Genomic DNA, 115,343 nt, shown 5'->3' with positions numbered 1-115,343 from the left:
GGTGGTAAACCATGTATCTGTGGAGGTGTCTCAGGGTGAGATAGTGGGGCTGCTGGGCCCTAACGGAGCGGGTAAAACCACCTCCTTCTACATGGTAGTAGGGCTTATTAAGCCGGATGAAGGGAATGTATACCTGGATGGCCAGAACATTACCAAACTGCCCATGTACAAAAGAGCCCAGATGGGGATCGGTTATTTACCGCAGGAAGCTTCCGTATTCCGGAAACTCAGCGTGGAAGATAATATTGCGGCCGTACTGGAAATGACAAAGCTGAAAAAAGCAGAACAAAAGGAAAAGCTCGAAAGCCTTTTAACGGAATTCAGGCTGACCCACGTTCGCAAAAGTCCCGGTGATGTACTAAGTGGTGGCGAAAGACGCCGCACAGAAATAGCCCGCGCACTGGCAGTAGACCCTAAGTTTATCCTGCTGGATGAACCGTTTGCCGGTATCGACCCCATTGCGGTGGAGGATATCCAGGGTATTGTGGCCAAACTCAAGTATAAGAATATAGGTATCCTCATTACTGACCATAATGTACAGGAAACACTGTCCATTACCGACCGGGCTTATTTATTGTTTGAAGGCAAAATCCTTAAATCAGGGTCAGCAGAAGAGCTGGCAGAGGACGAACAGGTAAGAAAAGTGTATCTTGGTCAGAATTTTATTCTGCGCCGGAAAGACTACCTGGACGAAGCAGCTAAACAATAAAAATAATTCTACAGCATCCTATATGAGAATTTTAAGTCCTGCAATATCACAACTGGCAAGATTGCGCATGGGGCGTATTGCGTATTTCATGCAGTACCCTGTGCAAGTGCAGCAGCAGGTATTCCAAAACCTTATCAGTGCCGCGCAATACACCGAATTCGGTAAGCAGTACGGCTTTTCGAAGATTTATAAGATAGACGAATATAAGCAGCGCGTTCCTATTCATACTTATGACACCATCAAGCCTTACATACAGCGCACGATGGAGGGACAGCAAAATGTACTCTGGAATACACCCATTAAATGGTTCGCTAAATCCAGCGGTACCACCGCCGATAAAAGTAAATTTATCCCGGTAACCGTGGAGAGCCTGGATGAATGTCACTACCGCTCCGGCAGAGATGTTATTTCTCTCTATTACAATAATTTCCCGGATTCCGATGTTTTTACCGGAAAATCACTGGTCATCGGTGGTAGCCATCAGGTGAACAAACTATCGGAAAACAGCGACTCCTACTTTGGAGACCTCAGCGCCGTGATGTTGCAAAACATGCCATTTTATGGCAATATGATCCGCACGCCAGACCTGGAAATTGCGCTCATGGACGAATGGGAGGAAAAAATAGAACGCATGGCCAATGCGGTGATCCACGAAAACGTTACCTCTATTGCAGGGGTACCCACCTGGACCATCGTACTGATCAAACGTATTTTTGAGCTAACCGGTACAGACAACCTGGCCGATGTATGGCCCAATGTGGAATTATATATGCATGGTGGAGTAAGCTTTACGCCTTACCGCGAGCAATTCAGAAAATTGATCCGCAAGCCACTCATGCATTACCAGGAAACCTATAACGCCTCTGAAGGCTTTTTTGCCGCACAGGATGTAGTAGGGGAAGAAGGATTGCTCCTGTTCCTGAACCATGGCATCTTCTACGAATTTATGCCGATGGAGGAACTGGGGAAAGAAAATCCACAAACACTGCAATTACAGGAAGTGGAACTGGGTAAAAACTATGCCCTGGTGATCAGCACCAATGGCGGATTATGGCGCTACCTCGTAGGAGACACCATACAGTTTACTTCCCTGCTTCCTTACCGGATTAAAGTGAGCGGCAGAACCAAATCGTTTATCAACGCCTTTGGAGAAGAAGTGATCGTAGAAAATTCTGACACCGCTGTTGCCAAAGCCTCCGAAGCTACCGGCGCCGTGGTGAATGATTATACCGCTGCACCTGTTTACTTCAGCGACAACGGGAATGGGGGACATGAATGGCTGATTGAATTCGGAGTAGCACCAGATGATATCAATAAGTTTACTAACGTGCTCGATAGCACGTTAAAAACCATTAACTCGGACTATGAGGCAAAAAGATATAAAGATATCGCCTTACATATGCCGAAGGTACATGTGCTGCCGGAAGGGACTTTTTGCGAATTCCTGAAGAGTAAAGGTAAACTGGGTGGACAACATAAAGTGCCCCGATTGAATAATGACCGTAATTACCTGGAAGAAATCCTGAAATTTGCGGCCAATAACATGAACGCTTAAAACCTATCAACTATAACATGAAATTACTGGAGAACAAAGTAGCGATTGTAACAGGCGCCAGCCGTGGTATCGGAGAAGCAATTGCGTTGAAATTTGCAGCACAGGGGGCCAATGTAGCTTTTACTTATGTGAGTTCCGATGAAAAAGCCCAGGCACTGGAAGCTAAACTGACAGCGTTGGGTGTAAAAGCAAAGGCATATAAATCTAATGCCGGCGTGTATGAAGAAAGTGAAGCTCTGGTAGCAGATGTATTGAAAGAATTCGGCAAAATTGATATCTGTGTGAATAACGCAGGTATTTCCAAAGATAACCTCCTGCTCCGCATGAGCCCTGATCAATGGGATGATGTGATGAACGTCAACCTGAAGAGCGTATATAATATGACCAAACAGGTAATACGCCCAATGATGAAAGCGAAGAGCGGAAGCATTATTAATATGAGCTCCGTAATTGGTATTATGGGTAATGCCGGCCAAAGCAGCTATGCTGCTTCTAAAGCAGGTATCATCGGATTTACCAAATCCATCGCCCAGGAACTGGGTAGCCGCAATATCCGTTGCAACGCAGTAGCACCAGGTTTCGTAGAAACAGATATGACCAGTTACCTCAAAGAAGGAGAGGGCGCTGCTAATTATATTCAACAAATTCCGTTGGCCCGTTTCGGTACACCCGAAGATATCGCCAACGTTTGTCTTTTCCTGGCTTCCGATATGAGCAGCTACGTAACCGGGCAAACAATCAGCACTTGCGGCGGTTTGTGTATGTAATTCAATTAGTTAAAGATGTTAAAACGCGGGCCTATAACCCGCGTTTTTTTATTGGGCCTACTTGTCGTATCTTTTGGCGCAGTGAACATAGCGAGGATGTCAGGAATATTTTGGAGGAAGTAAGTAAAAATATAGTCCAGCAACAACATCAAATGCCGCCTTTTGAATCATTATTCAAAACGTATTACCCTGCGCTCTGCACCTTTGCTTATGATTTTGTGAACAGGCATGAACTGGCAGAAGAAATTGTACAGGACACCTTTATGAAAATATGGGAGAAATACGATGACCTCAATATCCAGGTGTCTGAAAAGGCATATCTGTATAGGGCTGTACAAAATAACTGCCTCAACTTCATTAAGCAAAACAAAAGCAGAACGCAATACAGCAGCGAGTTACTCCAACAGATGGAATCCCGTATCCATCTCTTTAGCCTTCCCGCCGACTCACCCGCGGAGATGCTGGAAACGTCCGAACTGGAGCAACTGGCAGAGAAAGCTATCCGTAAACTACCACCTCAGTGCCAGGACGTTTTTCGCCTCAGCAGGTTTGAACAACTCAGCTATCCTGAAATATCCCGTCATTTAGGGATCTCTGTCAATACCGTAAAAACACAGATGACCCGCGCCCTGCAACGGTTACGCGATGAATTACTCCCCTTGTTGAAGTAGCGTGTTAAATTAAAAAGAAATTTTTTTTCTTTCCTTGTCACCCTATGTGATTCCGAATACTGTCTTAGTACTTGTTTTCTATATGATGGGGCCTAACTATACACAGGAGCAGGTGGATGACCTGATTGCACGCTTTTTATCCGGCAATATTTCTGCCGAAGAACAGGAGATGCTGGAACAATGGATCAATGCGCAGGCAGAGAACAGATCCTATTTCCTGCAACTGCGGGATGTATGGCAGGCGACAACCCTACCCGGATCATATGATACCGCAGCGGCCTGGGATCGCTTGCAGTATAACGCCGGCGTAACGCAGCCATTAGTAGTGAACAGATGGAAAAGCTATTTCCGTATAGCTGCCTCTTATACATTACCCTTCTTAATTGGTGGAAGCCTGGTATACGCCTGGTCATCGCTGAAGAAAGGAGAAAGCAGCAACGGAATGGTAACCGTAACCAGCCCAAAAGGGGCTACTACCAAAATTGAATTGTCTGATGGTACGGAAGTATGGCTGAATGCGGGCAGCAAGCTGCAATACGCACAGTCCTATAACCTCCGGGGCCGCGAAGTCAAACTGGAAGGAGAGGCATTCTTTAAGGTGCATACCAATGCCCAGAAACCCTTCACCGTAAAGGCTTCCGACCTGAAGATACTGGCACTGGGGACTTCTTTCAATGTAAAGGCATACCCGGAAGACAAAACAGTGGTAACAACATTGGTAGATGGAGAAGTGAAAATTGATGGGAGTAAAACCACCACACCTTTTGGACTGATGATGAAACCTCATCAGCACGTGGTATATAAGAAACCATTGACAGACCATAACAGTGAACACAGCACAATGCCAATATCCGGAGGAGACAGCGCGGATGCTGCTCCGGTAGAAACCAGGGAAGTGAACGATACAGAAATATATACGGCCTGGAAGGATGGCAACTGGATTGTAGCCGCTCAAACCATGGATGAACTGGCAGTTACCATGGAACGCAGGTTTAATGTAAAAGTGATCTTTAAAGAACCAGAACTGAAGGAGTATCGCTTTAGTGGTACATTCCGTCAGGAAACACTGGAGCAGGTATTGAATATTCTCAAGTTAACCGCTCCGCTGAAATACACCATAGATAAGGGAATAGTAACCCTTGAAGTGGACAATGAACTGAAAGAAAAATACATCAAAGCATTTAAGACAAGGTAATCACCAAAATGTAAGGAGAATCAACATTCATCACCTGTAAAACAAGCTTACATGCCCGATATGAAGAACTAAAAAAATTGGGAGTGATGCGACTCACCCCCAATTCAACGAAAATCACTTGTTGGTGAATGGCCTTTGCGACGGGCCATATCGCCGTAATTATTCGTTTAACTAAAATCTATACAAGTTTATGAAATCCACTGCAAACCTGGCGGCATTTTTTTGCCCCGGGCGAAAATTATTGCTTATGACGAAATTGACCGGTCTGCTGATTTTCGGAGGTTTTTTACAAGTATCTGCCAGCGTATCTGCCCAGGAGAAAATAAAAGAACTTCATGCTGAAAACGCAAGCGTGAAAGAGGTATTTAAGCTTATTGAGAATAAAAGCAACTATCGCTTCTTCTACAACGAAAACTTCGCTGATCTCAATAAAGCGGTTACCATTGATGTGAAGGATAAGAAGATCAATGACATCATGAAGTTACTCTTCAATAGCTCCAATGTTACTTATCGTGTGCTCGAAAACAACCTGGTGGTGATTACTCCCAATGGTATAGCACAGCAGAAAGTAACGGGCTATGTAACAGATGCCAATACCAGGGAGCCTCTGCCTGGTGTAACCGTATCCGTAGAAGGTACCAGCACCGGTGCCGTAACGGATGCTACTGGTAAATATACCATCCAGGTGCCGGCTGAAAGCGGTATTCTCGTGTTCTCCTTTATTGGATATACTTCCCAGAAAGTACCAGTAGGTGGCCGTCAGGAAATCAATGTAAAATTGGATCCCGATACCAAGAAACTGGAGGAAGTAGTAGTAATGGGGTATACCACCACTACCACTAAAAACCTCACCGGCGCGGCGCAGGCAGTAAGCGGCACCAAGCTGAAAGATGTTACTGCCAGCAGCATGGATAAGATGCTGCAAGGTAAAGTGAGCGGCGTATTTGTGGGTAATGCTTCCGGAGACCCTTCTGCAGCACCCGTTATCCGTATTCGGGGTAATGGTACCCTCACTGCCGGTAACTCTCCGCTGATAGTAGTGGATGGTATCATCGGCGGGCTTCCTAATCCCAGCGATATTGAAAGCGTAACCGTGTTGAAAGATGCAGCGGCTACAACCTTATACGGTGCCCGCGCGGCCAACGGCGTAATGGTCATCACTACCAAAAGAGGTAAAGCCGGTAAAACACAGGTTAATTTCCGGACCAACGTTGGAACCGCTAAACTCAACACCGGGCATTTCCACCTGATGAATGGCGCCGATCTGTACGACCTGCAAACAGCCGCAGGAGCCAAGCTGGATCCATCTCTCCGTAATATTAATACCAACTGGCAGAAGCTGGCCTTTCAGAATGCTAGCAACCAGAACTATGAATTATCTACCAGCGGTGGTAATGAGAAAACAAAATTCTACCTGGGAGGTAACTACTATAAAGAAGATGGTATCCTGAAAGGTACTGGTGTAGAGCGCTTCAGCGCACGCCTCAACCTGGATCACAACATCACCGATAAATTCAGGGTAAGCTTTAATGCAGCAGGTACCCAAACTACTGACCAGGACAACTCCAATGGTTCTCTCTATCAGTATTATACCAACCTCCCATGGGATAAAGCATACGATGCACAGGGCAACCCGGTAAATCCACTGACCGCAGACACCTGGTACGGAAGGGATATGACCAACTTCGTTTACGACCAGCAGTATAACTACACCAAAAATAAAAGACAGTCGCTCGAAGCCCTGATAAAACTGGAGTATGACATCACCAAATGGTTATCGTTCAGCACTACCAACCGTGCGCAATACTATCACTTCAACCAGGAAAGTAATGGAGATGTAAGAACATCAGCCGGCTCTGATGATCGTGGTAATCTTTATAACTACTACCAGGATACGGCTGCTTATATCAGCTCCAACCTGTTGAAGGCAAGATATACTTTCAATAAAAAGCATAACGTAGATGGACTGTTGGGTGCAGAATTCCAGCAAGCGAACATGAATGATATCAATGCAAAAGGTAAAGGCATTATACAGGGCGTGAATGTATTGGATGGTACTTCTGCGCCTATGTCTATTGGCGGTACCAAATTTGCCCGTACGTTCAATTCTTACTTTGTACAGGCCAATTATAACTACGATTATAAGTACTACTTTACTTCTTCCTTCAGAAGAGATGGATCATCCAAGTTTGGCGCGAATCAGCAATATGGTAACTTCTATGCTTTCGGTGCTTCCTGGGCAATCTCAGAGGAAAGCTTTATCAAACCAATCAAAGCTATTACCAATCTGAAACTGAGAGCCAGCTACGGTACTACCGGTAACGCCGAAATCAATGATTACAGCGCTATTGGTGCTTATGCTATCAACACCCAATACAATGGATTTCCCGGCGCTAACCAAAGCATTTACAATGTGCCTAATCTTTCCTGGGAGAAAGCCTATAATACCAACATAGGTATAGATCTGGGCTTGTTTAACCGGATTAATCTGACAGTAGAACTTTATCAGAAAGATAATAAGGACCTCCTGTTTAATGTGCCACTCCCCGGAACTGCCGGCTATAGCTATATCTCGCAGAACGTAGGATCGGTGCGGAATAAAGGTATTGAAATCAACCTCAGTACCGACAACCTGGTAGGCGAATTTAAGTGGAGCACCGATTTCAATATCGGCTTTAATAAAAACAGCGTAATTGATTTGTATGGTGGTAAAAATCAGATCATAGATCCCATCAGCGGTTATTTTGTACTGCGTCAGGGACAAGACATGCGCAGTTTTTACATGCGTAAATGGGCTGGGGTAGATCCCGCCAATGGAGATCCACTCTGGGAAAAACTGATCACCGATGCTAACGGTAAAGTAACCAGCAAAACCACTACCAATAACTATAACGATGCATCCTTGCAGATTGTAGGTTCCGCCACTCCGAAATTCTTTGGTGGTATGCGTAATACCTGGTCTTACAAAGGATTCCAGTTGAGTGCTTTCCTGTCTTTTGTTTCCGGCAACCAGGTGTATAACAACACCCGCGAATTAATGGATAATGATGGGGCTTACTATACTTATAATATGATGGAACTGGATAAAGGCTGGAACCGTTGGCAAAAGCCCGGTGACAATGCCACCCATCCGTTGTTCAAAATCAAAGGCAACAAAAATTCGCATAAACCGTCTTCCCGTTTCCTGGAAGACGGCAGCTACCTGCGTTTAAGAAACGTGAACCTGAGCTACTCACTGCCTAAAGCCTGGCTGGACCGCATACATGTAGGAAATGCCAGGATTTCTATTGGCGGCGACAACCTGTGGACTGCTACCAAATTCTCTGGCCTGGATCCGGAAGTAGATGATCGTGGTATCAACTCTATAAAATACCCATCCAGCACCAAATGGTTTGCAGGGCTTGAAATTAATTTTTAACAGGAGCTAAAAGAAATTAATCATGAATCACATATCAAAATATATTGCAGGCCTGTTGTTATTATCTGTAGCTACTTCCTGCTCATTGAAGAAAGAACCGTATAGTGCACTGGGAGATGATGTCATCCTGAAAGATCCAACCAAATGGCCGGCAGCCACGGTGGGTAATTATGCATTATTGAAAGAAGAAAACTTCACACGTAACTATTTCCAGATGGGAGAATTCCCCAGTGATGACGTATCACTGAGCGGAGCCACTACTGATCCTTTATTTTACTCTTATACATACGGTCATCTGACCAACCAGGGCAATGCGCTGCAGATTTGGCGTATGGGCTATAAAGCGATCAATGGCACCAACAAACTGCTGGCAGTGATGACAGAAGGGAAGTCGGCCGCTATTGACCAAATGATTGGTGAAAACCTGTTTATCCGCGCTTTCGTTCATTTTGGCCTGGTAAGAACATTTGGTCGTCCTTATACCCAGAATCCGGAAACCAACCTGGGCATACCTGTTGTTACCAAATTCGATATAACGGCATTGCCTAAACGTAGTACCGTGAAAGAGGTATATGGTCAGATCGTAGCCGATCTGAAAAAAGGAAAAGACCTGATGGATAACTCCAATACCAACAGCTATGCTACCAAAGCTGCCGCACAGGCCTTGCTGGCAAGAGTATACCTGTATATGGAGAAAAATGATTCTGCCCGTATTTATGCGGACTCTGTTATTAACTCCGGCGTCTATACGTTGACCGGCACTTCCGACATGCCAGGATATTACACCAAGAGTAATGAGAATAACCGGGAAACAATTTTTGCGATTCATCATACCTTACAGGATGACCGCACCTGGGGCTCTATCGGCTCTATGTATTATATGTCTCCGGGCGGTATGGGATACGGTGAAATATATGCTTCCCAGTCATATCTCGATTTACTCCATAAACATCCGGAAGATATCAGGAACAAGTTTGTACAGGCAGTGTACACAACAGATGCTAATGGTAACAAAGTATTGGCTACCCGTAATGGCGTACCTAAATGGTATATCCTGAAATACTCTAACCAGGATAACGTACCTACGCTGAGTTCTCCGGTGGTACTGCGCCTGGCCGAAATGTACCTGATTCGTGCGGAAGCCAATGCCAAACTGGGTAATAATGATGCCGCTATTGCAGATGTGAATATCATTCGTAAACGGGCCGGTTTAAGTGGTGCCGCATTATTCACGCTGCCTGATCTCCAGGGTTATGCGTCTGTACTGGATGTAGTATTGGATGAGCGCCGCCTGGAGCTGGCATTTGAAACACATCGTGCATTTGATTTGTTCCGGAATAACAGGAATCTGTACCGGAACTATCCGGGAGTACAAACCAATCCACAAACGGTGAAGTACACTGATGCAAGTGTTGTACACTTTATTCCTGAGCAGGAAATCCTGCTGGATCCAAACCTTGTACAGAATCCACTTCAATAAAATATCCTGCAAAAAGCCCCGTAAAAGGGGCTTTTGCTTTTATAAAATAATCCCGAAAAGAAGGCACAACAATAGTAAATTTATAACCAGTGAACATTTAAAAACTTATCTTCTTTCATGTATCAGATCAACCACCATTCCCGTAATTTCAGGAAAGGCTTGCTGCTGGCAGGATTTACATTTGGTATCCTGACATCGGCCGTAGCCCAGGAACTGAAATACACCTCCGGCAATAACAGCTGGAACGCGGATTCCCTCGGTAACCACCGGGTGGTAGTTAGCTTTAACGGTGCCGCTAAGGTCGCCCGTGTTGTAATTCCCTGGCGCCGCCGCGACGAACATCCGGAAGCAAAACGCATTATTGTCCAGGATGCCAAAACGAAACAAAAAATAACCAACGTAAAAACGTTGGCGCTCACCCGTGAACAGGGCGATATCTGCTTTGAACCTACCTCCGGGAAAGGCGATTACTATATATATTACCTGCCTTCTAAAAATGAAGGCCGGGATAATTATCCGAAAGGCATCTACCTGGCGCCGGAACAAACGGCTGATAACAGCTGGCTGCAGGCTATCCCCGCTGGTATGAAGCCCAATGCTATCGTAAAAGAAATGGAAGCCATTGATGCTTTCAACAGCTTTTACCCCATGGAAGTAATTGCTACTGCTACTGAAAAGCAACAGTTATTGCTGAAACACCCGGGAGCAGGATACATTATGTTTCCGGAAGACAGGCAGTTTCCTATTAAAATGACGGATGATTTACCGCAACGCTGGATAAAGAAAGGGCCGTCGCAATCCTTTACAGGCGAGGCCGACAGGGGAGAGTACTATGCTTTCCAACTGGGTATTTATGCACTGCATGATATGAAAGATGTGCAAATCACCTTTGCCGATCTGACCGCACCTGGCGGTAAAACCATTCCGGCTTCGCAGCTAAATTGCATTAATACCAACGGTACTACCTACGATGCCCAACCGTTTACTGCTAAGGTGAATATTCCGGCTAATCAGGTCCAGGCATTATGGTGTGGTATAGATGTGCCGGAATCAGCTACAGCCGGGGTGTATAAAGGAACTGCCACGCTCAACGCTGCTGGTATGCCCGCTATGCCGGTAAGAATTACGCTGACCATAACGAATAAACTAGCGGTTAACGGCGGCTTCAATGAGCCCTGGAAACAAACCCGCTTAAAATGGCTGAACTCCACACTGGCGCAGGATAATTCTTTGATTGCCCCTTACACACCGCTGGAAGTAAAAGACAGTGTCATCAGTTTGCTGGGCCGTAAAGTTGGCATTAATAAAGATGGCTTCCCTGCACAGATACAAACCTTCTTTACCCCTGAAATGACGGAGTTATCCACCCAGGCGAAGAATATTTTCACAGAGCCGGTACACTTCCATTTCATCGCTGCCGCCACCGGTAAGGATTTGACATGGAAAAACAATGGCTGGCAAATTACTTCCAAAGAAGCAGGTAAAGTAAGCTGGCAGGCGGTGAATACTACCAACGGCCTGCAGATGGACGTAAGCGCCTCCCTGGAATTTGATGGCTTCCTGGATTATACCGTAAAAGTGACGGCACTGGAGGACATATCTCTCAAAGAAATTACGATGCACCTGCCTTTTGATAAAGGAGCCGCCAAATACATGATGGGCCTGAATCAGAAAGGAGGACTACGTCCTGAAAAGATTGACTGGAAATGGGATGTAAAGAATAAAAACCAGGACGGCGCCTGGATTGGAGACGTAAATGCAGGTATTCAATTTAATCTCCGGGATGAAAACTATGTACGTCCCCTGAATACCAACTTCTATCTCCAGAAACCTTTGCTGCTGCCCACTTCCTGGGGCAATGGCGACAAAGGCGGTATCACCATCGGCGAAAAAGGGAAGGCGATCCTGGTAAACAGCTATAGCGGCGAAAGAACATTGCAGAAAGGAGAAGTATTGTATTATAACTTCCACCTGATCATTACGCCGTTCCATCCTGTTAACACTGATTTCCAGTGGTCTACCCGTTTCTATCACCGGTACAACAACCTGGATAGCATCAAGGCTACCGGTGCCACCGTAGTCAATATTCACCACGGTAACGATATCAATCCCTGGATCAATTATCCCTTCATTGAATGGAAAAAGATGAAGTCTTATATAGACGAAGCACACAACAAGGGGCTGAAGGTAAAGATTTATAACACGGTAAGAGAATTGTCTAATCACGCCTGGGAAACGTTTCCATTGCGTAGCCTGGGCCATGAGGTATATAGCCCCGGTAAAGGTGGTGGCTTCTCCTGGCTGCAGGAGCATGTGGGGAAAGACTACATCGCTGCCTGGTTTGTGCCGGAGTTTAAAGATGCCGCTATTATCAACAGTGGTATGAACCGCTGGCATAATTACTATGTGGAAGGTATGAACTGGCTGGTACAGAACGTAGGCATAGATGGTATCTATCTTGATGACGTTGCCTTTGACCGCGTAACAATGAAACGCGTGAAAAGAGTGCTGACCAAAGATAACCATCCGGGTATTATTGACCTGCATTCTGCTAACCAGTACAACAAATCTGATGGTTTCATTAACAGCGCGGTGTTGTATATGGAGCATTTCCCCTACCTGAACCGGTTGTGGTTTGGAGAATACTTCGATTACGAAAACAATAGCCCCGACTTTTTCCTCACCGAAGTGAGTGGTATTCCGTTTGGCCTGATGGGCGAAATGCTACAGGATGGCGGAAACCAATGGCGTGGAATGGTGTATGGTATGACTAACCGCATGCCATGGACAGAAAATTCAGATCCACGTCCTATCTGGAAAGTGTGGGATGACTTCGGTATGCAGGGTACAAAAATGATCGGCTATTGGGTAGAAAATAACCCGGTTAAAACCAGCAACCCGTTGGTGCCAGCTACTATCTATAAGAAGGATGGTGCGGTACTGGTTTCCATTGCCAGCTGGGCAGCAGAAGATACCAGCATCCAGTTAACGATCGATTGGAAAGCGTTGGGCATCAACCCGGCCACCGCAGTAATAACGGCGCCGGACATACGCAATTTCCAACAGGGGCAGGTATTTACAAAAGATGCCAGCATCCTGGTTCCAAAGAATAAAGGGAAAATATTGATTATAAGGAATTAGCTGTTGGCTTTTAGCTTTTAACAAAATGCAGCGAAGACATAGGCGGTAGTATATTTTACTTGCTTATGTCTTCGCTGCATTTTGCTAAAAAGCTATTCTTATTTCCCCGGAATGGCTACCCTGAATGTTTCCACGCATTTTCTGTCCTGCAGGGTTACATACACCGTTTTCTTGTCTTTGTCTCCAAAAGCAAGATTGCTGCATTGTTTCCCTTTCAGGGGTATTTCGCGGATTAATGCGCCCTGGGGCGACATCATAGCGATTACACCTTTGCCCCAGCGGGCAATATAAAGGTTACCGGCCTTATCGCATTTCATGCCATCAAACCCAAAGTCGGGAAAGCTGGCGAATAAGGTTTTATGGGAAATGTTGCCCGCCTTGTCTACTGTGTATTTCCATACTTTGCGTTGTACGCTTTCATTTACATACAGGGTTTTTTCGTCCGGGCTGAGGGCAATACCGTTGGTGGTCCCCATATTGGCCTCCAGTAATACGGGAATGCGGTTGGCATCAATACGCCAGAGTTGTCCGGTGTTATTGGCCCATTTGGGATCAGATACAAAGATCTGGTCTTTGCTGTTTACGCAAAGATCATTGGGTTGATTAAACTGATCGGAATGGACATATACGCTGACCTTTTTTGTTTTCATATCTACTGCCAATACATTGTGTTTAATGAAATCTGGCAGGAGCATGGTGCCTTTGCTGTTGAAGTGTACTCCATTGGCAACGCTGCTATCCGGGAGGGTCACGAATACTTCGCCGGCGCCGGTATGGGTATTTATTTTACCTATGGTACCATCTTGTTTAAAATTTACAACATAGAAATTGCCTGCTTTGTCAAAGTTCGGTCCTTCAATATTGGTGGAAAACATGTTTTCAGCAGTCAGGTCCCGGGCTTCGTACAGGGGCCTGGCGGAGCCGGGTTGTTGTGCCATCATAGGCAAACCCCAGCCAGTCATGATGGCGAGCAGGCATATTTGTTTTCTCATGTGCGTCGTATTTTGAAACTTTAAATTAAGGAACTGTTTGGGATTTTTCTGTGTATTAAGAAGAGGAGAATATTTATGTAATGAAATTATCAAGAATTAATTACCAGTTGGGACTGTTCTTTTGGCTGTCAACTAATTTATTAATTTTGCGCCCATGATCCATGTTTCGGAGTTTAAAGATTTGGCGCAACTAACTATTCACAAGGTGGGAAACTCCTCTAATGATGAGGCCTTACTCTGTTCCAAGGCGCCTTTGCAGCTGGAGGATGAAACGATCAGCCAGTTATTGCTAACTTATTTTATTCAGCCTTTTGCCAATGCTGCGGAGTATTTCCGGTTCCGGCACGACGCAGATATACAATTGAATGAAATTTTTCAATATTGTCGACGTATATTTACTGACCAAAACGAATTCCAGGAGCAGTCAGTTAATATTGCCAGGCATCTATATAAACATTCCACCCATCCTAAAATTAAAGGAGGAGAGCTGTATATAGCCTATTTTAGCAAGTGTCAGGTGGATGGTGAAGAAGTGGAGGCCATTGGCATTTTTAAGTCAGAGAACCGCGATACCTATTTAAAAGTCTTTCTGGCAGACGAAAATTACCAGGTGAACTATGAAGATGGTATAAACATTAATAAGCTGGATAAAGGTTGTCTTGTTTTTAATACAGAGGAATCTGAGGGCTTTAAGGTGAGCATTATAGATAGTAACAGCAAACAATCAGAGGCTGTATACTGGAAAGATGCCTTTCTGCAGGTACAGCGCCGCGAGGATAGTTACCACCAGACAGAAACAGCGGTAGACATGTGTAAACTGTTTATACATAATAAGCTGCCAACAGAATATGAGATGGATAGGGTAGATCAGGTAGATCTGTTAAATAAATCAGCCGCTTATTTTAAAGAAAAAGAACAATTCCAATTAGACGATTTTGCCAAAGAAGTACTGGGGCATCCTGATGCCATCGCTTCTTTTAAAGAATATAGGAACGAGTACGCGAGTCATTTTCAGCAAGATATCCCTGACGAATTTGAAATATCCGCACCTGCTGTAAAGAAACAGCAGAAAGTATTTAAGAGCATATTGAAACTGGATAAGAACTTTCATGTGTATATTCACGGCAACCGCGAAATGATAGAGCGTGGGTTTGATGAAGCTACCAACATGAATTATTATAAGTTACTGTTTGAAAATGAAGCATAGGTTCGTGTAAGAAGCAGTAAGAGGCAGCTGTGTGGTTGATTTTGTGTGGAGAGATAAAAGAGTATATTTAAAATTTTCTCATAAGCAAAAACCAATTGTTAACAAAGGCTGCCTCGTCTGGGCGGCCTTTTATTTTTAAGTACAGATTGCATTCGGCAAATAAAAAAGACAACCATCATGGTTGTCTTTTTTATTGTTATTTGTTATCCTTTTCAGGATTGTTATGCTTATTTGGATTACCTGGTCGGTGTTTGTGCCGCGGTGGGCGCCTATCTTGTCTGGGCGCTTGTCCGGGTTGTTGTCCGCCGGGTTGTTCGGGTTGTTGCCCGCCAGATGGCTTTGGCGCCTGTTGTTGTCTGGGGCCTTGCTGTTGCCGGGCTCCCTGTTCAGGACGTTCAGAACGTTCCGGACGCTCAGGGCGGGGTTGTTGGTCCCGACCTTGTTTAGGCTGATTACCACCTTGCTGCCGTTGTTGCTGCGGACGGTTTTCCGGTTTGGGTTTACGCTCTTGTTGCTGGCGATTGTCCGGTCTTTGTCCACCTTTGGGAGCTTGCTCCGTTCTGGGTTGACCAGTAGTGCCCTGACCTTGTTTCGGTTCGCCGGATTTTTGTTGTTTTTGTTTGTCTTTGTCTTTCTGTTTCCGCTTCTGCGCAGTTTTTTCGAGAGATTTCAGACTGATTAACCCTACCACGTCCGCGTATCCGAGGTCCGCTTCTTTTGGTTTGGCGGTTACCACTTCTACAGGTTTGAGGTCATCCGGTTTAATACCCTGCCTGTTGAGCAGCCGTATTTCTTTGGCGCGGGCAATGGTAAGCGGATATTGTTTGTTGCTGCCTTCGTAGGAGTACCACATGAGGCTTTTGAAGATATCCCTTTTCTGCAGGTGGGCTACGCCGCCGGCAGTTTCAATGTTATCAGCATCTTCAGGGAAGTCTTTCAGGGCATCGAGGTAAGTGTCCAGTTCGTAGTTCAGGCAGCATTTCAAACGACCACACTGTCCTGATAACTTCGCCTGGTTGATAGACAGGTTCTGGTAACGGGCAGCGGTAGTATTCACGCTTTTGAAATCAGACAACCACGTGGAGCAACATAACTCCCTGCCGCAGCTGCCGATACCTCCTACTTTTCCGGCTTCCTGGCGGGCACCAATCTGGCGCATCTCCACCTTGGCCCTGAATTCAGAGGCATATACTTTAATTAATTCTCTAAAATCAACGCGATCATCTGCGGTGTAGAAGAAGGTGGCTTTCCGGCCATCGGCCTGGATTTCCACTTCTGCGAGTTTCATTTCAAGTCCGAGATTACGGGCTAAGGCTCTTGATTTAATAAGGGCCTCTTTCTCGCGTGACTTGTTGTCACTCATTCGTTGCAGGTCGTCGTTAGTTGAACGGCGTAAGACTTTTTTTACTTCGGGTGTATCTTCCGCGCGTCGCTTCTTCATTTGTAGTTTTACCAGTTCGCCTGTCAGGCTCACTGTACCAACGTCAAATCCGCTTACTCCTTCTACTGTTACCATTTCTCCTTTATCAAAGAGTTGTTTGGTCACATTTCGGAAAAAGTCTTTGCGGCTGCCGTTGTTAAAACTTACTTCTATAATGTCAAATGGTGCTAAGCTATCACCAAGGGGAATATTGGACAACCAGTCAAATACATTCAGTCTGTTACAACCTCCTGTGCTGCATCCTCCATTACTCTTGCATCCTGACGGCTTCCCATCCACACCCGTACCACATCCGGCACAAGCCATATTATTAATTAGTTTAAATTTTATAAATAAGCATTTCAGGTTATTCCAGTTCTTCAAAATACGTTTTTCCTTTCAGAAAAACAAAAGGCCGGAAGCAACAAAGATAGGGAAAAGCAGCTGATAAGCCCTTCGGGATGCCCGGTAATTACATTACTGGCAAAGGTTTCTTTTTAAATATATATTGGAGCTTGATGGACAGGGCATGAAATAGCATCTTTCCGTTGGCGTTCCGTTCAATATAGTAACTGGCATTGTTCAGGGCCTCGGTAATTTCCTGCATTTGGTCCAGGTTGGCCAGTTTGGCCAGCTTGGCGGCAAAGTCCATTTCCTCAGGGGAAAAAGCCAGTTGGCTTTTATCCAGGTATTGCAACCGGAGGGTGTGTTCCATCAGGTTAATGAAGTAACGGAGGAACTGTTTTTGGTTTTCCCGCCCGGTTTTGGCGCTGGAGATGCCTTCTATCCATTCCTGCAGGGCCACCCGGTTTCCGGTAAATAAATGATTGAGCCAGTTCCGGAGCAGCTCATGATAGTCATCTTCTGAGTGCTGCAGCAGGTAGAGTGCTTCCCGGTAGTTTCCTGCCGTGAGGGTGGCAATTTGCTGGGCTTTGGCCGCCGGCAAATTGCTCCTTTCCTGGAGTGCAGTCACCATATCGGCTTTTGCCAGCGGATTTATTTTAATAAGATGTGTTCTTGATAAGATGGTGGCTAATATTTGCTCCTGGTTTTCGGCCACGAGAATAAAAAGCGTGTTTTGGGGAGGCTCCTCAATCAATTTCAATAGCCGGTTACCCTCATTACCGAGGTATTCGGGCATCCACATCACGAGGATTTTATAGCCGCTTTCAAAACTTTTCAGGTTCAGTTTATGAATAATATCCTGGCACTCGGTGGCAGTAATGTTTCCCTGCTTGTTTTCGGCACCTATAAACTGTAACCAGTCGTATGCATTGCCATAGGGCTGCGATACCACAAATTCCCGCCATTCGCTGATATAATCGGTACTGATTGGCTTGTCGCCCGCTTTACGCGGAATAACAGGGTAGGAATAATGAATATCCGGATGTACAAACTGGGATGCTTTGGTACAGGCCGCACATTGACCACAGGCGTCCTGGTCCTGTTTATTTTCACAAACAAGATACTGGGTAAACGCCAGGCCCAGGGGAAGCCCACCCGCGCCTTCGGGAGCGAGCAGTATCATGGCATGACTAAGCCGGTTATGCTGAACGGATTGAATGAGCTGTTGCTTTACCTCAGCCTGTCCTATAATATCTGAAAATAGCATGGGCGCAAGATAATAAAAAGGGGGCTAACCAGGATTATTGCAGCGATACATAGCAGGCATTATCAAATGTACCCTGACCCGTAACGGTTCTGTTGTTGGCCATAAAAAAGAATCTCCCTGAAATTGTCTGCGCCCTGGTATTTACCTTGTTAATAATAATCTGTGAGGTGTCTGTGGTCAGCAAATCAAACTTGCCATTGTTATTGAGGATGGAGGCAATCACCAAACCTTTTCCAGGTGCTCCGTGATGGGGAAAGTAGAAGGTGTCGAGGTGGAGACTGTCATTCTTCATCGCATTTTCACTAAACATCCCATCCGTGAGATTGAAGGCAATCTTAACAGAATCTGATGCCGTTTCCATGTTCAGCAGTTTAAGTCCGCCACTATCTGTGTTAGAGCGGAATATAACGCCACTGGAAAAAAGCATTACATTGACATGGTTATTAATGGTGGTCGTCATTTTTAACCCGGGACAGGAAAGGGATGGATCGTCTACAGTGTTTTGACAAGCGGAGAGAAACAGTAAAATGCAGGCAAAGGCTGTCAACAGCCAGGTGTTTTTAGTAGGGGTAAATTGGTGCTTCATGGAATACGGTTGCGCAATTGTGAATAAAAAATACAACACACCTACGTTAACGCACATACGCTAACGTAGGCAGCTGCAAAGAGCTTTTAATACACAAAGTTGGCAACGGGAAGAAAAAAGACGACAGCAATTACTTTTCTATAGCAGCAATAACTTCCGCAGACTCAGGTTGAGTTTTGGGAGAAAATACCGCTACAAGATTGCCTTTTTCGTCCAGCAAATATTTCTGGAAATTCCAGGTTACTTCAGCTGGTTCGAAATGTTTGGCTTTACTTTCTTCCAGCAGCCATTTATATAGCGGATGTATATCGGCGCCTTTCACAGAAATTTTTGCGGCCATCGGAAAACTTACTGCATATTTTTTAGTGCAGAATTCCTGTATTTCCTTGTTGCTACCGGGTTCCTGAGATCCGAAGTTGTTAGCCGGAAAACCAACAATCACCAGTTTGTTTTGGTATTTCTTGTAAAGTTTTTCGAGTCCTTCGTATTGTGGTGTATTACCACAGAGAGAAGCGGTATTAACGATTAAGACTTTTTTTCCTTTGTATTTGGAGAAGTCTATTTTTCCGCCGTCAACAGCTTCTACTTTGAAGTCGTATAGATGAGAAGAGGCAAAAAACATTACCATAGATAGTATTGCTAACCTGAACATATAAACGTTTTTTAAAAGACTGATTAAAATTTAATAGCGGTTGGCCGTAGTTGTAAAGTTAACATTCCCCTTTCAAAAAAAGGGAAGTTTTTCTGGCTCATTTCCAGGCATAAGCCACGCAACATACACTTACCCTGGCGCCTGCCTGTAGCAGGGCGGTGCAGCAAGCTTCCGTAGTGGCGCCCGTGGTGATCACATCATCTATTAGTAATACGTGTGTATCTGCCGGGAGGTGGTCATTGACTTTAAAGGCCGTGGATACGTTTTGCCAGCGGTCTGTTCGCCCTTTTTTGGTTTGGGTAGAGGTAAACTGCTGCCGGGAAAGTGTAGTGGGGTGCACTGGCAAGGGAATCACCTGTGCAATGCCATGCGCCAGCACGGTAGCCTGGTTGTACCCCCTGGTTTTTTCCTTACGGGGAAACAACGGCACCGGCACCAGCATATCAATGTCGCCAATCCAGGAGCTCTCCTGGAGTTGATAACCGGTTTGCCTTCCCAGCCACGCTGCAATATCACGGCGTTGCCGGTATTTAAAGAGATGGATGAGTTGCTGTATGCCGGACGACTGACTGTAATAATACGTTGCCGTGGCTTGTTGTACAGGCACTCTGCCACTGAATACTTTGGTTACCGGATTATGCCGGTACCGATGAAAGTGGGTGAGGGGTAATGCCTGGATACAACGCAGGCATAAGAGTTCATCTGTTGGGGGTAAGTCCGTACCGCATAACTCGCAGCAATGCGGATAAAACAGGTGAACCAGTGGGGATAACAAACTGGTAAGCATGAAATGGTTTTAAAAGTAGAATATGGTTGTTGTTAAAATAATCGCTGGTATACTTCTTCCACTCTTCCTACGGCAATTACTTCAATATGGAATTTACTAAAATCAATGCCTTTCTTGTTATAACGGGAGATAAATATTTTTTCGAAACCGAGTTTTTCTGCTTCTGCAATCCTTTGTTCAATACGGTTCACGGCCCTTATTTCTCCACTCAGTCCTACTTCTCCCGAAAAGCAAATCTTCGGAGGAATGGCATTATCTTCATAGGAAGAGAGGAGCGCACATAATACTGCCAGGTCAATGGCAGGATCTTCCACGCGGATGCCTCCGGCAATATTGAGGAATACATCTTTTACGCCGAAATGGAATCCACCTCGTTTTTCCAGCACGGCCAACAGTAATTGCAACCGGCGAAGATCAAACCCGGTAGCCGTACGTTGCGGAGTACCATAAACAGATTGGGTAACAAGTGCCTGTACTTCCACCAGGAGTGGGCGCATGCCTTCCATGGTAGCAGATATGGCTACACCACTGAGGAGGTCTTCCCGTTGTGAGATGAGAATTTCAGAGGGGTTGGTGACCTGACGGAGTCCTGTGCCGGTCATTTCGTATATGCCCAGTTCTGCAGTAGAACCAAAGCGGTTCTTAATGGTACGCAGGATGCGGTAGGCATAATGCTGATCTCCTTCAAACTGGAGTACCGTATCCACCATGTGTTCCAGCACTTTGGGGCCTGCAATAGAGCCATCTTTGGTGATATGTCCGATCAGGAATACGGGGGTGTTACTTTCTTTGGCAAAGCGTTGTAATTCTGCGGTCGTTTCCCTGATTTGTGATACACTGCCGGGTGCTGATTCTATAAAAGGAGAATGTAGTGTTTGAATGGAATCTACAATCACCAGCTGTGGCTGTAATTTTTTTATTTCCTGGAAAATTGTTTGCGTAGATGTTTCCGTGAGCAGGTAAAATTGCTCATTGGAATTTTGTATGCGGTCGGCACGCATTTTAATCTGTTGTTCAGATTCTTCACCGCTGATGTAAAGTGTTTTAATATGCTTCAGCTGTAGTGCATTTTGCAGGAAGAGAGTAGACTTCCCAATGCCGGGTTCTCCGCCTACCAATACCAGCGAACCAGCCACTATGCCGCCTCCCAGCACGCGGTTTAATTCGTTGTCGGGGGTTAATATTCTTTCTTCTTCCCGGGTAACTACTTCAGCAAGATTGATAATTTTATGTGTGCGGGTAGTCGTGGAGTCATTGTTTTTCCAGTCTTGTTGCTTCTGTGGAATATCTTTTTGTACTCTTTCTTCGACAAACGTATTCCATTCGCCGCAACTAGGACATTTTCCATTCCATTTCGCTGATTCGTATCCACAATTCTGGCAGAAAAAAGCAGTTCTTATTTTACTCATAATTTTTTAAAAACAGGATGCATACAAAGTAAGTGGTTTTATACTTATTGCATCAAAAACATAAAAAGAGAAGTGATAAAACGGGAGGAAAAAGGTATAAAAAGAGAAAAGAGCCAAACGGAAGATTCCGCTGACTCTTTCTACTTACTAACCCATTAAATTCAGGTCTAAATTACAAAATGGCTTCAGAATAAAAAAGTTTATTTAATTGATGTGAATAACTTTTGAGCTACCTGTCATATCTAACAAAGTGGCTGCCATCGCTTGTTTCAGCGCTTGTTTTTATCCAATATTACTTTCATTGGAGGCTCGTAAAATGTTGATAAATAGGGTTGATGTTGATGATTTTTGCATATGAAAAAAAGCTAATAAGAGACATTTTTTTAAATGACAAACAGACGCCTTTTTGCTGAAAAAAATAATTTTTACGCCAAAGTGGCAGTGTTAAATTTATAATTTTTAGACAAAAGGAAGGGATGGCAGACAAGTGCTAAATAAAACTTAAAAGGGAGGATCTGGTGAGATATTTGCGCCCCTCTTTGCACCAAATTTAACGTAATATGACACCTGGAATCATGTTTTTATCGCTGATTTTTGTGGGGATCAGTATGCTGGTAAGCTATGTACTCAAAAGTAAGTTCCAGGCTTACAGCCAAATACCCACCTCTTCCGGATTGACAGGTAAGCAAATTGCGGATAAGATGCTGAAAGACAATCAGATATATGATGTTCAGGTCAGGGAAACAGAAGGTTTCCTGTCTGACCACTACAATCCGGCCGACAAAACCGTGAATCTGAGCCCGGACGTGTACAATGGTGCTAATGTGGCTGCCGCCGCGGTAGCTGCCCATGAATGTGGACACGCCGTACAGCATGCTGCCGCTTACCCTTTCCTCGGACTCCGGTCTAAGCTGGTGCCTGCCGTACAAGTCAGTTCCAGTATCGTTTCATGGGTATTATTGGGCGGTATTCTGCTTATAAACACCTTCCCTCAGTTACTCCTGGGGGGTATTATCCTTTTCGGAATCACCACCTTATTTGCCCTGGTAACGCTGCCGGTGGAGTTTGATGCCTCCCGCCGGGCGCTGGCCTGGTTAGATAGTAGCCAGGTAATGAGAACGGCTGAGCATGATAAGGCGAAGAATGCCCTCTGGTGGGCTGCCATGACTTATGTAGTAGCTGCATTGGCTTCAATGGCCACTTTATTTCAATACATCCTGATTTATATGGGAGCCCGGAACCGGGATTAAGATATATAATATATTTATATGAGCGATAGGCTCCAGCTTTTAGCTGGAGCCTATTTTTTTAGTTATCAAGGTTAAAACTATCCGTTAACATTTTGTTAAGAGAATCAAATATTTTTTATATTTTTAAACTCTGAATGTGAATTCAGCCAATTTTTAGTGATCCGCCTGTGTCAGATTGTGTACTGTCGGTGTGCATTGCTTGTTTTTGCTTAAAGAAATATTGATAAGGCCCAAAAGTACCTCATCAGCCAAATGTTTATCAAACTGCTGTTCATAACTCAAAATCTAAACTAAGAACCATGTTGCGATTCTACTCGATGGTGGGCATGTTGTTGTTCCTATGCACCTTGACATTTGCCCAGTCAAGACAAATTAATGGTAGGGTTACCGATCAGAAAGACGGTAGCGGCCTGCCTGGCGTTACTGTGAAAGTAAAAGGTACAAATACGGGAACGTTAACCTCAGGAGACGGTACCTATAAGCTTGAGGTGTCTGATAAAGGCGCCGCCCTGGTATTTTCTTTTGTGGGTTATACTGACCAGGAAATAGTGATAGGCAATCAGAAAACAATTAATGTAAGCTTATCAGCAGGCAATAAAGACCTCTCAGAAGTGGTGGTAGTGGGTTATGGTACCCAAAACAAACGTGATCTGACAGGTGCGGTGAGTAAAATTGCGGCCAAGGAAATAGAGAATCAGCCGGTAGTAAGCCTTGAATCAGCTATCCAGGGTAAAACACCTGGTGTGGTTATCGAATCCGGAAGTGGTAAAGTTGGACAAGGTATTAAAGTACGTATCCGTGGTACGTCTTCTATCTCTGCGAACAGCCAGCCGCTTTATATAGTAGATGGAATGCCGGTAAACTCTACCAGCCAGACAGATGTAAACAATGATCCTACTAACCCAATGGCTGATATCAACCCTAATGATATCGAGTCTATCGATGTGTTGAAAGATGCGGCTGCAACGGCTATCTATGGTGCCCGTGGTTCCAATGGTGTAATCCTGATCACTACCAAAAAAGGAAGATCCGGAGAAAGGACTAAAATAGAACTTAACGCTAACACCAGCTGGGGAAAGCCAACTACTATGAGAGGCTTTCTGGATGCTAAACAATATGTAACACTGCTTCACGAAAGAGCGGCAAATGATGGTAAGACTGCGTTTGCAAATGGAGATGTTTACACTGATGATGGATTGCCTTTTCCTACTGAAGCTGCCGCCATCGCTTACTTCACGGATGAAGTAGATGGAGCAATGTCTGAACTGGCACTGGGTAAAGACTTTAATAAACTGGGTTATAGTACTAACTGGGAAAAAGCACAATTCAGAAATCCGGCGCATGCACAGCAGTTAGATTTATCTGCTTCAGGCGGTACGGAGAAAACCAGATTCTATGTATCAGGATTCTACAATAGCCAGGAAGCCATTGTAATCAATAACAAATTTGTTCGTTATGGTGGCCGTTTAAACCTCGAACATAATGCTACAGACAAGGTGTCTTTCGGTATGAATCTGAATGTAAGTCGTTCTCAACTGGATCGTGTAAGCAATGATAATATTTTCTCTACACCCAGCCAGCTGGTAGCACAAACGCCATTGTCGCCATTGCGTGATTCTACCGGAGCGATCAATAACAATACGCTTTATCCTAATGGTTTGTGGGATGCACAGTTCAACTCTAACAGGCAGGTAACTTTCCGTACTTTAGGTAATGTATTCCTGAACTATAAAATACTGCCCATCTTAACCTTCCGTTCGGAATTGGGTGCTGATATCTCCAGCCTTACAGAAGATCAATACATTGGTATCAAAGCATCTGATGCTTTGGGTAAGGGAGGGGCTTCTTCTAACTACATACAGAACGTATCACTGAATACCAACAACTACTTTACACTCACACCTAAATTAGGTGAAGATCACAACCTGAGTGTGACTGCTGGTATGAGCTATCTGCAAAACGACTTCTCAACTACTGAAGTGAGCGGAGAATTGTTCCCTTCAGATATCATCAAAAAGCTGGTAGCAGCAGCTTCTATTACTTATGGCAACTCTACTGCACAGCGTTATACTTTCCTTTCTTATTTTGGAAGAGCTACCTATGCTTATAAAGAAAAATACCTTGCCTCTGTAAGTTTACGTTCAGATGGATCTTCCCGTTTTGGTCCGAATAGCCGTTATGGTTGGTTCCCTGCTGCATCATTGGGCTGGGTAGCTTCCCAGGAAGACTTCCTGAAAGATAATAAAACACTGAACTTCCTGAAACTCCGCGTGAGCTATGGAACAACAGGTAATGCGGAAATTGGTGAAAACAGGTATTTAACATTGTTGCAGCCAACTTCTTATCCTCAGTTACCTGGATATCGGCCATATCAGATGGGTAACCCGAATCTGAAATGGGAGAAAACAAAACAATTTGACGTGGGTGTGGAATTCGGTTTGTTTGATAACCGCCTGAGTGGGGAAGTAGATTACTATAACAAGCAAACATCAGATTTGTTGCTGAAGGCTAACCTGCCATATTCTACCGGTTATGATTTCCAATATCTGAATATTGGTAACATGGAAAACAAAGGGGTGGAAATTTTGCTGAACAGCATCAATATCAATAGCCGTAATTTCAAATGGAACACTTCTCTGAACCTTTCTTATAATAAAAACCGCGTAAAGGATATCAGAGGACAGATCATTGAATCAGCTAATAAAGAACAGAGAGCTGTAGAAGGACAACCAATCGGTGTTTTCTACATGCCTAAATTTGCAGGTGTAGATCCGCAAACCGGAGATGCATTATATCTCGATGCTGCTGGTAAAACAACTTCAGATTTCTCTAAAGCACAAAGAATGGTAGTTGGTAAATCCAATCCTGATTGGACAGGTGGTTTAACCAATACGTTCTCTGCTTACGGATTTGATTTGAGCGCTTTCTTCTCCTTTGTACAAGGTAACAGTATCTTCAACCGCGCAGGTGTATACCAGGACAACGGTTTTGCCGGTGGGTATGATAACCAGTTAACAAGTGTATTACAAAGATGGCAGAAACCTGGTGATATTACCAATGTGCCTCGCTTATCCTATTATTATTCTGATGGTGGTTCCGGAGTTGCTAACAGTCGTTGGTTATTTGATGGATCATATATCCGCCTGAAATCACTCACACTTGGTTACACATTGCCAAAGAATGTTGTCAATACACTGAAAATTTCAAGTTTACGTGTATACGTAGCAGGTTATAATCTGTGGACCAAAACCAAATATTTTGGCGATCCTGAAATCAACTCAGATGTACTGGGTAATATTGCTGGTGGTATTGACTATTATACTGTGCCACAGGCCAAACAGGTTACAGTGGGATTAAATGTTAAGTTTTAATTTTAAACATGTAAATGATGAAATCATATAAAAGATATATAGCTCCCATTTTGTTGGCGGTTTCTATTGCAGGTTTTTCGGCCTGTAATAAAAAACTGGATGTGGCGCCAGGGTCATACATTAACCCTGATCAGGTGAAAGATGAGAGTGACGTAAATGCAGAATTAATGGGAGCTTACGCCAATTTGCAACATTATGATGCCTACGGTGAAAGGGGAATCTTAATACCTGATTTGCTGGCTAATGAAGGAGAGTTGTCCTTTGTGGGAACATTCCTCCCTTATCGGCAGATAGAAGCAAAGTCCCAGTTGAGAACAAGTGGTATTGCAGAGGGTATTTGGCAACGTGGGTATAAAATCATTAATAACCTGAATATTGTTATCGGAAACATCAATCTTGTATCTGAGGACAATAAGAAGGCAGTAGAAGGGGAAGCCAGATTTATCCGAGGATTGGTCTATTTCCATTTAGCTAATTTGTATGGCAAGCCATATTCTGCAGGGGCCATTTCCACTAATCTTACGGTGCCACTGATTCTCGATCCTATTGTTGAGGAAAAAGATCTGCCAAAAGGAATGCAAGCCAGAGCAACTGTAGAAGCGATACACAAACAAGTATTGTTAGATCTGCAATTTGCTGCTGAAAACCTTCCTGAAAGAAACACCAAGGGACGGGCCACGAAATATTCAGCCTATGCTGTCCTTTCAAGAGTTTATATGGCAGAAGGCTTATATAGAGAGGCCGCTACAGCAGCAGATGCGGTAATTGCAAGTAAAGCTTTTGTTTTAGCTCCTTCTTTTGATAAGGTGTTTAACAATGCATCCAACTCTCCGGAAGATATCTTTGCTATTCAACAAACAAACCAAAGTAACGCCGGAACTTCAGATAATGGGTTACAGACTTTCTATGCTTCCCGTGCAAACGGAGGCAGGGGAGATATCCTGGCTGATTTGAGCAAACTACCTTATGGTGCTACAGATGATCGTAAAGGGTTCTCTTATACAGGACGTGGTATCACTGGTGTAAGCGGATTGTATTCAACTAAATGGAAAGAGCAGTATAAAGTTTATACAGTAGTACGTTTGGCAGAAATGTATCTGACCAGGGCAGAATCCAACCTGCGTGCAGGCACCAGCATAGGCGCTACTCCATTGGAGGACGTAAATAAAGTAAGAGTAAGAGCCAATACGACTCCATTAGTAGCTGTTACTGCGGCTGATGTAGTAGAGGAGCGTTTAAGAGAGCTGGTATACGAAGGAGACAAACTCTGGACATACAAACGCCTGAAAATGAATGTGGGCACCCGTAAGTATGATGATGATAAGCTGGTGCTCCCTATTCCTCAACGTGAAACAGACGTTAATAGCAAGCTCACCCAGAACCCGGGATATTAATATTTCCTAATATAATGAGTCTTTTGCGGGCTTCCCATCACCGGGAAGCCCGCTTTCATTAGCGAAATATTAATAATATCAACAGCCTTTCATTTTCTGTTAATAACTTTTATACAAATTTTTTATTGAAAACCAATCTGTTACAAAGGTCCCTTATAAAAAAGTGTCTAAAATGTATGGTTATTAAGATTGTGCAATGTACCTTTGCACTCCTCATAATGGGGAATTGTTTACAAGACGTAATTTTTTATCGTATACAACAATGAATACATTAAGTTTCAGAACTAAATCGGCTAACGACGCTTACGTAAAGCGTGACTGGCATATAGTAGATGCTACCAACCTGACACTGGGTAGAGTAGCAGCTAAAATGGCGGCTATTTTAAGAGGTAAAAACAAACCTTATTATACGCCTCATACTGATTGTGGTGATTATATCATCGTAATCAACGCTGAAAAAATTGCTTTAACCGGCAATAAAATGGCGGAAAAAGAATACATGCACTACACTGGTTTCCCAGGTGGTCAGAGAATCGAATTGGCTAAGGACCTGGTTCGTCGCCGTCCGGAAGTACTGATCGAAAAGGCTGTTAAAGGCATGCTGCCTAAAAACCGTCTGGGTCGTGCGATGTACAAAAAATTATTTGTATATGCAGGTGCTGAGCATCCGCATGCTGCGCAGAAACCACAACCTTTAACTTTCTAATTTTTCTCTGATACATGGAAAAGCAAAAAAATACAATAGGTCGTCGTAAGGAAGCTGTTGCCCGCGTTTACATCAACAAGGGTACCGGTAACATTACAGTTAACGACAAAGATTATAAAAACTACTTTTCTTTGATCTACCTGCAGAACCAGGTGGAGCTGCCTTTCAAAACTATCGATGCACTCGATAAATTTGATGTGAAAATCAACGCACAAGGTGGTGGTATCAAAGGTCAGGCAGAAGCTATTAAGCTGGGTATTGCCCGCGCACTGTGCGAAGTGAACATCGAGTTCCGTCCCGCACTGAAAGCAGCAGGTCTCCTGAAACGTGATCCACGTGGAGTTGAACGTAAGAAACCAGGTAAAGCGAAAGCAAGAAGAAGCTTCCAGTTCTCTAAACGCTAATATTTTTGAGCTATTGGCCGTTAGCTACTGGCTAATTCGCCAGCCGCTAAAAGCTAAACATTATTTGATCCTTTTAATTGAGCAATATAAACATGGAAAATAATACCTCATTGCAGCAGCAGTTACTGGAGGCAGGTGTTCACTTCGGTCACCTGAAGAAAAAGTGGAATCCCAAGATGCTGCCTTATATTTTCGCAGAAAAGAAAGGTATTCATATCATTGATCTGAACAAAACCGTAGAAGGATTACAGGAAGCAGCAGCTGCCCTGAAATCTATCGCTAAAAGCGGTAAAAAGATCATGTTCGTTGCTACTAAAAAGCAAGCGAAAGAAATCGTAGCAGACGCTGCGCGTAACATCAACATGCCTTTCGTTACCGAAAGATGGTTAGGTGGTATGCTCACTAACTTCTCTACAATCCGTAAGAGTGTTAAGAAAATGCAGAGCATTGAAAAAATGCTGCAGGACGGTACATTCGACAATATCACTAAGAAAGAACGTCTGACTTTAAGCCGCGATAAAGAGAAAATGGAGAAAGTGCTGGGTGGTATCGCTCAACTGGCACGTGTACCAGCTGCACTGTTCATGGTTGATATCAGCCACGAACACATCGCACTGGCAGAAGCTAAACGTCTGGGCATCTCTACTTTCGGTATGGTAGATACTAACTCTGATCCTACTAAAGTTGACTTCGCAATCCCTGCGAACGATGACGCTACTAAATCTATCGCTATTGTTACCAGCTACATCTGCGCAGCAATCGCTGAAGGTCTGTCTGAAAGAGCTACAGAGAAATCTGAAGAAGTAGAGGAAGAAGAAGAAGCAGACGATAAGGCACGTAAATTCGACGTTGAAGGCGGTGAAGATCGCGAAAGAGGTCGTAAACCAGGTGCTCAAGGTGGTGGACGTGGTCAAGGCGGCCCAGGTGGCGCTAACCGTGGTGGTCAAGGCGGTCGTGGTCCAGGTGGCCAGGGCGGCGGCGCTAACCGTGGTGGTGGAGCTAACCGTGGCGGCGGTGCACCAGGAGGACAACGTCGTCCGTCTGGCGCAGGCAGCAACAACGGTCCTAGAAAACCAGGTGGCGGAAGATAATTATTACGCTTTAAGCTATTAGCCTTTAGCTTTTAGTAAATGCAACAGAAATTAGTTTCTCATTGCATTTATTAAGACCTAAAGGCTAATAGGTAAAAGCTGATCATAAATTTTTACAACAATTAAACTATTTATAGCTCATGGCAACAATTACAGCAGCTGATGTAAATAAACTGCGTCAGCAAACTGGTGCTGGTATGATGGATTGCAGAAAGGCACTGGTAGAAAGTGATGGTGATTTTGAACAAGCAGTAGACTACCTGCGTAAAAAAGGTCAGAAAGTGGCTGCTTTACGTTCCGATCGTGAAACCAAAGAAGGCGTTATCATCGCTAAAACAGCAGCTGATGGTAAATCCGGTGTTATCGTAGGTCTGGGTTGTGAAACTGACTTCGTTGCTAAAAACGAAGATTTCGTAAAATTTGCACAGGCTATCGTTGACCTGGCACTGGCTAACGGTATCAAAACCGTAGAAGAGCTGAACGCCGCTTCTCTGGATGGTGCTACTGTAGCAGATAAAGTAAATGACCAGGTAGCTAAAATCGGTGAGAAAATCACCCTGAATAAATTCGAATTCGTTGAGGCTGGCGCAGTAACTTCTTACATCCACGGTAACTTCCGTATGGGCGTACTGGTTGCTTTCTCTAAACCTGTTTCTGAAGAAGTAGGTAAAGATATCGCTATGCAAATCGCAGCTATGAACCCTATCGCAGTTGATGCGGATGGCGTTCCTGCTGAACTGATTGCCCGCGAAAAAGAAATCGCTGTTGAACAAGTGAAAGCAGAAGGTAAACCTGCTGAAATGGCGGAAAAAATCGCTGCCGGTAAAGTGAACAAATTCTTCAAAGAAAGCACCCTGCTGCAACAGGCTTTCGTTAAGGACAACAACAAGTCCGTAGCGGATTACCTGAAGTCAGTAGATGCTGACCTGAAAGTGGCTGGCTTTAAGCGAATCGCTTTAGGTTAATATCATCATATTAAAAAAAAGGAGAGAATTCGTTTCTCTCCTTTTTTTTGTGCATAACTAATCATACACTTTAACCCAACGGAAAACAGGAAGTATACAAGGCATTTTTTTCTTCATTTCCTCCTTTCTGCATTTAAGTTGTATATTAGAATACCGTAAACCAGATTAGGACATCACATCTTACAATATTTTATAGCGTCATGTTGCCAAAGTATAAGCGTATTTTGCTCAAATTGAGCGGTGAGGCCCTCATGGGGGATGCAAATTATGGTATTGATCCGAAGGTGATAACACAGTACGCCTATGATATTAAGGCGGTTACCGACCTAGGGGTACAAGTAGCCATCGTCATAGGTGGAGGAAATATCTACCGCGGGATGAATGAAGCCGAAACAGGCATTGAAAGAGCACAGGGCGATTATATGGGAATGCTCGCCACAGTTATCAATGGCATGGCCCTGCAAAGTGGATTGGAAAAAGTAGGTCTTTATACCCGCCTCCAGTCTGCCATCAAAATGGAACAAATTGCTGAACCTTATATCCGCCGCCGCGCTATCCGCCACGTGGAAAAAGGTCGTGTTGTAATATTCGGTGGAGGTACCGGTAACCCGTACTTTACTACGGATACTGCTGCTTCCCTGCGCGCTATCGAAATTCAGGCAGATGTTATTCTCAAAGGAACCCGCGTAGATGGTATCTATACCGCCGATCCTGAAAAAGATAAAACAGCTACCCGCTTCGAAACCATTACTTTCTCAGAAGTATACCAGAAATCCCTCAACGTGATGGATATGACAGCATTTACCCTTTGCCAGGAAAATAAGCTGCCCATTATCGTATTTGATATGAACCGCCAGGGTAACCTCCTGAACGTGATCATGGGTAAAAATGTAGGGACATTGGTGAAAGGATAGCTTTTAGCTTTTAGCCGTTAGCTTTTAGCAAAAATGCAGCGAAGAACATATGCTATTATGTTTCTCGCTGCATTTTTGCTAAAAGCTAACGGCTAAAAGCTAAAAGCTACTTCAGCACCCCTTTCAATGCGCTCATTGGTATGAACAACGTTACTTGTCCTAAAGCATAAGGCCCTATCTCATAAGGCACATAGCTGAAAGCTACACCCTTCTCAGTAACAATCATATTATTATTGGGAGGGATACTTTTTACCAGCAGGTTCTGATCCAGCGCTTCTTCTTCCGTCATATGGAACCTGTCTTTGAAAGCTTTATCCAGCAACACACCCACGGCGTCTTTATAACCCGGTTTGAAAATATCTTCCGGTGTAAGCACTTTCCGCTTAGCTAAATCCAGTGTTTTATAGGTAGCCCCCCAGTTGCCATGTGCTCCGCCGGTAAAGTCATACGCATACTTTTCCACCACCAGCAAAGGCCAGGTATTGTACACCACTTTCATATCATTATCTGTAGTCCAGTTCCAGGATAACGCAGCAGATGCATCGCTGAACTCACTGCTGTCAGCATCTTTGGCGGATACCCGGTAGCCAAGAATAAAGGAGTCAATGCCTCTTTTCAGATATTGTTGCGGTGTGGTGAAATAATTGGCCCCTGTTAGCTGCTGCACAATAAAGTGGGCAATCGTAGAATCTACAGTTGAATCAGGCCATATCATGCTGTTGGATACCGTGCCAACTGGGGATTTGGGGAAAGAGGGGATCAGCCTGGCAGAGTCAATCTGGTAAAATACCTGTAATGGTACAGCTTTTTGCAGGTCTGTATGAAATTCAAAATGATAGGAGGTGCCGTTGCCATGCCACACGCCTTTAAACTTCCCATCGTCAGAAAGATAACCACTGAATAACCGGTCTTCAGCGCTGTTATTGGTTTCTTCGTAGATGTTTACCAGGTTGGAATCCAGGGTGCCCCATAATGCAATCGGGCGTCCGGTGCTATCATCGCTATAGTAACCACGAAACAGGTTGGGAGCGGTTTTTAGCAATTGCATAGTAATTTCTTTATCGCCTAATTTTCCTTTGAGTTGTGTATAAAACAGGGGAGTAGACACCAGTGGCACAATGGTGTTGACGGTATTACCGGCAGCAGCGCCGTCTTTCTCGCTGCGTGTATGGCACGACAGTATAACCATCGCCAGCAGTAATACCAATAATGAAGCTCTTTTCATAGTATGATTTATATCAGATCCGTCAAAATTACTATTATCCTTCCATACCTTTGAGGACCCGTTTGAACCAATAAAATTAACAGACCATGTTGAACCAGAAAATAGCTGATTTACGGAAGGATTATAAGCTGGCTTCCCTGGATGAAAGTGACATTGCGCCTTATCCCCTGGCGCAGTTCGGGAAATGGTGGCAGGAGGCAATAGATAGTGAAATAGACGAAAGCAATGCCATGACACTGGCCACCAGTACGCCAGACGGACGTCCTTCTGCACGGATTGTATTGCTGAAAAGCTTTGATGAGGAAGGATTTTTATTTTTTACCAACTATGAAAGCCGCAAAGGCCAGGAGTTGGCACAAAATCCACATGTTACATTATTGTTTTTCTGGCGGGAGCTGGAAAGACAGGTACGCATAGAAGGCACAGTTAGTAAGGCGCCGGTAGGCATCAGCAATGAATATTATAACAGCCGTCCTTTAGGCAGCAGGATTGGTGCCATCGCTTCGCCACAAAGCAAGGTGATTCCCGGCCGATCTTTCCTGGATGAGCAGGTAGATCAGGTAACCGCAAAATATCAACATACGGCGCCTCAAAGGCCCGATTACTGGGGTGGATATGTAGTAAAGCCTCAGGCAATAGAATTTTGGCAGGGTAGAAGCAGCCGTCTGCACGACCGCATTTTGTATTCGCTGGCGCCCGATGGTAGCTGGAAAATAGAGCGCCTGGCGCCCTGATGAAGGTATAAAAGAGAAAGCAAAAAGCTATTAAAGCGAATGATGTAAGCAGGGATTATCCTCACTTTAGTCATTCGCTTTAATAGCTTTTTGCTTTTAGCTTTACGCCTTATGCTTATGCTTTTGGTGCAGTAGCAGCAGCCTTTGCAGCAGTATTTTTTCTTGTTTTAGCAGATCTTACTTTACCGAAGGATCCACTGAAGATTTTACCTTTTTTGGTTTTAATATCTCCTCTACCCATAACGAATAATTTGAAGTTTGTTGTTTATTAAATATGATGTTATCAGGCTGCAAATTACTGTAATTCGATGAAATTGTATAGTGCCGGCCGTTTGATATAAAAAAAAAGCAAGAAACATAATTGTTCCTTGCTTGAATAAGTTGTGCTAACTGATTAGAGCTTGTCGGATAAAGCTTTACCAGCTTTGAACTTAGCAACTTTCTTAGCTTTGATCTTGATGATCTGACCGGTTTGTGGGTTTCTACCGTTACGTGCTGCACGTTTAGAAACGGAGAAAGTACCGAAACCAACCAAAGTTACTTTGCCACCTTTTTTCAGGGTATCAGCAACAGCTTTGGTGAAAGAATCCAGAGCTTCGTTAGCTTGGGTTTTGGTAATAGCTGCATCTTTAGCAAGCTTGTCGATTAATTCGGCTTTGTTCATAGTTAGTAAGATTTAACTAGTGAAAAAATGTTTGATGTGAGCAAATATAGCGCGTTTTATCAGATTACCAAATTTTTTACAACTTTTTTATAGAAAATTTTATCGGCTGAAAAACGCTACTGGTAACGGTTACAGCTGATTGCTAATAACCATGCTAAAGTAACCGCCTTTAGCAAGATTACGTAAAACCCTGTACTGTAGCATGTTTGCTTATTTTTTTACCATTAACAAGGCTCAAAACCAAGTATTGTACCAAAGTCCGCATGCCTTGAAAATAGTGGATTTCCTGTGGATAAGTTTAGTCAAGACCCCTTACTTAAATCACCTCCATAACGGTTGTAAAGGCGATAAAACGATCCCCAAAAATGCTGTAAGCACTCTGCCGCAGCCCTTGTTGGTACCGTTCTGAGAAGGTATTGTACTGTTCCAGGCTATCCGCAAAATATTGTACTACATAAGTAGGCCCTTCACTATCATCCTGCTCCAATAACCGGCTCATACGGTAGTCACTGAATAACCCGGTGGCCATAACAGCCGGAATCTGTGATTCCTTCATCCACTGAAGCCACTGAAATGCCGTATCTGTGGCTACTTTCGTGGTTACGTTGTATATAATCATATTACTTTTTGCTTATACAGTCAGCTCCACAAATACCGGACAATGATCTGAGTGCTTTACCTGCTGGTAAATAGTGGCGTGTTTTAACTGCTCCTTCAACGGGGAGGTAACATTGATATAGTCTATACGCCAGCCCTTGTTATTGTTCCTGGCATTAGCCCGAAAGCTCCACCAGCTGTACTGATGAGGGTCGGTATTAAATTGACGGAAACTGTCTACGAAGCCACTCTCAAAGAAACGGTCCATCCAGGCCCGTTCTTCAGGCAAAAAGCCGGTAGAATTTTTATTGCTTACCGGGTCATGGATGTCTATTGGCTTATGACAAATGTTGTAATCCCCGCATACCACCAGCTTTGGACGGGTTTTCTTTAACTCATCGAGGTAGGTGAAAAACTCATCCAGCCACTGATATTTATAAGTTTGCCGGATATCGCCACTGGTGCCGGAAGGGAAGTAGGTATTAATCAGGGTAATATCGCCGAAATCCAGGCGTATGAAGCGTCCTTCTGTATCGCTTTGTTCATGCCCGTTACCGTATTGTACGAAGTCTGGCTTAATACGGGTCAGCACGGCTACCCCACTGTATCCCTTCTTCTGCGCGGGAAACCAGTAGTGTTCATACCCCAGTTTTTCAAACTGTTGAAAATCGATGTTTTCCTGGTGAGCTTTGATTTCCTGGAGGCAGATAATGTCCGCAGGATCGGATTGTAACCATTCGGTGAATCCTTTGGTCATGGCAGACCTCAGGCCGTTTACATTATAAGATATGATGCGCATATATAGCTTTTAGCGGTTAGCCATTAGCAGTTAGCAAAGTGCAACGGAGCCGTTGTCATCTCACTAAAAGCTAATGGCTATTTTATCTGAATATCGGGGGCGTAGCTTTTAACTATTCGCTGGGCTAACAGCTAAAAACTAACGGCTAGATGTCGTATTCGAGGTTGGGGCGGAGCCACTGTTCAGCTTCTTCTATTGTCCAGCCTTTACGGGTGGCATAGTCGGCTACCTGGTCCTTCTCAATTTTACCTAACCCAAAATACTTACTTTCCGGGTTGGCAAAATACCAGCCACTCACGCTGGAAGCAGGATACATCGCCAGTGATTCTGTGAGCGTGATACCCGTGTTTTCGGTGGCGCTCAACAGGTCAAACAGCTTGTATTTCTCGGTATGGTCAGGGCAGGCGGGATAGCCCGGCGCCGGACGAATACCCGCGTATTCTTCCTTAATCAGTTGTTCATTGCTGAGATGCTCTTCAGTGGCATATCCCCAGAATTCTTTACGCACACGTTCGTGCATCAATTCCGCAAACGCCTCCGCCAGCCTGTCGGCCAGGGCTTTCAGCATAATGCTGTTATAGTCGTCGTGTTCTGCTTTGAATTTGTCCAGCCACTTTTCAATACCAACACCGGTAGTCACTGCAAACCCGCCAATGTAGTCGGTTTTGCCGTTTTCAGCGGGTGCAATGAAATCAGCCAGGGAGAAATTCGGTTGTCCTGGTGCCTTTTTCACCTGCTGACGCAGGAATTCCAGTTGTACCGGCGCGATGTCGGCCTGCTCCGGGGTTACTTTTACGGAGTCTGCCGCTACACGGTTGGCAGGGTAGAGGCCAATAACCGCATTGGCACCCAGCCATTTTTCCTCAATTATTTTCTTCAGCAATTCCTGTGCATCGTTGAACAGGCGGGTGGCTTCCACACCTACAATCTCATCGCTGAGGATTTGAGGGAATTTGCCGTGCAATTCCCAGGCAATGAAAAACGGCTGCCAGTCTATATAGGCTGCAATTTCCTTCAGATCGTAGTTTTCAAACTTCATTACCCCGGTCTTTTTAGGTTTTACCGGTGTAAAGTTATTCCAGTCGATCGCTGTTTTATTTTGTTGTGCATCCGCAATAGCAAGGAATTGCTTGGTCTGTTTTTTATTCCGGAATGCCTCGTTCAGCTTATGATATTCTTCCTGGATACCAGCCAGGAAATCAGGTTTCAGGGCTTTATTAAGCAAGCTGCCGGTAACGGTTACGCTACGGGAAGCATCCAGTACGTGTACCACGCCGTGGCCATATTCCTGGGCTATTTTAACCGCCGTATGGGTACGACTGGTAGTAGCACCACCAATGATCAGCGGGATATCAAAATCCTGCCTTTTCAGTTCACGGGCCACATGTACCATTTCATCGAGGCTGGGGGTAATCAACCCGCTTAACCCGATAATGTCTACCTTTTCCTGGCGGGCGGTCTGCAAAATCTTTTCTGCAGGCACCATTACACCCAGATCAATAATGTCGTAGCCATTACAAGCCAGTACTACGCCTACAATGTTTTTACCGATATCATGTACGTCTCCTTTTACGGTGGCGAGCAAAATTTTACCGGCGGCTTTAATTTCTCCACCAAACTGTTCCTGCAGGCGCAGTTTCTCTTCTTCTATATAAGGAGTCAGAATGGCCACGGACTTTTTCATCACACGGGCACTCTTTACCACCTGGGGTAAAAACATTTTACCACTGCCAAACAGGTCGCCCACGATGTTCATACCCGCCATCAGCGGACCTTCAATAACGTCCAGCGGACGTGGGTATTTGAGACGGGCTTCTTCTGTATCTCCATCAATATAATCGGTAATCCCGTTTACGAGGGCATGGCTTAACCGCTCTTCCACGGTTCCCAGCCTCCAGGTTTCATCTTTCTCTACAACTTTTCCTTTGGCCTTAACGGTTTCCGCAAATTGTATCAACCTTTCGGTAGCGTCTTCCCGTCTGTTTAGTATGGCATCCTCACATAAGTCCCGCAGTTGTGGTTCAATGTCATCGTAGATCTGGAGCATACCGGCATTCACGATCCCCATGTCCATGCCCGCTTTGATGGCATAGTACAGGAATACAGAGTGCATGGCCTCGCGCACAGTTTCATTCCCCCGGAAGGAGAAAGACACGTTACTCACCCCGCCACTCACTTTAGCCAGGGGCATCAGTTCTTTAATGCGACGGGTGGCATTAATGAATTCTACCGCGTAGTTATTGTGTTCTTCAATACCAGTAGCAATCGCAAATATATTCGGGTCGAAGATGATGTCTTGCGGGGCAAAACCAACTACTTCAGTTAATATTTTATAGGCACGGTGGCTGAAGCTGACACGTTTTTCTTCGGTATCTGCCTGTCCGTGTTCGTCGAAGGCCATTACTACTACAGCGGCTCCATAGCTTCTACAGATATGCGCCTGTTCAATGAATTTGGCTTCTCCTTCTTTTAAGCTGATGGAGTTTACAATGCATTTCCCTTGTACACACTTCAATCCGGCTTCAATCACAGAAAATTTACTGGAGTCAATCATCACCGGGATACGGGAGATGTCTGGTTCTGCCGCGAGCAGGTTCAGGAAGGTAGACATCGCCACTTCTCCATCGAGGAGGGCGTCGTCCATGTTTACGTCCAATATCTGGGCGCCGCTTTCTACCTGTTGACGGGCCACAGATAATGCTTCTTCGTAATGGCCTTCCCTGATCAGGCGGGCAAATTTCTTAGATCCGGTAACGTTGGTACGTTCCCCAACGTTAATGAAATTCGTTTCTGGTCTTACTACCAGTGGTTCCAGTCCGCTCAAACGCATGAAGGGCTTAATGACCCTGCGTTCTTCGTTTACGGTTGGTTCACTGATAATATCTGTATTATGTATAATAGTTTCGCTCATTGTTGCTGTTACTGGGTGTTAAATAGAAAACCTGCCGTGATAGATTAGGCCAGTGTATCGGCCAATGCTGGCTTCAGACGTGGTTTGATATGTTTCACATGTTCTGCAATATGGCGTATATGATCCGGTGTGGTACCACAGCAACCGCCCACTACGTTAACAAAGCCCGAACTGGCAAAGTCTTCGATGATACATGCGGTATCTTCCGGTTCCTCATCGTATTCACCAAAGGCGTTGGGCAAGCCGGCGTTGGGGTAGCAGCTTACATAGCAGCTGGCAATGTTAGACAGCTCTTCTACATATGGACGCATCTGTTGCCCGCCCAGGGCGCAATTCAAGCCAATAGAAAACGGATTGGCGTGCATTACAGAAATATAAAATGCCTCCAGGGTTTGTCCGCTGAGGGTTCTGCCGGATGCATCGGTGATGGTACCGGAAATCATCACAGGGATTTCTGGTTTGCCGGATTCGCGGTAGTATTTCTTGATAGCGTAAATAGCCGCCTTGCAGTTCAGTGTATCAAAAATAGTTTCTATCAGGAGTATATCCACGCCGCCATCAGAGAGGCCTCTGATCTGTTCTTCGTAGGCTGCGGCTACTTCATCGAAGTATACGGAGCGGAAGCCAGGGTTGTTTACATCCGGCGATAACGACAACGTTTTATTCATGGGACCAATGGCACCGGCCACAAAGCGAGGCTTATCCGGTGTTAAGGCATTGTAGGCGGCCGTTGCTTTTTTTGCAATAGCTGCAGCAGCTACGTTGAGCTCATAGGCCAGTTCCTGCATATCATAGTCGGCCATGGCAATAGAGGTGCTGCTGAAGGTATTGGTTTCAATAATATCAGCACCAGCTTCCAGGTACTCCCGGTGGATGGCTTCAATGATTTGCGGTTGTGTGAGGTTCAGTAGATCGTTGTTGCCTTTAAGATCGCTGGGATAGTTGGCAAAGCGGGTGCCCCTGTAGTCAGATTCCTGGAGTTGATAACGTTGTATCATGGTGCCCATTGCACCATCAATGATAAGTATACGCTCGTTGGCGCAGTCTTGCAAAGATTTCATAATTGTAAAGGCGTTTATTAGTTACCGTTGAGAAACGAAAACAGGGTCGAACAATAAACAAATCCACCCTGAAAAATCCTCACAAATATAACCTTTTCCCAGGTAATTCTTTGTTTTGTGAATTTGCCCTTTATAAGATGTGACCGGAGTTTTAGCCCCCTTTTCATATGAGTCTATATTAAATGTATTGAATATAGATTTTGTTTATATCTGAAAAAATAATTTGGCAGTAGTCTATAAAGTCTACTATATTTGTAGAGTAATAGAAAGACACCATGCAACAAAATGATAGAAATATAGTGATTTACCCGGCCATGGCCACCCACCAGCCCTCCGCCCACACTCCATGTAATTGCTGTTGCAATTAACAGATTCGTCATTAGTGCTTCTTACATATTTTATTACAACAAAATTGATGTCAGTCATGACTATATCAGAACATATCCATACCCTGCATAAACACCTGGCCAGCCTGGGGTTACAGCCAGTGCCACAGTCAACAGACGAAAGGCAACCGGAAGTGTTTAAGGTATGTTTCTTAAATAAATATGAAATGCAGCGGTGGAAAGAGCTGCAGGACAAGAAAGAATCAGAAACCAATCATACAATATTTCAGGACGATCCATTAAAGGATGCGGTCTGACAAACTTTTCATAACGTGGAATTACAGGTTAAACGAAGACGGGTGCTATTGAGCACCCGTATTTATTTTATAGCCTTATGAAGGCGTTTGGAAATGTAAAAGCAGCACCGCGATTCCCTTCTCCCTAAAAGCCAATTACTTATTTTGTACATAACTTTCCAATGGTAACCGGTTGCTGATAGAACGTGCCAGCGTCATCTCATCTGCATATTCCAATTCTCCCCCAAAGGCAATACCACGGGCAATAGTGGTGATTTTTACCGGAAATTCTTTTAATTTTTTAGAGAGATAGTAAATGGTAGTGTCTCCCTCAATAGTAGGACTTACTGCCATAATCACTTCTTCAACTCCCTGAAACCGTACTCTTTCCACCAGGGAATGTACATTCAGCTGATCAGGGCCAATACCATCAATAGGAGAAATAATACCCCCCAATACATGATATAACCCATTGAATTGCTGCGTGTTTTCAATTGCCATCACATCCCGGATGCTTTCTACCACACATACCACCTGCTTTTGCCGGGAATGGCTGCTGCAAATACTACATATTTCGGCATCAGATACATTATGACACACATTGCAGAACCGGATCTGCTGCCGCATACGGGCAATCACATCTCCAAATTGTTCCACCTGGGCCGTTTCCTGCTTCAGCAGATGCAATACCAGTCGGAGGGCGGTTTTCTTACCAATCCCCGGCAGTTTTGCAAATTCATTTACCGCGTTTTCTATCAGAGCAGACGAAAATATCATAGTGCAAAGTTAGGAATATTGCAGCGGAGGGAGTTCACCAGCTCCCTCCGCATTTTTTTAAATACTTATTTTCTTAGGAAGGGTCCAGTTGGCTTTGAGATTAATTTTCTCAATAACAATCACCCGCTCCGGCTGCTTCCGTGGATGGGTATAGTATTTACCGCGGTCCCACTTGCCGTTACCATTGGCATCCAGCAATAGCCTTACTTCATATTCACCCGGCGTAATGAAACGCTGGCTCCATTTACCATTCACCACGGTACCGGAATATTTAACGGTTTTATCTTGTACCAACTGCACAACATACTGCATGGTACTGTCATTAATAGCGGATTTAGTACTATCACTGATATTCAGTTCCGTGAGCGCAAAAATGGAATAGTCGGATACTTTCTTGGTCCTGAACCGGATTGTATCTGCCCGGGCCAGGTGTTGTCCTGCGGTATCTGTAGGGCCATCATTGGGTATAATCAGCCGGTACGGTGTACCTTCTTTCCAGGTATAACCAATAGTCCACTGGGTTTTGGTAGAATCCATGGTATTGGTAAAGGTAACCGGGTTGTAAGCGCTGTCTTCCCCTAAAATGATCCGATTGCTGTCCAGGTTTCTGAGTGGTAGTGAAAACGTGATTTTCAATGGTTTAGGCAATTCCTGTAAGCCTCCTTCGAGAGACGCTGTAGCCGTTAACTTCGGTAGTTTTTTCTTTTTCTTTTCCTCATCTTCCTGTTGGATGTCGGTAGAGTCAATCGGCTCCGGAGGCGGTTTTATGGTACTATCTGTTTCCATAAACAGTAACATATTCACATCCGCAACGTTGCTTTCCTTCAATACCAGCGGCTCTTCCACAAAGGCAATCATTTCTGTTGGCTGGTTATATTGCAGGTCGCGGTCTTCTTCTTTCAGGGCAAAGATTTTATAGGCACCAGGCGCAATGTTTTTAAAACGGAAAGATCCATCCGCCCTGGTTTTGGCGTAGTATACTGGTTTCTCTTTGGAAACAATGGAATCCGTCAGGTCGCGGTACAACATCACCGCCACGTTACTGTCTACTTTCCCATTCTCTGCATCTATCAGGTGACCGCTTACCTGTAAGCTATCCAGGTAATCGCCGGTAGACACTACATATTGAAAGTCCTGCACAATATTCCGTTCATTAATATCCCGGATGGCATCGGCAAAGTTGAAGGTATACGTTGTATTGGCTACCAGGGTATCTTTGATTTCCAGGGTAACCGTATGCAGCTTGGCAGTAACAATAGGCGGACGTTTCAAGGTAGGCGATACAATCAGCTTGTCATTTACATTGTCCAGTTCCACATATTCATCAAATATGAAGGTTACCTTTTTACTATGAAAGTGAAGGGTAGAGTCGCGGGGCGTTACCTGCAGCAATACAGGAGGTAAGCTGTCCCTTGGTCCGCCACTGGGCGGTACAATGTTGGCGCATCGCGTAAATGAAATGGAAACGATAATAAACATCAGCCAGAAAACCCAGCTCCGGAAGAATTGATTCATATAACGAAGATAAAGCAGAAAGCATAAAGCAAAAAGCAGAATACTACCGCAGCGAAGATAGGAGCATTTCTGTTATTTGTAAGGTATTTGCTGCTATCTTCGCTGTGGTGGCTTTCTGCTTTAACCTTCTTTTCTATGGCCAGTATTTATTCATTACGGCATACCCAGATCATCCCCGCTTCTCCGGAAGATGTATGGAATTATTTCTCCACTCCCGGTAACCTGTCCCATATCACACCCCCTGGCATGCGCTTTAGGGAAACATCCCTTCCCCATACAGGCCAGGTGTATCCCGGACAGATTATTACATATACGGTGGCGCCCATTGCAGGTATCCCCCTGGAGTGGATGACAGAGATTACCCATGTAGCTTATCTCGATTATTTTGTAGATGAGCAACGGGTGGGTCCCTACCGCCTGTGGCACCATGAGCATCATTTTGAAATGGTGCCCGGAGGCGTTAAAATGACGGATATCGTGCATTACAAACTCCCTTTTGGCTGGCTCGGAAAGCTGGCTCACTGGCTGTTTGTGAAAAAACAGCTGGACAACCTGTTTGCCTACAGGCACCAGGCAGTTGTGAAAATTTTTGGGTTGCCTACTGTTGTGTCGTAATCGTGCTGGTTAAATTATCTCCGGTAAACAGCTTAAAAGTACTTTTGCCTGTTTTGGGTACTGCGCCCAACCACAGCGGCACAATGGATGACGAGCCTTTTTCCGGGTTGCCGGCAGCGGCGAAATGCAGGGAAGCGTTATTGTTGGTATTATCCGAAGTGGCAGATGCCAGCTGTATTTGAGTGCCATAGTAAGTAGGAGGCATGGTAGCGGCTACCACTATCTGGGTTCCGAAGTCTGGCTGGTCAATGGTATTATTCATGGTTTTAGCCACGCCAAATAAGCTGTCGAAAGAGGCCTGGTTATCAATGACCCAGAACGTTAGGCTATCTTTTACAGTAATGGTATTTTTTACAAAATAGCCCGACAGCGGCTTTACATCCAGCGGACTTTCTGCCGATGCCTGCACGTCCAGTGTAGTATCGTTATCATTGTTGGTAGAATCAGTGTCCGTTTTTTTCCCGTTGTTCGCGCAGGAAACAACTGCCAGGGTACAAATGGAAAGTACGAATAGTTTAATGTGCATGAGAGTATATTTTTGGGTAAATAACGCTATTTGTCAATAATAGTTTTACAGGAGATGGGAATCAACAGGGTGATGTTACCCACCGAATGTTTGCCCGTACCACTCATCCATTCTGTATGTGTTTTCTGGGTATAAAGAAGGCTCATGCGGTTAATTACAATACCAATGCCATAATCCATACCAATAGACCAGCGCCGCATATGTGTTTGCTGATTGCCTTCCAGTTGCTCAAAGTTAGTATCTGTCGACTTAAAAATACCTCCCTGTAACAATGCATTATAGGCGGTGAGCGTAAATTGTGGGCGGGCCATCGCATATAGCTGAAACCTTTTGTGGGTGCCAGTTGCCAGGTCCCGGTTACCGAAGTACGGATTAAAAAGACCGTAACGGATGTAAGACAAGGCACTGAGGGCGGTAGTCATGGTACCAATTTTCCCGTTGACGCTGCCTAAGATCTCCAGGCTTTTTAGCGGGTTCCATAGCATCACTTCATAGGTGAAATTGTAATTGAGCAACGGCGCATTGGGGACCTGGTATTCCCAGCCCCGGGGCGGCTGATAGCCGATGAGGTGATGAAAGAAGGTTTGTGTTTCTTTGGCAAATGCCCAAGGGCCCAGTATGCCGAATACCAGTTCCGAATGAAAGCTGTATTTCTTTTCGGGGTTATAAGAGGTAAGGCCATGGGTGGCAAACAAAGCTCCGGCATAGTAAAAGTCTGATGGAATGAAACTGCTGTCGGCAATCTGGTTGGGGGTAATCATGATCTGCATCAAATCCCATTCAAACACATTGATGGCATTGGAGCCGGCTACGGGAAGGATCCATTTATCCAGTAACACCGATTTCTTTTTTTTCATATAGAGATAGCCTACCTGGGAGCCATTGCTATAGCCACGATCGGTACCCCGTCCCCAAACATTGAAAAAGTCATCGTCTTCGTATATCCTTAATTGTTTGGTAGCATCCTGGGTGATTTGCCCGGACGTTACCTTTAGAGCGGCACAAAGCAGTAGAAGGAGTAATATTTTCTTCATGCAGCGGGTATTTAAGCATACGGGCATCAGAAAACCTTGAATATCTCAAAGGCATCTTTTTCCAGTTGTTCACGGTGATCCGGGTGCGCAATGTTGATAAGGGCTTGTGCACGCTGTTTGAGGTTTTTCCCCAACAGGTGTGCAATACCATATTCTGTCACCACATAATGTACGTGTGCCCGGGTAGTTACCACGCTGGCGCCGGGTTGCAGCCGGGACACAATACGGGAAATCCCTTTGGACGTAGCAGCCGGTATAGCTATAATGGGCTTACCATCCTGGGAAAGCGCAGCTCCCCGCATGAAGTCCATTTGTCCGCCTACGCCGCTGTACTGCCTGAATCCAATAGAGTCTGCGCATACCTGCCCGAAGATATCTATTTCAATCGCACTATTGATAGCAGTTACTTTAGGGTTTTTCCGGATGGTAGAGGGGTTATTTACATATTCCACATCCATGAGGCGCATGATCAGGTTGGTGTCCATAAAATCGTATAGCCGTTGACTGCCGATGGCAAAGCTGGAAATCAGTAAGCCGGGGTGTACGGTTTTGTATTTGCCGGTAATAACGCCCCGTTCCACCAAATCAATAATACCATCGGAAAACATTTCCGTGTGGATGCCCAGGTCTTTGTGGTTGGCCAGGCATTGCAATACTGCGTTGGGAATACCGCCGATCCCCATTTGCAGGGTGGCGCGGTCGTCTATCAGGGAGGCTACATGCCGGCCTATGGATAATTCGATATGACTGGGAGGATTAACTTTCTGGGCATAAATAGGATAGTCTACTTCTACAGCAGCGGTGATCCGGGAAATGTGAATCACGCCATCGCCCAATACCCTGGGCATTTGCGGATTTACTTCTGCAATAATAATTTTAGCGACATCTACAGCAGCTTTACTGATATCGCAGGATACGCCCAGCGTACAGTAGCCGTTTCTATCCGGTGGAGATACGGAGATAAGGGCAACATCGATGGGTTGTTCACAGGTGCGGAAGTAGCGGGGAATTTCACTGAGAAACATGGGAACATAATTGGCCCTTCCTTCGTTCACGGCTTTCCGGATATTTTTACCAACAAAAAAAGCGTCTATCTGGAAAGCATGGGCATGTTCCGGCTCTGCATAAGGGGCTTCCCATTCGGTATGAATGCTCACCAGGCGTACCTGTTTAAGTTCGTGACTGCGGGCGCTCATGGCGCGAACCAACTCCCTGGGAGTGGCTGCGGCGGTATGTATAAATACGGTTTGGCCTGACTGGATGAGTGATACGGCTGCATCAATTGACGTGTAAGACATGCTGGTATTTTTCTCAAAATTATCGTGCGGTAGAAAAATTAACTATGAGCAAAGTCATATTGTAAATTTAACCTTATAACCTGCCTATTGTCAACAAACAATGGCTGAAATTGTTGGACCTCAAATTTAAAATAACGGTGATGGATACACTAAACTACAGGCTGGCGGAGACCGCAGATATAGTGGCTATCCGGGACGTCTCTTTACAGAGTTACGGACAGTTTGAAACTATGCTGGAACCGGAACATTGGGAAAACATGAAAAAGAACTTGAGCAATTTATCCGGACTGGAAGCGTTGATGGGTATGGCCACTACTTTTGTATGTGATGCAGGTAAAGAGTTGGCGGGGGTAGTATTCCTGGTGCGCTCCGGTGAAGAAAGGCCACCCTATCCGGCCGATTGGGCGCATATCCGTTTGTTGGGAGTGCATCCTGCCTACAGGGGTAAGGGTATAGCCCGGCAGTTAACCAGGATGTGTATTGAACAAGCAACCGCCAGCGGGGAGAAAATCCTGGGCTTGCATACCAGTACCATTATGCCGGATGCCCGCCACCTGTATAGCTCTCTGGGGTTTTCCATTGTCCGCGAGCTGGAAACCCGCTTAGGGCAGCAATACTGGCTGTACCGGATGGATTTGACCAAAAGTTATCCATTTTAGCTTTATATGTTGATAAATTCATATTAGCTGTTGTGACGTGTACATGAATTTATTCGTTATTTTAGCATTCTTAAAACCTGGTACACAACTTCTTTGCGGCGTGATTTGGCACATATAAGTGAACAAGTGCTCATTGAGCGTTTGGTGATAGGGGATCCTGCGGCAAAAGAATTGTTGTACGACCGCTACGCAGGAGCGCTTTATGCAATAGTGCTGCAGTTGGTACCAGTAAAAGAAAGAGCGGATGATGTAATGGTAAGAGTATTTACCTGGGTTTTTCAACACATTGGAACATTCCATACATCCGGCCACAAGACGTTATTTGCATGGCTAATGCGTAAAACAAGAGAATTAGCCATTAAAGAAGCACTCCCGGAAACCGCCTTAACCGGGGTAGGGCTAATGAAACTGGAGGAGGGCGTATTACAACGCTTTTGTTTAATGTTGCCGGTTGACCAACAACAAGTATTCCGGCTTAGTTACTTTAAAGGATTATCAATCACAACGATAGCGCGCTTACTGGCATTGCCGGAGGCGCAAATAAATGACATCCTGGGAGATGCAATGAAATCTTTCAGACAATTCCTTAAAAATACGTGGAGCTAAAATTCTACATAGAGAGCGGTATTATCGAGTCCTTTGTACTCGGCCTTGCTTCTGACGCAGAAGTAGAGGAGCTGCAGCACATGAGACGACTGTATCCGGAACTGGATACCGAAGTGGAATTCGTGGAACGCCGCCTGGAAAGAGCTGCGTTCGATGAACCAGCCATGCCTCCCGTGGAAATACGCGATCGCGTGTTGCAAAAAATCCGTTGGGAACAAGGCCATGCCTATGCTGATCCTTCTTCCAACTATACCTTTATTAACATTCAGCCTAAAGACGGTAGCCATATCACCGTTCACCGCTGGTGGAAGATATTTTTTATTATCTTCTTCATCATGTCAAAAGTATTCCTCTTCCTGGCCATTTTTTATTATCTCAAATACCGTATGTCGCAGGAGCAGCACAGCTTTAACCATCACCAACCGGTTAAACAGGAACAAACACCTTCCAATTGGGTGTAATTTTTCCAGCGGAAGCACGTTATTTAAAAATATTTTCTCAATTTGAAAATCCATGCATTCAGGATTTGACGTATCTATTGATATGGCATTTATTAATTATATTTTGTATTTGCCTGTTTTTGTAAAGGAATATTTTGAACATTAGTGATTATATAGAAAGTGGCATTATTGAGCGTTACCTGCTGGGCCTCACTTCACCTGAACAGGAAGAAGAATTATTCCGCCTACGGGAAATTTACCCACTGCTGGAACTGGAAGTAACTGCCGCTGAATTGCGGATCGAAGGCAAACTGCTTGAAGAAGCCGTAATGCCGCCGCTTGTGCTGAGAGATAACGTCTTACAGCGCATTAGAGAAGACAAAGGGCAGCAACACCGCAGCTGGGGTAACTATAATGAACGTACGAATCCCGGTTCTACCTATATACGCCTGGAACCCTTCTGGAATAGAAGAATATCCGTGAGCATGTGGTGGCGCTGTGCTTTTATTGCCATGGCAGTATTAACCATGGCCCTGATGGCCAGTACCTGGTATTTTTCCCGTCGCGCTGAGCAACTGGAAGACATACTCATAAAGCTCAAAGTTCCCCAGGTCAATACTCTCGCCCCTGCTACCCCTTAATGCGCTACTTTCATTTGGTACGTTTCTTGTAAATGCTGAACTTGCCGCTGTATTCTTGCTGTTATAAAACCTTATTTGATAACTGCGTGTTGAATACTATGGCATTTAAACACACAAACTAATTTCCCATGAGAAAATTTTCATTTGCAGCATTATTGATGGCAATTGTAGCCGTTTTTGCAACTTCCTGCTCCCCGAAACAAGGTGTTACAACAGAGATTAATAAAGCTGCCGTAAAAGGTAACTGGGTTTTAACCGATATTAAATACGAAGGCATTCCCGATAACGCTAAAGTAACCGTATTTGATGAAGCTAATGCGAAATGCTTTATTGGTAGCCAGTGGATATTCCCGGATAACTGGGCTGCAGCTTCCTACACCATTTCTTCTACAGAAAATGGTTGCAACGCAGTAACCCAGAACATCGCATGGACCCTCACCAAATCAGGTGGCGTTACCCAGTTGGGCTTCAAAAAACTGTACAGCGGAGATAAAGCCAAAAATGTAACTACCGGCTACAGAGTAGATGTAACAGGCGCTGGTAGCACCATGACCTGGAGAGCTAACGTAAACTTCGAAAATAAGAACGCGGCGATCATTTATACATTGCAACGTAAATAAGCAGAAAGCATAAAGCCGAAAGCAAAAAGCTATTGAGGCGATTGATAAGAGCGGATGAGTAGTTTAGATACTCGCTTTTATCAATCGCCTCAATAGCTTTTTGCTTTACGCTTTCAGTTTTCTGCTCTAAATTAATAGTATATTTAGATAGTTAATAAATGAACTATGAGCGCGCAGTCCCATTCCCAGATTCAGTTCCTGGCGCACGCCAGTTTTCAGATTACTACACCGGAAGGCCATGTTATCCTGCTGGATCCCTGGTACACCAATAATCCCTTTTTGCCCGCAGATCTGCAAGTGCCGGAGAAGATAGACCTGATATTGATTACCCACGGGCATAGTGATCACCTGGATAGTAAAATAGTGGATATTATACGCACCCGGTCTCCTAAAGTAATTGCCAACCCGATTGTAAGGTTTTACCTGCAGGAGCAGGGCGTGCCGGATCATGTATTTGAGAGAATGAATGCCGGTGGTACCGTTAGTATCCTGGATGCAAAAATAACCATGACTAATGCATTCCATTTTGCACATATCAATTTGCCGGACGGTAAAATAGGTTATCCGCATGCCAGCAACGGCTTTATTGTGTGGACAAGTGATGATGTATCTGTATACTTTTCCGGCGATACCTCCGTATTTGGCGATATGGAACTAATAGGAGAAATTTATGAACCAGATATCGCTATTCTGCCTATTGGCGACCGTTTTACCATGGGACCACTGGAAGCCGCTTTTGCCATTCGCCTGTTGAAAGTAAAGCATGTAATTCCTTGTCATTATGGGTCTATGAATACACTTACCGGGACTCCTGAAAAATTAGCGGCGCTGACGGAAGATGTCAGCCGGTTGAAGATTCACGCACTGAAACCTGGAGAGGTATTAGATACCAGCATTATTAAATCGCGATATCGGTAGCGAAGATTATAGTTGACGTCAAATTCAGATTTATGTTACCCCTTAGTACTGCACGCTTGTTCATGTATCCTTGCCGTTTGCCTTTGCTAACGGAAATATATCTGCGGCATCCGCATGCCCCGGAAGCAATACAGGCCACCATTCCGGATGAGTGGCCGCAACCAGACCTGAAAGAACAGTTGCCGCATTTTATTGAACTGTTGCAACATGATCCCAAATCATTTCCGTGGATGTTATGGATTATTGTATCCAAAGAAGCGCAAAGTGTAATAGGAGATGTGGGCTTTAAAGGCCGCCCGGATAAAAATGGAGTGATAGAAATTGGGTACGCCCTGCTACCAGCTTACCGGCGTAAAGGATATATGCGGGAAGCCGCTACGGCACTGGTAGAATGGGCATTCCAACAACCACATGTCAGAAAACTGATCGCGGAATGTGATGTCACCAATATTGCTTCCATGAAAGTATTGCAACACCTGGGGATGGAGGAAACGGACTCCTCCGGTGAAATGCTGCATTGGCATCTGCTAAACAATTAACGTAGCAGCGCGGCCGTTATTCGGTTATATTTTGCTTCGCAAAACGGATAAAGAGCTGGCAAAGCTTGTCCTGTAGCCCCTGTAAATAAGTGAAATGCAGCTTCCGCACCAGTTTAAAATTCTTTACTGGCAAAATGGTAAACTCTCCCAGCTCCAGTTCGCGCTGCACTGCCTGTAAAGAGATAAAGGCAGCACAGGGCGAATGGTGCAGGTATGATTTGATACTTTCCGTACTACCCATATACATGGCAATGTTCAGGTCAGTGATCTTTAGTTTGAGTCGTTTCAGTTCTTCTGTAATCACTTCCAGCGTACCGGAGCCATGTTCCCGCATCAATAACGGAATGGTTTTCAAATCGGCCGGTGATAAGGGTTCGCCGTTACCATATTTGTGTTTTACATTGCCTACCAGTACTATTTCATCTTTTGCAAACTCCACATATTTCAGCAATGGATTTTTGGAACTGCCTTCTATGATACCCAGCTGAATACTTTTTTCAAACAGGGCTTGTTCTATTTGTTCGGTATTACCGTTGGTCAGCGATGTTTTTACATCGGGATACCGTTGGTTAAACTTAGCCAGCAAAGGCGGTATGAGATACTGCGCAATGGTAGTACTGGCGCCTATGGGCAATAGTCCGCCCTGCATATGTTTCAGCTGATTAACGTCGTATTCAAGGTTACGGTAATCAGTGAAAATAATTTCCGCATGGTGCATTACCAGCATCCCGGCGCGGGTCATTTTTATTTTGTTGCCGATTCTTTCAAACATCGCCATTCCCAATTGCTGCTCCAATTCATGTATATGCTTGGTAACAGCAGGTTGTGAAATATATAATTCCTCTGCAGCTTTGGTGAAGCTAAGGCGTTTGGCGACGGTATGAAATACCTTGAGTCTGAAATCGAACATGCACTAAAAATACAAAATAACCTTACATCTCCGGTGGCGTGAAGCCAAAGTGTTTATAAATACCTTGTCCCTGCGGGCCTAACAGGAAGTTCATGAAATCTTTTGCTGCTTGCTGGTGTGGAGCGCTTTTCAGGATACCGGCCCAATAAGACGCCTGTATGTTTTCGGCAGCGGGTATGCGGATAAGATCTACCGGGTGCCCGATCATTTGCTGGTACCAGGCTTCTGTAAACCATACCGGGCCGGCATCTGCCTGTTGATAAAGGATGCGTAAAGGTGTTTCCCGATGATGTATTTTAGTGAGGTAGGTACCGCCTTTGGCCAACTTTTCTTTCATAATGGCTTGCTGCAATGCTGTACCGCCAGCCTTCACATAGGCGGCTTCTATCCGCTTGCCGATGCCTTCCCAGGCAGGATTGGGCATACTCACCCTAACATCTTTGCGGGCCAGGTCTGCCAGGCGGTTTACTTTTTTAGGATTGCCTTTGTGTACCATAATGGCCAGGGTATTGCCTGCATAGTTTTTTACCAGTGAGAAGCTGTCTTTTAGCTGATCTATGCGGTTTTTGCCGGCGGTATAGATATCGGGTTGTACGGCTATCCGCAGGTTACCCAGTACCAGTGAGCCAGTGAGAATTTGCTGTGCCAGGATCCCGGGTGGCAGCGTTTCGGCAAACACACGCTGATATTGGGGGTAAGCTTTCTTAAAATCATGGATCAGCGAGTCGATCACCATAAACTGGTTACCGGCAAAAAAGATGACCAGTTGCGGGTCAATAATGTCGCCGTATAAATCAGGAACATTGTCAATACCGGGTACGGTAAAGGATACACCGCCTGCTGGTGGTGTGTTCCAGGGTGGGTCAAAACGATGATCCTGGGCATGCAGTCCCCCCGCCAATAGTAGGATGACCATCAGCACAATTGCAAAGTATTTCATGATGTTTTCGTTTATGGGTGTACGTAAGACCAGCCTTCGGTTTGTTTGATAATTAACTCGCCATTACCACTGGGGGTATATTGAATGAATGGAAACAATTCTTCTTTGCTGATATTTCTTTCCCGCATGGTATTTTCACATTCTACCAGTAATACGCCTTTGGCCTGTAGTTCCTGTAGCAGTGATTCATACGGATGGTCCTTTTTATAGGCAGTAACGCCGCTGCCATGGGCTACCAGCTCAATAGTCATTTTACCTTGTAAGCGGGGATCTTCCAGGGCATTTTTAATGTTGCGCAGGGTGTTTCGTATGGTTTTATCATCATCGCTGTTGAGCTGATAAATGGCCTTGTATTTCGTTTTGCGCTGACTCATGGCATACTGTGTACCCAGGAGGCTAAAGAGACAGAGCAGGAGCATTACTTTCTTCATGGTTCTTCTATTGTTTAGCGATTAATGTTGTTTGGTTTTAAAGGGTCCGTATTTATGCTGTTGCTCTGATAGGCCGTCCCCATAAGGCCCGAACGGGAAGTCGACAGGTTTTTGATCCACGTTATGCCAGTCGGCCGACTGATCTTTATGCGGCCTTGGCTGTGAATTAATGAATGCGGCCACATCCCAGGCTTCTTCGTCTGTCAGCAGCGGATTACTATAGTCTACACCGAAAGGCATGTTATATTTCACATAGCCGGCGAAGTTAGAAATACGATACAATCCTGCGCCATCATTATAGCTGTGTGGGCCCCATAGTGGCGGATAGGTGTAGCAGATATCATCAGGTGCTTTTATGCCTTCGCCGTTGCTACCGTGGCAGGTTTGGCATTGCTGCCGATATACCTGGGCACCTTTAGCCGGATCTGCTGCGCGGGATAAGTAGTCGGGTCTGCGAATACCATTGCCGTTGGGTGTTGTACGGGACGGCACCTCACTACCCAACCACTCAATATAGGCTTTTATAGCCAACATTTCTTTGCTGTTGCTGTCCGGTGCAGTGCCATTCAAGCTGCGCTCAAAACAGTCGCTGATGCGCTTGTTAAGGGTTTCAGTACTGTTTGATCTGGCCCTGAATTTAGGGTAGGAGGCTGCTGTGGCGCTGTAGTTGTTGCCAAATGGTTTGGTGCCCGACTGCAGGTGACAATTCTGGCAATTCATGCCATTGGTCATGGCTTGTACGCTGCCTTTAGGCCCCAGGTACCTGGCGGTTTCGCTGATCAGGGATCGCCCATAAAGAATGGTGGCGCCCTTTTCCCCGTTGGGAATGGTACCCACTGCTGGTGGACTCCACATGGCAGGTGTTGCAGCTACGGCGGTAGGTGTAACTGTTTTGTCAGCAGTGGTCAGGTGGCGCGTGCAAAGCAAAAACGTTTCAATACCGACCAGCATCACTAACATTAGCAGGCAAGCAAAAGATCTGGATAGGATCCGCTTATAACGTTGAATTTTGTTGGTTTCCATGAAAATTACAGGTTGGTGGATTACGATACAAAAGTAGCCTGCCACCAAAGCGAAGTCAAATAACTAATAACTATTAGTAATAACCAGAAGTTATTGACAACAGGTTAATAAAACACAAGCGTTAAAAGTAGAAAAAATGCCATTAAATGGAAATGCCCGTTTTATCAGCGGTAAAATAAGGGTATAAACAGGAGGAGCTGGCATAAAAAAAGGATGTATCAAACGATACATCCTTTTTTATAATTAGTTATTTAGTGCAGTGCAGTGGTAGGCTTATGCTTTCTTATGCTTTCCTGCATTTTTGTTATTGGCTTTGTAGCGCATGTCAGGAGTGCCATCTTTCTTGGTAGGTCCTGCTGCTGGAGCGGCTGTGGTAGTTTTGTTTTCTTTAAAACGTTTGTCCGGAGTACCGTCTTTCTTTGTTTTAGTGGCGGCGGCAGCTGGAGCGGTTTCCACTTTCTTTTCTGCTACTGCAGCTTTCTTTTCAGCGTTTGCTTTTTTTACTTCTGCTTTCTTCTCAGCAGCAGCTGTTTTCTTTTCTGTTTTAGCCTTTACATCTTTAGTTGCAGTGGCAGGTGTTTGCGCCATTGTTACGGTTAAACCCATAAACATAGCCAACAATCCGGTGAGGAGCTTTTTCATATCAAATATGTTTTACGAAAATTTAAGCTTTTTTTCTCATTGATGTATCCGCTACCAGGCTTTTTAAGCAATATTTAATAATTAGTTTTTCTCTACCCACATACCATTTTCACGGATCAGGTTAATCAGTTCATTCACGGCAACATCACTGTTTAAGCCACGCTTCACGATTTCCTTGCCCCGGTAAAGGGTGATTTTTCCTACGCCGCTGCCTACATAACCAAAGTCGGCGTCCGCCATTTCCCCCGGTCCGTTTACGATACAGCCCATGATGGCAATTTTTACGCCTTTCAGGTGATGGGTCACCGCCCGGATCCTGGCGGTAGTTTCCTGCAAATCAAACAGGGTACGGCCACAAGAAGGACAGGAAATATATTCTGTTTTGGAAATGCGGGTACGGGTAGCCTGTAAGATGCCGAAAGCCACGTTGTTTAACGTAAGCAGGGCAGGGGCTCCCACGGTATTGGTTAACCATAAGCCATCACCAAAACCATCCAAGAGCAAGGCCCCGGCTTCCGTAGCGTGATGGATCAGATGTTCATCTGCCGAAGGCTGATGACTGATACTATGGATGATGACAGGAACAGTAATGTTTTTTTCCAGCAACGTGATGAACAGGCGTCGGATAGCAGCCATGGCATTACTACCGGTGGCAGTGGCTACCAGCACAGTGCTGGCGGCGATACCTGGTTGAGCCAGGCGATGCAACAATTCCGTATGGGACAGGGTATCCTGTTCCTGGTAGTTACAGTTGTATTGTACAAAATTAATGGGTGCTCTTCTGTTGGCTTCGCACGCTTCCAGGTATTCGTTTGGCGTGAAATAAGGCACCAGCTCTTGTTTGTTTTCAAGGCCATTCCAGTAAGCCGCATCTACTATCACCCTTAAGGTACCTGGTAACCCGAAAGCAGGCAACTGTGTACCGGTATAAAGGTAGTCTGCTGCTGCATCGCCGATATTCCATTTATCACTGGGTTCATCATATTGGTAACCGATAGCCGTCAGGTCGGCTGGTTGCAATTCCTTTGTATGGCTGTAGTCTGCCACTACTATGGGTACATGCTTTTCTCCGATATTCTCTACCGGTGCAGTTTCCCGGCGCTGATAGGAAAAAGGAGAGTAGGGAATGTTGGTAACCGGAGGAATCTTCGTATAGTCTACGCGGTTAGTATAGCGTTTCACAATATCCTTACATACCGGTAACTCAAATTCAGGATCTTCTGTCAATGATACCCGGATAGTATCACCTACGCCATCTTCCAGTAAAGTACCAATACCGATAGCCGATTTAATACGGCCATCTTCACCGTCGCCAGCCTCCGTTACGCCCAGGTGCAGCGGGTAGCAGTGGCCTAGTTCCTGCTGCATGGTTTGTACCAGCAACCGGTAAGCCTGTACCATCACCTGTGGGTTACTGGCTTTCATGCTCAGTATAATGTTGCGGTAGTCCAGGTGTTCCGCAATGCGTAAAAACTCCATGGCGCTTTCCACCATGCCCATGGGGGTATCGCCATAGCGGCTCATGATACGATCGCTCAGAGAGCCGTGGTTAGTACCGATACGCATGGCGGTACCATATTCTTTACAGATTTTTACCAGTGGTGAAAATCGTTCGCGGATGCGGTCTATTTCTTCCTGGTATTCGCTGTCGGTATAATCTATTTGTTCAAATTTCTTTTTATCTACATAGTTTCCGGGATTCACACGCACTTTTTCTACGATGCGCGCTGCTATCTCGGCAGCATTAGGTGTAAAATGGATATCTGCCACCAACGGAACCTGGTAGCCTTGTTTGCGCAGCTCGTTTTTGATCACCAGCAGATTATCCGCTTCTTTCTTACTGGGAGCGGTAATGCGCACCAGTTCTGCCCCCGCTTCAATACAACGGATGGTTTGCGCCACGGTGGCGGCGGTATCCATGGTATCGGTGGTGGTCATGGTTTGAATGCGGATCGGGTTAAAATTTCCGATAATAAGATCTCCCACCTTTACTTCCAGTGTGGCCAATCGCTTGTATTCTGTCAGAGAGTCGCAATAAAGTTGCATACGTTTTATTTGTTTTCCAGCGGAAGCAAAGTTAGCTAAACCAGCTTAGTAAAGATTAAAAAAAGTATCATTTTTGACACCACCTTAAAGCTACATTAAATTCCACGAACGGCGGGAGCAGGGAGGCATAAATAGGGGATAAAAACGTAATTTTGAGCTCCTTATGTTACTGAATAAGAACGTAGATATACCATACCAGCACCTGCCGTTCAAAGGGCAGTTTAATGTAGCCCCACTGGGTACGTTCCGTAATGAACTTACCGATCAGCCGCACCGGCACGATCATTTCCAGATTCTCTGGTTCATCAAAGGGAAAGGCCGGCACATGGTGGATTTCGTATGGTATGATGTGGAAGATAATATGATTTTTCTGCTCAGACCCGGACAGGTACACCAACTGGACTGTGAGCGGGAAGGGCATTTCCTCACTTTTACGGAGCAGTTTTATTTCACTAACAAACATGATAAGGAAACACTGTACGACTTTACCACCCTGTTCGATAACTGGCATGGATACAGCCCCATCAGGATCAGCGACAGCACCACCACCTCTTTACATGGATTAGTGGAACTGATGAGCCGGGAAAAAAGTTGTGCCCCCAATTGCAGCCGGGGTATTGTAAAACACTACCTGAATGCCTTTATGTTACTGGCAGAACGGGAAAAGAAACGCAATGCCGCCGAAACCATGATGCCGTTCACTCATGATGCCCGCGTAGTACAGCTGCGGCGCCTGCTGGAACAACATTACCACTGTGAACACCAGGTGACATTTTACGCCAATGCCTTTGCCCTTACCCCAAAAAGACTGAACGAAATTACCAAAGGTTCTATCGGTCGTACGGTGACCGAATTATTACATGACCGGATTGTACTCGAATCTAAACGCAACCTGGCATTTAGTCACAAAAGTGTCAAGGAGATCTGCTATGAGCTTGGATTTGAAGACCCTGCTTACTTTAGCCGCTTTTTCAAAAATAATACAGGTATTTCTCCACAGGACTTCCGGGACATGATGTTCAAATAGTACAAGTCAATAGCTGAATTGTCCTAACACCCACCCCTCACACCGGTTTATATTTGCATACTTATTTGCCAGGCCCTTATATCAACGGCTTTTTTTAGACGCTATAGATTATTATATGAACATCTGGAAACCGCTTTGCCTGCTGGTAATGGCCGCAGGCTGCAGTTCAGCGGCTTTGATGGGACAAACCCGCCCGCTCACCTTGCAGGAAGCACTACAAACAGGACTGAAGAATTATCAATCCATTAAGGCAAAAGAAAACTATGCTAAAGCAGCTACAGAAAATATCAGTGCAGTAAAAAGAGAATACTTACCTGACTTAAATCTTTCGGCGCAAAATAGCTATGGAACTGTAAATGGAGAAAATGGCCCGATGTGGGGATATAAAGGCTGGACTACCGGAGCTTCCGGCCCTGCTATGCCCACACAAAACTGGAATTCCGCCTTCGGTGGATTATACCTCGCCAATATCAGCTGGGATGTAGTCACCTTTGGCCGGCAACATGCTAAAGTATTGGCAGCCAAAGAACAGTTAAATACCAACCGTGCCGACCTTGAACAGGAAACTTTTGAACAACAGGTACGCATCGCCGGTGCCTATCTTAACCTGCTGGCCGCGCAGCGTTTGAGAGGTTCTATGGAATCCAATCTTAAACGCGCACAAGACCTGCAGCACATTATCGTATCCAGGGCTTTGAATGGACTTAGCGCCGGGGTTGACAGCTCTATTGCCAACGCCGAAGTATCCAAAGCTAAACTGACCCTGGTAGATGCGTTGAATTATGAAAACGCACAAAGCAACAAGCTGGCAGAAATGATGGATGTGCCTCCTCAAGACTTCTTGCTGGACACCACCTTTGTGACCAAAATACCCAATCAATTGCTGGAAGCTGTATCCGCAAAGGATTCTGTGTCGCTGAAAGAACAGCCCCTGCTAAAATTATTTGGCTCCCGCGTTACACTCAGTGAAGCCAATCAGCAACTGCTTAGTAAAAACGCCATGCCACGCCTGTCGTTTATGGGCGTGATGCAAACCCGTGGCTCTGGTTTCGACTACGACTATAATGCCGCTAACCTCAATCATTACAGCCAGGGATATTGGTCGGGCGTAAAACCGCAGGTAGCCAATTACCTCGTTGGATTGAATCTTTCCTGGACGGTAACAGACCTCTGGCGCACCCACGCACAGGTGGCACGTCAGCACTATACTACAGAAGGATTAAAAAATGAATACAATCAAACATATAGTCGTCTGCAACATCAGCTGCAACTATCGGAGCAGCAAATAGATAATGCGGTGAAGAAGTACCGGGAAGCGCCCGTTGGCCTGAAAGCAGCCAGCGATGCCTTTCTCCAGAAAAGTACCTTATACGAAAACGGATTATCCAATATCGCCGATCTGGCGCAAGCCCTGTACAATATTAACCGGGCAGAAACAGACAGAGATATTGCTTACAATGGTGTATGGCAGGCGATACTTTATAAATCCGCAACGGTAGGGGATTTACAGCTGTTCCTGGGCCAATTATAAGTTAACAGACAGCATCACAAAAACTTTCATTTTCTGAACGAACTTATATGAATCTGATTAGAACCGCATTACAAAAACCAATAGCCATCATCGTAGTAGTGATGGGCCTTTTGTTTTTTGGTATTAAATCTACGCGGGATATTAAAATAGATATCTTTCCAGACCTCAACCTGCCGGCCATATACGTATCTCAACCTTATGGAGGGATGTCGCCACAACAGATGGAAGGTTTTATTGCTACTAACTATCAGGCCCTTTTCCTGTACGTAACAGGCGTAAAGGATATTGAAGCTAAAAATATTCAGGGTCTCACCATGATCAAGATCTCTTTTTATGAAGGGACCAACATGGCGCAGGCGGCGGCGGAAGTGACAGCCATGGCCAATCGTGCATTTTCCGCGATGCCAGCCGGTACGCAACCGCCCTTTATCATTCGCTTTGACGCCAGTACACTACCTATCGGACAGCTGGCGCTGAGCAGTCCTGTACGATCCAACAACGAATTGCAGGATTTGGCAATGACAGTGGTACGCCCCTCGTTCAGCCGTATTGCCGGCTTAACTTCTCCGGCGCCTTTCGGTGGAAACTCCCGTACCATCGTGATCCATGTGGATCCCGAACAAATGCGCAGTCATAATCTTACGGCAGACCAGGTGGTAGCAGCCATCAAGGATAATAACCAGATTTCCCCCGCCGGTAACGTACGTATGGGCGATGTTACTTATCTCACCCCCGCCAACACGGTAATCCGTACCGTAAAGGAATTTGAAAATATTCCACTGGTAATGGGCGATGGACCTACCGTGTTTGTGAAAGATGTGGCTAAAGTAGAAGACGCTGCCGATATTACCAGCAGTTACGCCGTTATCAATGGCAAACGTTCTGTTTATCTGCCTATCATCAAAACAGCCGATGCCTCTACCTGGACAGTAGTAAACAACCTGAAAGCCGCGATCCCCAATATCCAGAAGCTATTACCGGAGGATGTAAAAATATCTTTTGTATTTGACCAGAGCGTATATGTGATCAATGCCGTAAAAAGTTTGATCAGCGAAGGGGTGATTGGTGCGGTACTCACAGCATTAATGGTACTCCTGTTTCTCGGGGACCGGCGCAGCGCCTACATTGTCATCATTACCATCCCGGTGTCTATCATCATTGGTGTGATGCTATTGAAGCTCTTTGGACAAACCATTAATATCATGACACTGAGCGGATTGGCGCTGGCGATTGGTATCCTGGTGGATGAGTCTACAGTAACCATTGAAAATATTCACCAGCACCTGGAAATGGGTAAACCCAAAGCCCAGGCGGTATGGCATGCCTGCCAGGAAATAGCTTTCCCTAAGTTGTTGATCCTGTTATGTATCCTCGCGGTATTTGCACCTTCCTTTACCATGGCTGGTGTGCCTCGCGCCATGTTCATGCCGTTGTCGCTGGCGATTGGGTTTTCAATGATTGCATCTTACCTGTTATCTCAAACACTGGTACCTATTCTGGCCAACTGGATGTTGAAAGCAGATAAGTTTCAACACCATGTCCGTCCACATGTAAAGAGCGGGGATGTACATAAAACAGCCGGGTATATAGAAACAGAAATTGCTGACGAAAAACAACATACCCAAACCATTTCTGGATTTGACCGGTTTAAACTCCGGTTTATCGGATGGCTGGAAACATTATTGAAGAGACGGAAACTGGTAATAGGGGCCTATTTCCTGGGCGTTCTCGCCATTGTAGCCCTTTGTATTAGTATTATAGGCCGTGACATTTTACCTAAACTGAATAACGGGCAATTTCAATTACGCCTGAAAGAACCTACCGGTACCAGATTGGAACGGACGGAAACCATGCTTATTAAGTCAACGGAGATTTTGAAGGAGATTGTCGGTGCTAAAAACATCGACATCACCTCCTCCTTTGTAGGTACGCATCCGTCTTCCTATTCCACCAACCCCATTTACCTGTTCATGGCCACACCTAATGAGGCAGTACTACAGGTAAATCTGAAAGAGGATTACAAAGTGAATATGGACGAGTTCAAGGAGAAACTGCGTAAACGTATTCATGAACAAATGCCGGAAGTGAAGATGAGTTTCGAGCCTATTGACCTCACGGATAAAGTGATGAGCCAGGGCGCCGCTACACCCATCGAAATTGCGATCATGGGTAAAAACCTGAAAGAAAGCGTACCGTTTGCCAACAAGGTAATGGACGAAATGAAGAAGATTCCTTACCTCCGTGATGTACAGATCAATCAACCGATGAACTATCCCGCTATCCGTGTTAATATAGACCGGGAAAGGGCTGGTCAGTTGGGTGTAAGCATTACAGATATCGCCAAATCGTTGACAGCATCTACTTCTTCCAGTCGTTTTACGGAAAAAAACAACTGGCTGGATGAACGCAATGCCACTTCTTATTTTGTGCAGATTGCGGTACCGGAAAATGAAATGAGCAGTTTGAATGATATGGCGGCGATCCCCGTGAGTAAAGGCAAAGCCCGTCCATCCCTGGGAGATGTGGCTACTTTAGCCATGGATACCGTGGTAGGTGAATATGATCGTATTGGTGCAGTAAGAATTGTATCTATCGGCGCTAATATTTATAAGAAAGATCTGGGTAATGCGTCTGCAGCGGTAGCAGCAGCTATTAAGCGGGCAGGAGAGCCGCCACGTGGCGTTACCGTAGAAAAACGCGGCTTAATGAACCTGCTGGGTGAAACGCTGGATAGTTTACAATCCGGGTTGGCAGTAGCGATCATCGTGATCCTGTTATTGCTGGCCGCTAACTTCCAGTCTTTCAAAGTGGCATTGGTAGTAGTGTCCACCATTCCTGCGGTGTTGGCCGGTTCGCTCATCATGTTGCTGATCACGGGGTCTACACTGAACCTGCAATCTTATATGGGAATCATCATGTCGGTGGGGGTATCGGTGGCGAACGCTATCCTGCTGATTACCAACGCCGAGAAATTGCGGCTGGAAAATCATGATGCTACCAGGTCTGCCCTGGAAGGAACTTCTATCCGGTTACGTCCTATCCTCATGACCAGTATTGCCATGGTAGCGGGGATGATACCGATGGCCTCGGGCCTGGGTGAAGCAGGCGATCAAACAGCGCCATTGGGTCGTGCCGTAATCGGAGGATTAATTGCCAGTACGTTTGCCTCCCTGTTTATTTTGCCATTGATTTTCTCGTGGGTACAAAAGAAGAGCAGCGTGAAATCAGTATCACTGGATCCCGAAGATGAAAACAGCCAATACTATGTACCAGGAGCCGCACGTGTTTAACCAATTTTCAGGTGTATAACTATAATGACTAAACGACATATCAATATCATGAATATAAATAAATACAGCCGGTCGTATCGGGTTATCACGGCTGCTGCGTTGTTACCAATAGGGTTGTTTTTTGCTTCCTGCCACAGTTCCCATGCAGAGGAGGAAAGCACATCAGAGAACCAACATGTACAGGTGAAAATTATTCACCTGAAGAAAAGCTCGCTGGACGGATCTCTGCGCCTGCCTGGAGAAATAAAGCCTTTCCAGTTTGCCGATTTATACGCCAAGGTAAACAGCTATGTGAAAAATGTGAACGTAGATTTAGGTAGCCAGGTAGTGGCTGGCCAGGTGCTGGCAACACTGGATGCCCCTGAAATGAATACACAATTACTGGAGGCGCAGTCGCGTCTTCATACCAAAGAAGCGATGTTCCGTGCCAGTCGGGCTACGTACGACCGCTTGCTGAAAACCAGTAAAGTACCGGGCACCATTTCTCCTAACGACCTGGATATGGCTTTTGAGAAAATGAGTGCTGACAGTGCAGAATTGTTATCTGCCCGCTCATCTTACCATGAAGTACAACAAATGCTGGGCTACCTGGTGATCCGCGCTCCTTTTGGTGGTGTGATCAGTCAGCGTAACGTGCACCCGGGCACTTATGTGGGTCCGGCCGGTAAGGGTTCTGACAAGCCTTTGTTCAGACTGGAAGAACAGCAGAAACTGCGTTTATCCATTGCCGTACCTGAGGTATATACAGATGAAGCGGCACATGCAGGAGATGTTCGCTTTACCGTGAAATCATTGCCGGGAGATACTTTTACTGCTAAGGTAAACCGTATTGCCGGTAGCCTGGATGTTAAACTCCGTTCTGAAATCCTGGAAATGGATGTGGCTAACAAAAACGCCAAACTGCTGCCAGGTATGTATGCAGAAGTACATGTGCCGATACCCGGTAAGAAAGATGTGTACGTGGTACCAAAATCAGCGATCATTTCCAACTCGGAAAAAGTATTTGTGATCAAATCTGTGAATAACAAAGCGTTGTGGGTACCTGTGAAAGTGGGCAACGAATCCAACGGACAGGTAGAGATATTCGGTGATTTGTCGGACAATGATCAGTTGGTACAGAATGGCAGCGATGAAATAAAAGAAGGCACAGCTTTACAGGCAGCCACAAAATAATGTGTGTTTAAAAGAGCGGAATAATTTGCGGAAGAAGAATCAACTGGCAGAGGAATCAATAAAAGGTTAAATGAATCGAGTGATGAAGAATCAATTAATCGGCCTATATGCAGTAGTGAAAGAAATGAGTAACAGCAAACAAATTATTCCTGATGAATGAGCATTACAGCGCTTCTGTAAAAGGGGGCGCTGTTGCTTTAAAACACGAAAGAGAATTGTTGCCATCGCGTAACAGTTGTAGGTTTAGGTAAAACGGCCGGAATACTCTTATTCCGGTTTTTTTTGTCTTGATAGCGTACAGGCGTTAACGTTATATTTATGTTGCTATAAATAAAACATCCAAAAGCAAGTGAGCTTACTTTTGGATGTAAATGTATAATGAGGGATGAAATGCTTACCAGTCTTTCTCTGCAGATACCGGTTGCCCCTTCACTTTCTTCGCCTTATCCTGTAACTTTTTTTCTTCCTGGGATAGTGCCTGCAGTAACCGTTCTGCTTCCTGTTTGCTCATTTTGCTGGGCTGAGGTTGCGGCTTCTCCTGGTCTTGTTTGTCTTTATCCTTGTCTTGTTTGTCTTTGTTCTGGTCTTTGTTTTGATCTTTATTTTTGTCTTTGTCCTTGTCCTGTTGGTCTTTGTTCTGATCCTTGTTTTTATCCTGGTCTTTGTTTTTATCGTTTTTCTTGTCTTTGTTTTTGTCCTTGTTGTCTTTCTTGTCGTTACCGCCGCCGCCTTGCTGTTGTTTTTTCAGCATGGCCTGAGCATAAGCGAGGTTGTAGCGGGCATCTTCGTCAGAAGGGTTTATTTTCAGCGCCTGCTTGTAGGACTTAATACTTTCTTCCCACTTTTTATCTTCCATGTAAGTATTACCGATGTTGTAATCTGCATCGGATTTTATGCCTGGTTTCTCGCCTAGTTTGAGGGTGTTGGCATATTGTTTACGGGCATCATCGTAGCGCTTTTGCTGATACAGGGAGTTGCCGAGGTTGTAATTACCAATGGCCGACTGTGCATTTTGTTCAAGTGCTTTTTTATAATTGGCTTCCGCATCGGAGAACTGTTGTTTTTTATACAACTCATTTCCCTTGCGGATATACTGATTGCCGCCGTTTTGTGCAAAAACGTAGTTGCCGGTGAGCAAAGCTACCAGGGTAATAAAACAATATTTTATAAAAATAACTTTCATGAGCCGTTGTGTTAAGCTGCGGGTGTTGCTTTAGGACGTTTGAAACGTACTTCAGGAATAAAAAATTCGATCAGCAGCAATGCCAGGCATATGCCCAGGAAATATTGAAAATAACTGTTGTAATCTGTGAATACATTTTCTCCGAACTCTTTCTGCTCCATGCTATCAATTTTATTGGCCAATGTATTCACTACATCGTCGGTATTGTTATCAAGGTGTTGATAGATACCCTTGCCAGCTGCCGCAATGGATTTGAGCTCGTTTTCATTCAGCTTGGAAATAACGGTATTGCCTTCCCTGTCTTTTTTATAACCGCCGGTTTCGGCGTCAGGGAGAGGAGAGCCGGCTACAGAGCCGATGCCAATGGTATTGGTAACAGCGCCGTTGTCGAATGCCGCTTTGGTGCGTTGTATGGCCGTTTCGTCGTGATCTTCTCCATCGGAGATAATGATCAGGGTTTTATGTTTACGTTCTTTTTTATTGAAAGCATCATCAGACACCTGTATGGCCTGGCCGATAGCAGTACCTTGGGAAGGAATCATATCGGGAGATACAGTGCTGAGATACATTTTAGCGGCGGAATAGTCAACCGTAAGCGGCATCTGGAGATAAGCGTTGCCGGCAAATACCACCAGGCCTATACGGTCATTGTCCAGCTTGTCCATTAATTTGCTGATCAGCTGCCGGGCACGGGTGAGACGGTCTGGTTGTACGTCAGTAGCCAGCATACTTTTACTTACGTCCAGCGCAATCATTACGTCTACTCCTTTACGGGTAATTTTCTCCATGCGGCTTCCCTTTTGCAGGTTGGCGAGGCCAATTACACCAAAAAAGAACGCCAGGAAAATAAGCAGGAACTTTAATACAAACAGTTTGCGGGAATAGCCGGTAAAGAGCTTTTCTACCAGCGCCTGATCTCCAATGCGGCGTATAGAACGGCGTTTCCACCAGGATACACCCAGGAAGGCCACCTGTAATACTAACAGGAGTACCAGCGCCCATAAATATTCACTATGCTGAAATCGTAACATATTCGACTTTAAGATATCCGTTACCGGTAGTAAACCAGGTAAGATATCAAAAATAATTTTTTTGTGACGTATTGCAAGCCGGAGAGGTGGGGTTTTATCGTTTTTTTAACGTTGGGTGAGGGCAGAAAGCGGAAAGCAGAAAGCAAAAAGCCATTATAGCGAATTATTAAAGCGGGTATATCCGCAAAGATCATTCGCTATAATGGCTTTTTGCTTTCTGCTTTCCCCTTTCCGCTCTTACATTTCTCCTTTGAAATATCCTGCGTCTGTCAGGATATTACGTAGTATTTCCATGCGTACTTTAGGAATATCTACAGTAGGATCTTCTGTTTCTATGTTCAGCACAAAGAAGCAGGGGTGGCGGTTTTCTTCTATCCAACCTACTACCCAGCCTAATTTCTTTACGTCGTTATAATCCCATCCTGTTTTGTAAGACAGCTCATATTTGGGTGTTTTTTCCATGAGCATCACGTCACGAACGCTTTTCATGGTAGTTTTAGCAAATGGGAGCTGGTCAAAATATAGTTTCTTCACAAATCCCAGTTCCTCATCTGGTGATATCAGCAGGGAGTTATCCAGCCAAAAAGTATCTAAACGACTGATTTTCATGTTGCCATACTTAATGGAATCGAGCCAGAGCTGCATGGTAGGTTGACCAATTCGACGGGCTACTTCCTGGAAGTAAGGCACCGCAGATCCTCTGAAAGCTTCTGCCATAGTGAGGTCTTTATTCCATTCGGGAAATTTACGGGTAACACCGTCCCAGGGAATTACCATGCCGGTATCTTTAATAGCGCCGGTATGCAAACCTACCAGCGAACTGAATATTTTGAAGGTAGATGCAGGCTGAAAACGCTTTTTAGCCCTTTCCAGGTTGTATACTTTAAATTCACCCTGGCTGTTATTGAATAGCATAAAAGTGCCTTCTACTTTGTATTGGGCAAAATATTTTTCCCAGCTCTTTTCTTCTTTTACATTATTCGGCGCGCAGGCAGCAAGGGACAATCCTATCGCTAATAACATCCAGCCAAATCGTTTCATCAGCATAAAGATTAAATTGTAAGATGCAAAAGTAGCTAAAAGCATAAAGCGAAAAGCAAAAAGCCACTATGGCGAATGGTCATTGCGAATATTACTCGCTTTTATCATTCGCCATAGTGGCTTTTTGTTTTCCGCTTTATGCGTTCGGCTACTAGGAAATAACGCCCAGTTCTTTACCCACCTTCGTAAAGGCAGCAATAGCCCTGTCAAGGTGTGCTTGTTCATGGCCGGCACTCAATTGTACGCGGATACGAGCCTGACCTTTTGGAACTACAGGGAAGAAGAATCCGATTACATAAATGCCTTCCTGCAGTAACTTATCTGCAAATTGGGCCGCCAATACGGCGTCGTACAGCATTACGGGTACAATAGGGTGATCACCGGGTTTAATATCGAAGCCAGCTTCCGTCATTTTGGTACGGAAGTATTTGGTGTTGTATTCCAGTTTGTCGCGCAGGGCGGTGGTTTCGCTCAGCATGTCCAGTACAGCGATAGATGCACCTACAATGCTGGGAGCCACAGAGTTGGAGAACAGGTAAGGACGGCTGCGTTGGCGCAGGATATCAATTACCTCTTTCGGTCCGCTGGTAAAACCGCCGGATGCACCACCCAGTGCCTTACCAAGGGTGCCGGTAATAATATCTACCCGGCCCATTACGCCACGGTATTCATGGGTACCGCGACCAGTTTTGCCAAGGAAGCCAGAAGAATGGCTCTCATCGGACATTACAATAGCATCGTATTTATCCGCCAGGTCACAGATTTTGTCCAGCTGGGCAATGGTTCCATCCATGCTGAAGGAGCCATCTGTTACAATGATACGGCTGCGGCAGCCTTTTGCCTCCTGGAGCTTTGCTTCCAGGTCAGCCATATTATTATGCTCGTAGCGGAAACGCTGTGCTTTACAAAGACGAACACCATCAATGATAGAAGCATGGTTCAGCGCATCGGAAATAATAGCATCCTGCTCGTTGAATAATGGCTCAAATACGCCACCATTGGCATCAAAAGCCGCTACGTATAAGATGGTATCTTCTGTACCCAGGAATTTGGAGATTTTTTCTTCCAGTTCGCGGTGAATATCCTGCGTACCACAAATAAAGCGAACACTGCTCATGCCATATCCATGCGTATCAATAGCATCTTTGGCAGCTTTCACTACCGCAGGGTGTGAGGAAAGTCCGAGGTAGTTATTGGCACAGAAATTCAGTACGGTATTGCCACCCACCTGTATTTCAGCTCCCTGCTCAGATGTAATAATGCGCTCCCTCTTATACAAGCCGGCTTTGTTGATCTCGCCTAATTCTTCCCGCAAGCGGGTGATAAACGGTTTATTCATAAAAATTGTAATATTTAGATTACATGCACCAAAGTTAGAGACGATAAATGTATTACGATTATTTATCGCCCAAATGAGTAACGACCGGATATGCAAAAAGTTTGACCCAGGTGTAACATTTAGCCGTCGCCCTCCGTCATAGTACTATCATGATTATAAATGCCATGAAATGAAAAGCTGACGAATCAACCTTAAAAATAAAATACAGAAAGAGTATACTGAATAAAAGGTTGATCATCAGTTTGAAAGGAACTGTTACTACAACTGTGGGTATGATTTGTACTGACTTTAGAGATGGTGTGGGTAACAAGAATGGAGTTTGTCAATGATGGGTATTAAAGTATTTGTCGGAACTTAGCACTAAAATCCCGCACCACCGGAATGACGGAAAAGGAGTACAATAAATGCGTGGATCTGTATTCGGACAATTTATTCCGCTTTATCGTTAAAAATCTGGAACATGCGGAAGATGCCAGAGACGTAGTACAGAATTCATTCGAAATATTGTGGAAACACTGCCAGGATGTGCCTTTTGAAAAGGCAAAGTCATACCTGTTTACAGTGGGCTACCACAATATGATCGACCATGTGCGTAAGGTAAAGCGGATCACCCTGGTAGAACAGTTCAAAGAAGAAGAGAAAGTATCAGATCATAAAATACATAACGCGAAAGAAGTCATAGAAAAAGCATTGTCCAAATTGAGTGAGGTACAACGTTCCCTGGTAATGCTGAAGGATTATGAAGGATATTCCTACGAAGAAATAGGAGAAATGATGAACCTGAACCCCTCGCAGGTAAAGGTTTACCTCCATCGGGCCAGGATACATCTGAAAAATTACCTGGTGAAAATGGAAAATGTTATATAAAAATTTTATACTTTTTAAGAGGTTAATAATAAATTAGATTTTTGTCAATAGAGATTAACATATCAAACTACGAGTCCTACCTCCTCAGCTACATCGATGGTGAGCTGAATGAGGCAGAACAGGCGGCGCTGGAGCTTTTCCTGCAAAAACATCCCCAGTTCAAACAGGAACTGGAGTTGTTGGAAGCAGTGAAGGTAGTGCCGGATGAAACAATCGTATTTGTTAATAAAGCGGCCTTATATAAAACTGCATCTACAGATACAGTTGATTATGAGGAATTAATGTTGGGGCATATCGACGGGGAACTAACCATTGAGGAAGAAAGAACGTTACAGGTTTACCTGGCAACACACCCCGCTGCCCAACAGGAGCTATTGCTCCTGCAAGCCACTAAATTAACACCGGATACCCAACTGGTATTTGGAGATAAAACGGCCTTATATAGAAGCAGCGCACGCAAAGTTGCACCAATATACCGCCGGATTGGATGGGGCGCCGCTGCTGCCGCAGTAGTAGCCGGCCTGATTATCTGGATGTTGCCCGCCGGTCATCATGCCCAACAGCCTCCGGCTATTGCAGGGAATACCGCTATCACTGTAACAACACCTCCGGTAACGCCCACTCCGTCACCTGTCACCCCACAGGTAGCCGCTGCTCCGGTGGCAGTCCCCGATGTTGTTAACAAGTCTAAAGAATTGTCACAGCCTGCGAAAAGCCATAAAGCTGCTATCGCCCGCGAAAAGGAACCAGTTGCAACACCTGTACCTAATACAGAGGTGGCCACTACCAATATCCCTAAAGCAGATGCGCCGGTGATCTCCCAGTTGCCACCACAGCGTAATTCAGTAGACGAACTGGTAGAACAACACCTGCAACAGGCAGAAAACGCACATATCGCAGCGGTGAAACCGGAAGCAACAAAAGAAACCTTGCTGGCTTCCAACACCAAGATAAATGATAACGCAGGTAAAATGACAGCTGCCGCCACCGCAGCCCCTGGTGTACAGGGAGAGCTGATTATGTCAGTAAGTGGCAGCGACAGCAAAATTCTCGATAAAGTAACCAACGTAGCTAAGCTTTTTTCCCGTAAGCGGAATAAATAATAAATCATGGTCATAGCATATGAAGCATAAAATTTTACTCATCTTGTTACTGGTATTATGTGGCGAATGGGCTCATGCGCAAAAGGCAGATACACAAAATACTCCGACCCCAGCGGATACCATACAGATCAAAGGACTGATCATCATAAAAGGAAAGAACGACAAAGGCCGCACCAGCTATAAATTTTATAGTGATACTGCCTATGCCCGTCAGAAGCTGAAAAAGAACCTGCAAACCAAATGGTTTGTATTCGACCTTGGATTTAATAACTATATCGACAGAAGTGACTATAGCGGCGCCAGCTTTATCAGCTATTATCCTAACAGTACCCAGTATTATAATGGCGCCATGGCACAAGCGGTGGCAAAACAATTTGACTATTCCGCAGCAGGACTGGCAACTTTTGCACCCAGGGAGGCAAGTGAGCCATTAACACCTTCCGAATTCAAGCTAATCACCGGAAAATCAATCAATTTTAATATTTGGATATTTGAGCAAAGACTTAATATAACAAAACACAAACTTAACTTGTTATATGCTTTAGGATTAGAGATGAATAACTATAGGTATGCCCGTAACATCACATATTTGCCAGGCTATCCTACACAAATAATCAGGGACTCCGTAGAGTTTTCAAAAAATAAGCTGTTTGCCGAGTACATCTCCGTACCAGTAATGCTTAATTTCAATTCTAACCCCGCTCACCCGAATCGTGCGTTTCAGGCGAGTATTGGTGTCTCTGGTGGTTATCTGCTCAAATCCAGAACAAAACAAGTAAGTGCGGAAAGAGGCAAAGTGAGAAAAACCGACGACTTTAATCTGAATAAATGGCGTTTTGGGTTAACAAGTGAATTAGGTTATGGTCCTGTGAAGTTGTATGCAAACTTTGCCCTGACGGCATTACATGATTACGGGTTACAACAATATCCATTCTCAATCGGTATCCGTTTGAATGGATTCTAAGTTTATTAGCCAGTCCTAAATTGTGTTTATGCGTTCTTTTGTTGCTCTGATGACATGTATTGGTTGTATTGCATGGATTCATTCCTGTGAAAAACGTTTGTTAGGCGTTCGGATCGAGAAAAATAGTGTCCACCGGGACGACCAGCCACAACAGTTTCCTGTGGCTATCTTACCCCATAATATACCACCCCATTATATCTCCGGTGTAACAGGTAATGCCACCAGTACCACCTCCTACGTATTGCATAGCCGGACTAAACCCCGGCCTAAAAAGCAAACCAGCAAAAGGGAAGATGCCTTGTTATTTAACCTGGCACTGGCAAAAAATCCTTACGCCATTTATAATACCTATCCCTGATCAATTCATCGGTCTCGCTAAGATTTTTACCGGTTGAACAATCGGTTGTTTCCCCTTTGCATCTACCGCTCATACAATTATCTTCCTTTTTCGCGGTATTTATTTTTCACTTCCGGTATATTTGACAGACTAATTTTCAAAAAACCAACTATTGTATGAGTCTTAAAAGAGTCGTATTACTATGCCTGTTTGCCTGCTCGCTGAAAACTGCAGGAGCACAGGGGAAATATCAATGGAAGGAAGCAGCTTCAGGTGGCTATACCTACCGATATATTTCCAATGATCCCATGAAGGCGCGTTTTTACACACTCAAAAACGGCCTGACAGTTATCCTGAGTGTCAACAAAAAAGATCCCCGTATTCAGACGTTGATCGGCACACGCGCTGGTAGTGACAATGACCCTAAAGACCACACCGGTCTGGCTCACTACCTGGAACACCTGCTCTTTAAAGGTACCCAGCAATACGGTTCCCTCGACTGGGCAAAAGAAAAACCGCTGCTGGACCAGATTTCGGATTTGTATGATAAATACAATAAAACCACTGATCCGGCTGCCCGCAAAGCCGTTTATCATGTAATCGACAGCGTTTCCGGTGTTGCCGCTAAATACGCCATCGCCAACGAATACGATAAAATGATGTCTGGTATGGGAGCCCAAGGTACCAACGCCCACACCTGGGTAGAGGAAACCATCTACGAAGAAGATATCCCTTCCAACGCTATCGACAAATACCTCACCGTTCAGGCAGAACGTTTCCGCGATCCTGTTTTCCGTTTGTTCCATACAGAACTGGAAGCAGTATATGAGGAAAAGAACCGTGGACTGGATAACGATGGTCGCAAAGTATATGAAACGATGCTGGCGGCCCTGTTTCCTACCCATAACTATGGTCAGCAGTCTACCATCGGTACTGTTGAGCACCTGAAGAATCCTAATCTGAAAGCTATTCGCCAGTTCTATAATGAATACTATGTGCCTAACAATATGGCGGTAGTAATGGCGGGCGATTTCGATCCTGATTACGTAGTGAAAGCCATCGATGAGAAGTTCAACTACATGAAACCTAAGCCGGTAAAGGAATACAAGCCTGCTCCGGAAGCTCCCATCAAAGCACCTGTTGTAAAAGAAGTGTTTGGTCCTGATGCAGAAAGCGTGGATATCGTTTTCAGAATGCCAGGTGCACTCGATACCAAATCCAATGTGGTATTGGGCGTACTGGGTTCCATCCTGGAAAATGGTAAAGCCGGCTTGCTGGATCTGAATATCAATAAACAACAGAAAGTCCTGAATGCCAGTGCTGGTGTAATGGGACTGAAAGACTATTCCATTTTCTCCATGAGTGGTAAAGCCAAACAAGGCCAAACCCTGGAGGAAGTGAAAGCCTTGCTGCTGGGTCAACTCGATATCCTGAAAAAAGGCAACTTCGACGAATCCCTGGTAAAAGCAATTGTTAATAACAGCAAGTTGAGCGAATTAGAAGGCCTGGAAAGCAATAACAACCGTGCTAAATCCCTGATGGATGGCTTTATTAAAAGTAAAGGGCAGAATTGGGCGTATGATGTGGCTTATGTAGATGATATGGGCACTGTTACCAAAAAGCAGCTCGTAGACTACGCCAATAAATACCTCAGTGACAATTATGTTATTGTTTACAAACGTAAAGGCGAAGACAAAAACATCCAGAAAGTAGAAAAGCCAACTATTACACCGGTAGAAGTAAACAGAGAAGCACAATCTGCTTTCCTGCAGCAGATTGCCGGTATGCCTGCTACTCCTGTGAAGCCACAGTGGCTGGATTACGAAAAAGATATCCAGAAAACATCCCTGGGTAACACAGATATGATGTACGTACAGAATAAAGACAATGGTCTTTTCCGTTTGTACTATCGCTTTGACATGGGTAGCTGGAGCAATAAAAAACTCCCGCTGGCGGCACAGTATCTGCAATTCCTGAGCACAGATAAATATACCTCCGAGCAGATCAGCAAAGAGTTTTACAATATCGCTTGTAACTTCAATGTAGCTACCAGCGCAGAAAATACCACCATCGCGATCACTGGTTTACAGGAAAACTTTGACCAGGCAGTTGCATTATTTGAACATATCATCGCTAACTGCAAACCTAATGAAGAAGCCCTGGCAGCCCTCAAAGGCCGTCTTCAGAAAGCGCGCGCAGACAGTAAGCTGAACAAGGGTGCTATCATGAAAGGCGTGGTAAACTATGCGATGTATGGTGCTAAAAATCCATTCAACAACCAGTTAAGCCAGGCAGACCTGGATGGTATTACTGCTAAAGAGCTGACAGACATCTTACATGAACTGCCTGCTTACAAACATAATGTCATCTATTGGGGACCGCAAACACTGACTGCTGCTGCGGCTGACGTGAAAAGATTACACACTTTACCTGCTACCATGAAAGAAGTACCTGCAGCAGTGAAGTTTGTAAAAAGCAACCAGGACAAAAACCAGGTGCTGTTTGCAGACTACGACATGGTACAAACAGAAGTAAACTGGCTGAGAAACTCCGGTGTATATGATCCGGCTCAAACAGGTCTGGTAACATTGTTTAACAGCTACTTCGGTGGTGGTATGGGTTCTGTAGTATTCCAGACCATCCGTGAATCTAAAGCATTGGCTTATTCTACCTACGCATTCTATGCGTCTCCTGATAAAAAAGGTGAACGCTACTCTGCTATCGCTTATGTAGGAAGCCAGGCCGATAAAATGAATGATGCGATCACTGGTATGAACGAATTACTGAATGATGTTCCCCGTGCTGATAAACTGCTGGAAACAGCAAAAGAAGGCATGAAACAGGATATCGAAACAGAACGTATCACCAACGACGGGATCATTTTCAGCTACCTGGCTGCACAGAAACTCGGTCAAAACACCGATATCCGCAAACAGGTATATGAGTCTATCGATAAAATGACCTTCGATGATGTGAAGAAATTCCATGAGCAGAACCTGGCTCACAAACCATATACTTATTGCATTGTAGCTTCTGAAAAGAAGATCTCTGCAGATGAGTTGAAGAAATATGGAGAAGTGAAGAAGCTGTCACTGGATGAAATTTTCGGTTACTAATCATTGTATCTGAGTATGAAAAAGCGAAGGCTCCCTGCATGACGCAGGGGGCCTTCGCTTTTTATGAACATTTGCAAAACAATAAACTGCTATCCTCCCGCGTTTCATTATCTGCATATTAAATACTCCTATGAAGAAGTGCTGTCATTATTGGCTGGTAGTTATCCTGTTGCTACTGCCATTGAGTGGATTTGTCAACGAACCTGATTTATACAACGTACGGTTAAATGCAGGCAGCATTGATCCGGACAAAATTTTCCTGCTAATAGATAAGAGTGATTACCGGTTGTATGTGTACGAGGATGTGACGTTGAGGAAAATCTACAAAGTGGTATTTGGTAACCGCGATCAAACAGATAAACAAGTAGAAGGAGATCGCAGAACTCCGGAGGGGACTTTTCATGTTTTAAGCAAAAGGGTAGATAAAAGCTGGAGCCGGTTTATGTTGCTGGATTATCCGAATGAGGCGTCCTGGCAAAAATTCCATCAGCGGCAATCGGAGGGGTTGGTATCTTCCGAAGCCAGTATTGGAGGGGCTATTGGCATTCATGGCGTGGAGTACAACTCTGGTATCCGGGATAATTATGTGGAAAGCAGGATTAACTGGACCCTAGGATGCATCAGTATGAAAAATGCAGACGTGAATGAATTGTATGAAGTGATTAAAGTAGGAACCCCGGTAGTAATACGCCGGTAAGATTTTTGTATATAATACAGCAGGTGATTCCCGGCGGCAGCCAGGCATTGTAATTTAGTAGCAGGAAAGGAAACGGCATCTAGTGGCGCAGTGTTACTGCACCATGACTCAAATATACAATCGGCGGGTCAGATCCTGTGAAGAGCGCGCTCCACTCGTATGGTGCGCGCTTTTTTATTGAAGAAATGCCGTTACTTCTTTCGTCCATGCGGTAGCATCCTTGCCGCAGAAAGACTGGTGGCCGGCATTAGGAAATATATGCAGCTTCTTTTGCCGGGTGCCTAAGTTTGAAAATACAGCCTGGGTTTCTTCCCGTGTTACACGAATATCCTGTTGTCCGTAGAAGTAGAGTACGGGTACCTTTATCTGCCTGGCATAACTTTCCGGTTTAAATCCGGCTCCCCAGAAGCCCTGTTCCAGTCCACCCCAGAAAGTGAGTAGCTGCGACAATGGCGTGGCTGGGAGGTGGACGGCGCGCATTCTGCTTTTTACGGCGTCTGTAAGCGTGGCAAAAGGACATTGAAGGATTAGCTTTTGGGGACTCAGGCCATATTCCGTTACCGCCTTCAGAATGGCCGCTGCACCCATACTTACACCCCATAATATAATGGGCTGTTTGCTTTTCTGATGTACATAATCCCAGGCCAGCTTCACATCTTCTGCTTCTTTAAAGCCTACCGTACAGGTATGGCCTTCGCTATTGCCATGTGCGCGGAAATCAAGCAGGAAGGTATTATACCCTAATGCCCGGAAGCGGTCTGCTTCCGGAAACAGGGAGCCTTTATTACCATTATAGCCATGGAAAAGGATCACGGAACCTTTAGCATTATTTACAGGAATCCACCAGCCTTCCAGTTGCAAGCCATTTTGAGTGCGCAGGTGTACTGTTTCAAAAGAGACAGCGGGGGATTGAGTAGTAACGGATTTCGCGATGCGGACGCCAAAAAATATGATACCCAGCTTTTCCGCTTTACTCATTTGCTCCGGTAGCTTATTCCGGCGGCCGTTTTCATCATAAAAATGGGTGAATTTCCAGGCATGGAAAGCCGCAATGATATTTAATAAGAGAAACAGGGAAACACAGATCCAGCCTGTTCTTTTGAGGAAGCGTTTCATGCCGGGTTGACATTTATAAATAAAGGGATGCAGTGATTAATTCCTGCATCCCTTCGCGAAAGATATAAAAATTCTTTAGAGCTTACCAGCCTTGATTTCGTCTACTACAGAAGGATCAAGTAAGGTAGAGGTATCGCCCAGGTTGTCCAGGTCGTTTTCGGCAATTTTGCGCAGAATACGGCGCATAATTTTACCGGAGCGGGTTTTAGGTAAGCCGCTTACAATCTGGATTTTATCTGGTTTGGCAATAGGTCCGATGATACGGGATACTGTTTGTGCGATATCTTTTTTAGTCAGTTCCGGATCATGTGTCAGGCGTTCCATAATCACATAAGCGTAGATACCCTGTCCCTTGATGTCGTGAGGATAGCCTACCACAGCGCTTTCCACTACGCCGGCGTGCATATTAATGGCGTTTTCTACTTCGGCGGTACCAATACGGTGGCCGCTTACATTGAGTACGTCATCTACGCGGCCGGTAATTCTGTAATAGCCGTCTTCATCCCGTAAACAGCCGTCGCCGGTGAAGTAGAGATTTTCGTAAGTAGAGAAATAAGTTTTACGGAAGCGCTCATGGTCGCCGTAAGTGCTGCGTAACATACCTGGCCATGGGAATTTGATACAAAGGTTACCGCTAACGCCGTTACCTTTCAGTTCGTGCCCATTTTCATCTACCAGGATAGGTTGTACACCCGGCAGTGGCAGGGTAGCATAACCAGGTTTTTCTTTGGTGATACCGGCAATAGGGGTGATCATAATACCACCGGTTTCTGTTTGCCACCAGGTATCTACAATCGGGCATTTACCCTTACCAATATTGTCTTTAAACCAATGCCAGGCTTCTTCATTAATAGGCTCGCCTACGCTACCCAGCTTTTTAAGTGAGCTAAGGTCTTTATGATTAACAGGACCCAGGCCATAGCTCATCAGGCTGCGAATGGCGGTAGGGGCGGTATATAAGATGTTAACTCTGAATTTATCTACAATCTCCCACAGTCTGCCTGCATCCGGGTAGGTAGGTACCCCTTCAAACATGAGTGTGGTGGCGCCTGCACTCAGCGGCCCATAGGCAATGTAGCTATGTCCGGTGATCCAGCCGATATCTGCGGTACAGAAGTATACTTCACCCGGTTGATATTGGAAGGTATTTACAAAAGTATAGTTGGCATATACCATATAACCGGCACAGGTATGTACCACGCCTTTAGGTTTGCCGGTAGAGCCGGAAGTATAGAGGATGAAGAGTAAATCTTCTGCATCCATTTCTTCTGCAGGGCAAGGCGGGTTGCCCATAGTTTCTACCTGTTTAATTTCGTCTTCCCACCACAGGTCTCTGCCTTTCAGCATGCTTACAGGTGTGCGGGTACGGGTACAAACAATCACTTTTTTTACAGATGGGCAAGTCATCAGGGCATCATCCATTACTGATTTTAATGGAATGTCCTTGGCGCCACGGAAAGCGCCATCACAGGTAATTACCAGGCTGCATTGTGCATCCTGTATTCTGTCTGCGATAGATTGGGCACTGAAACCGCCAAATACTACGGAGTGAATGGCGCCAATGCGGGCACAAGCCAGTATGGAAATCGCCAGTTCAGGGATCATACCCATGTATATACATACGCGATCACCTTTCTTCACACCATTATTCTTCAGCACATTGGCAAACTGGCAAACCTTATTATAGAGGTCGCGGTAAGTGATAATGCGATGACGTTCTTCCGGATCATTAGGTTCCCAGATAATAGCGGGAGTGTTGCCCAGGGTACCCAAATGACGATCCAGACAGTTTTCTGTGATGTTCAGTTTTGCACCGGTAAACCATTTGATTTCCGGATCTTTAAAATTCCAGTCCAATACCTTATCCCATTTGCGGCGCCAGTAAAAATGGTCTGCAACGTTGGCCCAGAAGCCTTCCGGGTCAATCACACTTTGTTGATAAGCCTGCTGATAATCTTCAATACTCTTGATCTGGTATGGGTACGACATAGCACCGTAATTGTTTATTGGTTAAGTACAAGCATTTTCCTAACGGGGTTTAAATTTAAGAAAAACCAGATGTTTTAGTAGAAATAATCTAAAAAATCATATTAAAAGCAGATTATTTTTCAACATATGATCGCAGGTATTTGTAAATCTCTGCATCCTGAGGGTCACGCCTGTCGGCTGTTTTCATAAAGCGTTTGTAATGAATAATGGCCTGTGGTTTATTTTTTATTTGTACATCATAAATGCGGCCAATGCCGTATTGACGCAGGGGTTTATGGAAAAGATAATAAGCGGTATCCAGGTTGGTGACGGCAGCTTTATATTGGTGCAATCCTTCATAATTGGCTGATTTACCACTGTAGTAACTATCAAGGCTTTTGGAAGTAGCCAGGTCAATGCAGGTGCTTAATAATTCGTTGCTGGCCTCATAGTTTTTTAATGCAGTATGCGCCAGTGCCGCGTAGTACATAATATTTTCTGACTGGCCTTTGTTGACCAACAGGTATTCGTATACATCAATGCATTGCTGATATTTCTTTAACATGTACCAGGCCGCCGTTACAAAGCTGAAGGTATTGGGAGAAATAACTTTCATGTTCATCAGTTGGTTGCCCAGGGTGGTGCATCGGGTATAGTCTTTCAGGAACCACGCGGATCTTACGGCAGTCATCACCACAGAAGACTGAGTGGAATCCTTTTGTAGAAACGCCCGGAGAATACTGTCCGCCAGGGCATATTGTTCTTTCCCTATCCATTCTTCACCCAGGCGGGCGGTTACTTTAGGATCGGCGGGATTGAGCAGCCAGGCCTTTTGCAGCCATGCAAAGCCGCTATCAGGCAACTGAGCGGCAAAGCCTGCGAAGGCGAGTTGTTTATACGTAGTGGCGTTGGTAGGCTGTAGCCGGATAATTTCCTGGTAGTGCGGAATGGCGAGTTGCGGTGATTCCATTTGCATGCATATGCTGGCAAGGTATTGATGGGCGGGTACATTATTACTGTCCAGCTGCAATACTTTTTCATATTGTGTAATGGCGTCTTTCGTTTTGCCCGACAGGTAGTAGGTATATGCGAGCAGGGATAGCTGAGAAACACTGTTTTCTGCTACTCTGGGCTGTAAATAACTGATCGCGCTTTCATATTGCTGATTTTGCAGGTATTCCATTAGCTGGGTACGGTCTATGGTTTGCTGACTGAATGCGGGTTGTGTGGCGAGGGCCAGGAGCAATATGTAAAGAAGGTGGGCCAGGCAATGACGCATAAAAATGAGTTTTATAATTTTAAAACTAAGAATTTAGTTTTAAAAAGAAAAACTTAGTTTTCGCGATTTTGCCAGCGAATTTTTATTTTAAAGTAAAGCCTTGTATACCAGGGGTAGGTAACAAGGCTTTTACTGTTGTAAATAAACTTGTAGGAAAATGTTTTTACAGAACAGGGGATGAAGGACAACGGGAGTTATCAGGAGAGCCTTTTATATTTCTCGAAGTATTCATCACCCGCTGTATACACTTCTTCCATGATCTCAATAATTTTTTGCTTCTCGGCATTGCTGAGCGCAGGAATAATTTTCCCCTTCTCGTTAGGATTGGGCTTGTCTCTTCCGCGCATTTTGCGATAGAACGTGGGGGTACTCCAATTGCATTCTTCACATACCCTTTCTCTGAAAATAATTGGGAGCGCGGAAAGTTTGGTGTGAATGTCCAGCAGAACATTGATTGGTTCTTTACTCATGGTAGGTAATATTTACTGTATGATTGGATATGGTTAACAACAGCGTTTGTGTAAGAATGAGCATGTTTATAATCTATAATTTTAGTGTAAGCAAATATATTTATAATCATGCAATTTATAATTATAAAATTTTACTTTCAAGAAAAAAAATAATAATTCATGTAATGTAGTGTGGTGCTGTGTTTGATGGGATTTTATTCCCGTTATTTTAGATCTGGTAACAGATAATAGATGTGTATATTTTACACGACAAATGTGACGTATTTTAGTAGAATTATCAATGTGGCTTTCTGATAGTCAAATTGAGAAATATTTATCACTATTTTTTGCGTATATCCTTCACAGTTAGCAGGGTCGATGGTTAGCCAGGGCTGTTTACAGACTTATATTTTTTTCGTTAAATTGATATTTTTATTTACAAAATGAAATATTAATTGTTAAATTATACGATAATACGACAGGCATAACCCTGTATGTAGCATCATAATTTAAAATGAATAGGATGCAGTCGAGCCTGATACACATGGGACACCGGTTGAAGCAGATACTGAAGCAGAAGAAAATTAAAATAGTGGATTTCGCTGCTATGGCAGGTTTCACCAACCAGATTGCGCATTATCACCTGCGTAAAAGTGACATGAAAAGAGCCACTATGGAGCGCTTTTGTGCGCTTATTGGCATTACTTCCGACGAATTTATGAGATGGAGCGGGGCCATGCAAATCACCAACGGGAAAAACATCCACCATGGCGACCGTTTACAGCATATCATCGCAGAAAAAGGACTCAATAAAAGTAAACTTGCCAACCGGCTGGACATGAGCCGGCGCACAATGTACAATCTCTTTGAAAAGGAAACCTTTTCACCAGATGAACTGGACAGGGTAGCCAAAGGGCTGGATATGAGTGTGGATGCTTTTCTGAACCCGGGTGTGGTCCAGGAATCAAGGAGCACAGATAGTGAAGAAATGATGTTGTTAAGGGAGAAGTATTACAAGCAATTGGAAGAGTATAACCAATTGTTGAAAAGCCATGCGGCACTAAGAGATGAACTTGTGCAAACAAAAAAGGAGCTGACCGCCTGCCGCAAACAAAATCATTCAAAATAGGAGGTTCCTTCCGGTAAGCCACTATTGTTTGGCCCATTACTATTATCAATAGGCTTACCCGGAGAAAGCAGCGGGGAGCTGCATAAGAAGTAATTATTCCCCCAGGGTAAGCCGTTGCCCTACACCGCTTCCACATTATTTACTGTAAAAAAAGCCGCTACTTCTTCCCAGTTGTTTACCCGTTGATAGTCCGTCAGGGACAGGTTATGCGGGGCTGTAAAAAGGAGAGGAGTACCCTTGAAAGTACTGAGGTTTTTATCGTGGTCGTCAATCATGTAATCTGCTTCCACAATAGTTTTGGATCCGCAGAATACAATATTACGCCAGCTGATAAAAGAGAAATGTTCATTCAGCCATTCCAGCTTTTCTGCCAATGAGAAGGGAAACTCCATCGCCGCAGATACAATAAATACTTCGTGATTTTCCACTAATGCTTTCACCACTTCCTGGCTACCCGCCATTACCGGAATGTTTCGGAAAAAACCTGGTTGCATTAACAGGTGGTGGGCTACTCCCTCTGGTAATGCACTACCCTCCGGTATATTATTCAAACGCTCCGGGTCTATTACCTCACCATATTCTTTGGCATACACATCCAGCAGGTGCTTGGTAAGGTCTGCCATTACATTGTCCATATCGATTGCTATACGTGCCATATTTTGCTGTTTCTTGCAAATTTATGCAGTATTCGGCAAATTATTGCAAAATATTTCATAATATTGCAGAAAATAGCATGAGCATGTTGAAAGAGGAACGCCTGGATTACATCCTTAAAAAGCTGCAAACAGACCATAAAGTGCTGCAAACAGAGCTGAGCAGTGATTTACAGGTATCTGAAGATACCGTACGGAGAGACCTGGAATCCCTGGCGCAGAACGGGCAGCTGATTAAAGTAAGAGGAGGCGCTATTCCACATTCTCCCAACCCATACTCTTTCAAGGAACGTATCCAGTACCACGAAGACGATAAGAAACAGATGGCTGTCAAAGCATTGACTTTTTTGCACGACGGACAAACCATTATGCTGGATGGCGGAACTTCTACCTTAATGCTCGCGAAATTATTTCCTCCTAACCTGCATATCCGCGTTATCACGAATAGTGTACCCATTGTGGCGCAGCTAATAGAACATCCGGCTATTGAAGTAATTTTTACCGGTGGATTAATTGGTAAAGATTCACAAACTGCCGGTGGAATGGATACCATCCGCATGCTCGAAAAGTTGCGGGCAGATATTTGCTTTCTCGGTATTTGCAGCCTGCATCCGGATGCGGGCGTAACCGGTCTGGATCTGGGTGAAGCAGATGTGAAAAGTGTAATGATAGCATCGTCCAACAAAAGAGTGGCATTGGCAACCAGCGATAAAATGGGTACTGCAGAACCTTTCAAGGTATGCGATATCACATTACTGGATACTATTATCACGGATAATCCGGACCTGCCTTCCTTAAAACCATATAGCCGCCTGGGTATACAGGTAATTTAATCCGTTTAATTTTTATCTTACCGAAGATGTTACAGGATGTATCGATGGTGATGATTAATAAAAGAGCCACCCGTATTGCGGTAAGTGCTTTATTTTTTCTTACCGGTTTATGTTTTTCCAGCTGGGCTTCGCGAATTCCCGATATCCAGCAAAGCCTGCGCCTTAATGACGCGGGATTAGGTAGTTTGTTACTGGCACTGCCTGTGGGCTCTGTGATTGCATTACCCTTAACGGGAGTACTGATATCAAAATATAGTAGTCGCCAGATATTGCTGATTGCTGCTGCTGCTTATGCCGCTGTGTTACCTACACTGGGGCTGGCACATAACGTGTGGGAGCTGAGTATTCTCCTCGTCATCTTCGGCTTTTGCGGAAACATGGCGAATATCTCGGTGAACACGCAGGCCGTTGGCGTGGAAGCTATGTACGGGCGTTCTATCATGGCCTCTTTCCATGGGTTATGGAGTGTGGCTGGGTTTACCGGTGCTGCCATTGGTACCTGGATGGCAGGCTTGCATATGGCACCAGTATATCACTTTTTAATTATTGCCGGCATTTCCTGGACGCTCCTGCTGTTGACCATGAATCACCTGGTATTGCGGGTCCCCAACGAAAACAAAGTGCCTTCCTTATTTGCAAAGCCGGATAATTTCCTGCTTACACTGGGCATTATTGCCATGTGCTCTATGATCTGCGAAGGAACCATGTTTGATTGGGGAGGGGTATATTTCAGAAGAGTATTATTAGTGAGAGATGGATTGTCTGGTGCCGGCTATGCCGCATTCATGAGTACCATGGCCTCCGGGCGATTTATAGCAGATTACCTGACTACGAAATTTGGGGTTAAAAAGATGCTGCTGTTGAGTGGTACGTTAACAGCTACGGGCTTAATCGTGGCGGTTATTTTCCCTTATTTCTTCCCGGCAATGTTGGGATTCATGTTAGTAGGTGCGGGTGTTTCTGCTGTGGTGCCGCTGGTATACAGCGCTGCGGGGAAATCCACCACCATACCGCCGGGTATGGCGTTGGCTACCGTATCTACGATTGGTTATATGGGCTTCCTGTTTGGTCCTCCATTGATTGGATTTGTGGCGCAAGCCACCAGCCTGGGTGTTGCCTTTACATTAATTGCAGTGATGGGAGCGGCTATTGCAGTCATGTCTTCCCGGATAAAAGTATAATCCTCAAACAGCCACTGCTCCGTTCATACGGGGCAGTGTGCTGAACGACATTTCTTCCTCGCGGTGATCTATCATGAGCCAGTAAGCTCCCTTTGGCATTTTCTCCTGCGGTTGTTGCATGCCGGCAAGTACGGTGAGCAGCACTTCCGGGGAATGATCAAATGGTATTAATCTTACCAGGGGATGTGTACCTTGTTCATTCAGCGGTGCATGTATCAATGCTTCTTTTGGTAAAAAATTCAATTCATTTATCGCCAGTTCCATCGCTACAATCTCCCGTAGATAAGGGCTGGTGAGTACTCCGTTATCTATTTGCTGTAGTAAGAATTCACCAAAGAGGGTGATTTCACGCTTAAATTGTAAATCTGATTTTTGCTGTACCTGCCAAAAGGCTTCTACCTGCGTAACCAGTGTAGGGCCCAGCAAAAAGCAGGTATAGGGAAGCATCGTATAAATAGGTGTAATCCTGTTTACACGATACAACGTACAACTAACAGACATCCCGGGTTGATGTACCACCGTTTGCAGGCGGGCCTTTTCGCGATCAGTCAGGTCGTATCGCTGTAGTATATCCGTTGGGTTAGTACGCATTTGCAGACATAACTGCGGAGAAGCAATCAGGTCTGTTAATGCTTTCTGAAAAGATAAGAGTGACATATGTTTCAGGTATGATAAAGGTGCCAGGCTGCTTTCGCCCGGTTCAATTCACGGGTAATACCCTCGAACTGCAGCAGGTGAAAGTAGGATTCATGAAACTCGAAAGTAATGCCGCATAAATTAGGAACTAACGGTAGCGTATAATCGAGTAGCTCCCAAACAGCCGGTGGACAAGGTCCCGCGTGAGAATCGGTATACATCCCACCCAGCTCGTTGCCTCCTGCAATATGAATTTCAATCACTTTGTCCAGTTGCAGTTGTGAGATAAATGTTTTAGGGTCAAAGTGATGATTAACGGCGTTGGTGTATACGTTGTGAATATCGAGTAATAGTCCGCAGGACGTGTCATTCGACAGCTCATTCAGAAAGGCGGTTTCGCTGAGTTCCTGGTCTGGCAGGTCAATGAAGTACACATTATTCTCTACCAGGAATGGGGTCGGGATGGCACGTTTAATGGCGTTAATTCTGCCACCAATCATATCCAGCACTTCATAATCGTAAGGTACCGGAACGGCCAACCCGGCATTGTGTTCTTCCTGTTGATCATTATGCACTTTTACGAAAGACAGGTGATCACTGTGCCATTTGAAACCATAGCGTTGATGCCATTCTTTCATTTTTTCCAGGTACGTTTTATCGAAGATGCCGGCGCTGCCGAGAGAGTAGGAAATGTTGTGTGACGTTAAGGGATATTGCGCGGCTATTTTATCCAATACATTCATCCAGGATTCAATTTCTTCAAATCGTTGGGGCCGTCCACTGCCGCGGTCTGTCCAGAACATATCCGGGATGATTTCCACATAATCGCAGGTGTCCGGACAAGCTTGCAGGTATAATTCAAGAGAAGGATTGTAAAGTAATCCTACGCCCAGTTGTGGGATAGTTTGCTGATAAAGATGTCCCACCCTGGCTGATGATATGACTTGTGACATGGGAGAGAAGATTTAGTAACCGTCCCGGTATAAGCCGGGACGGTTGAACTACATTAATGTTGTGCTGCCACATTTTTAATGACGGCCATTTTATCCAGGTCTACTTTAATCACTTCTTCCAGTTTTTCCCGGATATTGAAGTGTACACCGGATAAGCAAGCCTGGCAACCACGGGGGTTAATTTGTTTGATCACCATTGCTTGTAATTTGGTGATGTCTTCGAGTTTGGTGCCTTTAGGAACGGCAAGATCTACGTGACCGTTATCACCGTAGTGAACTTCTGCTGTACGCATGACATGTGTTTTTTTGGGGTGTGTAAAATATTTATAGAAAACAGATAGTAATACTCCTCCTGTTCTAAAAAGAGGCTGTTGTAGTTATAGTGCCAGTCGTTTTGGGGTTCAATACGCAGTGCTTTACTGCGGATGTTAAAGTTATGGCAATCTGACGAGAACTAGATAAGTATTTATACGGAAAATAGGGTTAGCAGGAACTACCTGCTAACCGGCAAGTTCATCAATAAGTGGCTACGGCCCGCTCTATTGCCTGTTGGACAAACTGATTCAGGTTTAAATGCATTTGTTTGGAAGTGTGTATAGCCTTCCTGTGAAGCTCTGGAGATATTCTGACATTGAATGATCCTTTGGCTGGTTTAAAAGGTTCTTTATTGGCTTTTTTGCAAAGCTCCAGATAATCTTCCACAGCTTCTTCAAAGGAGGTGTGTAAGTCTTTTACAGTACTCGCTTCAAAGCTGATGAGATCATCTATTTCCTCAATTTTGCCAAAGAATACATCGTCTTCTGCACTGAAATGAACGCTGCCTAAAAAACCTTTGTATTGCAGCATACCCTTTTTTTTCATAGTTGTTCGCAGTTTTTTAATTCATTTATTAGTTGTGATATCTGGTAACGCTTGAGAATGTTACCCGGGTATGGTTTATGTAATCGTATAATTTGCTTTGTGCTGCTGTTTATAAATGCCACCCTTGACCCTGATGTTTTGCCAGAATTATCTTCTTCAAAGCCTAAGGCTGCCATTAGTTTTATTAACTCGGCATAAGTAAAGTCTACAGGTTTGCTTAATAGCCGTGCTATTAGTTTTTCTTTTTGGACATGGGGGCAATGGATGTTCATTGCAATTTACAACAAGTGAATATGTTTTGCAACTAAATTTTAGTTACAGTCTCATGTGCGCTATTTTTTCTATATAAAACTTCGTGTATTTAATCATCTCCTGAAAAAAACTTCCCCCCAAATAAAATTATTTTCACTTTATAAACTTCAAAACCCGTAACTTTGCACGATTTTTTTGTTCCCTCACACGGCAGGAAAATCAATTTGGTTTTTCATTTTCAATAGATTACACAAATGCCAAAAGACTCATCTATCAAATCTGTTCTCATTATCGGTTCTGGACCCATTATTATTGGTCAGGCTTGCGAATTTGACTATTCCGGTTCCCAGGCAGCACGTTCGCTGCGGGAAGAAGGAATTAAAGTGATATTGATTAATTCCAACCCGGCTACCATCATGACGGATCCTATGATGGCCGATAAGGTTTATTTGCTGCCACTGACCGTGGAAAGCATTGAGCAGATTCTGGAAGAAAACCAGATAGATGCCGTATTACCCACCATGGGAGGGCAAACTGCGCTGAACCTTTGTAAAGAAGTAGACGAACTGGGCATCTGGGAAAAGTTCAATGTTCGCCTGATTGGGGTTGACATTAAAGCGATCGACAAAGCAGAAGATCGTGAACAGTTCCGTCAGTGGATGATCCAACTGGGTATCCCGGTGGCGCCGGCCAGAACGGCTAACTCTTTCCTCGAAGGAAAAGAATTTGCCCAGGAAATAGGCTTCCCGCTGGTAATCCGTCCTTCCTTTACCCTGGGTGGTACCGGTGGTGGTTTTGTACACAGCAAAGAAGACCTGGACGAAGCCCTGGACCGTGGTTTGAAAGCTTCTCCTATCCACGAAGTACTGGTGGAAAAAGCCGTACTCGGATGGAAAGAATATGAACTGGAATTGTTGCGTGATAAAAACGATAACGTTGTTATCATCTGTACCGTAGAAAACCTGGACCCCATGGGTATTCACACCGGGGATTCCATCACGGTGGCACCTGCCATGACCCTGAGCGATACCGCTTTCCAGGACATGCGTAACAAAGCCATGATGATGATGCGCGACCTCGGCAACTTCGCCGGTGGTTGTAACGTACAGTTCTCCCTGAACCCAGAAAATGAAGAACTGATTGCGATCGAGATCAACCCTCGCGTAAGCCGCTCTTCTGCACTGGCTTCTAAAGCAACCGGTTATCCGATTGCGAAAATCGCTGCTAAACTGGCGATTGGTTATACCCTGGATGAACTGGAAAACCAGATCACCAAAACCACTTCTGCTTTCTTCGAACCGGCACTGGATTACGTGATCGTAAAAATGCCACGCTGGAACTTTGATAAATTCAAAGGAGCTGATGATACCCTTGGCCTGCAAATGAAATCAGTAGGAGAAGTAATGTCTATTGGACGTACTTTCCCTGAAGCGTTGCAGAAAGCCTGTCAGAGCCTCGAGAACGATGCACTCGGCCTGGGCTACTATGGTAAGTCTCTCATGAAGAGCGAGCAATTGATTGAGAAATTAAAGCGTCCTACCTGGGATCGTATATTCCGTATCAAAGATGCTTTGATGGCGGGTGTATCTGTAAAACATATTCACCAGCTGACGTTCATTGACCGTTGGTTCCTGAACCAGATCCAGGATATCGTGAACCTGGAAAAACAATTGCTGGAACACGACCTGCGAAGCGTACCGGTAGAAATGCTGAAAGATGCCAAGAAAATGGGCTTCTCCGATGCACAACTGTCTATACTCTTCGGCGATTGCGATGAAGATGAAGTATACGCTAAACGTAAGGAACTGGGCATCACCCGTACCTTCAAGATGGTAGATACCTGCAGTGCGGAGTTTGAGGCAAAAACACCTTATTTCTACTCTACTTTCGATACGGTAAATGAAAGTATCAAAACAGATAAGAAGAAAATCATTGTACTTGGTTCCGGTCCGAACAGGATTGGTCAGGGTATTGAGTTTGACTACTGCTGCACACACGGCTTACAGGCTATCCAGGATTGCGGTTACGAAGCGATCATGGTAAACTGCAACCCCGAAACAGTATCTACTGACTTCGATATGGCGGACAAGCTGTACTTCGAGCCGGTATACTGGGAGAATCTGTGGGAAATCATTGAGCTGGAACAACCAGAAGGTGTGATTGTGCAGCTGGGTGGACAAACCGCATTGAAACTCGCGAAGAGACTGGAAGAGAAAGGCGTGAAGATAATCGGTACTTCTTTCAACGACATGGACATCGCAGAAGATCGCGGTCGTTTCTCTGATATGTTGAAAGAGCTTGAAATTCCTTATCCTAAGTATGGTACTGCTTACAATACAGATGATGCAATTGAAGTAGCGAAAGAAGTAGGTTATCCGGTACTGGTGCGTCCTTCCTATGTATTAGGTGGTCAGCGTATGAGAATCGTGATCAACGAAGAAGAGCTGGAAGAATCTGTACTGAGTTTGCTGAGACACTTACCAGGTAACAAAATATTGATTGATCACTTCCTGGATCGTTGCCAGGAGGCAGAGATAGATGGTATTTTTGATGGTACTGATTTCCATGTAATGGGTGTGATGGAACATATTGAACCAGCAGGTATTCACAGTGGCGACAGCCACGCGTTGCTGCCGGCTTTCAACCTGTCGCCGATTGAAGTAACCACCATGGAATACTACGCGGAAAAGATTGCACGCGCGCTGAACATTAAAGGTTTGATCAACATCCAGTTTGCCATTAAAGATGGTAAAGTGGCGGTGATTGAAGCCAATCCGCGTGCATCCCGTACTACACCGTTTATCGCGAAAGCTTACCAGGTACCATATCTCAACATCGCTACCAAAGTGATGATTGGCGCCAACAAGCTGAAGGACTTTACAATTGAAAAGAAACTCACCGGCTTTGCTATCAAAGAACCCGTGTTCTCTTTCAACAAATTCCCCGGCGTAAACAAAGAACTGGGGCCGGAAATGAAGTCGACCGGTGAAGCGATCCGCTTTATCAAAGACTTGCGTGATCCTTACTTCAGACAACTGTTTAAAGAAAAGAGCATGTACCTGAGCAAATAGTTTGACTGTTTGCTGAAAATAAAAAAGCCATCGGAGCATTGCTTCGATGGCTTTTGTTTTATGCATATACATCTCGTGTGATAGTGTTTACCGGTACTCAACAGCTAATAGCTTTTAGCTATAAAAAAAACAGAGCCTGATAAAAATCAGGCTCCTTCTTTTCCCTCAAAATAACCATTAAAGACACGACTATTGAATCTGGTAAGATTCAAATAGCGTGACCGGTAATGCAGTTTACAAATAATATTATATTTAAAAGAGATGTTAACTAATCAATAACAGATGAAAATTTTAATAATTCTTTAATTATTGATTATTAATATATTAAATAGTTAGTATTAATTGCTAGTTACCATCTGTTTTTCGCAGTGGGGAGAAAGTTTTCAAGATATCATATATACATACTATCTCATGCATTTAACATTTTTGAAACACTTTGCCGCAAATTAAATAAGATGTTCGGGGTGTCATAAAAGTTAACCCCACATGCATTTTGAATCAACCTTGTTTGTTACGATGTGTTGGAAACGCATTCCTTTTTTACGCATCTTACTACCGTTACTGGCGGGGATAAGTTGTCAACTACTGACACCTGTATCACCCGCTTATCTGCTATTATTGGCGGGTATCTGTATCGGGGGTGTATGGTTGTTCCGCTTTTTTCCGCTACAGTGGCGCTTTGCAATCGGTTGGTGGCCCGGAGTATGGATATGCATGCTGTTGTTTTGTTGTGGAAACCTTTTGTTGTACAAGGCCGATATCCGCCACCGGCAGGGATTTTACGGGAAAGTGGCCACAGATTCTTCGTTGTTGTTATTGCGGGTGAATGAGGCGCTGCAGGAAAAGGCACATTCCTTTAAAACAACAGCAAAAGTAACCGCCGTTTATGAGCAGGGTCAATGGATCCCTGTAAAGGGCTATTTACTGCTTTATTTTGCCAGGGATACTGCATTGGGAGGTATTAGGTACGGAGACGAAATGGTTGTCAGGAAACGCCCGGAAATGATTAAAAACACCGGTAATCCCGGCGCATTTGATTACCAGCAGTATTGCGTTACCCAACAGCTATACCAGCAGCTTTACCTGCGCGCAGCAGATTGTTACCGGCTACCCTGCAACAGGGGGAATATGATCACCCGGTTATTGCTACAGGCGCAGGAGTATTGTCTTCGTAACCTGAAACAATACATCGGCAATGGTCCGGAAGCCGGAATGGCAGAAGCATTACTCATTGGTTATCGTCCGGATCTTGATAAATCAGTGGTACAGGCTTATAGTAATACAGGGATTGTGCATGTTATTGCTATTTCAGGTATGCACCTGGCGTTGCTATATGGTACGTTGCTATGGTGTTTGCAATGGCTGCCCGCGCGTAAATGGGCCGATATTTCGAAAGCAGTGGTGATACTGGTGGTACTATGGGGTTTTGCCTTGCTCACTGGTGCATCTGCTTCTGTATTGCGGGCTGCAGTGATGTTTACGGGTGTTACGATAGGGCGTTTTGTACTGGAACGGTATAGTAGCATTTATAACACACTGGCAGCATCAGCTACCGTGTTATTGTGTGTAAACCCTTACCTGGCAGTAGATGCGGGTTTCCAGTTATCCTACCTGGCAGTACTCAGCATTTTGCTTTTTTATCAGCCATTGTATGAGCTTTGGGAGATGAGAAAAAAATGGGCCGATCTTATCTGGCAAATGATGGCCCTCTCTCTCGCCGCCCAGTTAATGACTACGCCGGTTAGCCTCTTTTACTTTCATCAGTTCCCTAATTACTTTCTGCCTGCTAACCTGATAGCGGTTCCTTTATCCACCGTAATTATTTATGGAGAAGCTATCCTGTTGATCCTGGCGCCTTTCCGGCTGCCGGCAACATGGCTCGGGGCTGGATTGAAATACGCGATCTGGTGTATGAACAGTACTGTAAAATGGATGGGAGAATTACCGTATGCATTGATCACAAATATTGATTGTTCCCTGCTGCAAGTCGTTTGCCTGTATCTCGTTATCGCCGCACTGGCAGGGTGGCGGCTGGTCCGGTGGGAAGCCGGCGGATGGCTGGCGTTGCTGGGTCTGTGGGCTTTTTTCGCAGTCCATGCCTATAAAACAACCCAAAGAAATACCCAGTGCAAGATGATTGTTTATAACGTAGCCGGCTATACGGCAGTTGATTGCATACAGGGCCGGCAGGTACAATTTACAGGAGATGACAGCATCTGGCAAACACCCGCTGCTACCGCGCTGATCGCCGCCAGGAATGAAATGGGGGTGCATCCCGGTTACCCCGCAGGCTTTCAACAGTACGGTCGTTATATCAGCTTCCAGGGCAAACGGTTACTGATTATTGATAGCCTACTGCTTCCACATCTCCCAGGAAAAAAAATAAAAGTGAATTATATACTGCTGGCACGTAATGCAGGACGGGATATCAGGGCATTGGGCACACAGTATGAATTTGACACGCTTATTTTTGCGGCTTCCAATGGCGCCCGGCGCATAGAAAAATGGCAGCAAACCTGCGATACGCTGGGCTGGAAATATTATGATGTGGGAAAGCAAGGCGCCTTTGTATATAGTTTCCCATAGAAACGGAAAAGGGAAGCGGAAATAGTAAAATAATCAGTATTTAAAAGATTATTTAATAGCGTATTATGTCTTTTTTAATACCCAAATCTCACGGATAAATGGAAAAATCATTGTTACGTGTTAACTTTGCGCTTCTTTTCGGTTCCAGACCAGGGAGCCTATGTTATTAATTTCTAATGTTTTCCATTCATGCAAAAGCAAATTAAATCCGCTTTGATCTCCGTTTTCTATAAAGATAACCTGGAGAACATTGTTAAAAAGTTAGGTGAACAAGGTGTTACCATCTATTCTACCGGTGGTACACAAAAATTTATTGAGGACCTGGGCGTGAAGTGTGTGGCAGTTGAAGACCTGACTGCTTATCCTTCTATTTTGGGTGGACGCGTTAAAACCCTGCATCCAAAAGTGTTTGGCGGTATTCTCGCTCGTCGTGATAACCCGCAGGACCTGGAACAACTGAAAGAATACCAGATCCCTGAACTTGACCTGGTGATTGTAGACCTGTATCCATTTGAAGAAACAGTAAAGAGCACCACTGTAGAGCAAACCATCATCGAGAAAATTGATATTGGTGGTGTTTCCCTGATCCGTGCTGCCGGCAAAAACTATAAAGATGTAGTAATTGTTGCCTCTAAAGATCAGTATGCCGACCTGGAAAAAGTATTAACCGATAATAACGGCGCTACTACCGTTGAAGAACGCAGAAGCTTTGCTGCTAAAGCATTTGAAATATGCGCGCACTACGATGTAGCCATCTCTCAATATTTCCTCAATAACGAACCTGGTGCTAACTTCCAGCTCTCTATTCCACAGGGACAGGTGAACCGTTATGGCGAAAACCCTCACCAGCGCGGCGTTTTCTACGGCAACCTGGATGAGATATTCAATAAATTGCACGGTAAAGAATTATCCTTCAACAACCTGGTAGACGTAGATGCTGCCTGCCAGCTGATCCAGGAGTTTGAAGCAACCACCTTCGCCGTGATCAAGCATACCAACGTTTGCGGTATTGCTTCCCGTAATACCCTGAAAGAAGCCTGGGAAGCGGCTTTGGCCGGTGATAAGGAAAGCGCTTTCGGTGGCGTACTGGTAACCAACAAGGTAATCGATAAAACTACTGCCGAATCTATCAGCGAAATCTTCTTCGAAATCCTCATTGCACCTGGATTTGACGCAGATGCACTCCCCGTGTTGCAAGCCAAAAAGAACCGCATTTTACTGGAACAGAAACAACCAGTGAAAAGCAAATACATGTACAAAAACGTACTGAATGGCGTGTTACTGCAAGACAGCGATAATGGCAACTACAAAGAGTGGAATGAAGTAGGCGCCCGCCCAGCCACTCCGGCAGAGAAATCTGACCTGGAATTTGCGAACATCGTTTGCAAACACCTGAAGTCGAATGCCATTGCCCTGGTAAAAGACAAACAACTGATCGGCAAAGGTTGTGGACAAACTTCCCGTATTGATGCTTTACGTCATGCTATTGAAAAAGCAAAACAGTTTGGCTTTGACCTGAAAGGCGCCGTAATGGCATCCGATGCTTTCTTCCCGTTCAATGACTGTGTAAGCATTGCACACGAAAACGGTATTAATGCAGTGATTCAGCCAGGTGGTTCTATGAGAGACAATGACTCCGTTGAGTTCTGCAAAGAACATGATATGGTGATGGTGATGACCGGTATGAGACACTTCAGACACTAATAGCAGCTATTAGCAACGATAAATGCAGAAAGCGCCGGTATTTTTTCTGGCGCTTTCTGCATTAAAACCACCTGATATTCGAAAAAAAATAATAGTATTGTTGGCTTGTAAATCAATATAATTATAAAAGCTACGCCCACCATTGGTGCATAGCTGTTCCAGATGTCTTTTATTCAACAAAATATCATGCAGGATGCAGAAGATGCAGATTTGATCCGGGAGTATAAAGCTTCTGGCAAACTGGATTTTCTGGCAGCACTTTACCAGCGTTACATGTCCCTGGTATATGGGGTGTGCCTGAAATATTTTGATGAAGAAGCCAGTAAGGACGCGGTAATGCAGATCTTTGAAGAATTGATCGGCAAACTGAAGCAGCATGAAGTCCAGAATTTTAAGAGCTGGCTCCATGTATTGACCCGCAACCACTGCTTAATGAAGCTGCGGGCCATGAAAAACAAAGAATCCCGGCAGGTCTCAATAGACGACCACCCCGTTGTGGAAAATGAAGAAATGGGGCATCATGAAAACGGAATGACGCTGGAAGACAACCTCCAGAATATGGAGAAATGCCTGGAAACCTTGCCGGAAGAACAGAAACGTAGTGTTGACCTGTTTTACCTGCAGGAAAAAAGCTACCGGGAAGTAAGCGTTATTACAGGATATGACATGAACAAGGTTAAAAGCTACATTCAGAATGGAAAGCGGAACCTGAAAATATGTATGGAGAAACAAGATGTCTGATAAGCGACCACATATAAAACCGGAGGCACTCGCCGAACTCATCCGCCAATACCTGGCGGGAGAGCTGGACGATAAGGCCATGCACGACCTGGAACGCCAGGCCCTGGACGATCCGTTCCTGGCCGACGCGCTGGAAGGATATGCTATGCACGCTCCGGAGCAACAGGCTCATCAGGCAGACCTGGTTTCCCGACTGGAAACACGGGTAGCTCCAAAAGAAAGAAAAGTACGCATACTATATTATCGATGGGCTGCGGCTGCCGCCATCTTATTATTAATGTTTTCTGCCGGTTGGTTCCTATGGGAACAGCAACAGGCTACACCTATTGCCGGTGTAACGCCTCCGGCCGCCACGCCGGTGCCTGATTCCCAGCCACAGGGCGAAATGGAACCTGCATCACCGGTAGAGCCAACGCCACCTTCGCTGGCAAGTGCGGATCAACGCGCCAGAAAAGTGACTCCTCCGGCGCCGGTTGCTGAAGCTTCTTCATCAAAAGATGATCATGGAGCACTTGCCGCTGCGGATGCTGCGCCTACGCCTGCTCCGGAAGTTAAAGCCTATAGTCCGGCGCCTGCGACTGCTAATAAAGCTGCAGCGGTAGCACCCGAAAAGCAAGGGCAGCCGGCACATGAGAATTATGTCCTGCCTCCTGCTGAAGCCAGAAAGAAACAAAAGGACCAGGCATATGAGGGAAACCTGGATACGAATGCGAAGAATTTAAATGAGGTAGTGGTAATGGGTTATGGCATCCAAAAGAAAAAGGATGTTACCGCATCCACCTCATCTGTCAGGATTCGCGGTATCAGCACTATCTCAGGCGATAGCGTTAGTGGTGTAGAAAGAGCATTACAGGGAAGGGTAGCCGGGGTACAAGTTACTGAGGAGGGGCTTCCAAACGATGATATGGCTTACCGTGCACCCGCTCCAATAGTAGGGGAAACTGCCTACGACAACTATCTCAAAACTAAAACCATCAACCCGGAAAATAAATACAATGGAACTGTACGTGTATCCTTTACCGTTATGCCGGATGGATCACTGCAGGATTTTAAAATCCTCCGTCACCTGAACGATGCCTGTGATGCAGAAGCCATCAGGGTCATCAAAGAAGGGCCGGCATGGATACCTGCTTCAGACAGAAAGCCCGCCAAAGTAAAAATAAGAGTGAAATTTACAGTGGAAAAAGATTAATGCTTATTCCGTTCTTTCCATTGCTGGTTAAAGGACTTGGCTGCAAATACTGGCAGTTCCCGGTTGTCGCCCCAGCCTTTGGCAAAGAATCGTTTTAGCAGGAAGTTCTTCATTTTGCCGCTGGCCATATTCATCATTTTACGACTACTACAGCCCTGCTTCCATATATACCAGGCAAATTTTTCGCCACCAGAGGTATAATTTTCCTCCACTGCTTTTTGCCGGTTATGCAGCAACAATTCATGCAGATTAATGCGCACGGGGCATACTTCGGTACAATTGCCACAAAGAGAGGAGGCAAAACTCAAATGCATATACGAATCCATACCTTTCAGATGCGGCGTAATAACGGAACCAATAGGGCCGCTGTAAGTAGCTGCATAGGTATGGCCGCCAATGTTTTTGTATACAGGACAGGCATTAAGGCAGGAGCCACAACGAATGCAGTACAGGCTTTCGCGGGCAGTGGTATCCTGGAGGATATTGGTACGGCCGTTGTCCATCAGGATAACATACATCTCTTCCGGACCATCTGTTTCTCCTTCCTGGCGTGGGCCGCTGAAAATGCTGTTATAGGCGGTTACCTGCTGACCAGTACCGTAAGTAGCCAGTAAAGGCCAGAACAGTCCCAGATCTGCAATAGAAGGGAGTACCTTTTCTATGCCTACCAGTACAATATGCGTTTTTGGAAATGCAGTGGTTAAGCGGGCATTCCCTTCATTTTCTGTTACTGCTACCGATCCGGTATCAGCCAGGATGAAGTTGGCGCCAGTGATGCCTATTTCTGCTTCCAGGTATTTATGACGTAATTTTTCGCGGGCTACGAGAGTGAGTTGCTCTGGTGTGAGATTCGGGTCTGTACCCAGTTTTTCCGCAAATAAGCGCGCTACATCTTCCTTGCTTTTGTGCATGGCCGGTGTAACGATGTGATAGGGTGGTTCTCCATCCAGTTGTTGTATATATTCTCCCAGGTCAGTTTCCACGCATTCAATGCCATTGCTTTCCATAAAAGCGTTGAGGTGTACTTCTTCTGTGGCCATGGACTTGCTTTTCACAATGCTTTTGCATTGTTTGGCTTTGCAGATGGCCAATATTTCCTGTTGTACCTGTTCGGCAGTTTCAGCCCAGATCACTTTACCGCCGCGGCGGGTAAAGTTTTGCTCGAATTCCTCCAGCAGGTTATCCAGGTGCTCAATAGCTCTCCACTTAACGTTTTTAGCGCGTTCTCTTGCAGTAGCAAGGTCGGAAAACTGGTGCTTTCCGGCTTTTACAGCCGTATTGTATTTACCTATGTTGAAATTAATGGTCTGCCGGTGTCCCAGATCAGCCACCTTTTTTTCACTTTCTTCCAGAAAAGTAGATGCTATTTGATGCATAAGTAAGCAGTGTTCCTAATTAAAGATAGTTAATAGGAAAGAATTACGAATTTCAAATTACGAATTACGGATTTGTGGGGAGGTCAAATTGGATATTATTCGCGTTTACTATCTCTTCACAAATTCGTAATTCGTAATTTGAAATTCGTAATTCTTTCATTTGTATTCCCCTGCAATTTTATCCAGCACTTCATAAAATTCCGTGCCGTATTTTCTGATCAAAGCATCTTTGAGGAAACGATATACGGGTACCTGCAAGGTTTTACCATTTTTGCAGGCAGGTTTGCAAACGTCCCAGCGGTCGTAGTTTACCGCTTCAAATGTTTCGTATTTCTTAATCCGGATGGGGTAAAGATGACAGGATATGGGCTTTTTAAAATCCACTATGCCGTCATTATAGGCTTTTTCAATGCCACAGCCTACAATACCATGAGCGTCTATAGTGGCATAGGCGCAAATGCCTTTGTTCACGATAGGTGTAACATAGCCATATTCATCGTCAATGGTATTGGTGCCGGTGCGTTCAATTTCCTGTATGCCTTCTTCCCGCAGGTATGATTTGATTTGCGGGTAAATTTTCTTCAGGGTTTTTACTTCTGCTTTGTCGAGCGGAGCACCGCAATCGCCGGCCACGCAACACGCACCTTTGCAGGCAGACAGGTTGCATACAAACTGCTCTTCAATTATTTCGTCACTTATGTATTTGTCGTCAATGATAATCATCGGGAAACGGTCTTATGCCTGATACAGACAATCTTAATAAGACCACAAAGTTACAGCATTAACGGCTTATCTCCAGCGGAGGGTTTCCACCATATGCCACATATCCTGCTCCAGGAACTTGTATACGGGAGCGAGGGAGTCGGCATTGGGGGTGGCATCAAAGTAAAGGGCCCCACGGAGGAAGTGACGAACGGAGTCGGTGGCAAAGAATTGTTTGGAGGAGGCCGCGTTACCGCCTACTTCGTAAAAGGTGCCATTCACGTTGTTAGGCGTGTGGATCACGTTTTCATCGATGTATTCGGCTTTATAGGTGTGTTTATAAGTCATTTTGAAAGCATCGTCTACCAGTTTACGGAAGGTATTATTACCTGGGCCGATGATTTTATAGCTCATATAGATTTTTCCGTTGAGGGTAGGGAAGTCTACATTGATCCAGTAAGGGTTTTCAGGTGCAGCGCCAAAAAAAGAAGTATCCTTAACGATATTGGCATATGCCGGGTATTCGAATGTATAAGGATAGCCTGGCATATCGAATTTACGGTAAGCTCTTTCCGGGAATTTGATATTGAAATAGCCTCTGGGCTTGGGAGTAGGTACGTTTTCACAGGCAGCCCACAACAACGTCAGCATGGAAATGATGGCGAGGGCCTTTCCTTTTAAATGTGGCATTTTTCGGTTATTTAACAGGCGTTATGCTTTTTCAGCGGCGTCTGGCCTGATGGTTACCTGTACTTTCTGGATGCGCATTTTATTGACTTCCAATACAGTAAAATCGTAGTTATTGTAGTTAATAACGCTGTTTTCTTCCGGAAATTTTCCGGCCAGTTCCAGGATAAGACCACCGAGGGAGTCGCTTTCGCCTTTTACGGTTTCAAAGGCTTCAGGGGGGATGTTCATGATCCGGCAAACGTCATTCAGCATGGTTTTGCCTTCAAATACGTAGGTGAAGTTGTCTACTTTATTATAGTTGAATTCTTCTTCATCGAATTCGTCTTTGATATCGCCGATTACTTCTTCCATAATATCTTCCAGGGTAACGATCCCGGAAGTACCGCCAAATTCGTCTACCACTACTGCGAAGTGCATGCGGCGGCTTTGGAATTCGGAGAGGAGGTCTTCAATGAGTTTGTGGCCATGTACAAAGAAGGGTTGCCGCATCACCTCATGCCAGTCGAAGGATTCGCCTTTATCGAGGTGGGGCAGGAGGTCTTTGGTATGGATAACGCCTACAATATTGTCGAGGTTGTCTTTATATACGGGGAGGCGGGAGTAGTGCAGATCGGCTACTCTTTTAACGATGTCGCCGAAGGTGCTGTCGTATTCTACGCCGTTTACGTCGAGGCGGCCGCGCATAATTTGTTTAACGGTGATGTTGCCAAATTTGAGGATGCCTTTGAGGATATTTTTTTCTTCCTGGGAGGCGGTAGGGTCTACGCTCATTTCGATGGCTTCATCAATTTCCTGGTAGTTGACGGGGCCGCTGCCGCGGTGAAACAGGCGGGCTTCGATGCTGCCGCTGAGGCTTACGAAGAAGTCGCTCACCGGTTCCATGGTGGCATGGACCAGGCTTACAAACCAGGCGAAATAGGTAGCAAAGCGAATATTGTTTTGTGCAGCCCATACCCGGGGGAGTATCTGGCCGAAGAACAGTAAAATGAGGCAAATAGCGGAAATACGTACCACGAGGGATACCACCGGCAGTGTTTGCAGGTCTTCCATCTGGGTAACGAGGTAGTTGGTGATCATGATGAAGGCGATCGTCAACAGGATACCAGCTATTTGTAAGGAGGCCAGGAGTGATTTTGGCTTTTCCAGTAGTTTGGTAATCAGTTTACCGGAGGCATTTTGCCGGGTTTTGAGCACGTTCAGGTCCTTATAGTTTAAGGAAAAGAAAGCTACTTCTGCCCCGGATACAATGAAGGTAAGCAGTAACAGCACAAATATAACAAGCAGGAACACCACCACGTTCGGGGTGCCAATAGGAGTGCTGGCTTGTAAAAAATAGGATACGTTGCTTGCCGAAAGGATGCCCAAGATGTTCAACTTTGATGTAAATAATCAAAAAATAAGGGGAAAGAAATTCATGGAATTACCTTTCCCTGCACGCAAATATAAGTAATGTCCCTATATGGGATTACGTGCGTACAAAACTTAATATTTTTTTGCAACTAGAACGGCAGGTCGTCTGCTGGTTCATTCAATGAAGGGGGGATTTCCATTCCGGGGAAATTGTCTCCACTGCCTGAGCCTGTACTGCTATGGTGAGGTATGGGGTGATCTTGGCTATTGAGGTCCATGCGTTTATCCAGCATAACCAGGTTGTCTCCTACAACTTCGGTGGCAAATTTTTTATTGCCTTCTTTGTCTTCCCAGCTGCGGGTGCGTAAACGGCCTTCAATATAAACAAGACTGCCTTTGTGCAGGTATTTCTGCGCTAGTTCGGCCAATCCCCGCCAAAGCACCACCGTATGCCATTCTGTTTGTGAAATGAGCTTGCCGGCTCTGTCTTTGAACGTTTCAGTAGTTGCCAGTGAAAATTTGGCTACTGCGATATTTCCTTCCAGAAACTGTACATCCGGATCTCTGCCCAAATTGCCTATCAGGATTACTTTATTAACACCTCTCATAGTTGTAGGTTTTTTTAGTCTATTGTTAAAAAGTTCTTCTTTTAATAAATAAACAACCTTCTTAAAGTTAATATTTTTTTCCAATCGATAGGGAAAAATTTCTTACTGGCAGCCGATTGAGGCGGATTTTATCATTAGCAACTATTACTGAAGTGGCTTAGCGCTTAATGTATATTTTTTATCTCTATGTGTGTAGCCTAAAATAATTGTAAGTGATTGCTTTCCAGGAAAGTGGTAATTGTTTTAGGAAAGGCATAGTTATTCAGGCTGTTTCTCGCTACCAGCGTGTATCCCGGCAGATCGGGCTTTTTCTTCACCGTAATGCTAATAAACTGGCTATGAATGGTTTGATGGGTAAGCTGTTGTTTAAAAGGAGCAGATACCCGGTCTATTTCGATTGCCATATTGCCAAAGTATTGCCGGAAGGCTTCGGACGATTGTATAGCGGTGATATCCGAAGGTGCTGGCGTTTCTATCAGGAGGAATTCGTGAAGATTTTGCCAGATATCGCTGTCGGTTCTTTTCCGGATAAAGAGCTGGTCTTTGTAATTCACCAGCAGGTAATTGAAGTATCTTTTTTTGATCTGTAGTTTTTTAGTTTTTACCGGGAGAAGGGGAACGAGTTGCTGGTGCCAGGCCACGCATTTTTTCCGGAGGGGACAGTCGTCGCACTGGGGTTGCTGTGGTTTGCATACCACGGCGCCGAAGTCCATAATACCCTGGTTGTATTCAGCGGAAGCGCCTGCTGGCAAGAGTTCCTGGGCGAGGGTATCAAATTGTTTTTTGCCGGCGGTGCTGTCTATAGGAGTATCGATGCCGAAGAAGCGGGAGAGGACCCGGAAAACGTTACCATCGAGCACGGCATAGGGAAGATTGAAGGCAAAGGAGGCGATGGCGGCGGCGGTGTAGGGGCCAATTCCTTTCAGTGCTTTAATCTGTTCATACTGGTCCGGGAACTTACCTTGATGGTGGTTGGTAATTTCGCGGGCGGCGGCCAACATATTTTTACAGCGGGCGTAATAGCCGAGTCCCTGCCATAAACGGAATACTTCTTCTTCGGGAGCGGCGGCCAGTTTGGTCACATCCGGGTAGTGTTGAATGAAGCGTTCATAGTATGGCCAGCCTTGCTCCACGCGGGTTTGCTGGAGAATGATTTCTGATAGCCAGATCCGATATGGATTTTTTTCACCCTTCCAGGGCATGTTGCGGGTGTTCGTTTCCCGGTTCCATTCCAGTAACTTTTCGGTAAAAAAATGTCGGGGTGATATCATTTATATATTATTTTAATAAAATTATTTAGTATATTGATATGGCAAATGCTGTACAAAACCCTATAAGGTACAACAGATACCCATTTCCGGGCCTGCAAATAAATATAAATTATCGCCAATACCAGTTATAAGAAAAAATGATAAAATTTATTTGCTTAAAATTCAGCAATTAGAATTTTTAAATTAACTTTGAGAGTAAAGTAATCCTCTCGCTTTCATATGAGAAAAGCTGATTTAATTAACAACATTGCTGAAAAAACCGGCATCCCCAAAGTCGATGTGTTAGTCACACTCGAGGCTATGTTCAAAGAGGTGAAAGAAGCGCTGGCAAACGGAGAACACATTTATATCCGTGGGTTTGGTAGTTTCATCACTAAGAAAAGAGCAGCCAAGATTGGGCGTAACATCAAGAAGAACGTAGCTGTGGAGATCCCCGAGCACTTTATTCCGGCATTTAAACCTTCGAAAGAATTTGTTGCTGAGGTAAAGAAGCTTAAAAGTTCTTAATTTTGCAGCCTAATATTTTAGGCGATGCAAAAAACACAAGTTCTTCTGGTGGGTGCTGCGGTAGCACTATTGGTGATATTATTCGCCTTTGGCCGTACTGTGCCCCGGTCAGAAAAGAAACCTATGTCATCTGGCGCCCCCATGCAGGGCGGACAGGAGGTGGAACCTATTGCCTTCTCTGAACTGCTCACCACAGCTAAAGGAAAAATTCCTGCTGAGAAACTTTTACAGGTTAATACGATTGAAACAAATGTTATTCGTGGAGATGTAAAACTCCAGAAGATAGCCGCGTATCAACAGTTGTACAACACCTGGGACAGCCTTAATCAGCTGCCCGTAGCCGCATATTATCTTGGCGAAGCCGCTAAGTTGGAAAATTCCGAAAAAAGCCTCACCTTTGCAGCCAATTTATTTTTGGCCCACTTGCAACACGCAGAAGATCCGCGGATTGCGAAATGGGAAGCCCAGCAAGCAATTACCTTGTTTGACCAGGCAATACAATTGAACCCAGCAAACGACACACTGAAAATATCACAGGCCATGGTGTACATGAACACCGGCGAGCCGATGACAGGTGTAGCCAAGCTGAGGGAAGTAGTAGCAGAACATCCTGATAATATAGATGCACAGGTTACTTTAGCAAACCTGGCTATTACATCAGGTCAGTACGATAAAGCTATCGAAAGACTGGAAGGCGTTGCGAAGAAACACCCGGATAATGCGAAAGTATTATTTGTGCTGGCAGAATCGTACCGGAGCAAAGGAGACAAAAAGAAAGCAATTGAACTGTTTGAAAAAAGCAAGCAACTCATGAGCGATCCGGAACTGAAGAAAGAAGTCGATAGTTACATTAAAAGTATTCAATAATATTATTTTTCAATCATTTAAAAACGTATCAGCGTATGCCTTGCGGTAAGAAAAGAAAAAGACATAAAATTGCCACTCACAAGCGTAAAAAAAGACTGAGAAAGAACCGGCATAAAAGTAAGAAGAAATAATTACTCCAGTTTCCCGCCATTTATACTAACAAGGTATGCTCCCGGCGCGGTGGTCGGATAAAAATTTTCATATATCCTGCATGATTCTAGCATTTACTTCTTAAATTGCTATAGTCATGCAGGTTGTTTCCATAGATCCCGCAATTGAATTCTCCGGACATTACCTGCAGTGATCGCTGAACCCTTAAGCAATCCATTCGTCACGAACGTGAAGAAATACGCTAACTTTATGGTGAGCTATTGTTTTGGTATGCAGTAAGCTGTTCTTACTTAATAGCCGTGTGCATAGCATAAAGGTGAAGTTTTAAAGGTTAAAATTTTGGACGCTTGAATAAGGAACTTATTATAAATGCGGCTCCTACAGGGGTGGAAATTGCGTTACTGGAAGATAAGAAGCTGGTGGAATTGCATCACGAAAGTGGCAATCCTAACTTCTCAGTAGGCGATTTGTACCTGGGCAAGGTTAAAAAGCTGATACCCGGCTTAAATGCTGCATTTGTGGACGTTGGCTTCGAAAAAGATGCCTTCTTACATTACACGGATCTAAGCCCCTATATCCGCTCTATTCTTAAATTTACTGCAATGGCCATCAGCGATAAAACGCCCGAAGGCTTTGATTTCACTAAGTTTAAAAATGAACCGGAAATAGTTAAGACCGGTAAAATTACAGACGTACTGGGAGGGAAACCTAATATCCTCGTACAAATTCTCAAAGAACCCATTTCTTCTAAAGGCCCCCGCCTTAGCTGCGAAATCTCTTTACCCGGAAGGTTTATAGTGTTAACACCCTTTAACGATATTGTTGCGGTTTCTAAAAAAATCCACTCCTCCGAAGAAAGAAAAAGATTGCAGAAAATTGTGGAAGCCATCAAAACGCCCAACTTTGGCGTTATTGTACGCACCGCCGCAGAAGGAAAGAAAACTGCAGAATTACACGAAGACCTGACTACCCTCGTTCAAACCTGGAAAAATATCCAGGCTAATCTTAGCGGAGGCGTTGCCCCCCAAAAGATCCTGAGCGAACAAACCAAAACAGCCAGTATACTCCGTGACTTGCTTAATGAAAGCTTTAACCGTATAGTCGTTAACGATAAGAATATATATACAGACACCAAAACGTACATCCAAAAGATTGCACCCGAAAAGTCTGATATCGTTAATTATTACAATAACGGATCTCCCATCTTCGATAACTTCGGCATTACCCGCCAGGTAAAGGCTTCTTTCGGTAAAACCGTGAACCTCGACAGCGGCGTATACCTCATTATTGAAGCTACAGAAGCGTTACACGTGATAGACGTTAACAGCGGATATAAAAGCTCCAGCAACAACCAGGAACAAAATGCCCTCGCATCCAACCTGGAAGCAGCTGCTGAAATTGCCCGCCAGCTCCGGCTGCGCGATCTGGGCGGTATCATTATCATTGATTTCATTGATATGAAACTCCCGGAAAACAAAAAAGCCATATTTGAAGCCATGGAGAAATTTATGGCCCAGGATAGAGCAAAACATACCATCTTACCAATATCGAAGTTCGGTCTCATGCAAATTACCCGGCAAAGGGTAAAACCAGAGATCACCATTTCCGTAGCAGAAGATTGCCCTACCTGCCGTGGAACAGGCAAAATCGGCGCTTCTATGCTGATTCTCGAAGACATAGAAAAGAACCTGCAATACCTGCTGAATCATCAGCACAAAGGATTAACCATCCGCACACATCCTATACTGTATGCTTACCTTACCAAAGGATTCCTGGTATCCAAACAATGGAAGTGGTACTTCCAGTATAAAAAATGGATCAAATTAAAAGCTGACTCCAACTACCATCTTACTGAATATCGTTTCTTCGACGCCAATGATGAAGAAATTAAGTTATAAAATAAAAAGCCCCCGCTGCAGCGGGGGCTTTTTATTTTATAACTTAATTTCCAGCTTTTAGCCATTAGCTTTTAGCTTTTAGCAAAATGCAGCGGATGAAGACAAAATATATTGTTATCTCCGCTGCATTTTGCTAAAAGCTAAAAGCTAATGGCTAAAAGCCGCTAAAACCGATAATCATCTCTCGCAGGACTAAAACTGTCTATGATTTTGCAATCTGTTAATGCACGGCCACCATGTGGTGTATTGGGCGGAATTACCAACGTGTCATATTGCTCCAGCACATACTTCCTGCCATCCAGGAACATTTCAAAACTACCCTCCGCCACATAAGTGATTTGCTCGTGCGGATGCTGATGAACAGGCGAATCCGAGCCAGCTGTTATCTCCCAGAAAGCCAGCGTGCTTTTGCTGCCATGCACAAAACGGCCATAATGGCCGGCAATCGTATTTTTTACAGGAATTTCATCTAAAGAAGCAGGTTTGGTCATATTTGTTGGGTTTTAAGTTTAAATATAGCTGATTTATAAATGCGTTGACACCACATTTTACTAAAAGCTAACAACTGCTAATGCTATATATTTCATACATTTACGGCATAAATACCCTTATAATCCCAATTGTAATTGTCATGTTTGTTTAAGCAAATAAATACCTCTATTACGCATATGACTATACGTTTTTATTCCTTATTCGCCTTATTGTCGTTGATCATCTTCGCTGCCTGTCAGCAACAAAGTGGCTCCCGCAAGAAAACAAAGGCAAGAGATACCTCTCACTATACCAAACAGGCATATATTGAACAGACCATCGACAGCAACTTTGTGAATGAGTTCCTGCAATCACATAAAGGCTATGATGCGTATGACGAGTATATCCTCAACTTCTACCGCAAGCGTGACTTTCATTACGCCTGGATTAATAAAGACGGACTTACCGAACAAGCCAGCAACTTTATTAATATGATGAAAAATGATGCCGCCTATGGCATCAAAGACAGCAGTCTCATGACTCCCGATCTGCAACAACTCACAGATACCCTGCTGGTAAGTGATGAAGGCCTCAAACCCGGAGACCCTGTTATCCCCAAAGTAGAAATGTTGCTAACCGCGCAGTTCTTCGCCTATGGTAATAAGGTATGGGGCGGCTTAACCGCAGATTCAGCCAAAGACCTGGAATGGTTTATTCCCCGTAAAAAAATAGACATGGAAAGCCTCCTGGACTCTATGGTAGGCAAAAAGAATAATGCTTTTGAAGACGATGAACCCGTAAATCACCAATATATTTTACTGCGGCAACAACTGAAGAAGTTCGCCCAGCTGGAAACCGGAAAGAAATGGGATTCTATCCGCACTACGCAGAAGAGCTTCAAAAAAGGAGATTCGTCTGCCGTAATTGCCGAGGTAAAATACCGCCTGGAAGCCTTTGGCGACCTGCCCGGAACAGATAGCAGTAAACGCTTTACGGCCGCATTGGATACTGCTGTTCGCAGCTTCCAGAACCGGATGGGCATCAAAGAAGATGGTACCATCAATAAAAGTGTACTGGACGCCCTCAATACACCACTGCAGGATCGTATCAAGAAAATACTGCTGAATATGGAGCGTCTCCGTTGGGTGCCCATAGAACCCACCACAGACTACATTCTTGTTAATATTCCGCAGTTTAAAATGCATGTATACAATAAGGGAAAACTCGATTGGAGCTGCAATGTAGTGGTAGGTAAGCCTGGTGCTAATACCGTAATATTCACCAAAGAGCTGCGTTATATTGTATTCAGTCCTTACTGGAACGTACCTCCGGGGATATTGACAAAAGAAGTATTACCAGGTTTGAAACGTAGTGGTAGCGGCTACCTGGCCAGACAAAACATGGAAATTGTAGGTGCCAGCGGTAAAGCCATCTCTCCGGGAGCTATTAATTTCAGTAAGTATTCCGGTGGGAATTTCCCTTACGTAGTAAGACAAAAGCCCGGTGGAAAGAACTCTCTGGGCAAAGTGAAATTCCTGTTCCCCAACGAATACAATATCTATTTACATGATACTCCGGCCCGCTACCTGTTTGGTGAGAACAAACGTTCTTTCAGCCATGGCTGTATCCGGGTAGCAGAACCCAAGCACCTGGCTCAATGGCTGCTCCGCGACGATTCCAGCTGGACAGAACAGAAAATCGATGATGCTATGAATGCGGGTAAAGAGAAGTATATGACGATAAAAGATAAAGTGCCGGTATTTATCGTGTATTTCACTGCTTTTGTAGATAGCAATGGTAAACTGAATTTCAGGGACGACGTGTATGGACACGATGCTAAACTGGCTACTTCCCTGTTTGGAAAATAAATAGGAGTTTGTCTTTGGACAGGATTAGACTGATTAAACTGATTTTGTTTTATAGATTTTAGATGATTTCGTTAATCTTCTATAATCATCAAAAAACAAAATCAGTTTAATCAGTCTAATCCTGTCCAAAGACAAAAAACTACGCGCCTACGGCAATCACAGAAATCTCCACATCTACGCCTTTAGGCAATGCTGCAACCTGTACGGTTTCCCTGGCAGGGAAATCGCTGGTAAAATAGCTACCATATACTTCATTCACCTGCGGAAATGTTTTCATATCTGTTAAAAAGATGGTTGCTTTAACTACCTGTTGAAACCCCATGCCGGCTTCTTTCAAAATAGCCTGCAGGTTTTTCATTACCTGGTGCGTTTCGTCAACAATACCTGATTTAATCAGTTCACCGGAAGCCGGATCCAGGGCGATCTGACCGGATACATAGAGGGTGTTTCCAGCTTTCACAGACTGGTTATAAGGCCCAATGGGAGCGGGCGCGTTGGTAGTATTAATGATTTGCTTTTCCATGTAAACGAAAGTAAATAATAATTGAGAACGCACCATCCTTTACAGGGCCGGATGTGTTATAATTAATGATTCTTTATTAGGTTTGCCGAAATTTAACGCATGAATATCCTGGTAATAGCAGATGCGCAACGGTACGAAGAATTGCAGCAAAAGGGAATGGCCACGCATCATGACATACAATGGAAAACAAGCCTGGAAGAGGTTTTGTCGCTCAAAGTGTTTGATGTGGTGCTGGACCTCATTTTCGACGACCGGCCGGAACATGCCCTGGTATACGCTAAGAACCCAGGGATACCGGTGTTGGCGGGCATGGTAAAAACTTCCCTGTCCGACATCATGAACCAGTTTGCCTTTGAGCAGGGATTCAATATCATGGGTTGTAATTTTTTACCAGGCTTTGTGAATGTGCCGGTGATGGAAGTAACGGTGATGGATGAAGGACAAAAGGAGACGTTGGATGAACTGATGTATAAGCTCGGATGGGAATACGCACTGGTAGCGGATGTGGTGGGTATGGTTACCCCGCGGGTGGTGTGTATGATCATTAACGAGGCTTATCTTACCGCCCAGGAAGGAACTGCTTCCCGGGAAGACATTGATACTTCTATGCGTTTAGGTACTAATTATCCGTATGGTCCTTTTGAATGGAGTGAACGAATCGGTATTCTGCATGTATACGAGGTATTGAAAGCTGTACATGATGCTACCGGGGATGACCGTTATGAAGTAGCGGCCTCTTTGCAAACCGCCTACGAAGCAATTTAATATAAGACATGGCATTAATACTGAATATAGATACCGCAACAACTACTGGCTCCGTGAGCCTTTCCCGCGATGGGCAAGTGATTCAAACACTGGTAAATGAAAAGCAGTCGGATCATGCTGCTACCATGACGTTGTTTGTACAGCAGATATTGAAAGAGCAGGGTATTTCCCACCAGGAGTTGGATGCCATTGCCGTGAGTGCAGGACCGGGTTCTTACACTGGATTAAGGGTAGGAGTGGCTACTGCAAAGGGTTTGTGCTATGCGTGGCAAAAGCCGTTGCTGGCTATTTCCACGTTGCAGATGATGGCGCAGGGCTTAGTATCTTCCGTAAATGATGAAGATGCCTGGTATTGCCCTATGTTGGATGCCCGCAGACAGGAAGTGTTTATGGGCTTGTATGACGCCCGTTTACAGGAGATAATGCCGCCACAGGCCATGATCCTGGAGCCTTCTTCCCTGGAGGCTGCCCTGGCGGAAAAGAAGATTTACTTCTTTGGAGATGGCAGTCCTAAATGGAAACTGATGTTATCTTCACCTAAAAATGCTATTTTCGCAGAATATGTTATAAGTGCGGCGCATATGGCGCCACTTTCAGCACAGGCATTCGATAAAAAGTTGTTCGTTGATCTGGCTTACTTCAGTCCATTCTACCTCAAGCCGTTCTATTCCCCGCAAAAACCCTGATACATATCCTATTTTTGTCATAGAACTGTCAAATTACATCTAATTTGCAAGTATCTGACGGTTATATATGATAAAATAAGGTATGGAAATTTTTTTTATTGTGATAGATATTATATTTTTGTATAAATCGATTACCGCAATTGTTGTCTAACTGTTTGCGAGTACTGTCCGTTGATCCCTTTCATTTCATCATTTTTTTAAAACTATTATGCGATGGAAAAAACATTATTAACTACCTCTTCTAATACTCTTATTATTTCTAGAGGTACCAATGAAAAAGACCAGATCAAATTGGATTACATTGCCGTCAAGAAGGCTGCTATGGTTTTACGTGCTATCAACCATAAGCTGCGCCAGCAGATGATTAAGCTGCTGGAAGACCACAAAAAAATGACCGTGACCGAGATTTATGTGAAATTGCGTCTGGAACAATCGGTAGCATCACAACACCTCGCCATTTTAAGGCGTGCAGGCATTGTAATTACAGAGCGAGATGGTAAATTTATTCATTACACCATCAACAAGCAACGTATTGCTGAAGTAGCAAAGTTTGTAGAAGAACTTGTTGGTTAAAAGTATTGCTCCGTATATTACGGAAGAAATTATATAAGAAAGTAGCCTTTACGGCTACTTTTTTATTTTGGTATAGATTTTATCCATAGCTACAGCTCCCCAGAAGTTGTAAATTTGTAAAAATCAAAAACCATGTACGTAAAGCAATTGTACACCAACTGTTTGTCAGAAGCGGCTTACTTCATAGAATCTGAAGGAGTGGCCGTTGTGATAGATCCGCTACGTGATATAGACGTTTATCTTGATCTGGCAAAAGAAAGGAACGCCACCATTAAATACATTTTTGAAACGCATTTCCACGCGGACTTTGTTTCGGGACACCTGGAGCTTGCTGCAGTAACCGGTGCAAAAATCGTTTTCGGCCCGGACGCTGTTACCAACTTTGAAACGTATGTGGCTAAAGACAATGAAGTATTCCAGATTGGTGCAGTAACTATGAAGGTATTGCACACGCCTGGTCATACGCTTGAATCATCCTGCTACCTGCTGAATGATGAGAAAGGATTGCCTTATGCCGTATTTACCGGAGATACTTTATTTGTTGGAGATGTAGGCCGCCCGGATCTTTTCAGTGGTGACTTAACCAAAGAAGAACTGGCCGGATACCTGTTTGATTCTCTCAACAACAAAATCAAAACATTACCTGACCAGGTAATTGTTTACCCCGCACATGGCCCCGGATCTGCCTGTGGCAAGAATCTGGGTCCAAATACTTTCAGTACCATTGGTGATGAAAAGGCTACCAACTATGCCTTGCTGGCTACAGAAAAGGAAAAATTCATCCAGGAAGTAACCAGTGGTTTATCTACTCCACCTTCTTATTTCCCGATCAACGCCAAAATAAACAAGGAAGGATATGATGCATTGAAAGCAGTGATGGAAAAGGCGATGCAACCGCTTTCCCCGGCTGAATTTAAAGCCAAAGGAAAAGCAGGTGCACTGATCCTGGATACCCGTCCGGCTACTGAATTTGGCGATGGATTTGTTCCTGGCGCTATCAGCATTGGCCTGGAAGGACGCTTTGCAGAATGGGCAGGCAGCCTGTTACCTTTTGACCAGGACATCATCCTGGTAACACCTGTGGGCAAAGAAGAAGAAACAGTGGTAAGAATGGCCCGCGTAGGTTTTGATAACGTGGTTGGCTATCTGAATGGAGGCTACCCTGCCTGGGAAGCTGCCGGCGAAGCCAAAGACCTGATCATCACCGTAGAAGCTGATGAACTGGCGATGGATATTCCCCATGATCCCCACCTGGTAATCGTGGATGTACGTAAGCCTATTGAATATGCGGATGGCCACATCAAAGACGCCATCAACCTGTCATTGGGCGATATGATGGATCCCGGAAAACTGGCGGATATGGAAGAAACCTATAACCTCTACGTACACTGCCAGGGTGGTTACCGCAGCATTATTGCCTGCTCTATCATGAAAAGAGAAGGTATCCATAACCTGCGTAATGTAGATGGTGGTTTCGCTAAAATGAAAGACCAGAAAGGATTACAGGTAGTACAAGAAAAGACGGTACTGAATTAATAAAAGCTATTAGCTATTAGCCATTAGCATTTAGCTAATGGCTAATAGCTGTTTTTTGGTCATTCCCCCTGTATTTGTTAACTTCTTGCTACAAAATTGTTTGGCCATGACTGTCAAAATAGCTTCCATAGTATCTATCGGTTTGTTGTTGATGTTTGGCTGCCAGCCATCCGATGCTACCCTCAAAGCAGAAGTAAATGAAAAATTAAGCCTGGTCCCGGGTATCACCGCAGATGTGAAGAATGGTGTAGTGATTCTTAGCGGAGAGGTCAGTGATGAAGTAGCCAAATCTGCTGCGGAAGATGCACTCAAAGGCGTAAAGGGAGTGAAGTCTGTGCAAGATAATATCACAGTAAAAGCACCGTTACCGCCGGAGCCACCTAAAGTAATTGTCAGCCCGGATGAGTTACTAAAGAAAACATTGGATTCTATTTATGCGGCCAATGGCTTTGCAGATATTGCAGTCAGTATTGCCAACGGGGAAGTGACCCTGGATGGTACCGTTAAAAGGAAACAACTGCGTAAAGTGATGCAACTGGCACAGCAATCCGGCGCCAGGAAAGTGATTAACCAGGTAAAAGGCAAGTAATCCATGCGTGGCCGGGTAACACCCGGGTATTCACATCTCCCTAAATACTTTTCCCATTTTTCTGTCCCTGGTAGGTATGCTTCCAGCGGCGGTGACTCCATACCCATACCTCCGGCTGCTCGTAGATATTTTTCTCGAGGTAGTGTACAAATGTTTCGGTGATGTTGCCATCTGGCTCCTGCTGCGGATGTTCGAAAGCCAGCTTTAAGGTAGCATTATAGTACCCTCTTTTTTCTTTGCGTATATCTACAAATACCACGGGAATATCGCTACGTTTAGCGCCCATTTCAGGGCCTTTATAGAAGGGTGTCATTTTGTTGAGGAACGGATACCAGTAGCAGCTGCGGGGATTACCGGGATTTTGATCGGCTACCAGCGCAATCAGGTACTGTTTATTTGTCCAGGCTTTCATGCTGTTGCCCATATCATTGGCAGGAATGAGAATGGTACCAAACTTTTCCCTGAAGTGACGGAACATCCGGTCTGCCGGCTTGCTGGTGAGGGGCATATATACCACGAGGAAAGGATAATCCACTCCCTGCATACAAAACAGGTTGGCCCATTCCCAGTTGAAATTATGCCCCAGGTGCAACTGGCAGCTTTTTCCCTGTGCATATAATTCATGCAATACTGTAAGATCACAGCGAAAGCGCTTCTGGAGCTGCGCTTTACTCATGGTGAGCAGCTTGATGGTTTCCACCATCATATCTGTAAGGTTGCGGTAGTATTTTTTAGCGATGAGCGTGAGTTCTTCTTTCGACTTATCGGGAAAGGCTTGTGTCAGGTTCTCCATCACTACCTTTCTGCGATATCCAATGATATGATACACCAGCACGTACAAGCCGTCGCTGATAAAATATAACACCGGAAATGGCAATATGGAAAGGCTATAGCAAAAAGCAAGCAGCAGATAATACATATTCCTGTTTGTTGTAAATCCAACGCAAAGGTAATGAAAGACGGCCGTTTAGCTTACAACACAATGTTTTGTATGAGCTCAGACTTAAATGGATAATCCGTATTGAAGTGAAGTCCCCGGCTTTCTTTGCGGAACGCTGCTCCTTTTACGATCAGGTACCCTGCCGTAATAAGATTGCGTAATTCACACAGCTGTGGAGATACCGTTGTTTTTTCGTAGAGGTCTTCTGTTTCTTCATGTAAAATATCCAGCCGGCGGAGTGCACGTTGCAAACGCACATCTGTTCTTACAATCCCAACGTAATCACTCATGATCTGTTTCAGTTCTTTCAGGCTTTGTGTGATCAGGATCATTTCTTTTGGCGCAGTAGTGCCGGTGGCTACCCAGTCGGGTACATTTTCTTTAAACTCCAGCAGGTCTATTTTGCTGGTAGCATCCATAAAGCAACGATGGGCAAATACCATGGCTTCCAACAGCGAGTTAGAGGCCAGGCGGTTAGCCCCATGAAGACCGGTGCTGGCGCATTCGCCACAGGCGTATAAATTGCGGATAGAGGTGAGGCCCCACTCATTGGTTTTGATACCACCACAGCTATAATGTGCGGCCGGCGCTACCGGGATCATTTGTGTGGCTACATCTATACCAGCTGCTTTGCAGGTTTCATAAATGTTGGGGAAATGATGAATAAATTTCTCCAGGTTCATATGACGGCAGTCGAGGTATACATACTCGGTACCAGTGATTTTCATTTCGCTATCTATCGCGCGGGCTACAATATCACGCGGTGCCAGCGACAGGCGTGGATCATATTTGTGCATGAAGTCTTCGCCATGGATATTGCGAAGAATACCGCCGTCGCCTCTCACCGCTTCGGTGATAAGGAATGAAGGGCTTACGCCGGGCTGGTAAAGGGCGGTAGGGTGAAACTGGATGAATTCCATGTTCTCAATACGTCCTTTGGCCCGGTATACCATGGCAACGCCATCGCCCGTAGCGATATTGGGATTGGTGGTACTCCGGTATACCTGTCCGTTGCCGCCGGTAGCCAGCAGTGTTACTTTAGCAAGTATTTTTTCTATTTTATTGGTAGCGAGATTGAGCACATATACGCCGAAGCATTCAATATCCGGAGTGGATTTGGTGACCAGGTAACCCATATGGTGCTGGGTGATGAGGTCTACTACGAAGCAATGGGTAATCAGCTCTATATTAGGGCGGCGATGGATGGCTTCCAGCAGCGCGCGTTCTATTTCTTTACCAGTAATGTCTTTGTGGTGAATGACCCTGAATACAGAGTGGCCGCCTTCACGGCCCAGTGAGAAATCACCGTCGGGGTTTTTATCGAAGTTAGCACCCCATTCAATGATTTCATTGACTCTTTCCGGTCCTTCGGTGACTACTATTTTTACTACTTGCTCATTACAGAGGCCGTCGCCGGCGATGAGGGTATCTTCAATATGTTTTTCGAAGCTATCATTTTCCAGGTCGTTTACCACGGCTACACCGCCCTGGGCGTACTTGGTATTGGTTTCATCTTCCCGGCTTTTGGTAATGATCGTGATCTTTTTATCCGGGCATTGTTGTGATACCTTGAGCGCATAGGTGAGCCCTGCAATTCCTGAACCGATGACAAGAAAGTCTGTTTGCTGCATAGTTCAACAAAAGTAATCATTACGGATTAAAAATTACGATTTCTGCGCGGCGAGGTAAGCAGCCCTTTTACGGAAATATAGGAGGCTGCCATATACCAGGCCCCACTGTGCTATACCGTAGGTAAGCATTACCAGTACGTCGTTTCCCGGGAAAGCATGGTAGAATTTGCCTACAGCGATCAGGGAATCGGAAAGCAGGAATAATACCGCGCCGATCATACAATACCAGGCCTCCGGCTGCCTCCGGAAATGAAAAGCATGTAATACGCTTTGTACCGTAATAGAAAGCGCTAGCGAGTATACAATAACGGGAACGAATAAGCTGCCGAGATAAGGCGTTAAAAATAAGATGAACAGGATCACCACGGCGGCATTCAGAAATACGAAACCATACTTGCAAAGTGGTACCGGCGGGTTGCTGTACCTTATTTTCAGGAAGAAAATGATATACATGATATGCGCCAGCAGGAAGCCTCCCAGGCCGGGTAGAAAGAACCGGTCGAATAACAACAGATCATCTCCCACAGAAGAAAAAAACAGGGCCAGCAGCAGGAAGACCCGGAAGCTGCGAGGCATGGCCGTATCTGCG

General features: G+C 44.8%; 105 protein-coding genes (2 of these 105 only partly in view). 55 read left to right on the top strand and 50 right to left on the bottom strand.

Annotation, left to right across the window (positions count from 1 at the left end; all coding sequences use genetic code 11):
- The 8 genes from lptB to AC5ZC7_RS28820 form a co-directional block, all read left to right on the top strand.
- Positions 1-709: the 3' portion of an LPS export ABC transporter ATP-binding protein gene (gene lptB / locus AC5ZC7_RS28855; RefSeq protein WP_496160875.1), read on the top strand. Its footprint begins 53 nt before the window's first position; only the last 709 of its 762 coding nucleotides appear in the window; the start codon falls outside the window, past its left edge; it ends in the stop codon at positions 707-709.
- A 22-nt stretch (positions 710-731) separates the two neighbouring features.
- Positions 732-2,264: a GH3 family acyl-acid amido synthetase gene (locus AC5ZC7_RS28850; RefSeq protein ID WP_496160874.1), complete on the top strand. Its 1,533-nt coding sequence runs from the start codon at positions 732-734 to the stop codon at positions 2,262-2,264.
- Between the two features lie 17 nt (positions 2,265-2,281).
- On the top strand, positions 2,282-3,031 hold the full coding sequence (gene fabG, locus AC5ZC7_RS28845) for a 3-oxoacyl-[acyl-carrier-protein] reductase (RefSeq protein ID WP_477077817.1): 750 nt from the start codon (positions 2,282-2,284) through the stop codon (positions 3,029-3,031).
- Positions 3,032-3,183: 152 nt separating this feature from the next.
- A complete protein-coding gene (locus tag AC5ZC7_RS28840) occupies positions 3,184-3,702 on the top strand; it encodes an RNA polymerase sigma-70 factor (protein WP_496160873.1) in 519 nt (172 codons plus the stop codon).
- 82 nt (positions 3,703-3,784) lie between these two features.
- A complete protein-coding gene (locus AC5ZC7_RS28835; RefSeq protein ID WP_496160872.1) occupies positions 3,785-4,897 on the top strand; it encodes a FecR domain-containing protein in 1,113 nt (370 codons plus the stop codon).
- A 247-nt stretch (positions 4,898-5,144) separates the two neighbouring features.
- Entirely contained in the window at positions 5,145-8,315 is a 3,171-nt protein-coding gene (locus AC5ZC7_RS28830) for a SusC/RagA family TonB-linked outer membrane protein (RefSeq protein ID WP_496160871.1), read from the top strand.
- 22 nt (positions 8,316-8,337) lie between these two features.
- Complete coding sequence (locus AC5ZC7_RS28825; protein ID WP_496160870.1) at positions 8,338-9,795, top strand: RagB/SusD family nutrient uptake outer membrane protein; 1,458 nt, start codon at positions 8,338-8,340, stop codon at positions 9,793-9,795.
- Between the two features lie 117 nt (positions 9,796-9,912).
- Complete coding sequence (locus tag AC5ZC7_RS28820) at positions 9,913-12,936, top strand: glycoside hydrolase domain-containing protein (protein WP_496160869.1); 3,024 nt, start codon at positions 9,913-9,915, stop codon at positions 12,934-12,936.
- A 98-nt stretch (positions 12,937-13,034) separates the two neighbouring features.
- Here the strand turns inward: AC5ZC7_RS28820 and AC5ZC7_RS28815 are convergent, their stop codons facing one another.
- Complete coding sequence (locus AC5ZC7_RS28815; protein WP_496160868.1) at positions 13,035-13,928, bottom strand: SMP-30/gluconolactonase/LRE family protein; 894 nt, start codon at positions 13,926-13,928, stop codon at positions 13,035-13,037.
- 154 nt (positions 13,929-14,082) lie between these two features.
- Here AC5ZC7_RS28815 and AC5ZC7_RS28810 point away from each other — a divergent pair, with 154 nt between their 5' ends.
- Complete coding sequence (locus tag AC5ZC7_RS28810) at positions 14,083-15,135, top strand: nucleoid-associated protein (protein ID WP_496160867.1); 1,053 nt, start codon at positions 14,083-14,085, stop codon at positions 15,133-15,135.
- Between the two features lie 196 nt (positions 15,136-15,331).
- Here AC5ZC7_RS28810 and AC5ZC7_RS28805 read toward each other — a convergent pair whose 3' ends face one another.
- The 6 genes from AC5ZC7_RS28805 to radA form a co-directional block, all read right to left on the bottom strand.
- A complete protein-coding gene (locus AC5ZC7_RS28805; RefSeq protein ID WP_496160866.1) occupies positions 15,332-16,882 on the bottom strand; it encodes a regulatory iron-sulfur-containing complex subunit RicT in 1,551 nt (516 codons plus the stop codon).
- 145 nt (positions 16,883-17,027) lie between these two features.
- Positions 17,028-18,167, bottom strand: coding sequence for a DNA polymerase III delta subunit-related protein (locus tag AC5ZC7_RS28800; protein WP_496160865.1), 1,140 nt, complete (start codon positions 18,165-18,167; stop codon positions 17,028-17,030).
- A gap of 34 nt (positions 18,168-18,201) precedes the next feature.
- Positions 18,202-18,753 (bottom strand): hypothetical protein, encoded by a 552-nt coding sequence (locus AC5ZC7_RS28795; RefSeq protein ID WP_496160864.1) that lies wholly within the window; start codon positions 18,751-18,753, stop codon positions 18,202-18,204.
- A gap of 130 nt (positions 18,754-18,883) precedes the next feature.
- Positions 18,884-19,405, bottom strand: coding sequence for a glutathione peroxidase (locus AC5ZC7_RS28790; protein WP_496160863.1), 522 nt, complete (start codon positions 19,403-19,405; stop codon positions 18,884-18,886).
- A gap of 97 nt (positions 19,406-19,502) precedes the next feature.
- Complete coding sequence (locus AC5ZC7_RS28785; RefSeq protein ID WP_496160862.1) at positions 19,503-20,192, bottom strand: ComF family protein; 690 nt, start codon at positions 20,190-20,192, stop codon at positions 19,503-19,505.
- A 32-nt stretch (positions 20,193-20,224) separates the two neighbouring features.
- Positions 20,225-21,601 (bottom strand): DNA repair protein RadA, encoded by a 1,377-nt coding sequence (radA, locus tag AC5ZC7_RS28780; RefSeq protein WP_496160861.1) that lies wholly within the window; start codon positions 21,599-21,601, stop codon positions 20,225-20,227.
- 560 nt (positions 21,602-22,161) lie between these two features.
- Between radA and AC5ZC7_RS28775 the strand changes: the two genes are divergently transcribed.
- The 8 genes from AC5ZC7_RS28775 to pyrH all read left to right on the top strand — a co-directional run bounded on the left by AC5ZC7_RS28775 (position 22,162) and on the right by pyrH (position 31,696).
- Positions 22,162-22,851 carry a zinc metallopeptidase gene (locus tag AC5ZC7_RS28775; protein ID WP_496160860.1) on the top strand — a complete coding sequence of 230 codons (690 nt, stop codon included), beginning with the start codon at positions 22,162-22,164 and terminating at the stop codon, positions 22,849-22,851.
- Between the two features lie 299 nt (positions 22,852-23,150).
- A complete protein-coding gene (locus AC5ZC7_RS28770; protein WP_496160859.1) occupies positions 23,151-26,222 on the top strand; it encodes a SusC/RagA family TonB-linked outer membrane protein in 3,072 nt (1,023 codons plus the stop codon).
- A gap of 14 nt (positions 26,223-26,236) precedes the next feature.
- On the top strand, positions 26,237-27,616 hold the full coding sequence (locus AC5ZC7_RS28765; protein ID WP_496160858.1) for a RagB/SusD family nutrient uptake outer membrane protein: 1,380 nt from the start codon (positions 26,237-26,239) through the stop codon (positions 27,614-27,616).
- 262 nt (positions 27,617-27,878) lie between these two features.
- A complete protein-coding gene (rplM, locus tag AC5ZC7_RS28760; RefSeq protein ID WP_291925722.1) occupies positions 27,879-28,322 on the top strand; it encodes a 50S ribosomal protein L13 in 444 nt (147 codons plus the stop codon).
- 14 nt (positions 28,323-28,336) lie between these two features.
- Positions 28,337-28,726 (top strand): 30S ribosomal protein S9, encoded by a 390-nt coding sequence (gene rpsI / locus AC5ZC7_RS28755; RefSeq protein ID WP_145661599.1) that lies wholly within the window; start codon positions 28,337-28,339, stop codon positions 28,724-28,726.
- A 92-nt stretch (positions 28,727-28,818) separates the two neighbouring features.
- A complete protein-coding gene (gene rpsB, locus AC5ZC7_RS28750; RefSeq protein WP_496160857.1) occupies positions 28,819-29,817 on the top strand; it encodes a 30S ribosomal protein S2 in 999 nt (332 codons plus the stop codon).
- A 140-nt stretch (positions 29,818-29,957) separates the two neighbouring features.
- On the top strand, positions 29,958-30,782 hold the full coding sequence (gene tsf, locus AC5ZC7_RS28745) for a translation elongation factor Ts (protein ID WP_496160856.1): 825 nt from the start codon (positions 29,958-29,960) through the stop codon (positions 30,780-30,782).
- Positions 30,783-30,982: 200 nt separating this feature from the next.
- Complete coding sequence (gene pyrH / locus AC5ZC7_RS28740) at positions 30,983-31,696, top strand: UMP kinase (protein WP_291925708.1); 714 nt, start codon at positions 30,983-30,985, stop codon at positions 31,694-31,696.
- 106 nt (positions 31,697-31,802) lie between these two features.
- Here the strand turns inward: pyrH and AC5ZC7_RS28735 are convergent, their stop codons facing one another.
- The gene (locus AC5ZC7_RS28735) at positions 31,803-32,921 is read right to left on the bottom strand and encodes a DUF3298 domain-containing protein (RefSeq protein WP_496160855.1); all 1,119 of its coding nucleotides are present in this window, start codon (positions 32,919-32,921) and stop codon (positions 31,803-31,805) included.
- A gap of 86 nt (positions 32,922-33,007) precedes the next feature.
- On the opposite strand from AC5ZC7_RS28735, the gene pdxH reads away from it, so the two are divergent.
- Positions 33,008-33,655 carry a pyridoxamine 5'-phosphate oxidase gene (gene pdxH, locus AC5ZC7_RS28730; protein ID WP_496160854.1) on the top strand — a complete coding sequence of 216 codons (648 nt, stop codon included), beginning with the start codon at positions 33,008-33,010 and terminating at the stop codon, positions 33,653-33,655.
- A 115-nt stretch (positions 33,656-33,770) separates the two neighbouring features.
- On the opposite strand, the gene AC5ZC7_RS28725 is transcribed toward pdxH, so the two are convergent.
- From AC5ZC7_RS28725 to AC5ZC7_RS28700, 6 genes are all read right to left on the bottom strand, one after another.
- Entirely contained in the window at positions 33,771-33,896 is a 126-nt protein-coding gene (locus AC5ZC7_RS28725) for a 30S ribosomal protein THX (RefSeq protein WP_496160853.1), read from the bottom strand.
- Between the two features lie 153 nt (positions 33,897-34,049).
- The gene (locus AC5ZC7_RS28720; RefSeq protein ID WP_029465307.1) at positions 34,050-34,319 is read right to left on the bottom strand and encodes an HU family DNA-binding protein; all 270 of its coding nucleotides are present in this window, start codon (positions 34,317-34,319) and stop codon (positions 34,050-34,052) included.
- A 316-nt stretch (positions 34,320-34,635) separates the two neighbouring features.
- Positions 34,636-34,938, bottom strand: coding sequence for a DUF4286 family protein (locus AC5ZC7_RS28715; RefSeq protein ID WP_496160852.1), 303 nt, complete (start codon positions 34,936-34,938; stop codon positions 34,636-34,638).
- Positions 34,939-34,950: 12 nt separating this feature from the next.
- Positions 34,951-35,715 (bottom strand): exodeoxyribonuclease III, encoded by a 765-nt coding sequence (locus tag AC5ZC7_RS28710; RefSeq protein ID WP_496160851.1) that lies wholly within the window; start codon positions 35,713-35,715, stop codon positions 34,951-34,953.
- A gap of 145 nt (positions 35,716-35,860) precedes the next feature.
- A complete protein-coding gene (gene metH / locus AC5ZC7_RS28705; protein WP_496160850.1) occupies positions 35,861-38,626 on the bottom strand; it encodes a methionine synthase in 2,766 nt (921 codons plus the stop codon).
- A gap of 44 nt (positions 38,627-38,670) precedes the next feature.
- Positions 38,671-39,687 (bottom strand): homocysteine S-methyltransferase family protein, encoded by a 1,017-nt coding sequence (locus AC5ZC7_RS28700; protein ID WP_496160849.1) that lies wholly within the window; start codon positions 39,685-39,687, stop codon positions 38,671-38,673.
- Between the two features lie 424 nt (positions 39,688-40,111).
- On the opposite strand from AC5ZC7_RS28700, the gene AC5ZC7_RS28695 reads away from it, so the two are divergent.
- Positions 40,112-40,330, top strand: coding sequence for a hypothetical protein (locus AC5ZC7_RS28695; protein ID WP_496160848.1), 219 nt, complete (start codon positions 40,112-40,114; stop codon positions 40,328-40,330).
- Positions 40,331-40,465: 135 nt separating this feature from the next.
- On the opposite strand, the gene recR is transcribed toward AC5ZC7_RS28695, so the two are convergent.
- The gene (gene recR, locus AC5ZC7_RS28690) at positions 40,466-41,086 is read right to left on the bottom strand and encodes a recombination mediator RecR (protein ID WP_496160847.1); all 621 of its coding nucleotides are present in this window, start codon (positions 41,084-41,086) and stop codon (positions 40,466-40,468) included.
- Positions 41,087-41,143: 57 nt separating this feature from the next.
- Complete coding sequence (locus AC5ZC7_RS28685; protein WP_496160846.1) at positions 41,144-42,601, bottom strand: Ig-like domain-containing protein; 1,458 nt, start codon at positions 42,599-42,601, stop codon at positions 41,144-41,146.
- A 135-nt stretch (positions 42,602-42,736) separates the two neighbouring features.
- On the opposite strand from AC5ZC7_RS28685, the gene AC5ZC7_RS28680 reads away from it, so the two are divergent.
- Positions 42,737-43,216 carry an SRPBCC family protein gene (locus AC5ZC7_RS28680; protein ID WP_496160845.1) on the top strand — a complete coding sequence of 160 codons (480 nt, stop codon included), beginning with the start codon at positions 42,737-42,739 and terminating at the stop codon, positions 43,214-43,216.
- Here the strand turns inward: AC5ZC7_RS28680 and AC5ZC7_RS28675 are convergent.
- Genes AC5ZC7_RS28675 through AC5ZC7_RS28665 form a run of 3 tightly spaced genes read right to left on the bottom strand, consistent with a single transcriptional unit; the run spans position 43,200 to position 46,074 of the window.
- Positions 43,200-43,742 carry a hypothetical protein gene (locus AC5ZC7_RS28675; protein WP_496160844.1) on the bottom strand — a complete coding sequence of 181 codons (543 nt, stop codon included), beginning with the start codon at positions 43,740-43,742 and terminating at the stop codon, positions 43,200-43,202. The genes AC5ZC7_RS28680 and AC5ZC7_RS28675 overlap by 17 nt on opposite strands.
- Before the next feature lie 26 nt (positions 43,743-43,768).
- Positions 43,769-44,776, bottom strand: a complete 1,008-nt coding sequence (locus AC5ZC7_RS28670; protein ID WP_496160843.1) for a lipid A-modifier LpxR family protein — start codon at positions 44,774-44,776, stop codon at positions 43,769-43,771.
- 26 nt (positions 44,777-44,802) lie between these two features.
- Complete coding sequence (locus AC5ZC7_RS28665) at positions 44,803-46,074, bottom strand: acetyl-CoA hydrolase/transferase C-terminal domain-containing protein (RefSeq protein ID WP_496160842.1); 1,272 nt, start codon at positions 46,072-46,074, stop codon at positions 44,803-44,805.
- Between the two features lie 140 nt (positions 46,075-46,214).
- Between AC5ZC7_RS28665 and AC5ZC7_RS28660 the strand changes: the two genes are divergently transcribed.
- The 7 genes from AC5ZC7_RS28660 to AC5ZC7_RS28630 all read left to right on the top strand — a co-directional run bounded on the left by AC5ZC7_RS28660 (position 46,215) and on the right by AC5ZC7_RS28630 (position 50,497).
- Positions 46,215-46,733 carry a GNAT family N-acetyltransferase gene (locus AC5ZC7_RS28660; RefSeq protein ID WP_496160841.1) on the top strand — a complete coding sequence of 173 codons (519 nt, stop codon included), beginning with the start codon at positions 46,215-46,217 and terminating at the stop codon, positions 46,731-46,733.
- A gap of 105 nt (positions 46,734-46,838) precedes the next feature.
- On the top strand, positions 46,839-47,339 hold the full coding sequence (locus tag AC5ZC7_RS28655) for a sigma factor-like helix-turn-helix DNA-binding protein (RefSeq protein ID WP_496160840.1): 501 nt from the start codon (positions 46,839-46,841) through the stop codon (positions 47,337-47,339).
- Positions 47,330-47,800 carry a hypothetical protein gene (locus AC5ZC7_RS28650; RefSeq protein WP_496160839.1) on the top strand — a complete coding sequence of 157 codons (471 nt, stop codon included), beginning with the start codon at positions 47,330-47,332 and terminating at the stop codon, positions 47,798-47,800. Before AC5ZC7_RS28655 ends, AC5ZC7_RS28650 begins: the two co-directional genes overlap by 10 nt.
- A gap of 134 nt (positions 47,801-47,934) precedes the next feature.
- Entirely contained in the window at positions 47,935-48,420 is a 486-nt protein-coding gene (locus tag AC5ZC7_RS28645) for a hypothetical protein (protein WP_496160838.1), read from the top strand.
- A gap of 128 nt (positions 48,421-48,548) precedes the next feature.
- The gene (locus AC5ZC7_RS28640) at positions 48,549-49,040 is read left to right on the top strand and encodes a hypothetical protein (RefSeq protein WP_496160837.1); all 492 of its coding nucleotides are present in this window, start codon (positions 48,549-48,551) and stop codon (positions 49,038-49,040) included.
- A gap of 165 nt (positions 49,041-49,205) precedes the next feature.
- A complete protein-coding gene (locus tag AC5ZC7_RS28635; RefSeq protein WP_496160836.1) occupies positions 49,206-49,958 on the top strand; it encodes a metal-dependent hydrolase in 753 nt (250 codons plus the stop codon).
- 32 nt (positions 49,959-49,990) lie between these two features.
- On the top strand, positions 49,991-50,497 hold the full coding sequence (locus tag AC5ZC7_RS28630) for a GNAT family N-acetyltransferase (protein WP_496160835.1): 507 nt from the start codon (positions 49,991-49,993) through the stop codon (positions 50,495-50,497).
- A 16-nt stretch (positions 50,498-50,513) separates the two neighbouring features.
- Here AC5ZC7_RS28630 and AC5ZC7_RS28625 read toward each other — a convergent pair whose 3' ends face one another.
- The 6 genes from AC5ZC7_RS28625 to ispG form a co-directional block, all read right to left on the bottom strand.
- On the bottom strand, positions 50,514-51,407 hold the full coding sequence (locus tag AC5ZC7_RS28625; RefSeq protein WP_496160834.1) for a LysR substrate-binding domain-containing protein: 894 nt from the start codon (positions 51,405-51,407) through the stop codon (positions 50,514-50,516).
- Positions 51,408-51,429: 22 nt separating this feature from the next.
- Entirely contained in the window at positions 51,430-52,347 is a 918-nt protein-coding gene (locus tag AC5ZC7_RS28620) for an extracellular solute-binding protein (RefSeq protein ID WP_496160833.1), read from the bottom strand.
- Positions 52,348-52,358: 11 nt separating this feature from the next.
- A complete protein-coding gene (locus AC5ZC7_RS28615; protein WP_496160832.1) occupies positions 52,359-52,778 on the bottom strand; it encodes a DsrE family protein in 420 nt (139 codons plus the stop codon).
- Positions 52,779-52,799: 21 nt separating this feature from the next.
- A complete protein-coding gene (locus tag AC5ZC7_RS28610; RefSeq protein ID WP_496160831.1) occupies positions 52,800-53,801 on the bottom strand; it encodes a c-type cytochrome in 1,002 nt (333 codons plus the stop codon).
- Positions 53,802-54,074: 273 nt separating this feature from the next.
- Positions 54,075-54,443: a hypothetical protein gene (locus tag AC5ZC7_RS28605; RefSeq protein ID WP_496160830.1), complete on the bottom strand. Its 369-nt coding sequence runs from the start codon at positions 54,441-54,443 to the stop codon at positions 54,075-54,077.
- A gap of 81 nt (positions 54,444-54,524) precedes the next feature.
- Positions 54,525-56,489 (bottom strand): (E)-4-hydroxy-3-methylbut-2-enyl-diphosphate synthase, encoded by a 1,965-nt coding sequence (gene ispG / locus AC5ZC7_RS28600; protein ID WP_496160829.1) that lies wholly within the window; start codon positions 56,487-56,489, stop codon positions 54,525-54,527.
- 163 nt (positions 56,490-56,652) lie between these two features.
- Between ispG and AC5ZC7_RS28595 the strand changes: the two genes are divergently transcribed.
- The 4 genes from AC5ZC7_RS28595 (at position 56,653) to AC5ZC7_RS28580 (ending at position 63,510) form a co-directional block, all read left to right on the top strand.
- The gene (locus AC5ZC7_RS28595; RefSeq protein ID WP_496160827.1) at positions 56,653-57,516 is read left to right on the top strand and encodes a helix-turn-helix domain-containing protein; all 864 of its coding nucleotides are present in this window, start codon (positions 56,653-56,655) and stop codon (positions 57,514-57,516) included.
- Positions 57,517-57,631: 115 nt separating this feature from the next.
- Positions 57,632-59,047 (top strand): TolC family protein, encoded by a 1,416-nt coding sequence (locus AC5ZC7_RS28590; protein WP_496160826.1) that lies wholly within the window; start codon positions 57,632-57,634, stop codon positions 59,045-59,047.
- 47 nt (positions 59,048-59,094) lie between these two features.
- Positions 59,095-62,337 carry an efflux RND transporter permease subunit gene (locus AC5ZC7_RS28585; protein ID WP_496160825.1) on the top strand — a complete coding sequence of 1,081 codons (3,243 nt, stop codon included), beginning with the start codon at positions 59,095-59,097 and terminating at the stop codon, positions 62,335-62,337.
- A gap of 48 nt (positions 62,338-62,385) precedes the next feature.
- Positions 62,386-63,510 (top strand): efflux RND transporter periplasmic adaptor subunit, encoded by a 1,125-nt coding sequence (locus AC5ZC7_RS28580; RefSeq protein WP_496160824.1) that lies wholly within the window; start codon positions 62,386-62,388, stop codon positions 63,508-63,510.
- Between the two features lie 394 nt (positions 63,511-63,904).
- Here AC5ZC7_RS28580 and AC5ZC7_RS28575 read toward each other — a convergent pair whose 3' ends face one another.
- From AC5ZC7_RS28575 to kbl, 4 genes are all read right to left on the bottom strand, one after another.
- Complete coding sequence (locus AC5ZC7_RS28575; protein ID WP_496160823.1) at positions 63,905-64,693, bottom strand: tetratricopeptide repeat protein; 789 nt, start codon at positions 64,691-64,693, stop codon at positions 63,905-63,907.
- Positions 64,694-64,704: 11 nt separating this feature from the next.
- Positions 64,705-65,724, bottom strand: a complete 1,020-nt coding sequence (locus AC5ZC7_RS28570) for a VWA domain-containing protein (protein WP_496160822.1) — start codon at positions 65,722-65,724, stop codon at positions 64,705-64,707.
- A 237-nt stretch (positions 65,725-65,961) separates the two neighbouring features.
- On the bottom strand, positions 65,962-66,765 hold the full coding sequence (gene blaOXA / locus AC5ZC7_RS28565; protein ID WP_496160821.1) for a class D beta-lactamase: 804 nt from the start codon (positions 66,763-66,765) through the stop codon (positions 65,962-65,964).
- Positions 66,766-66,916: 151 nt separating this feature from the next.
- On the bottom strand, positions 66,917-68,104 hold the full coding sequence (kbl, locus tag AC5ZC7_RS28560; RefSeq protein WP_496160820.1) for a glycine C-acetyltransferase: 1,188 nt from the start codon (positions 68,102-68,104) through the stop codon (positions 66,917-66,919).
- 381 nt (positions 68,105-68,485) lie between these two features.
- Between kbl and AC5ZC7_RS28555 the strand changes: the two genes are divergently transcribed.
- The 6 genes from AC5ZC7_RS28555 (at position 68,486) to AC5ZC7_RS28530 (ending at position 75,188) form a co-directional block, all read left to right on the top strand.
- On the top strand, positions 68,486-68,971 hold the full coding sequence (locus AC5ZC7_RS28555; RefSeq protein ID WP_496160819.1) for a sigma-70 family RNA polymerase sigma factor: 486 nt from the start codon (positions 68,486-68,488) through the stop codon (positions 68,969-68,971).
- Between the two features lie 41 nt (positions 68,972-69,012).
- Positions 69,013-70,074, top strand: a complete 1,062-nt coding sequence (locus tag AC5ZC7_RS28550; protein ID WP_496160818.1) for an anti-sigma factor family protein — start codon at positions 69,013-69,015, stop codon at positions 70,072-70,074.
- A 19-nt stretch (positions 70,075-70,093) separates the two neighbouring features.
- Entirely contained in the window at positions 70,094-71,038 is a 945-nt protein-coding gene (locus AC5ZC7_RS28545) for an outer membrane beta-barrel protein (RefSeq protein ID WP_496160817.1), read from the top strand.
- 28 nt (positions 71,039-71,066) lie between these two features.
- Positions 71,067-71,396: a hypothetical protein gene (locus tag AC5ZC7_RS28540; RefSeq protein ID WP_496160816.1), complete on the top strand. Its 330-nt coding sequence runs from the start codon at positions 71,067-71,069 to the stop codon at positions 71,394-71,396.
- Between the two features lie 155 nt (positions 71,397-71,551).
- The gene (locus AC5ZC7_RS28535) at positions 71,552-74,491 is read left to right on the top strand and encodes an insulinase family protein (RefSeq protein WP_496160814.1); all 2,940 of its coding nucleotides are present in this window, start codon (positions 71,552-71,554) and stop codon (positions 74,489-74,491) included.
- Positions 74,492-74,621: 130 nt separating this feature from the next.
- Positions 74,622-75,188, top strand: coding sequence for a L,D-transpeptidase family protein (locus AC5ZC7_RS28530; RefSeq protein ID WP_496160813.1), 567 nt, complete (start codon positions 74,622-74,624; stop codon positions 75,186-75,188).
- 174 nt (positions 75,189-75,362) lie between these two features.
- Here AC5ZC7_RS28530 and AC5ZC7_RS28525 read toward each other — a convergent pair whose 3' ends face one another.
- The 4 genes from AC5ZC7_RS28525 to AC5ZC7_RS28510 all read right to left on the bottom strand — a co-directional run bounded on the left by AC5ZC7_RS28525 (position 75,363) and on the right by AC5ZC7_RS28510 (position 80,021).
- Positions 75,363-76,304, bottom strand: a complete 942-nt coding sequence (locus tag AC5ZC7_RS28525; RefSeq protein ID WP_496160812.1) for an alpha/beta fold hydrolase — start codon at positions 76,302-76,304, stop codon at positions 75,363-75,365.
- Positions 76,305-76,379: 75 nt separating this feature from the next.
- Positions 76,380-78,293 (bottom strand): acetate--CoA ligase, encoded by a 1,914-nt coding sequence (gene acs / locus AC5ZC7_RS28520; protein ID WP_496160811.1) that lies wholly within the window; start codon positions 78,291-78,293, stop codon positions 76,380-76,382.
- Between the two features lie 112 nt (positions 78,294-78,405).
- Positions 78,406-79,551, bottom strand: coding sequence for a CDC27 family protein (locus AC5ZC7_RS28515; RefSeq protein WP_496160810.1), 1,146 nt, complete (start codon positions 79,549-79,551; stop codon positions 78,406-78,408).
- Positions 79,552-79,748: 197 nt separating this feature from the next.
- On the bottom strand, positions 79,749-80,021 hold the full coding sequence (locus AC5ZC7_RS28510) for a hypothetical protein (RefSeq protein ID WP_496160809.1): 273 nt from the start codon (positions 80,019-80,021) through the stop codon (positions 79,749-79,751).
- A gap of 502 nt (positions 80,022-80,523) precedes the next feature.
- Here AC5ZC7_RS28510 and AC5ZC7_RS28505 point away from each other — a divergent pair.
- Entirely contained in the window at positions 80,524-81,129 is a 606-nt protein-coding gene (locus tag AC5ZC7_RS28505; RefSeq protein ID WP_496160808.1) for a helix-turn-helix domain-containing protein, read from the top strand.
- A gap of 119 nt (positions 81,130-81,248) precedes the next feature.
- On the opposite strand, the gene AC5ZC7_RS28500 is transcribed toward AC5ZC7_RS28505, so the two are convergent.
- Positions 81,249-81,785: a 5' nucleotidase, NT5C type gene (locus AC5ZC7_RS28500; protein ID WP_496160807.1), complete on the bottom strand. Its 537-nt coding sequence runs from the start codon at positions 81,783-81,785 to the stop codon at positions 81,249-81,251.
- Positions 81,786-81,868: 83 nt separating this feature from the next.
- Between AC5ZC7_RS28500 and AC5ZC7_RS28495 the strand changes: the two genes are divergently transcribed.
- The gene (locus tag AC5ZC7_RS28495; protein ID WP_496160806.1) at positions 81,869-82,615 is read left to right on the top strand and encodes a DeoR family transcriptional regulator; all 747 of its coding nucleotides are present in this window, start codon (positions 81,869-81,871) and stop codon (positions 82,613-82,615) included.
- A 26-nt stretch (positions 82,616-82,641) separates the two neighbouring features.
- Positions 82,642-83,796, top strand: a complete 1,155-nt coding sequence (locus tag AC5ZC7_RS28490) for an MFS transporter (protein ID WP_496160805.1) — start codon at positions 82,642-82,644, stop codon at positions 83,794-83,796.
- 3 nt (positions 83,797-83,799) lie between these two features.
- On the opposite strand, the gene AC5ZC7_RS28485 is transcribed toward AC5ZC7_RS28490, so the two are convergent.
- From AC5ZC7_RS28485 to AC5ZC7_RS28465, 5 genes are all read right to left on the bottom strand, one after another.
- Positions 83,800-84,453: a hypothetical protein gene (locus tag AC5ZC7_RS28485; RefSeq protein ID WP_496160804.1), complete on the bottom strand. Its 654-nt coding sequence runs from the start codon at positions 84,451-84,453 to the stop codon at positions 83,800-83,802.
- Between the two features lie 5 nt (positions 84,454-84,458).
- Complete coding sequence (locus AC5ZC7_RS28480; protein WP_496160803.1) at positions 84,459-85,385, bottom strand: multinuclear nonheme iron-dependent oxidase; 927 nt, start codon at positions 85,383-85,385, stop codon at positions 84,459-84,461.
- Positions 85,386-85,438: 53 nt separating this feature from the next.
- Positions 85,439-85,678: a hypothetical protein gene (locus tag AC5ZC7_RS28475; protein ID WP_496160802.1), complete on the bottom strand. Its 240-nt coding sequence runs from the start codon at positions 85,676-85,678 to the stop codon at positions 85,439-85,441.
- Positions 85,679-85,901: 223 nt separating this feature from the next.
- On the bottom strand, positions 85,902-86,246 hold the full coding sequence (locus AC5ZC7_RS28470; RefSeq protein WP_496160801.1) for a toxin-antitoxin system HicB family antitoxin: 345 nt from the start codon (positions 86,244-86,246) through the stop codon (positions 85,902-85,904).
- Positions 86,243-86,422 carry a hypothetical protein gene (locus tag AC5ZC7_RS28465; protein WP_511911611.1) on the bottom strand — a complete coding sequence of 60 codons (180 nt, stop codon included), beginning with the start codon at positions 86,420-86,422 and terminating at the stop codon, positions 86,243-86,245. The genes AC5ZC7_RS28470 and AC5ZC7_RS28465 overlap by 4 nt, the downstream gene beginning before the upstream one ends.
- 330 nt (positions 86,423-86,752) lie before the next feature.
- Between AC5ZC7_RS28465 and carB the strand changes: the two genes are divergently transcribed.
- The 6 genes from carB to AC5ZC7_RS28435 all read left to right on the top strand — a co-directional run bounded on the left by carB (position 86,753) and on the right by AC5ZC7_RS28435 (position 95,792).
- Positions 86,753-89,569, top strand: coding sequence for a carbamoyl-phosphate synthase large subunit (gene carB, locus AC5ZC7_RS28460; RefSeq protein WP_496160799.1), 2,817 nt, complete (start codon positions 86,753-86,755; stop codon positions 89,567-89,569).
- Positions 89,570-90,055: 486 nt separating this feature from the next.
- Complete coding sequence (locus tag AC5ZC7_RS28455; protein ID WP_496160798.1) at positions 90,056-92,155, top strand: ComEC/Rec2 family competence protein; 2,100 nt, start codon at positions 90,056-90,058, stop codon at positions 92,153-92,155.
- 117 nt (positions 92,156-92,272) lie between these two features.
- Positions 92,273-92,332, top strand: coding sequence for a hypothetical protein (locus AC5ZC7_RS28450; RefSeq protein WP_511911610.1), 60 nt, complete (start codon positions 92,273-92,275; stop codon positions 92,330-92,332).
- Positions 92,333-92,344: 12 nt separating this feature from the next.
- Positions 92,345-93,859 (top strand): bifunctional phosphoribosylaminoimidazolecarboxamide formyltransferase/IMP cyclohydrolase, encoded by a 1,515-nt coding sequence (purH, locus tag AC5ZC7_RS28445; protein WP_496160797.1) that lies wholly within the window; start codon positions 92,345-92,347, stop codon positions 93,857-93,859.
- Between the two features lie 162 nt (positions 93,860-94,021).
- A complete protein-coding gene (locus tag AC5ZC7_RS28440; protein ID WP_496160796.1) occupies positions 94,022-94,600 on the top strand; it encodes a sigma-70 family RNA polymerase sigma factor in 579 nt (192 codons plus the stop codon).
- Positions 94,593-95,792 carry a TonB family protein gene (locus AC5ZC7_RS28435; RefSeq protein WP_496160795.1) on the top strand — a complete coding sequence of 400 codons (1,200 nt, stop codon included), beginning with the start codon at positions 94,593-94,595 and terminating at the stop codon, positions 95,790-95,792. Before AC5ZC7_RS28440 ends, AC5ZC7_RS28435 begins: the two co-directional genes overlap by 8 nt.
- Here AC5ZC7_RS28435 and AC5ZC7_RS28430 read toward each other — a convergent pair.
- The 6 genes from AC5ZC7_RS28430 to mutY form a co-directional block, all read right to left on the bottom strand.
- Positions 95,789-97,168: a LutB/LldF family L-lactate oxidation iron-sulfur protein gene (locus tag AC5ZC7_RS28430; RefSeq protein WP_496160794.1), complete on the bottom strand. Its 1,380-nt coding sequence runs from the start codon at positions 97,166-97,168 to the stop codon at positions 95,789-95,791. The two genes, AC5ZC7_RS28435 and AC5ZC7_RS28430, sit on opposite strands and share 4 nt — an antisense overlap.
- Positions 97,169-97,324: 156 nt before the next feature.
- A complete protein-coding gene (locus AC5ZC7_RS28425) occupies positions 97,325-97,891 on the bottom strand; it encodes a DUF3109 family protein (RefSeq protein WP_496160793.1) in 567 nt (188 codons plus the stop codon).
- A gap of 66 nt (positions 97,892-97,957) precedes the next feature.
- On the bottom strand, positions 97,958-98,560 hold the full coding sequence (gene gldD / locus AC5ZC7_RS28420; protein ID WP_496160792.1) for a gliding motility lipoprotein GldD: 603 nt from the start codon (positions 98,558-98,560) through the stop codon (positions 97,958-97,960).
- A gap of 21 nt (positions 98,561-98,581) precedes the next feature.
- On the bottom strand, positions 98,582-99,925 hold the full coding sequence (gene gldE, locus AC5ZC7_RS28415) for a gliding motility-associated protein GldE (protein ID WP_496160791.1): 1,344 nt from the start codon (positions 99,923-99,925) through the stop codon (positions 98,582-98,584).
- Between the two features lie 134 nt (positions 99,926-100,059).
- A complete protein-coding gene (locus tag AC5ZC7_RS28410) occupies positions 100,060-100,518 on the bottom strand; it encodes a single-stranded DNA-binding protein (protein ID WP_496160790.1) in 459 nt (152 codons plus the stop codon).
- Positions 100,519-100,715: 197 nt separating this feature from the next.
- A complete protein-coding gene (gene mutY, locus AC5ZC7_RS28405; protein ID WP_496160789.1) occupies positions 100,716-101,789 on the bottom strand; it encodes an A/G-specific adenine glycosylase in 1,074 nt (357 codons plus the stop codon).
- A 219-nt stretch (positions 101,790-102,008) separates the two neighbouring features.
- On the opposite strand from mutY, the gene AC5ZC7_RS28400 reads away from it, so the two are divergent.
- The 3 genes from AC5ZC7_RS28400 to AC5ZC7_RS28390 all read left to right on the top strand — a co-directional run bounded on the left by AC5ZC7_RS28400 (position 102,009) and on the right by AC5ZC7_RS28390 (position 105,172).
- Positions 102,009-102,296 carry an HU family DNA-binding protein gene (locus AC5ZC7_RS28400; RefSeq protein ID WP_073084475.1) on the top strand — a complete coding sequence of 96 codons (288 nt, stop codon included), beginning with the start codon at positions 102,009-102,011 and terminating at the stop codon, positions 102,294-102,296.
- Between the two features lie 24 nt (positions 102,297-102,320).
- A complete protein-coding gene (locus AC5ZC7_RS28395; RefSeq protein ID WP_291925496.1) occupies positions 102,321-103,163 on the top strand; it encodes a tetratricopeptide repeat protein in 843 nt (280 codons plus the stop codon).
- 458 nt (positions 103,164-103,621) lie between these two features.
- A complete protein-coding gene (locus AC5ZC7_RS28390) occupies positions 103,622-105,172 on the top strand; it encodes an Rne/Rng family ribonuclease (protein ID WP_496160788.1) in 1,551 nt (516 codons plus the stop codon).
- Between the two features lie 164 nt (positions 105,173-105,336).
- On the opposite strand, the gene AC5ZC7_RS28385 is transcribed toward AC5ZC7_RS28390, so the two are convergent.
- Positions 105,337-105,663: a cupin domain-containing protein gene (locus AC5ZC7_RS28385; protein ID WP_496160787.1), complete on the bottom strand. Its 327-nt coding sequence runs from the start codon at positions 105,661-105,663 to the stop codon at positions 105,337-105,339.
- 177 nt (positions 105,664-105,840) lie between these two features.
- Here AC5ZC7_RS28385 and AC5ZC7_RS28380 point away from each other — a divergent pair, with 177 nt between their 5' ends.
- Positions 105,841-107,511, top strand: a complete 1,671-nt coding sequence (locus AC5ZC7_RS28380) for a L,D-transpeptidase family protein (RefSeq protein WP_496160786.1) — start codon at positions 105,841-105,843, stop codon at positions 107,509-107,511.
- 139 nt (positions 107,512-107,650) lie between these two features.
- On the opposite strand, the gene AC5ZC7_RS28375 is transcribed toward AC5ZC7_RS28380, so the two are convergent.
- Entirely contained in the window at positions 107,651-108,034 is a 384-nt protein-coding gene (locus AC5ZC7_RS28375; protein WP_496160785.1) for a Rid family detoxifying hydrolase, read from the bottom strand.
- A 99-nt stretch (positions 108,035-108,133) separates the two neighbouring features.
- On the opposite strand from AC5ZC7_RS28375, the gene AC5ZC7_RS28370 reads away from it, so the two are divergent.
- From AC5ZC7_RS28370 to AC5ZC7_RS28350, 5 genes are all read left to right on the top strand, one after another.
- The gene (locus tag AC5ZC7_RS28370) at positions 108,134-108,799 is read left to right on the top strand and encodes a 3-hydroxyacyl-CoA dehydrogenase family protein (RefSeq protein WP_496160784.1); all 666 of its coding nucleotides are present in this window, start codon (positions 108,134-108,136) and stop codon (positions 108,797-108,799) included.
- A gap of 8 nt (positions 108,800-108,807) precedes the next feature.
- Positions 108,808-109,485 carry a tRNA (adenosine(37)-N6)-threonylcarbamoyltransferase complex dimerization subunit type 1 TsaB gene (tsaB, locus tag AC5ZC7_RS28365; RefSeq protein ID WP_496160783.1) on the top strand — a complete coding sequence of 226 codons (678 nt, stop codon included), beginning with the start codon at positions 108,808-108,810 and terminating at the stop codon, positions 109,483-109,485.
- A 213-nt stretch (positions 109,486-109,698) separates the two neighbouring features.
- On the top strand, positions 109,699-110,058 hold the full coding sequence (locus tag AC5ZC7_RS28360; RefSeq protein ID WP_012788619.1) for an ArsR/SmtB family transcription factor: 360 nt from the start codon (positions 109,699-109,701) through the stop codon (positions 110,056-110,058).
- A gap of 132 nt (positions 110,059-110,190) precedes the next feature.
- Complete coding sequence (locus AC5ZC7_RS28355; protein WP_496160782.1) at positions 110,191-111,594, top strand: rhodanese-like domain-containing protein; 1,404 nt, start codon at positions 110,191-110,193, stop codon at positions 111,592-111,594.
- A gap of 106 nt (positions 111,595-111,700) precedes the next feature.
- Complete coding sequence (locus AC5ZC7_RS28350) at positions 111,701-112,183, top strand: BON domain-containing protein (RefSeq protein ID WP_496160781.1); 483 nt, start codon at positions 111,701-111,703, stop codon at positions 112,181-112,183.
- Positions 112,184-112,223: 40 nt separating this feature from the next.
- On the opposite strand, the gene AC5ZC7_RS28345 is transcribed toward AC5ZC7_RS28350, so the two are convergent.
- The 3 genes in view from AC5ZC7_RS28345 to AC5ZC7_RS28335 are tightly spaced (at most 53 nt apart) and all read right to left on the bottom strand, a layout consistent with a single transcriptional unit that may run on beyond the window.
- Positions 112,224-113,102, bottom strand: a complete 879-nt coding sequence (locus tag AC5ZC7_RS28345) for an LpxL/LpxP family acyltransferase (RefSeq protein WP_496160780.1) — start codon at positions 113,100-113,102, stop codon at positions 112,224-112,226.
- Positions 113,103-113,155: 53 nt separating this feature from the next.
- Entirely contained in the window at positions 113,156-114,754 is a 1,599-nt protein-coding gene (gene nadB, locus AC5ZC7_RS28340; protein ID WP_496160779.1) for an L-aspartate oxidase, read from the bottom strand.
- Positions 114,755-114,787: 33 nt separating this feature from the next.
- Positions 114,788-115,343: the 3' portion of a lysoplasmalogenase family protein gene (locus AC5ZC7_RS28335; protein ID WP_496160778.1), read on the bottom strand. 140 nt of this gene lie beyond the right edge of the window; the window shows 556 of its 696 coding nt (coding positions 141-696); the start codon falls outside the window, past its right edge; the stop codon is at positions 114,788-114,790.

This window comes from Chitinophaga sp. 9-1-y (assembly GCF_059511905.2).
The sequence above is the reverse complement of the archived record's forward strand: the minus strand, read 5'-3'. Positions and strand labels throughout refer to the sequence as shown.

Bases quoted from the DNA above. Each gene is read 5' to 3' on its own strand.
- AC5ZC7_RS28715 (WP_496160852.1), bottom strand. From the start codon at position 34,938: ATGATTATATACAACGTAACCACGAAAGTAGCCACAGATACGGCATTT.
- AC5ZC7_RS28735 (WP_496160855.1), bottom strand. From the start codon at position 32,921: ATGAAAAGAGCTTCATTATTGGTATTACTGCTGGCGATGGTTATACTG.
- AC5ZC7_RS28765 (WP_496160858.1), top strand. From the start codon at position 26,237: ATGATGAAATCATATAAAAGATATATAGCTCCCATTTTGTTGGCGGTT.
- AC5ZC7_RS28775 (WP_496160860.1), top strand. From the start codon at position 22,162: ATGACACCTGGAATCATGTTTTTATCGCTGATTTTTGTGGGGATCAGT.
- AC5ZC7_RS28680 (WP_496160845.1), top strand. From the start codon at position 42,737: ATGGCCAGTATTTATTCATTACGGCATACCCAGATCATCCCCGCTTCT.
- AC5ZC7_RS28475 (WP_496160802.1), bottom strand. From the start codon at position 85,678: ATGCGTACAGCAGAAGTTCACTACGGTGATAACGGTCACGTAGATCTT.
- AC5ZC7_RS28480 (WP_496160803.1), bottom strand. From the start codon at position 85,385: ATGTCACAAGTCATATCATCAGCCAGGGTGGGACATCTTTATCAGCAA.
- AC5ZC7_RS28360 (WP_012788619.1), top strand. From the start codon at position 109,699: ATGGAAAAAACATTATTAACTACCTCTTCTAATACTCTTATTATTTCT.
- AC5ZC7_RS28710 (WP_496160851.1), bottom strand. From the start codon at position 35,715: ATGCGCATCATATCTTATAATGTAAACGGCCTGAGGTCTGCCATGACC.
- recR (WP_496160847.1), bottom strand. From the start codon at position 41,086: ATGATATTTTCGTCTGCTCTGATAGAAAACGCGGTAAATGAATTTGCA.
- AC5ZC7_RS28685 (WP_496160846.1), bottom strand. From the start codon at position 42,601: ATGAATCAATTCTTCCGGAGCTGGGTTTTCTGGCTGATGTTTATTATC.
- AC5ZC7_RS28835 (WP_496160872.1), top strand. From the start codon at position 3,785: ATGATGGGGCCTAACTATACACAGGAGCAGGTGGATGACCTGATTGCA.
- radA (WP_496160861.1), bottom strand. From the start codon at position 21,601: ATGAGTAAAATAAGAACTGCTTTTTTCTGCCAGAATTGTGGATACGAA.
- pdxH (WP_496160854.1), top strand. From the start codon at position 33,008: ATGTTGAACCAGAAAATAGCTGATTTACGGAAGGATTATAAGCTGGCT.
- metH (WP_496160850.1), bottom strand. From the start codon at position 38,626: ATGAGCGAAACTATTATACATAATACAGATATTATCAGTGAACCAACC.
- AC5ZC7_RS28850 (WP_496160874.1), top strand. From the start codon at position 732: ATGAGAATTTTAAGTCCTGCAATATCACAACTGGCAAGATTGCGCATG.
- AC5ZC7_RS28675 (WP_496160844.1), bottom strand. From the start codon at position 43,742: ATGCACATTAAACTATTCGTACTTTCCATTTGTACCCTGGCAGTTGTT.
- AC5ZC7_RS28640 (WP_496160837.1), top strand. From the start codon at position 48,549: ATGAGAAAATTTTCATTTGCAGCATTATTGATGGCAATTGTAGCCGTT.
- AC5ZC7_RS28505 (WP_496160808.1), top strand. From the start codon at position 80,524: ATGCAGTCGAGCCTGATACACATGGGACACCGGTTGAAGCAGATACTG.
- AC5ZC7_RS28620 (WP_496160833.1), bottom strand. From the start codon at position 52,347: ATGAAATACTTTGCAATTGTGCTGATGGTCATCCTACTATTGGCGGGG.
- AC5ZC7_RS28825 (WP_496160870.1), top strand. From the start codon at position 8,338: ATGAATCACATATCAAAATATATTGCAGGCCTGTTGTTATTATCTGTA.
- AC5ZC7_RS28625 (WP_496160834.1), bottom strand. From the start codon at position 51,407: ATGTTCGATTTCAGACTCAAGGTATTTCATACCGTCGCCAAACGCCTT.
- AC5ZC7_RS28605 (WP_496160830.1), bottom strand. From the start codon at position 54,443: ATGAAAAAGCTCCTCACCGGATTGTTGGCTATGTTTATGGGTTTAACC.
- AC5ZC7_RS28540 (WP_496160816.1), top strand. From the start codon at position 71,067: ATGCGTTCTTTTGTTGCTCTGATGACATGTATTGGTTGTATTGCATGG.
- tsf (WP_496160856.1), top strand. From the start codon at position 29,958: ATGGCAACAATTACAGCAGCTGATGTAAATAAACTGCGTCAGCAAACT.
- AC5ZC7_RS28830 (WP_496160871.1), top strand. From the start codon at position 5,145: ATGACGAAATTGACCGGTCTGCTGATTTTCGGAGGTTTTTTACAAGTA.
- AC5ZC7_RS28345 (WP_496160780.1), bottom strand. From the start codon at position 113,102: ATGTATTATCTGCTGCTTGCTTTTTGCTATAGCCTTTCCATATTGCCA.
- rpsB (WP_496160857.1), top strand. From the start codon at position 28,819: ATGGAAAATAATACCTCATTGCAGCAGCAGTTACTGGAGGCAGGTGTT.
- AC5ZC7_RS28815 (WP_496160868.1), bottom strand. From the start codon at position 13,928: ATGAGAAAACAAATATGCCTGCTCGCCATCATGACTGGCTGGGGTTTG.
- purH (WP_496160797.1), top strand. From the start codon at position 92,345: ATGCAAAAGCAAATTAAATCCGCTTTGATCTCCGTTTTCTATAAAGAT.
- AC5ZC7_RS28615 (WP_496160832.1), bottom strand. From the start codon at position 52,778: ATGAAGAAAGTAATGCTCCTGCTCTGTCTCTTTAGCCTCCTGGGTACA.
- pyrH (WP_291925708.1), top strand. From the start codon at position 30,983: ATGTTGCCAAAGTATAAGCGTATTTTGCTCAAATTGAGCGGTGAGGCC.
- AC5ZC7_RS28430 (WP_496160794.1), bottom strand. From the start codon at position 97,168: ATGCATCAAATAGCATCTACTTTTCTGGAAGAAAGTGAAAAAAAGGTG.
- AC5ZC7_RS28355 (WP_496160782.1), top strand. From the start codon at position 110,191: ATGTACGTAAAGCAATTGTACACCAACTGTTTGTCAGAAGCGGCTTAC.
- AC5ZC7_RS28470 (WP_496160801.1), bottom strand. From the start codon at position 86,246: ATGAAAAAAAAGGGTATGCTGCAATACAAAGGTTTTTTAGGCAGCGTT.
- AC5ZC7_RS28790 (WP_496160863.1), bottom strand. From the start codon at position 19,405: ATGTTCAGGTTAGCAATACTATCTATGGTAATGTTTTTTGCCTCTTCT.
- AC5ZC7_RS28375 (WP_496160785.1), bottom strand. From the start codon at position 108,034: ATGGAAAAGCAAATCATTAATACTACCAACGCGCCCGCTCCCATTGGG.
- AC5ZC7_RS28585 (WP_496160825.1), top strand. From the start codon at position 59,095: ATGAATCTGATTAGAACCGCATTACAAAAACCAATAGCCATCATCGTA.
- AC5ZC7_RS28700 (WP_496160849.1), bottom strand. From the start codon at position 39,687: ATGAAATCTTTGCAAGACTGCGCCAACGAGCGTATACTTATCATTGAT.
- AC5ZC7_RS28545 (WP_496160817.1), top strand. From the start codon at position 70,094: ATGAAGCATAAAATTTTACTCATCTTGTTACTGGTATTATGTGGCGAA.
- AC5ZC7_RS28575 (WP_496160823.1), bottom strand. From the start codon at position 64,693: ATGAAAGTTATTTTTATAAAATATTGTTTTATTACCCTGGTAGCTTTG.
- blaOXA (WP_496160821.1), bottom strand. From the start codon at position 66,765: ATGAAACGATTTGGCTGGATGTTATTAGCGATAGGATTGTCCCTTGCT.
- AC5ZC7_RS28525 (WP_496160812.1), bottom strand. From the start codon at position 76,304: ATGAAACGCTTCCTCAAAAGAACAGGCTGGATCTGTGTTTCCCTGTTT.
- gldD (WP_496160792.1), bottom strand. From the start codon at position 98,560: ATGCCACATTTAAAAGGAAAGGCCCTCGCCATCATTTCCATGCTGACG.
- AC5ZC7_RS28490 (WP_496160805.1), top strand. From the start codon at position 82,642: ATGTTACAGGATGTATCGATGGTGATGATTAATAAAAGAGCCACCCGT.
- AC5ZC7_RS28580 (WP_496160824.1), top strand. From the start codon at position 62,386: ATGAATATAAATAAATACAGCCGGTCGTATCGGGTTATCACGGCTGCT.
- AC5ZC7_RS28370 (WP_496160784.1), top strand. From the start codon at position 108,134: ATGAATATCCTGGTAATAGCAGATGCGCAACGGTACGAAGAATTGCAG.
- AC5ZC7_RS28795 (WP_496160864.1), bottom strand. From the start codon at position 18,753: ATGAAGCACCAATTTACCCCTACTAAAAACACCTGGCTGTTGACAGCC.
- AC5ZC7_RS28610 (WP_496160831.1), bottom strand. From the start codon at position 53,801: ATGGAAACCAACAAAATTCAACGTTATAAGCGGATCCTATCCAGATCT.
- AC5ZC7_RS28385 (WP_496160787.1), bottom strand. From the start codon at position 105,663: ATGACCAAACCTGCTTCTTTAGATGAAATTCCTGTAAAAAATACGATT.
- AC5ZC7_RS28495 (WP_496160806.1), top strand. From the start codon at position 81,869: ATGTTGAAAGAGGAACGCCTGGATTACATCCTTAAAAAGCTGCAAACA.
- AC5ZC7_RS28805 (WP_496160866.1), bottom strand. From the start codon at position 16,882: ATGGCTTGTGCCGGATGTGGTACGGGTGTGGATGGGAAGCCGTCAGGA.
- fabG (WP_477077817.1), top strand. From the start codon at position 2,282: ATGAAATTACTGGAGAACAAAGTAGCGATTGTAACAGGCGCCAGCCGT.
- AC5ZC7_RS28770 (WP_496160859.1), top strand. From the start codon at position 23,151: ATGTTGCGATTCTACTCGATGGTGGGCATGTTGTTGTTCCTATGCACC.
- AC5ZC7_RS28635 (WP_496160836.1), top strand. From the start codon at position 49,206: ATGAGCGCGCAGTCCCATTCCCAGATTCAGTTCCTGGCGCACGCCAGT.
- AC5ZC7_RS28570 (WP_496160822.1), bottom strand. From the start codon at position 65,724: ATGTTACGATTTCAGCATAGTGAATATTTATGGGCGCTGGTACTCCTG.
- AC5ZC7_RS28800 (WP_496160865.1), bottom strand. From the start codon at position 18,167: ATGCTATTTTCAGATATTATAGGACAGGCTGAGGTAAAGCAACAGCTC.
- AC5ZC7_RS28665 (WP_496160842.1), bottom strand. From the start codon at position 46,074: ATGTCTTACACGTCAATTGATGCAGCCGTATCACTCATCCAGTCAGGC.
- AC5ZC7_RS28380 (WP_496160786.1), top strand. From the start codon at position 105,841: ATGACTATACGTTTTTATTCCTTATTCGCCTTATTGTCGTTGATCATC.
- AC5ZC7_RS28785 (WP_496160862.1), bottom strand. From the start codon at position 20,192: ATGCTTACCAGTTTGTTATCCCCACTGGTTCACCTGTTTTATCCGCAT.
- AC5ZC7_RS28485 (WP_496160804.1), bottom strand. From the start codon at position 84,453: ATGTCACTCTTATCTTTTCAGAAAGCATTAACAGACCTGATTGCTTCT.
- AC5ZC7_RS28555 (WP_496160819.1), top strand. From the start codon at position 68,486: ATGACGGAAAAGGAGTACAATAAATGCGTGGATCTGTATTCGGACAAT.
- AC5ZC7_RS28840 (WP_496160873.1), top strand. From the start codon at position 3,184: ATGCCGCCTTTTGAATCATTATTCAAAACGTATTACCCTGCGCTCTGC.
- AC5ZC7_RS28500 (WP_496160807.1), bottom strand. From the start codon at position 81,785: ATGGCACGTATAGCAATCGATATGGACAATGTAATGGCAGACCTTACC.
- AC5ZC7_RS28630 (WP_496160835.1), top strand. From the start codon at position 49,991: ATGTTACCCCTTAGTACTGCACGCTTGTTCATGTATCCTTGCCGTTTG.
- AC5ZC7_RS28465 (WP_511911611.1), bottom strand. From the start codon at position 86,422: ATGGCAGCCTTAGGCTTTGAAGAAGATAATTCTGGCAAAACATCAGGG.
- AC5ZC7_RS28410 (WP_496160790.1), bottom strand. From the start codon at position 100,518: ATGAGAGGTGTTAATAAAGTAATCCTGATAGGCAATTTGGGCAGAGAT.
- ispG (WP_496160829.1), bottom strand. From the start codon at position 56,489: ATGCAACTTTATTGCGACTCTCTGACAGAATACAAGCGATTGGCCACA.
- AC5ZC7_RS28720 (WP_029465307.1), bottom strand. From the start codon at position 34,319: ATGAACAAAGCCGAATTAATCGACAAGCTTGCTAAAGATGCAGCTATT.
- AC5ZC7_RS28820 (WP_496160869.1), top strand. From the start codon at position 9,913: ATGTATCAGATCAACCACCATTCCCGTAATTTCAGGAAAGGCTTGCTG.
- AC5ZC7_RS28510 (WP_496160809.1), bottom strand. From the start codon at position 80,021: ATGAGTAAAGAACCAATCAATGTTCTGCTGGACATTCACACCAAACTT.
- AC5ZC7_RS28810 (WP_496160867.1), top strand. From the start codon at position 14,083: ATGATCCATGTTTCGGAGTTTAAAGATTTGGCGCAACTAACTATTCAC.
- AC5ZC7_RS28400 (WP_073084475.1), top strand. From the start codon at position 102,009: ATGAGAAAAGCTGATTTAATTAACAACATTGCTGAAAAAACCGGCATC.
- AC5ZC7_RS28425 (WP_496160793.1), bottom strand. From the start codon at position 97,891: ATGATTATCATTGACGACAAATACATAAGTGACGAAATAATTGAAGAG.
- AC5ZC7_RS28440 (WP_496160796.1), top strand. From the start codon at position 94,022: ATGTCTTTTATTCAACAAAATATCATGCAGGATGCAGAAGATGCAGAT.
- AC5ZC7_RS28515 (WP_496160810.1), bottom strand. From the start codon at position 79,551: ATGCGTCATTGCCTGGCCCACCTTCTTTACATATTGCTCCTGGCCCTC.
- AC5ZC7_RS28350 (WP_496160781.1), top strand. From the start codon at position 111,701: ATGACTGTCAAAATAGCTTCCATAGTATCTATCGGTTTGTTGTTGATG.
- AC5ZC7_RS28695 (WP_496160848.1), top strand. From the start codon at position 40,112: ATGACTATATCAGAACATATCCATACCCTGCATAAACACCTGGCCAGC.
- AC5ZC7_RS28590 (WP_496160826.1), top strand. From the start codon at position 57,632: ATGAACATCTGGAAACCGCTTTGCCTGCTGGTAATGGCCGCAGGCTGC.
- AC5ZC7_RS28670 (WP_496160843.1), bottom strand. From the start codon at position 44,776: ATGAAGAAAATATTACTCCTTCTACTGCTTTGTGCCGCTCTAAAGGTA.
- AC5ZC7_RS28395 (WP_291925496.1), top strand. From the start codon at position 102,321: ATGCAAAAAACACAAGTTCTTCTGGTGGGTGCTGCGGTAGCACTATTG.
- tsaB (WP_496160783.1), top strand. From the start codon at position 108,808: ATGGCATTAATACTGAATATAGATACCGCAACAACTACTGGCTCCGTG.
- mutY (WP_496160789.1), bottom strand. From the start codon at position 101,789: ATGATATCACCCCGACATTTTTTTACCGAAAAGTTACTGGAATGGAAC.
- rpsI (WP_145661599.1), top strand. From the start codon at position 28,337: ATGGAAAAGCAAAAAAATACAATAGGTCGTCGTAAGGAAGCTGTTGCC.
- AC5ZC7_RS28455 (WP_496160798.1), top strand. From the start codon at position 90,056: ATGCATTTTGAATCAACCTTGTTTGTTACGATGTGTTGGAAACGCATT.
- AC5ZC7_RS28435 (WP_496160795.1), top strand. From the start codon at position 94,593: ATGTCTGATAAGCGACCACATATAAAACCGGAGGCACTCGCCGAACTC.
- acs (WP_496160811.1), bottom strand. From the start codon at position 78,293: ATGTCGTACCCATACCAGATCAAGAGTATTGAAGATTATCAGCAGGCT.
- AC5ZC7_RS28535 (WP_496160814.1), top strand. From the start codon at position 71,552: ATGAGTCTTAAAAGAGTCGTATTACTATGCCTGTTTGCCTGCTCGCTG.
- AC5ZC7_RS28660 (WP_496160841.1), top strand. From the start codon at position 46,215: ATGGATACACTAAACTACAGGCTGGCGGAGACCGCAGATATAGTGGCT.
- nadB (WP_496160779.1), bottom strand. From the start codon at position 114,754: ATGCAGCAAACAGACTTTCTTGTCATCGGTTCAGGAATTGCAGGGCTC.
- AC5ZC7_RS28725 (WP_496160853.1), bottom strand. From the start codon at position 33,896: ATGGGTAGAGGAGATATTAAAACCAAAAAAGGTAAAATCTTCAGTGGA.
- rplM (WP_291925722.1), top strand. From the start codon at position 27,879: ATGAATACATTAAGTTTCAGAACTAAATCGGCTAACGACGCTTACGTA.
- kbl (WP_496160820.1), bottom strand. From the start codon at position 68,104: ATGAATAAACCGTTTATCACCCGCTTGCGGGAAGAATTAGGCGAGATC.
- AC5ZC7_RS28595 (WP_496160827.1), top strand. From the start codon at position 56,653: ATGTTACTGAATAAGAACGTAGATATACCATACCAGCACCTGCCGTTC.
- AC5ZC7_RS28530 (WP_496160813.1), top strand. From the start codon at position 74,622: ATGAAGAAGTGCTGTCATTATTGGCTGGTAGTTATCCTGTTGCTACTG.
- carB (WP_496160799.1), top strand. From the start codon at position 86,753: ATGCCAAAAGACTCATCTATCAAATCTGTTCTCATTATCGGTTCTGGA.